This window comes from Photobacterium sp. (genome assembly GCF_057456235.1).
Genome location: NZ_JBVCPH010000013.1, coordinates 1 through 115343, shown reverse-complemented (window position 1 = coordinate 115343; position 115343 = coordinate 1). Strand labels below are relative to the sequence as shown.

The window sequence follows — 115343 nt, the reverse complement described above, 5'->3', positions numbered from 1 at the left end:
GCAGTTCATTTATTGAAGGAATTGACTTAATTTCAGCTGCAGATTTCATCGCATTTGGTTTTGTACTTCACATCTCAATTTTTAATGAATTGGAACATATGTCGGGCGACGAAACCTGGAAGTCGTTTAGCAATACAGGGTCAATTATCGCTATTGTATTATACGGAGCGTTAATGTTCGCATTGCTTATAATTGAGTCCGGGTATGACAAGATAAAACTTGGACAGCTCACTAATTCATCAATGGTTCTAGCTAGTTGTTCTTTCGTGTTTTGTTTTATCGTTTTCTTCAGGTTAACAGCAAAAGCAAAATCTGAAACTAGAATTACATCCCATGGTGGAGAATCGCCATGCTAGCAGATATCTTAATTAGCGTTATAACGTTTATAGCTGTTATTGCAACAATCATTTTTTCGGCGTGGACGTATATTGACACCAAGCGCAAATACTCGCATCAACAATTTTTGGAAGAAAGAAAAAAAGATCATAAAGAAGCGCGAGAACGTTTCAAAAAACGGACTATGTTAGGAAAGCGAAATGATTAAAAATTTCATTTATATAGATGAAGATAAATTATATTCTTTATCCTCACAACTTTTTGAGGGTGTGACTGAATATGTTCTCAATGAGCAACAACTCGATGAATCTAATGAACAACAATCTAAAGATAAACTACTTTCGAGCAAGGTAATTGCTGATGTTATTCGTGAAACAAGTAAATTTACCGAAAAAAAATTCCTACATGACCATTCGTTTAATCTGTTTGAAGAAGAGCTAAAGTCCACTGGTCGGTTACTCGATTTGAATGATGTAGAATATTCTTATTCTGACATCTGTGACTCAGGTAAGTCTTTTGTAAAAATCGAAGCAAAGGGTAATTTTCTTAACTTGAAAGAGCTGCAAGAGTTTTTCAAACACTTTAGCGATATTAGTGATGCTATCGCTACCCTGCCTTTAACTGCTGAATTACAAGAGCTTGAACGAAGAAAACATACTGACCCTAAATTACAGAGCACAAAAAAATTACAGGCAGAGATAGATAACCTGATTCGTGAGCGTAAGGCTGAGTTAGCTGGTATCCCCAAATTATCACAGAAAGGCTTCAACACCGTCTTGGAACATTTTGGAGATGATATAGTTCGCCTTAAGCAAGAATACGGTGATACCACATTTACATCATGCCTAAATAGTGATTTTTTAAGAGATTCGTTAACTGCGATATACCGAAAGTACTCAAGAAACACATCGAAAAAATTTATTGTATTAGGTGTGATCTGCCAATGTGAACCGGCTCCTAGTCCTAATCTTGACAATGTTGCTGATGATTCAAATATTTTCTCCCATTTCGAGAACATGGGAGAGCATTTATATAACTTAGAAACTACCTTTAACGGTATAAAAGGCAATGAGATCATTGTCGAGCCAATTGCTATTTATACGCAATTATAACCAAGTAAACAGATACACGTTGAACCCTAATGAGGGCGTTGAGTAGGTAGAGATAGATGCTTTGCCATATTTCATCTAATTGATGCTTTGTTAAATTAGCAAATCACTGACTCACTTTTGTCCAACAGTATGCCAGGTGCTTCCTCTGGCACGCTTATACCCCGTTCCAAGTTAACGTTAATACTCAGTGCAATTCACGATACTGAGTTTTTCACGTACATAAACTAATGGATAGACGAAAGGCCTATCAGGGCATCCTTATTTGGTTCACTAGCACTATCTATCTCGCTCTGTGAGTTTAAAAGGTGTATTCTGATTTAGTACCATGTAACCCAGAAAGCTATTGATATTATTGTAAATATAAGGTGTGACGATGAATCAATTGTTCTCTACTCTGACTACATCGACTTACGATTGGAGTATAGATTTTAAAACAAAGAAGGATTTTATAGCGGTAGCTAACGAAATAGGTTACACCTTCACCTCTTCTAAAACGACTAATGAAGTCACGGACTTTATAAAGAGAAGAATAGTATCGTTACTTACTTCAAATGAATGTCCTTACGAAGATTACATCACGGTTTTTAACCAATTTTCTTATGATTTCTATTGTAACAGTAAAAACCCTAATGAATTCAAATTTCTTGCTTACCTCAGATTCTTTTTAAATTTTCTAGATGGGTACACCATCAATGAACAAAAATGGATAGAGGCACATAAACTAATACAAAATTACATTTATATGGCTAATCATAATCATCCATATTTATCTCTAAATGAACAAAACGAAATCATATCAGAAGCAGTGAAAAGGTTCAGAAAAAAAGGAATCACGGTTGATGTAATCGAAGGTAAAATTCACTTAAGTGATGATCAATTCAAAAACATTCTGCAAAGAATCGATTTTAGAGCCAAAAAATTAGGTGACAAACTTTATCAAGATATTCTTGAAAGAATTAAATCATGCTATAGGAGAAAGCATGATAGATTTTACTTGAGGAAAGAGTTACATCCAACAAACTCTCAACCAGAGCAAAATATTCCTTTTGGTTACCTTTATAACCTGTCAATAAAGAATTTGAATACAGTAAAGAATCATCAAGCAAAAAAGCAGATATCAGAGATTATTGAGCTATCGAAAGATCTAATGACAATATTAGAGCTGCAATGGTTAAATCCATACGAAAGCATTTTTTCAGGTCAAGATATAATCCCGTATTTGCGAAAAAATTTATTGCACGATGAACTATTCACTGTCCATCAGTATAGTAATAGTAATGCCAGAAAAATAATCAACGGTATGTTCAATAAAAATCATAATGCCAAAATACCCAATGATATAGATTTAAATATTTACATTGATATTTTTGACATAGTAAACACAACACCGAGCATTAATATACAGTCCATAGAAGAAGTAGAGCTATATTCTAAATTATTAGGGAAATATACAAAAAATGCGATAAACAGCGCATTGAATGAACTATGTATAGAAGAAAATCAAGTTAATAGTGACTATCTAAATCCTTTCGATATAAACGCGATAAACTACTACGAAAAACCATTTATTAAAAAAAATGAAAAGATCCTTTATTTAAACTCATATTTTCATAACGATGGATTTGTATGGTTTTTAAGAGATAAGCTGAAAAATGATTGTGCTCAAATAGGCATAGTAGGAAAAAGATTTAACGACTTACGTGGAGATATATCAGAAGAATTTATAAAAAACCTATTGAATGCAAAAAAAATATCTCACAAAGCTGGATTAAAATACAAAGTTAAAGGAAACGTTTTTCAAGAGATTAGTTCAAGTTCAAAAGATGGTGAATGTGACTTTATCATTGAAACTAGTGACAGAATCATCTTCATTGAAGAAAAATCTAAAGAGTTGGACATTGAATCAAAAAGCGGAGATATCTTATCAGGATTGTGGGACTTAGCTTTATCACTACTAAATTCTCAAGAGCAAATTTGTAGGCATGAATACTTACTTAGAAAACAAGGAAAAATTGAATTCGAGAATGGGTTCACTCTTGAACTTAAAGACAGAAGTATTGAAAAAGTGTCTTTGACACTCTTCGATTTTTACAGTCTAGCAGATGTTAACAGCGTTAGAAGCATTCTGATATCATTCATCAATTCAACTATTAGTACTACTGATAGTGATCCGAAAGTAATCGAGAAAATTGAAAAAATAAATAAAACATTTAGAAAGCTGCAAAATATTTACAAGAGTGATATCTTTAAAAATGAGTACATCAACCCAGACAATTCTCTCAATACTCTAAACAGCCGATTCTTTAGTTCAAATCAACTAATTACAATGTTAGGTCACTGTACAGGCAACGAAGAATTTCTCAGCATAATGAATAAAACTAAAGCTGTGTGTAACAATAGCCAAGACTGGTTTTTGATCTTCAACCACTTTGCAATAGACTTATACAAGAATAAATAACAGATCTAAGCCGCTCCACAGAGCGACTATCAAAACTTGTTAGTGCTAAAGGGTTAAATGCCGTTTCATGTTAGTTAGCATTTTTATTCCAATTGTTCGGGCAGGCCTTGCCCAGCGCCAGTATTCCTTATTCCCATCATTCATTCTTAGCTGGCTAGAGTAATATACCTAACTTGTTTTGCCATAACTGAGATAATTCGGGAAGGGTTAAATTAGCAAACGCTGTAACTCAGAACTATCCAACTTCCTGCCAGCTTCACCATCTGGCACGATTTTACCCCCCTTTCTTGTTAGATTTTCTACTCATTAACATTCTGTTTATGCCGATTTGCCATACGTAAACTAATAGGGTGATAAGTGAGGATGAACTCCTAAGGGGCATAGATGCTTATGTGTGATAACTGATTAGATCTCACAATTTGGACTGAGTTACCTTCCTCAAAAGGTCTACGATTAGAAAGCTATTTAGCATTGAGTTTAGAGCGGTATGTAGGCGGTAGCTTGCATTTTAAGATACACGACCCACATGCGTATATATTTTTCAACGAATATTGGCTTCGTGTATTTTGGCTATCTGGAAGATATACGAACAGCGTGCGTTGAATAAAATGTTAGGCAAATAATGCATGACCGAGGGAAACTATAATGACGAATGACAAGTGCTCTCTATTATCCGAAAATGGAAATCCGCAACGAAGACATACTAAAAACTTCCTTCCCTATCGCTGCCAGTACCACGAAGCAATAACGACAAATTCGCATTCAATGCAAAATTTCAGATAAGGCTTTTCTCATGTTAAACGCCAAGAAATTTCTAACATGGTTATGGCCGTTATGTCTTGTGTCTAGCTTCGTCATTGGTATGGCTGGTTCGCCGGTCTATGGCGCGCCAAGTTTGCCTGAAGGCTTCGTCTTGGAGGCTTATGTAAGCGACGATGCCTTAAGCCGCCCAGTTGATCTTGAGTGGGCACCTAATGGGTGGCTGTTCGTGGGGACCAAAAAAGGGATCGTATGGATTGTGGAGAATGATGTTCTCATTGATACGCCTTTTATCAATATCGAGGCTGAGGTTAACTCATCCAGTGATCGCGGTATGCTCGGTACAGCTGTTCATCCAGACTTTCCCAACACCCCATGGGTATACCTGCTCTACACCTATGATCCTCCCGAGACGGTGGGTCAGATAGACAACTTAGGTCCGGACGGAACGGGGCAGCGCGTGGCACGGATGATTCGAGTGTCTGCCGATCCGGCAACAAACTATAAAACAGCGCTGCCGGGTAGCGAAGTGATACTGCTTGGTACAACAAGCGTGTGGGAAAACATCGGCGACCCCGCTGCAGGACAAGACGACCTGTCGACACCCTGGACCTGTGGGCCAACAGGAGCATACATTCGCGACTGCATTGCCGCCGATGGTCGAAGCCATAGCCTAGGCACGGTCACCTTTGGGGCCGATGGCATGCTTTATATCAGCAGCGGCGATGCTTCCTCCTGGAGCACAGCAGATCCACGGGCCTTGCGTTCATTGCATATCGACAGCCCAATCGGCAAGATTCTGCGGATCGACCCCATCACTGGCGGCGGTCTGCCAGACAACCCTTTCTGGGATGGAGATCCTGACAGCAATCGGTCTAAGGTGTGGCAGCTTGGCTTCAAAAACCCCTACCGGATCCAGATTAGTCCGTACACAGGCGAAGTGTATAGCGGTGACGTCGGGAGAAATGGCTGGGAAGAATTAAATTATGGTCCTCCAGGCACCGATTTCGGTTGGCCCTGCTATGAAGGGGGAAACGCGGTGCTGATAGAGCAGCCGATCTATTCTTCGCTCGCCGAATGTCAGGAGTACTACACGTCGAACAATGCCGTTGCTGCGCCGTACGCTTACCCTCACGTCAGTGGTATTGGCGGGTCGATCATTCCTGGCGGATTCTATACCCACACCAAATGGCCTGCGGAATATCACGGCAAGATGTTCTTCGCCGACTATGCCACCCAAGAAATGAGCTACGCGCAGATCGACGGCAATTCAGTGACCGTCACACCATTCGCAACTGAGCTTCTATCCGTGGATATGGCCGTTGGACCCGATGGCGATCTCTACACGGTCAACGTTCAAACCAATGTTGTTGAGCGCATCGTTTACCAAGGCGGTAGTACGGGTAATCAGAACCTGGATATTCGGGTGGCGACGGGATCGGACGACGCCGAAGAAACTGCGGATGGCACTATGAGGCTAACGAGTTCAGATCTTGAATTAGTCTTTGACGGTTCAGACCAGATAATCGGCTTACGCTTCAACAATATCGCTGTTGAGGCTGGTGCTCAGATTGAAGAAGCTTTTATTCAGTTTACCGTTGATGAAGTCAGCAGCGTTGAAACATCACTGCTGATTGAAGGCGAAGCCAACGACGATGCGTTGACCTTTGATCTGGCTGCGGGGAATATCTCCAGCCGGCCAGTAACGTTTGCGAATGTTGCGTGGGCACCGGCTGCATGGACGACCGTGGGTGCAGCGGGTAGTAATCAACGCACCCCTGATATCTCTCCGATCATCAGTGAAATTGTTAACCGCGCAGGCTGGGAAAGCGGCAATTCACTGGTCATCCTTTTTTCCGGTAGCGGCGAACGGGTGGCGGAATCCTATAACGGCAGCGCCACTGCCGCACCATTGTTGCACATTGGCGTTTCCAAAACGGGTGGCAATAGTCCACCCAGCGTTATCATTTCAGCGCCGTCCTCCGGCACGACGGTATCTGGAGGTACGCCGATCACTTTTACTGGCACGGCCAGCGATCTTGAGGATGGCGACCTGACGTCGGCACTAAGTTGGATTTCCTCTCTAGACGGACCACTACCCGACAACGAGGGCAGTGTGACGGCAGTTCTGTCGAACGGCACGCACACCATAACGGCGAGGGTCACAGACAACGACGGCGCGACAGGTTCGGCATCGATTACGGTCAACGTAACGTCAGTAGGGACCCCTCCAACGGCCACGATCTCATCACCGACCGGCTCTGAGCTATGGGTGATCAACAGTACCGTGAATATCAGCGGTACCGGTTCTGACCCCGAAGATGGTGAACTTACCGGAAGTGCACTCGTCTGGGAGGGCAAGCTCCACCACAATGAACACGTGCACTTCGATTTCTATTCGGCTACGGGCCAAACCGGCAGCTTCGTGTACTACGATCATGGCGATAACACCTACATTGAGCTTTGTCTGACGGCAACCGACAGCGACGGGCTAAGCGATAAAGACTGCGTCGACTTGCTTGCTAATTTGTTGACCTATACCTTTAGCAGCGTGCCCAGCGGTCTCAATCTCACCTATGACGGCGGGACTAGCGTCGCACCGTTCAATGTACTCGTCCCCGAAGGTGGAAGCCGCCAGATCTCGGTGCCTGATCCGCAGGGAAGCTACAGCTTCGATAGCTGGTCGATCGGCGGGCCGGCAACACAGCTGATCACCATTGGCCCCACAGATGAGACCATTACCGCTAATTTCACGGGTTCTGTAAACAGCGTACCAAGCGTGACGATTGCTATGCCGTCGGATGGATCGAGCGTAATCGCGGGCACAGAGATTCTGTTCACGGGGTCGGCCAGTGACAGCGAGGACGGGGACCTGACGAATATCTTGAGCTGGACATCCTCACTGGATGGTCCGATGGGTATCGGTGGCAGCACGACCGAGGTCTTGTCCCTTGGAGCGCATACTATTAGCGCAAGCGCCATCGACAGCGGCGGCCTGAGCGGCGCTGCATCGATCACGGTTATCGTCACACCTCCAGAGGGAGACAGCGAGATTATTGAGGTGCAGGTAACATCCAGTTCGGACGATGCCGAGGAGAGAGCGACGGGGAGTATGAAACTCTCGAGCACCGACCTTGAGCTTGTCTATGACGGCGGTGGTGATCAGGCGGTAGGCATGCGTTTCAACGGCGTGGGTATCCCTCAGGGCGCTACCATTACTAACGCATACATTCAGTTTGAAGCGGATGAGGCAAATACAGTGGGAACCACGCTGGTGCTACAAGGGGAGGTCAGTGACAATGCGGCGACATTCACTTCAACCCGAGGGAATATTTCGTCCCGGCCCCGGACGGCGGCTACAGTGACATGGTCGCCCGTATCGTGGGACGTCGCAGGAGAGAGCGGCACTGGTCAGCGAACTCCCAATATTGCCGCAGTCGTTCAGGAGATTGTGAACCAGCCGGGTTGGTCTAACGGTAACTCAATGGCGATTATTGCCACTGGTGCCGGTGAACGAGTAGCCGTAGCCTATGACGGAACGCCCGCCGGGGCACCGCTCCTTCATGTGGAATTTTCATTCACAACCATCGATGTGCCGCCCGTAGCCAAGGACGACAGTGCCAGCACGCCCGAGAACACGGCAGTGAACATTGATGTAGCGGCCAACGATTTCGACGCCAATGGCAATCTTGACCCTGCGACGGTGAATACCGCTTGTCCCACTTGCTCGGAGCCGTCGAATGGTGCGCTGTTGAACAATGGGGACGGCAGTTTCACCTATACACCGGTACTGGATTTTAATGGTGCTAACAGCTTCGTCTACCAGATCTGTGATTCTCTTGGGGCATGCGATACGGCTACCGTTAACATCGATGTGACTGCAGCAGGAGGCGTGTTAGACATCCGGATCACGGCCGGTGCCGATGATGCCGAGGAGAGAGCGACGGGGGGAATGCAACTCTCGAGCACCGACCTTGAGCTTGTCTATGACGGCGGTGGTGATCAGTTGGTTGGCCTGCGCTTCAATGCGGTAAATATTCCTCAGAATGCGGTCATCACCAGTGCTTACATTCAGTTTCAGGCTGACGAGACGAGCACAGTAGAAACGTCACTTCTGATTCATGGGGAAAATACCGATAACGCGGCAGCATTCACTTCAACCCGCGGGAACATTTCCTCCAGAGTGAAAACGGTTATGGCTGTGCCATGGTCGCCTGCACCATGGACGAATGTGGGAGAGGCCGGTCCCGACCAGATGACACCCAGCATTGCTGGTGTCATTCAGGAGGTTGTGGACAGGGGATCCTGGTCAAGCGGTAATTCCCTGGTCATCATTATCACTGGCACGGGTGAGCGAATCGCAGAAGCTTATGAAGGCAGTGCCGATGGGGCACCACTGTTACATGTGGAATACGGTTTACCTTAACCGGGATTGTTTTGTGATGTTACCGAAACGATAACATCATTCGCTCTTAAAACTCGGTCGCTTGCGGCCGAGATTTTTATAAATCCAATCATGCTATTAGATTACTGACAAAACGCACTACCACAGCATTGTCCCATTGGAAGTTAGAGATCAATCTGAAAAATTAAACCTTCTCTTAGAGAACAAAAAGGCGAACCATCCGGTTCGCCTTTTTTGTATCACTTCAGTTTCCAACTCAGTTATTGGTTTTCAACGTAGTTAGTGAAATCTTAATCTTCAATATAATTCTCGATGCCTGGGCATGAGCAAACCAGGTTACGGTCACCGAAGACATTATCAACGCGGTTGACGGTCGGCCAGTACTTTGATGCTTTCGTCTGGTTTGACGGGAAGCATGCGAGCTCACGGGTGTAGCTGTGGCTCCACTCGGCTTCCATTAGATCGACTTGGGTATGTGGCGCATTTACCAGTGGGTTGTCGTCTAGCGGCCATTCGCCAGCTTGTACGCGTGCAATTTCCTGACGGATAGCAATCATTGCGTCACAGAAGCGATCAAGCTCAGCCAAATCCTCAGATTCGGTCGGTTCGATCATCAGTGTGCCGGCAACAGGGAACGACATGGTCGGGGCGTGGAAGCCATAGTCCATCAAGCGCTTGGCAATATCTTCTTCAGAGATGCCAGAGGCTTCTTTCAGCGGGCGAATGTCGATAATACATTCGTGAGCTATACGGCCTTCGCTGCCACGGTACAGAACAGGGTAGTGTACACGCAGACGTTCCATCACGTAGTTAGCGTTCAGGATTGCCAGCTTTGTGGCTTCTGTCAGGCCCTGTTCACCCATCATCGCAATATACGCGTATGAGATAGGTAAAATAGACGCCGACCCCAGCTCTGATGCCGAAACGGCATATTGCTGTTGCTGGCTTGCTTCGGTTTCAACGTGACCAGGCAGGAACGGTGCAAGGTGAGATTTAACACCGATAGGCCCCATACCCGGACCGCCGCCACCGTGCGGAATGCAGAACGTTTTGTGCAGGTTCAGGTGCGAGACATCAGAGCCAATGAAACCTGGGCTTGTCAGGCCAACCTGTGCGTTCATGTTAGCGCCATCAAGGTAAACCTGACCGCCTGCGGCATGAACCAGTTCACACACTTCACGAACGGCTTCTTCGTATACACCGTGGGTCGACGGGTAGGTGATCATGATGCACGACAGGTTATCGCGGTGTTTTTCGATCTTCGCCTTCAAATCGTCAACGTCGATATTGCCTTTGTCATCACAGCCAACCACAACCACTTTCATCGATACCATCGCGGCTGATGCCGGATTTGTACCGTGTGCTGAGCTTGGGATCAGACAGACGTTGCGGTGACTATCGCCGTTATGCTGGTGGTAACGCTGGATTGCAATAAGACCGGCATATTCGCCCTGCGCACCCGAGTTAGGCTGTAGCGAGAATGCATCGTAGCCCGTCACCGTGCACAGCATTTCAGAGAGCTTCGCTGCCAGTTCTTGGTAGCCTTTGGTTTGCTCTGCGGGCGCGAATGGGTGCAGGGCACCAAATTCAGGCCAGGTAACAGGGATCATTTCAGCGGCTGCGTTAAGCTTCATGGTACAGCTGCCCAGCGGGATCATACCGTGAGTCAGTGAGTAATCTTTATTTTCCAGCTTCTTCATGTAACGCATCATTTGCGTTTCACTGTGGTGCGCGTTAAAGACCGGGTGAGTCAGGTATTGACTGGTACGGCGACAGCTTTCAGGAATGGCGGCAAACTCGTCAGCCGCAATATCGGCGGTGAACATTGACGCTTTTAGTTGGTTGCCGCTAAAGAGTGAAAGCAGCTCTTCAATATCTTCAACCTTGCTGGTTTCATCGATGCTGATCCCAAGCTGAGCACTTTTTCCATCGGCAGAAGGGTATTTACGCAGGTTGATCCCTGCTTCCAGTGCTTTTTTATAGAATTCGTCTGTTTTCTTGCCTGTGTTCAGGGTAATGGTGTCGAAGAAGCTTTCGTTTGCCAGTTCGATCCCTGAATGATGCAGGCCGGCAGCAAGAATGGCGGTTAGGTGGTGTACCCGGCGGCCGATTTTACGCAGACCTTCCGGACCGTGATACAGGGCATAGAATGCAGCCATATTGGCGAGAAGCGCCTGTGCGGTACAGATGTTAGATGTCGCTTTTTCGCGGCGAATGTGTTGTTCTCGAGTCTGCATTGCCATGCGAAGTGCCTGGTTGCCTTTCGAGTCTTTAGAGACGCCGATCACCCGTCCTGGCATGGTACGCTTATGCTTGTCTTTGGTTGCCATGAAGCCCGCGTGGGGACCACCGAAGCCCATTGGCACACCGAAGCGCTGTGCGCTACCGATCACCACGTCAGCGCCCATTTCACCCGGTGCTTTTAAGAGTGTTAGTGCCAGAAGATCAGAAGCCACTGCGACCAGTGTTTTCTTTGCGTGCGCTTTTTCAATGGTTTCGGTGAGATCAACAAGGTTACCGCTGGTGCCCGGGTACTGAAGTAACGCGCCGAATACATCGAGGCTGTCCAGCTCGTCGACAGAGCCGGTGATGATTTCGATGCCGATAAAGCCTGCACGGGTACGAACCACGTCGATGGTCTGCGGGTGGAGATCGTTTGATACGAAGAAGGCCTTACTCTTGCTTTTGCCTGCACGCTGACACAGCGTCATGGCTTCGGCTGCGGCGGTGGCTTCGTCAAGCAACGAGGCGTTTGCCAGTTCCATGCTGGTAAGATCCATGATCATCTGCTGGTAGTTAAGCAGAGATTCAAGGCGGCCTTGAGATATTTCTGGCTGGTAAGGAGTATACGCCGTATACCAGCCCGGATTTTCCAGCACGTTACGAAGAATGACATTTGGCGTTAGGGTGTTGTAGTAACCCTGACCGATATAGCTACGGTTGATCGTGTTTTTACCGGCAATCGCTTTTAGTGAAGCCAGCATATCGGCTTCACTCTGAGGCTGATCCAGTTTCATCGCATCAGGTAGGCGAATAGCTGCCGGAACCGTTTGTTCAATCAGCTTATCAACGCTTTCAACGGCGATGGTTTCCAGCATGATTTTTTGCTGAGCCGCATCAGGGCCATTATGGCGTCTTGCAAAATCTTGATCGTCAGTTAATGCATTTAGAAGAGTCATGTCGGTCATGGTTCTTTCCTGAACAGTTGCTATCAATTACATCAGAAAAGCTGCTTCGCTTTGATGCAATTGCGATGAGTCATCGTGAGGGCTGAAAAACGGCTTTCAAGCCGGCTGACATTTCAATCTGGTGATTAAAAGACAGAACTCAAAAGCCGAGATTGACTTAGTCTTCGATAGTTTCTAGGTATTTATCACCATCGATAAGCTTAGCTAGATCTTCAACGTCAGTGATCTTGATTTTGGCAATCCAGCCACCTTCGTACGGTTCGTCGTTAATGAGTTCTGGGCTGTCTTCCAGATCTTCATTGATTTCAACGATTTCACCGGTTACCGGAGAGTAGATATCAGAAGCCGCTTTTACCGACTCGACCAGAGAGAACGTTTCGCCCGCTTCTGTCGAATCGCCTACTTCAGGAAGATCCACGAATACAACATCGCCCAACAGACCCTGAGCATGGTCAGAAATGCCCATTGTGATAGTGCCATCGCCGTTATCACGTACCCACTCATGGCTTTCAGCGAACTTCAGTGTCTTTTCCATTTAAAACTCCTTGCGCAATTGTTCCGCATATAATGTTTGTTATACGACCTGTTGATTTGGCAGCAACAGGTCAATTGAAGTAATAGCGTGTTGTTACTGGTAAAGAGGGAAACGGCTGCACAGCTTTTGTACCTGCTGCTTGACGCGTTTTTCTACTTCACTGTTGTTTTCCGGGTTAGCAACCAGCCCGTCCAGGACATCGCCAATCCACTCACCAATTTGTTTAAATTCTTCATTACCGAAGCCACGGCTGGTACCAGCCGGTGTTCCTAGGCGGATACCAGATGTCACCATCGGTTTCTCGGTATCAAATGGAATGCCATTCTTGTTACAAGTGATACCCGCGCGCTCAAGTGCCTGTTCAGCAGAGTTACCTTTTAGGCCTTTAGGGCGCAGGTCAACCAGCATGAGGTGCGTATCTGTGCCATTTGTAACGATATCGCAGCCACGAGTCTGTAATACTTCTGCCAGAACTTTGGCGTTGCTAATCACATTTTTGATATAAAGCTTGAAATCGGGCTCTAAGGCTTCGCCCAGCGCCACCGCTTTACCGGCGATGACATGCATTAGCGGACCACCTTGAAGGCCCGGGAATACAGCAGAGTTGATCTTTTTATTGATATCGTCGTGGTTGGTCAGGATCATGCCGCCGCGTGGGCCCCGAAGGGTTTTATGGGTCGTTGTGGTAACCACGTGAGCATGAGGAATGGGGCTTGGGTGTTCGCCTGCTGCAATTAAGCCAGCAATATGAGCCATATCAACCATCAGGTATGCGCCGACTTCATCCGCAATTTCTCGGAATTTTGAAAAATCGATTTGGCGAGGAATAGCAGAGCCGCCCGCAATGATCATTTTAGGTTGATGCTCTTTAGCCAGTGTACGAACCTGATCGTAATCGATTTCCAGAGTGTCTTTGTTTACGCCATACTGAACGGCATCAAACCATTTGCCCGAAAGGGCCGGGCGCGCACCATGAGTCAGGTGACCACCGGCATCGAGTGACATGCCTAGAATTGTGTCGCCAGGCTGGAGCAGGGCCAGCATAACGGCCCCGTTAGCCTGTGCGCCAGAGTGTGGCTGAACGTTTACGTATTCACACTGGAATAATTGTTTGGCGCGAGCAATCGCAATCTTTTCGACTTCATCAACATGTTCACAGCCACCGTAGTAACGACGGCCTGCGTAACCTTCAGCGTATTTGTTTGTTAAGCAGCTCCCCTGGGCCTGCATGACTGCTTTAGAAACGATGTTTTCAGAGGCGATCAGTTCAATCTGTTGATTCTGGCGGTTCAGTTCTGCCTCTATACCTGAATTGACGGCACCGTCAATCTGCGAAAGGCTGGTGGAAAAGAACATTTCTAAATCATGATTTTGATACGAAGCTTTCATTCACGTTATCCTCGGGTCGAACTCCAAGCCGGTTTAGTGCTATATCAGAGCCGTACACGTTTTAGTTATGGATCGTTTTATAGTTATTGAGTCACAAATAATGTTTTGCCGTATTTTTTTTGCGCACTGCAACGATGCCTTGCTCCTAACAAGTACGTAACATACCTTATCTATAGATAGCCGATCAAACAAAAATTTCCAATAATGGATCATTGTCTACTTTAATGACCAAGGTTGATCGCAAACGTTTGCGTAATGTTATGTGAAATTTTATGATAAGGCGAGTTTATTGTCAGCTCTCCTTTCTAACGCAAAGTTGGAAATGTGTGTTAGCTTCAGATCAAGGCTGTGGGAATGGGATGAAGAATACATGTCAGTAGATGATACTGAATGAGCGCTGATGTGCTTTTATTCAATGCAGGGTAAATAAATACGATCTATTCCATTTTTGAAAAACTGTGGTTTCCTAAAGGAAATTTTGTTTAAGGGTATTGTGAAGGCGATGCTTTTTATTCGCTTTAGCCTTTAAGTTTCTGGTTACCTATACCAGAGTGAGCACAGCATAGTCGCCAGGGAGGGCTGCAATGAGTAATGAAAACAAGCAAGACATTTATCCGTCAATGAGTGTTGCCAAAGAGCAGGAAACGAGCAAGATCGAGCCGCTTAAGTTGGGCAAGCGATTGAAAGAAATACGCATGGCACATGGTTTGACACTGGAAGAGGCAAGTAAAAAAACCGGGCTTGCGCGATCGACATTGTCTAAGATTGAGAATGAACAGATATCGCCAACGTTTCAAGCAATGCAGAAGCTGGCCAATGGTTTAAATGTTGATATTCCTCAGCTTTTTGCGCCGCCCAAGCAAATAAAGGCGACCGGCCGACGCGATATTACTCGCGTTGGTGAAGGTAAGCCGCATCCGACTTCGACTTATGAACATGAATTGCTGGCTACCCAGCTGACCCATAAAAAAATGATGCCTTTTAAGTCTCGTGTTCGGGCGCGTTTTTTTGAAGATTATCCAGACTGGATCCGCCACGATGGCGAAGAATTCTTGCTAGTCTTATCGGGTGAAATTATGTTTTATTCTGAGTTTTATGAGCCGGTAAACCTCAAAGAAGGTGATTCAGTCTATTACGATGCCAATATGGGGCATATGCTTATTTCAATGAGTGAAGAAGATGCCCACATTCTGTGGGTTACGGCTTCATAAACATATTGAGTGTGAGCTGGATCTTCTTTTCAGTAATTAGTTTTTTAGGTGCGGCTAATTTTGAAATATCGCAGTAACTAAAACAAGCCGTTAACTGTGAAGGTTTTTTTGTTGTTTTGACAGGGGAGAGTTGCGTTGCTGATGACTGATTTTTCCGGCTTAAGTTGTAAATGTAGCCATCTTTGTGGCTTTTCGTGATTAAGCCCTGTTTGAACAAAACAAAACTTTGTTTATTATAGGAAACAGGTTAACAAAAGCATAACATTCGGCCTTGGTGGTTGTGGTATGAAAAACAGAGCCAACCTATGTTTTTGCAGACATGTAAAAAGTGAAGGAGAAAGTTCCATATGGAAGCTGTAACGAACTTTATATCTGCAATAAATAGCCTGGTGTGGGGCGCTCCCATGCTGGTAATGATCCTCGGTGTCGGAGTTTTTCTAACCGTTGGCTTAAAGCTGATGCCAATTGTGAAGCTTGGAGCGGGGTTTAGATTACTGTGGTCAGGCCGAATTCCTGAAACAGAAAAAAATGTAAAAGGCGAAATCAGTCCGTTTAATGCGTTAATGACATCCCTTTCTGCGACCATCGGTACCGGCAACATTGCGGGGGTGGCAACGGCGATCTTCTTGGGCGGGCCTGGTGCACTGTTCTGGATGTGGTGTACTGCGCTGGTGGGCATGGCAACAAAATACGCCGAGGCGGTGTGTGCGGTTCAATACCGAGAGACCGATGAAGAGGGTAACCATGTCGGCGGGCCGATGTACTACATCAAAAATGGCCTTGGCCGTAAGTGGGCATGGCTGGGAACTGCGTTTGCCATTTTCGGTGCGATAGCGGGTTTTGGTATTGGTAATACCGTGCAGGCAAACTCGGTAGCGGCTGCGGTGAGTTCCAGTTTCGGTACTCCACCTATGGTATCGGGGCTGGTGATGATGATCCTTGTTGGCCTGGTTCTGATGGGCGGAATTAGACGTATTGCTGATGTGGCCGGTAAGTTGGTTCCGTTAATGTCCGCTTTTTATATTGCTTCGGGATTGTTGGTACTGGGAATGCATTTCTCTGAAATTCCCGCGGCATTTTCCCTGATCATCAGTAGCGCCTTTACCCCAGTTGCGGCACAAGGTGGTTTCGCTGGTGCAGCGGTTTGGGCGGCGATCCGGTTCGGTGTGGCACGGGGTGTGTTTTCAAATGAAGCGGGTTTAGGCAGCGCGCCTATTGCGCATGCTGCCGCACAAACGAAGAACCCGGTCGCACAAGGTCTCGTGGCGATGCTGGGCACGTTTATCGATACGCTTGTCGTTTGTAGCATCACAGGCATTGCTATTGTCGTATCTGGTGCCTGGTCGACGGGTGAAACCGGGGCAGCATTAACCTCGCTGGCCTTCTCTTCTGTATTACCCGGCCTTGGCAACTACATAGTCGCGATTGCGCTGTCTATTTTTGCTTTTACCACCATTTTGGGCTGGAGCTTATACAGCGAAAGGTGTGTTCAGTATTTATTTGGTGTCAAGGCGGTTGTTCCTTTTAGAGTTCTTTGGATTGTTGCTGTTCCAATTGGTGCAACCAGTTCTTTAGAATTCATTTGGCTACTTGCAGATACATTAAACGCAATGATGGCAATTCCTAACCTGATTGCTCTGGTATTGCTAAGCCCTGTGGTCTTTAAACTGACAAAAGAGTATTTCTCGCGTCAGGGTGAAGATAAGGATTATGAATCATAACGTTAGTATGAATTGTATTACTGACGACTGTATGGACAATTGGCCGCAAGGTATGCGGCTTATGGAGTATTAAACGTATGTCCCAAGAACTTCTGACAACCCCTCTTCATGCACTTCATATTGAAATGGGTGCGAAAATGGTTCCATTTGCTGGCTATGATATGCCGGTTCAGTACCCGCTAGGGGTGCGTAAAGAGCATCTGCATTGCCGTAATGCCGCTGGTCTGTTTGATGTGTCGCACATGGGTCAGGTACGTCTTCATGGTGCAAATGCTGCTAAAGCAATTGAAGCACTGGTACCGGTAGATATCATCGACCTGCCTGCAGGTAAGCAACGTTATGCTTTCTTTACCAATGAAAATGGCGGTATTAACGATGATCTGATGATCACTAATTTTGGTGATCACCTGTTCGTGGTTGTTAATGCGGCATGTAAGGAGCAAGATATTGCTCACCTGAAAGCAAACCTGCCTGGCGATGTGACGCTGGAAGTGATTGAAGATCGTGCGTTGCTGGCATTGCAGGGCCCACAAGCTGCTGACGTACTTGCGCGCCTTAATCCTGCCGTGAATGACATGGTTTTCATGGATGCCACTAAGTTGAAGTTGGTAGGGGTTGAATGTTATGTCAGCCGCTCTGGTTATACCGGAGAAGATGGTTACGAGATTTCTGTACCGGCAGATAAAGCTGACGCTTTGGCTCGTGAATTACTTGCCCATACTGAAGTCGAGTGGATTGGTCTTGGTGCGCGTGATTCACTGCGTCTTGAATGCGGACTGTGCCTGTATGGCCACGATCTTGATCCGACAACAACACCGGTAGAAGCCAGCCTGCTTTGGGGGATCAGCAAGTCACGCCGCGCAGACGGTGAGCGTGCAGGCGGCTTCCCTGGTGCAGATCTTATTCTTGAACAAATTAAAACCAAAGATGTTGCTCGTAAGCGAGTTGGTCTGATTGGCCAGTCAAAAGCCCCTGTGCGTGAAGGCAGTAAGCTATTTGATGCCAATAATAAAGAGGTCGGTATTGTAACGAGCGGAACGTTTGGCCCATCGAAAGGCATGCCGGTTGCCATGGCATATGTTCAAACGGATCTGGCTCAGATAGGAACGGAGCTCTTTGCTGAAGTACGTGGTAAGAAACTAGCGATGACTGTTGAGAAAATGCCGTTTGTGCCTCAGCGTTATTTTCGTGGTTAAGATCCGCCGTAGTCAAAGCCGCTTTGAATTAGAGGTGGCCTGATTAACGCCTAAGACAGAGAAAGGAGCCTGAGGCTCCTTTTTTTACTGCGCCGATCCACAATGTCATTCTCGGAGATGAAAACACACTACTGTCTAATAATTAAATATAGAAATCTCTGCTCCATAATGGGGTCAAATTATTGAACACAACCCTCAACATTACCCACCATAGAAAACATGACAGAACAAATGAAATCAACCCACCATAAGTATGAAGACTAATTCCTAGCAAATCAGATGCTTGTGGTAAAAAGTTGGTCATAATATTAATGACAATATCACCGGGGTAAAAAAACAGCCATTGTATCCATAACCCAACATCGGTAACGGTCACAGAGCCACTGTAATTCATGTCGGCAACAAAAGACCAGTCTCTAGGAGCAACAAACCCACTCATTGTTCAGCCCCCCCATATTAAATTAGCTTCTTAGTAATATTATAGAAATAAGTCGGCGGCTCATACGTCTCATGCCTGAGATAATGCTAACGTCAGGCTTGGTGAAAAAGCCTGCACAAAGCTTGTCTCTTGATCACATCTCAGAGTTCAAGAGACTTGGCCCGCAGGTAACGGGCCAAGGATTAAAAATGGACAGCTCGACAACCCTTAAGTCTTATTTGTTTGGGGCAGTTTTACGCGCTCGAAGCCTAATTCCACCTAGAAATGAGTACGCTTGCACTTCTTCATAAGATTCTCATACCTACACCGTTGCCATAAAGGCAACAAACTTTCCCTTTTATGTTACGGTGAAAAAATATACGTTTATTAATAGATTATAAAACTCAATCTTGATAAGGAATGTTATGAATCAGCTAGGATTGCTATTGAATTGGCGAATGCACGCTCTCGTCGTGATTGCCTCAATTATTGCAGAATTTATAGGTATACAAAAATTCAACCTTGGACCGGGTGTTTTATTATTATTGCCTCTGTTCTATGTGTTTATTCTTTGTCTCTTTGTTAACCCCAATATTATTCCCAAAGCCAAATCGCTATTATCCAAAAAGCAAGCTGGCGTTGCGTCCCAGTTATTGATTATTGCCATACTTCCTTTTATTGCAAAATTTGGCACTTTAATCGGTCCGTCTCTGGGGACAATTGCTGAAGCAGGACCCGCAATGTTGGCTCAGGAACTCGGAAACCTCGGCACATTGATGATCTCTATGCCTGTTGCCGTATTAATACTTAAGATGGGACGAGAAGCCATTGGTGCAACCTATTCAATCGCGAGGGAACCCAATATTGCCCTGATCTCAGAGCGATATGGTTTAAAAGGGCCTGAAGGGGTTGGTGTCATCAGTGTTTACGTAATGGGGACAATGTTCGGCACTTTATTTTTCGCATTGATAGCAGGCTACGTGGCGTCACTGGATATCTTTGATATCCGAGCTGTCGCAATGGGTTGTGGCGTAGGCAGTGGAAGTATGACAGCGGCCTGTGCAGGTGCATTATCGGCGATCTATCCGGGTCAAGCTGACGAAATACTCGCATTTGCTGGCGCCAGTAACCTATTAACCAATGCTACTGGCTTATATGTTTCGATATTTGTCGGACTTCCATTCGCTGAGTGGTTATACAAAACATTAAGTAAATTCCGCACAACTTCCTCTTCTCAGCTTATGTCGAACAAGGATTAACTCATGCATAGCGAAAATATCGAACACCAAAATGTTGCACCTTTGAGTATTAAAGAGACATCAATCGTACTTGTCGTCTTGTCTTTGGTTTCTTTAATCAGTAACTGGGCTGGTACCGGTAACTCTGTATTATCGGCATTACCGGGAATGATGATACTGTTTGCCATTATCGTTGTGAGTTTACTACTCAAAAAAGCAATACCATTGGCTCTGCCAGCTGTCGCATGGGTATCGCTCGTGAGTGTCCTAATTACACTACCCGTTTCCCCTATAGCTGAGCCAGTATTAGAACAACTCAAGACGATAAACTTTCTGTCAATGGTAACGCCTGTTCTTGCTTACGCTGCAATTGCTATCGGTCGGAGTGAAATTGATCTATTTAAGAAATCTGGATTGAAAATCATCCTAATTTCTCTGTTAGTGTTTACTGGTACTTTCCTCGGTTCTGTTGTTGTTGCCAATGCCTTTTTATAATTGCATTTTGCAATGAAATTACTCTAAGTACTTTATTATGGTTTTTCGCCATTCATAATCGAAACGCTGATTGCGCATATTGCGCCTTCAGCGACTTTGTTCTACATCACCAATGTCGCAACGCATTAGTCATCTAATCAGGGTATCAATATGACTTACATTAAACATGACTCCCCACTCATTACTATCATGCGAGATTTTCGTCGGGATATTCATGCTCATCCAGAATTGGCTTTTAAAGAGATTAGAACCGCCGAAAAAGTGACTAGTCTGTTGCGCGAAATGCAGCTAGATAGTATTCATGAAAACCTTGCGGTAACAGGCGTTGTCGGTGTGCTAAAAGGTCAGAACCCTGATTCCCGTCATATAGGTTTACGTGCCGATATGGACGCCTTGCCCATGCATGAGCAAAACAATTGCGCGCATCGTTCGACTTATGACGGGAAAATGCACGCATGTGGACATGATGGTCATACAACGATGTTGCTCACTGCGGCTACATGGCTAAGTCAAAATAGGAATTTTGAAGGCACATTATATTTCATTTTCCAACCGGCAGAAGAAAACGAAGGCGGTGCAAAAGTAATGGTGGAAGATGAAAAGTTTTTTGATCAATTCCCCATCCAAGCAACCTATGGGATGCATAATTGGCCGGGCATTGCTGCTGGAAAATTTGCAGTGCACTCGGGTCCTGTTATGGCGGCTATGGATACATTTAATATCCACGTCAAGGGAACAGGTGGTCATGGTGGTATTCCAAATTTATCAAATGACCCTATCGCAGCATCAGCACAGCTGATCACAAGTCTGCAAACAATCATCAGTCGCAATATAAGCCCTGTTGAATCAGGCGTTGTTAGTGTGACTCAAATTACTGGAGGGGACTCGTATAATATTATCCCTAATAATGTCATTTTAAAGGGGACGGTAAGGAGTTTTTCGAAAGAAGTTCAACAACATATCATTGAACGTATGGAGCAGATATGCCAAGGTATCGGTGTAAGTTTCAATATGGATGTTCAGCTTAACTACACCAAGTGTTTTCCTGCAACTATTAACCATAAAGATAATGCGCAAAAATGTGTTACCGCAGCAGCATCAATCGTGGGTGATACCAGTGTGTACACTGACTTGCCTCCAAGTATGGGGGCTGAAGACTTCGCTTACTTTATCATCGAAAAACCAGGCGCTTATATCTGGATTGGTAATGGACATCAAAGCAATTCTTTACACAATCCAGAGTATGATTTTAATGATGAAATCATCGCATTTGGTGCGAATTATTGGATTGAATTAGCACATACGGCTTAAACGGCAGGTGATTGATAAGGTTAACAATACTCATATGCAGACAATTAATCACCGGAAAATTAAATACCTCTATGAAGCCGTCACTGCCGGCAGTATTCGTACTGCCGCAGATCGACTAAACATTGCACCCTCGGCGATTAGTCGGCAGATTTCACAATTAGAACAAGAGATTGGTCTATCTGTTATTGAGCGCGGAAGACGTGGAGTGATCAGTACAGAAGTTGGAGATGTATTACTTCGTTATTATTCGGAACTACAAGGACTAGAAGACACCTATTTAAGAGAGTTAAATCAGCTCAAGGGCCTGGCTAAAGGTCGGCTAGAGCTCGCGGTTGGTGAAGGGTTTGTACCTGAACTTATCAACAAACCTGTTGCTCTGTTTAATCGAAAACATCCCGGAATTACTCTTTCGATTACAACCAGTGGAACAAATGACGTCATCCGTAAAATAGAAATGAGCGAAGCCCATATTGGTTTAGTATATCATCCGCCAAAACAAGCAGAAATCCGAACTCATAGTGTGAATGCGCAACCTATTGAAGCTGTTGTTAATGTGAATCATCCTATCGCTAGACAACAAACAATAACTTTAGAGCAGCTGCTAACTTATCCCATAGCATTGTTAGATAGTACTTTTGGTGTACAACAAATGCTTCACCTTGCCGCTTTTCAAGCAAGGATCAGCCTTGATCCAGCATTAACCACCAACTCTTTTGCGGCGATAAAACAGTTTGCCATCGCAAACTTAGGAGTGACCGTACTCCCTGCTTTCGTTGCAGCAAAAGAAATAGATGAAGGGATATTGGTTTCTGTTCCAATTGACAATCCAATATTAAAAAGCGGCGAAACTCATGTAATCACTCGAGTTGGTCGTACGTTACCACCAAGTGCTACGACATTACTGTCAATATTACATCGATGGCTGAATAAAATGTAGCTTATTAACTTTAGAGATTCTTGTATGCCAATGCGATTGTTCGCTTAAAGAAAGAAGGCGGAGCAGCTTTCTCATCACGGTGTTCGCACCGTAAAAAATCGACGATCTGATGTTTCAGTAAGGGATCATATTTGATGACCCACCGATTGATAGTTGAGTGATCATTGAGGGATTTGTATATGAAAGCCTGCATATAGCAGGCTTTTTGAAATATATCGTTAACTAAGCGGTATCCCCGCGCTTGAAGCAGCCTTAACCTTTCTGTGAGCGGTGGCTGTAATCAACAAGACTTTGTCGATACAATTTAAGCAGATCTCCATCCTTAACTGAAATACCCACTTGCTGAGCAGGCATGATTGACCAGTCATCGATATGATATTCTCGCGTATCAAACTTTTGTATGGTGTGTCCTTCGGCAGGGCCATCAGTCACAACGCGAACCGGGCCTTTGCGTAAGGTGAATAGAGTGGGATCTATGACATAAGCGATAGCGGATGGGTCATGAACGTGACAGCCCTTCAGGCCCAATTTTTGTGAATAGTAATGAAGATAGTAGCGGCTGATATCCCATATAAACTGGCCGGCGTCACCGCTATCATCGCGTAGTCGGTCTAAATATTCCTCAGTGAAAAAGCTTTGTTCGGTAACATCCAGACCAATGATCACCACCGGCCATGAAGCACAGAAGACGATGTCAGCAGCATGGGGGTCATCATGAATATTGGCTTCGGCATAAGGGGTGACATTACCTCGATGGCCATTCATACCAAATGCGCCGCCCATAACGACCACTTCTTTCACTAAATCTACGATTTCTGGTGCAGCTTCGAGAGCAAGTGCAATATTTGTCAGCGGACCGACCGCAACCAGTGTAATTTCTCCGGGCTGTTCCTTGACGGTATCAATAATGTATTGGTAAGCCGGACGAGGGTCGGGTTTTTCTGTGATGTCAGAAGGCAGTACCAAATCGCCAAAACCACTTTCACCATGAACGACAACGGTAGGGCCAACGGGCGGACGATTGAGTGGCTTGCTTGCGCCTTTAACAATATCGGCTTGCAGATGAAATTTCTGCTTCAGGAAAAGGGCATTACGGGTTCCATTGTCTATAGTCGCATTGCCGTATACTGTGGTTATGGCCAGCATTTCAATCGAAGGATGTGCTTCGGCAAACAAAATAGCCATTGCATCATCAATACCGGGATCAGTATCTAGTATGATTTTTTTAGTCATTAGTATGTATGTTCAACAAATTTAAAACGGGAATATAGTAACTAACAGAGTTGGCAGAACTGTGATTGATGTCAAAAAAAACATAAGGTATTCGATGTAAGTGCAGCTCAGCCATTTGATTGCCAGCGGGCTTTGATCACTTGTGCGATAGTCTGCCCCCAAAATTGATAGATCCCCGGTCCGGGATGAAAGCCATCAGTTGCCATCTGCTCGGGCTTTAACCGGTGGTTAATATCGATCAGTTCACAATCATCCTGACTTATAGTCCAGTCGCTCAGACACCGATTGAAATCTCTCGCTTTTCTTCCCAGGTACCAGCGTAAAGGAGGAGGTAAGGCCGGAAAACGCTCCATCGGAGGGATTTTGGTGAGTACTATTTGTCGGCAGGAAAAGTGTTGACGAATAAATACAATCAGGGCTATTTGGTGCTTTAACCAGTCTTTAGTGGTGAACGTTTTGATAACATCGTTAACTCCTAATGAAATAACGACAACATCATATTGTTCTTTCGGCTGATGTATCAACATGTCATAGGTATCTTGTGTGGTATATCCTGATTTTGCCAGTAGTTGCCACTCGAGTTGAAATTTTCCACTTAATGCGCTGATCAGATTACCTGACAGGGCTTTTGATTGACTGCTGGCACCAACGCCTGCAGCTGCGGAGTCCCCGATTAATAACAGACGAAGTAACTGACCTTGTCCGCAACGTCCACTACGATCGCCGGTCGCTTCTTCTAATCTGGGTGTTACTTTGCGAACATAGAGTCCCTGAGCCACAACTACGGGGCCCATTAACAACAGCGTTAAGTAGTGAAGCATGTCTGTTTCCTTACTGGGTCCTTTCATGGCGCTAACATGTTTCGATGGGACCCCCCCGCCAGTTTTGGGCGGCTGGAGGGGAAGTTGTGCCACTGAGGTAATCCCACTGAAATTAACCACATTTAAATAGTGAATAACCGGACATGATCCGTTATTCAATCTGATTGATATCAGGCAGTTCAATGACGCATGATCTTGGAGTTTGTCTTTTCCGGATGTTTCTCCAGGTGGGTGTGTCTGTTGGCTGCGGTCTGAGCCAGATCATTCAGGATACGGCTTAAGTCAGAGTCATTCAGGCATTCTGTTATGGCCGAATCTTGTTTCAGTTTTTCGCCTAGCTCATAGTGGCATTCCTTCTCGGGGTAGAAGTCAATGTCAGTTTCCTTGAATTTTTTTTTGTCTACAATTTCATTGAATATTGAAGCAACGGTGTAGCAGAACACATCGTAAACTTCATTAGTGTTTCGGGTCATATTGATTTTATTACGAAAATCATGGCCGTAGGCTTTTTCCAGTTTAGAATATGAAACTTGAGATGTCATAGCTCCCCCATATTGTCTCTGTGTTGGTTCTTATTAACTATAGAACGGAGTTATATAGCGTCAATGACCTAGTTAAGATAATAACTGACGGAAAGGAGAGTTGGAGGATATGGCGCGGTTCTGAACGAAGCGAATGATTTTATTCTACACTTGTCAGTGAACTCTCTGTTTAATTGAGCGTTTGTAAACTCGATTATTTTAGTAAAAATAAGGAGTGGCGGTAATGAATAAAAATCTGATATTCATTTTACTATTAGCTGCAGTGGGATTAACGGGATGTGAGCCGAGTTCTACGGGCTTTAGTTTACCCGCAGGGAATGTGGCTAATGGGGAAAAAGTCTTTTTGACCATGCAATGTCTTGAATGCCATACAATGGAGGGATTTGAACGGCCTGAATCGGCAGCGGAGAGAGCAACGGCTTCTGTTGCGCTTGGTGGAAAGGTTAAGCGGATTAAGAATTATGCTGAACTCGTTACATCGGTAATAAACCCATCGCATCAAATTGCAGAAGGGTATGAACTTGATGTTATTCAATACGAGGGTCAATCAATAATGCCTAACTATAATGATGCATTAACAGTTACTCAATTGATTGATTTGGTTACTTTCCTAGAGTCGCATTATGAACTTGAGCCGTACGAACCAACTCTTTACAGTCCTTACCGGTAAGGTGCTCAAGCCTGCTCTGTTGAGTGATTAATTTTCGGCATACAAGAACAGAGTTAAAAGCAGCTTTTTTTGCTGGCTGCTTTTTTTTTGTTTTTTAAATCATATTTTAACGATTTTTGCCTCCCTGACTGCTAATTTCTGATAGCCTCTGGCAAGGAAGCTAGATTAAGCATCCAGAAGCAACACGTAAGATCTATCTCAAAGACAATGACGATTGGTATACTACAGACTCAACTGACCAGGTTTCTAAATCAACTATGTTAACCATATCCAACAATGTTCAGCTGGCCGATTGGGAAATCGAAATGACAGCTATTCGCGCACAAGGTGCTGGCGGGCAGAACGTCAATAAGGTATCCAGTGCTGTGCATCTCCGGTTTGATATTAATCGCTCCAGCTTACCGGTATTCTATAAAGAGCGTCTTTTAAAGTTGACTGATCACCGGCTGACCAAAGATGGCGTGATCATTATCAAAGCGCAACAATTCCGTACTCTGGAAAAAAACAGAGAAGATGCGCTGGAGCGTTTAAAAGAGTTAATCATTTCAGCCACTGTTCAGGTGAAAGCACGTCGGGCGACCCGACCGACATTAGGTTCAAAACGCCGGAGAATGGATAAAAAAACTCAGCGAGGCGGCACTAAGTCCCTGCGCGGAAAGGTGAGTTTTTAATTACAGCATTAAGGTGTTTTGCTTCAAAAAAACAAAAAGCGCTAGATAATTTAGCGCTTTTTTGGGGGAGTTCAGTTTAGCGGTGTTTTTGCATTTTAAGATAAAGGTTTTCGACCTTCACTCTTGCCCACTCTGTCTTACGTAAAAATTTGAGGCTGGATTTAATGCTGGGGTTATCGTTGAAACAACGGATATTGATGCGGGCACCAAGCTCATCCCAACCATAGTATTCGACCAGTTCGGTGAGGAGCTTTTCCAGGGTAATGCCGTGTAGTGGATTATTTTCTTGTGTCATAACTTGTGGCAGATTAATGAAACCAGCGATAAGTATATCAGCTTCACCATCGATAGTATTCCCGTCGAGGCGCATTCTGCGGCGAACTGCATTCAGTATCGGTCAAACCGTTTTCAGAGAGCAAGATAATCATCCGGCTAGTATTGTAATTTATTGATCTTGCTAACACTTCTAGTCTATTTGTCATGATAGTTTTAGCGATTCGCGTTGTTTCTCTTTACTCTCTTTATGATTTTACTGTTTGAGGCGATAGGGATGTCAGAGAAAAAAACACTTCAGTTACTACAGTTGTTCTTTCGCGAAACAGACAGGGCGAGGTTATTAGAGACTGATGCGCTACCTGATTTAGATGAAGACCTACATCAGAAAATCGATCTGTGGCTTGAAAACAAACGAAATTTCACTCTTGTTGAGATTGCTTGTCAACATTGGATTAAAACCTGCAGTGCAGGTTATATCACTGAATTAATATTGCATGCTGACGGGACATTAGATGAATATTCATTGTTCAATCGAATGAAAGCCCAAGGCCACTGGTCTTTAGTCGACGGTGTGATTGAGATTGAAATCAATAAAGGCGATAACCGATACCACTGCGCGGTTATCGCCAATAAAACCGTTAATATTCACTCTGCTATTGAGTATAAAAATGGTGATTTGCATTCATATTTGAAGCTGATCCAAACACGACCGGTTTGATAACAAGAGAAAAGCCATCTTTCACTGGCATGAATCAGCAAAATGCGTACACTGGATTTATGCATAAAAAATGAATGGCTAGTGAGATTGGTGCCTTTTAATACTCAATCGGTGAGCACTCAGCCCGTGAAAATCAGCCGGTGGAAACAACGATGAATAAAATTAACACAGTTGCCGTTGTCGGCGGCACACATGGTAATGAATTTAGTGGCATCTATTTGCTACGAAAGTGGCAAAAAAACGCGCAGCTAATTTCTCGTACCAGTTTTGCGACACAAATGGTTTTTGCCAATCCGAAAGCACATGAAGAGAACAAGCGTTATATTGATTGTGATTTGAATCGTCAGTTTTTATTGGCCGATCTCGAAGATCAGGAGCTTGCCAATTATGAGCAAAGCAGAGCAAAAGCGATAAACAATCAGCTTGGCCCCAAGGGCAATGCTAAAACCGATTTCATCATCGATCTTCATAACACCACCAGTAATATGGGACCTTCGCTTATTTTGCTGCAGTCAGATGACTTTAATCGCAAAATGGGCGCCTATGTGAAATCGTGTATGCCATCTGCAGTTGTAGTTTTCGAGGATCAGGTGCCCGTTGAAGAGCATTTCTTCCTCAGTTCAATCTCTCCCAACGGTGTGATTGTTGAAATTGGCCCGCAACCTCAATCGGTGATCCGTCAGGATGTGCTGGATTGGATGGAAGAAATGACCCGCCATATTCTGGATTACATCGAACTGCATAATACCAATGCGTTGCCGCCACTTCCTGCCAGTTATGAAGCATTCCAATATACCGAAACGCTGAAATTACCAGAAGATGAAAACGGTGAGCGTGCCGGTATGGTACATAAAAATATTCAGGATAATGATTTTAAACCACTGCATTCAGGTGACCCGATCTTTACCCTGTTTGACGGTAAAGAAGTTTGCTGGGAAGGTGATTATGAAGCCTATCCTCACTTTATTAATGAGGCCGCTTACTATGACAACAACCTGGCGATGTCGCTAGCTAAAAAACGGCTTATAGAACTTTGACCAACGGAGTTATCGTTATAGTGAGTCAAAAAATCAGCCGCCAACGATAGTGTAAAGCGACTATTATCGAATAATAGACGATTAAATAATTTGATGTACCAGTGCCACTTTGTGGAGTGGCACTCGGCTTATATACCAAGTAGCCTCAAGATGCAGGACTCGGAGTGATACCAGCCAGGTCAGTTCCTGCTATTTCGCTCACTTGTCGAGTTGTCGGATACAGCGCAAGCCATTTTAAGCGACCCCCAAGTGTGGATATGATAATGGCTAAACGATTACTTCATTCTTTGTCAAAACTATCTACCACTATTGCTCCCATAGAGGCTGGCATGGTAATGACAATCATCCGTTTTAAAGACGTTATTGGGTCGTCAAATAATGGAAGTTTGTCTAAACAGAAAAGTACTAAGCAAACGACTAACGCAGTCATTAAATAAGATATAACGATACGAAAAACGAAAGCAAATAACCGCTCATTAATATTTTTTTGAAATACACTTTGATAAGTAAAGACACCAATAAAGAGGACAGATAAAGCAAATAACGTCAGTAGATTCGGGAAAGGGAGCGTTTCACCTAAACGCCAGGCCTCTTCAGAAAAGGATATAGGCACTGCAAGCGCAAAAGCGCCAACAAACACTTGACTTGCATCTTCCATATTAAAACTGAATTTCATTAAGTTCCCTTTTCACCATGATTGCCGTTTCAGCTTTATGATATAAGCTCTTTTTTAGTGGCTGATTCAATCAGGTATTATACTATGGCTTGAATGTGAATCGGTAGGGCTTGGCCTAACCATTGTGTGCCTGTGGTGTGATCGGACAGCTCATCTCCTGTCACCGGGTGGATAAGTACTGATAGTCCTTGTCGATTCTGATCGAGCCAGTCAATAAATCCATTCTGGTCATCATTAAAGTGAACCTCAAACATCGGCTTATCATGTGGGCCAACCCTGCGGGTAACAAGAGGAAATATTTTTCTAATATCACTTCGGTTAGAGGCAATTAGCTGATGAACTTGTTTTGCTAGCGCTAGTTTCGGCAAATCAAAATAGATATGAGCATGATACATTTTGGTACTCCTTTATTTCCTTTATTATATCGAGCGTATGTATTGGTACCAGTTAGCTGGTTTGATGTAGTTGGTCAGTTATATTGAATATGAACGGATCTGTTGAATACCGGACAGCGGTGATTAATTCTCGCATGATTTTTTCGCGTTTTAACTGGTTAAAATGCTTTTATGTCATAAGCTTAGATTTGTATTTATGAAGTATAGTTTAGTTCTTCTGTTTCTCCAGCAATAGGAAATTTGTTAATGGATACGAAAGTAATTGATACTTGGCATCAGGTTGTCGAGTCAAGGGATATGTCGGCATTAAATGAGCTGCTCGCTGATGATGTCACCTTTCATTCTCCTGTGGCATATACACCTCAGAAGGGAAGGGCAATCACTTTGCAATACCTGACAGCTGCGTTTGGGGTGCTTTTCAACGAGACATTCAGGTACGAGCGTGAAATTGTGAATGATCGTGATGCGGTATTGGAATTTAGCGTTGAAATAGACGGAATTGTTGTCAATGGGGTAGATATGATCCGCTGGGATGACAGTGGTAAGATTATTGACTTCAAGGTGATGCTGCGGCCGCTTAAGGCGATTAATCTTATCCATCAATTGATGGCTGCCAGACTTTAGGCCGCAAGTGTTTCTGCTTAAATGCAATCATGTCATCAGGCGACAGAATGTCGCCTTCAAAACATGCATTTCAGGAGGTTATCTCGGTGGGTGAAGCAACAGAGGACGGGACAATCTTGAGTGACAACGTCAGGATAAAAGTTGCGACCGGTTGTGCACCGTCTTTGGTTGGGCACGTTGCCGTAACGGTGATCGGTTTGTTGATCCGCTCACCCGTCTGATTACTCATCTCCAGCATCTCTCTAATGTCTTTCCCTTGATGACAATGGAAGATGACATCATCTTCTGGTCGGCGATGAAAATCACCTTGGACGGATTTAAAGGCAAGGGACACATTAAGTCCAGAATTGCTGGCGAGTTCCATTGCCATCAGGCCAGCGGCAATATCTGCCCCTATGGCTAATGCGCCGAAGTACATGCTGCCTAAGTGATTCCGGGTCTTTTGATTCAATGGCAACTTGAGGGATAGCTGCTCGTCATCAATCGCCAAAACCTCGGGCGTACAGTAATCAATTAATTGAACCTGATGCTTTGCAAAATGTTTAAGCATGATATTTGCGTTAATGACTCTGCGATCCATTGCTTTTTCTCCTGATAGTAACTCATTAGACCAGTTAAGCTCTATACGGTGGTTCTGTCAACTTTATCGCTCGCTGAAGAGTAGGACGAGCCCACTTTCGGAGTGTGTTTTAGAGAGAGGCCAACGACAAATTGTACTTTATTCGTTAATATTCCCCCCAATGATAATAAAAGGCTAAATTAATATGAAAATTTCCGTTGATGGTGGATCTTTTAAAGTCGCGATTGAGACTGAATATGAAGGCTTGATTGCTGAAGCCACAGATATCTTTCAAACAACACTAAAACAAGCCAAATCAAATGATAAGGCTATCTTACGGTTTCTACAGATCATTATTGAGCATCGCGAGAGTGACGATGCAATTGGCTATGCTGTACTTGGCTTGCTTGGGTGGTATAACGAGGTCATTGGTCCTGTGGAAGATAACGATATCGAGCTAAACTTAACGAAGATATTGCCTCACCTGATTAATCCCGCAGGCGATCTCACTGCAACCAGCGAAAATGAAACGAATACCTTTAAACACTAGTTAGTCATGTTTTGACGTTATTCCGAGCTTAAAAAGTTGAACCTGATTATGGTGATATAGTTAGGTTCCCTTCCGGCATCACTGTCAGTCTGCACGATTATTAGCCTAAAGCCCGATAAGATGCTCGATCTGGGAAGAAGACTATTATTTTACAACAGTAATAGTATGATATTGGCATTAATACCTGTTTCAACTCGGTACGCGAATGAGCCAATCCCAACTTCTGTTAGACATTAGTACTCACGCCTTGCTACACCTGGAATTTAAAAAACTCGACAAACGCCTTACTGTAACTGAGATGAATAACCTGCTTGTTCAGTATCTCAAACCCATAGTCAAATCCAATCGATATCGGGCTGTCAAGAAGTCAACGAAAAATTGGCTGTTGCTCGGTCGGCAACCGGATAGCAATTTGGAAGCCATTTTAGTTCGTGAACAAGAGCGCCTGCTGCACACTTGTTCAACTGACCTGTATCGTTTTGTCGGACTCATCAAGGATATTGAATTTCAGCTTAGTACTAAAGTTCAATATTCGCTGGCCCACGATATCGACTTGAAGGCTCGATATGGCAAGGTGCTGGTATGTGTGGTTGATGAAGATTTAACATCGAGCTTTGATGATGACGGACTGATGATTAAATCCACCCAGATCCTTTTTATCGGCAGTTCAGACCACAAAGATTTATTTTCTTCCATTATAGAGCAAAGCGGCTATTTCCAATCGGTTGTCGCATACGAAGACGAAAGCCACCTGCGGGTCGAGTTATTTCGGCGGTAACTTACTGAGGGAGGCTTTTCGAATAGGTGACTGAATGCTCATTTTGTTGAGAGTTTGCGAGCTGTCGCCTGACAGCCCGCACGTTGGAAGTGTATCTCTAAGGCCGAAGAAACCGATGAACAGCTTGTTATCTGTAACTAACAGCATTCGTTAGGTTAAATCTTAAACTGGATGATTAGATTTTTTAATCGGCCGGATAATGCATTGAGCTGGTGACAAGCTTCTATTGTCTGACTTGAAGCATCTGACGTTTGATAACTTTGTTCGCTTATTTTCTCTATGTTCCGGCCGATATCAGAAACCACCGCATTTTGCTCTTCTGTCGCGGTTGCAACCTGGGTGTTAATATCATTGATGGTGGCGATGGTTTTTTGAATCGCAGCTAAAGAACTGCCGATATTTCCTGCCAGTTCCAGGCTTAACTTACTGCTGCTTTTCCCTTCATTCATCACATTGACGGCTTCTTTGGTGCCTTGCTGCAGTTGGGTGATCATTTCCTGTATTTCAAGCGTTGATTGGTTTGTTCTGTGTGCCAGAGAGCGGACTTCATCGGCGACCACAGCAAAGCCACGACCTTGATCGCCTGCTCGCGCAGCTTCAATCGCAGCGTTCAGTGCCAGCAGATTGATTTGCTCTGATATACCATTGATGACATCGATGATGGCACCAATTTTATCGGTTTGCTGGGCGAGGTTGGTAATGACTGAAGAGGCTGAATTCACATTACGTGATAACGCCGACATCGACTCGATGTTGCTTTGGACAATATCGATGCCGTTCGACACCTCGTTGTTGCCTTGCTGCGCTGAGTCTGCCGCAATTGAAGCGTTACGCGCCATTTCCGAGATGGTAGTACCCATTTCATTAATTGCGGTTGCGATTTGGGTTGTCTGCTCTTTTTGATCCTCTACTATATGTCCCGCACCTTCAGAAAGCTGTTTGGTGTTTTCAATCGAGGCGACTAGCTCAGCACTGACCTGTGAAACCTCTTTTATCGAGTGGTGTATTTTTTCGACAAAGCTATTGAAACCTATCGAAAGCTCAGTGATTTCATCATTGCCCTTTATTTCTAGCCTCTGGTTGAGGTCGCCTTCGCCTTCACCAATCTCACGCATTAAATGGGCGACATTGCGGATCGGAGTCACGATCTTAGCGGCTAAAAGCGCAGCAAGAAGGGTGAATAATACCGCCAGGGCGATGTTAATGAGGATGTTTTTATCAGTGACGGAGTCAAAGGCGCGGTATAACTCGTTTTCGGAAATTTCAGCAACAATATACAGATCAATTATGGGTAAATAACTTGAGGCAACAAGGTGTGTACCTTGACCGGTATTCAGTTTACCAAGGCTGAACTCTTGCTGATTCAGCAATACTGTTTTCAGAGGGGCGGGTAACTGATTTTTCATGACGCCTGTTTCAGGCTGTATTCTGATTTCGCCTTGCTGTGAGACAAGATAGACGCCACCTGTTTCGCCCAGCTTGTATTGTCGCAGCATGGCGGATAGCTGACTGAGATCAATTGCCATCCCGGAAACCGAGAGCGGTTCGCCATTTTTTGTGATCAGGTTATTGATAAACAGGCGCTCCTGTCCTTCCTGACCGGTATCAAAAGTCAGGCTGACAGCTTCACCAGTACGGAGTTGGTTATATAACCAGGAATAGGCTGGGTCATCGACTGAAACGGCCCCTCTGAGACCTTCGCCAGAGCGATAGTCATGTAAGCCTTTAATCGACACCAGGAAGGTGCCGTTCACATTTTCCGTGTTAGCCAGGGAGTCTAACTGGCTTAAGACTTCGGCTCGTCTGCTATCGGATTCACCGTTTAATATCCAGTTCTGAATAAAGACATTGTTTGCCAGTTGGCTGGCAGCTTGAACCGGCAGCTTAATATCACTTTCTATGGCTTCACGGATAACAGCAAGAGCCGTCGGCAACTGCTGCTCTTCAACTTGCTTGAGCATCAACTGTTTGACCTGATAATTATTTATCAGTGTTGTTGCTGAAAGCGAGAAGAGGAGCGCAATACAGGTCGCGAAGATGATTTTATTTTTTATTGAGATGTGATTGAGCTTATTCATTGGTTACTTCACACTGGCCGTTTTAAAGCCTGCACCTTTCCAGGCGAAGATGCCGCCAGGATAGCGGTATACATTGTTGTAGCCCAGCTTAACGGCCCATGTTGCGGCATTATGGCTGCGGCCACATTTGACGAAACCGCAATAGAACACCAGCATTTTGTCTTTGTCAGTGCCTAACATCTGGGTGAAGTCTTGCTCGCTTTGGCCATTGGTTTCAGCGTTGTTCCATTCAGGCATAGACGAGACAGGGAATAAGAACTGCTGAGCGGTAGGAATGTGTTCCTTTTTATAGCTGTCTTTAAATGGCATGGCATCAATGATCAGAACATCTTTTTTGTCATCAAGTAGCGCTTTGACTTTTTCAGTATTAATTAACTGATAACCGCCTTGCATTGTTTCGTTATGGAGGTTGATTGCGATTTGCTCGGTTTTAACCTCGTTCTCAAATTTATTTCCAAACAACCCGGCAGATGCACTCAAGGGAAAGATGAGTAGCGCAGCGCCGAGAATAAAGGTGTTAAGCCAAAAACCGCGCTGTGATGGTCGGGAAAGGTTTTTATCTACAAGCATTATTATTATCCTCAGTTAAGTAATGTAATCAGGCTGGATGTGCAGTCGTATGTATCGGGCGCCTGGCATTGAAGAGATGTAAAGCGCCAGCCATCAGGGTAATGATCAGATATATGAAGAACTGCGGTTCGATTTCACTATAGACAATTGATTCCAGAGATCCTGGCAGGTTACAACCGCAATCAATGTTGAGGCCTTGCTGGATGGCGATGCCAGAAAGTACGGTGTACAACGCAAAACAGGCAACAACAGGCACTAGACTTACTAGCTCATAAAAAGCGAGCATTGCACAAATCGAGAGCGCAAGTGGTAATGCGAAGGCTATGGGGTCAACATACATAGCGGAGAGTAAGCCGGTATCGAGCAACAGCAGCGCCGTGTTTTCGGGGGCAAAGAAGCCTTTTAGCGCAATCGCTGCTGCCGACATGAAAATAAAGCTGGTGATGAACTGATGAACGTATCCTCTTGTTTTCATAGCAATACTCTCTTTCCGTGACGTTGACGTTGATTTTAATCTGCGTCAGAGAGAAAGCCCTGCACGGGCTTTCTTCTGCAAGACGTTAATTCAATGTAGTTTGCTCCAGGTACAGCATCGCTTCGAGAACGCTGCCGCCAATGGCACGAGCTTTATCTGAAACGGTTGTATAGTCGGCCTCTATGCCGCGGGGATCAATATCGCCGATTTTAAATCCTTCAGTAACGCTTAATCCGTCGTTGAGCAGTCCGCGTACCATGCCGTTCAACGGTGCAACAATCTGGCTGTCGCCAACATGGGCGATCACATCCCCTTCTTCGACAATATCGCCGAGTTTGACATGGTTGTGCATAATTCCCTGGCAAGGGGCGCGCAGAACTCGCTGGTGGGTATAGCCGGCGATGTTGCCGGGAACCCCGGTATTTGGCTGGGTTTCCCCCTGATAGATGATCCGGCCCAAATGATGGCCGCGGTTGGTTTCAATGACCGCATCGCAATCGATGCCAGCATTAAAGCCCGGACCTAAAGCAATGGTGATCGGAGCCATATTTTGGGTTGTGCCCAGGTTGCGCTTGGCAAGAATGGCGTCGACAAGGAAGGTCGGTGCTAAGCTGGCAAGCGAGCTGCATTGTTCATCAGCAATAACCGGGATCAGACCTTGTTCAATGGCAGCAAAGGCATCTTCACTGCTATGGGCTTTTCTGGCTGTTACGCCTTCGACTTCAACGGGATCACCGTATAAACATTGGGCAAAGGCGACGGTGCAACGAATCACTGTGGGTTGGGCAATGTCGGTCATCACAACTTTAAAGCCCGCATTATGCAGGCGAATAGCCACTCCCGTCGCAATATCGCCAGCGCCACGGATCATTACCAATTTGTTGCGATTGAGGCGGGTATCATCTTTCATTAACCCGCCAGAAGACTGATGTTTCACTTTGAGGACTTCAGCCATAATGCTGATGGCAATTTCTTCCGGTGTTTCTGCGCCAATATTGAAACCAATCGGCGAGTGAATAGCCTGGATATGGGCTTCGCTGACGTTACTTTTTCGCAAGTGATTGAATAATGTCTGTACTTTGCGGCGACTGGCCATCAGGCCGATATATTGGGTATCACAACCGACGACTTTGGTAATCGCATCTTGATCCTGGTGGTTAGTTGCAATAACCACAAAACTCTCTTTGTTAATATCCAGCTGGTCGATGGCATCATCCATCGTTTTGCCTAAAATGCGTTTGGTACCGGGGGGGAAATGCTCTTCGGCCAGGCTGTCTTCGTAAGCATCAGCAACGCTGATATCGAAACCTAAAACATGAGCCGCATGGGCAACGGCACGGTTTACGTGGCCGCCACCAATTAGTAATAGAGCCGGGCGCAGGCCGTAAACATCGATTGAAACCGTCATTGCGCCACCGCAGTCCATGCCCATCGCTTCCGGGCCGGTTCGAGTCATACGGCCTTTTACTACCCGGGGTTTCCTTTCTTGCAGGGCTTCAAGTGACTGTTCAATAACGTAGCGTTCGATCATGCCACCACCGACCGTACCGGTGATGGTACCGTCTGCCTTGATAATCATCTGTCCTGAATGACGAGGTGCCGAACCTCGGGTCTCGATGATGTTAGCAAACGCAAAAGGTATGTTTTGTTGTTCTAACAGAGCTGCCTGAGCAAAAATATTCATTAAATTTGACCTCTATATCGCGTAACGAGGTCAGGAGTTTCTCCTCGTTACAATGTCTTTTATCGGCGATAGATCGTGCATCGCAGCAAGCCAGATCGCATCAAGTTGGTGGGTTTGTGCGATGATCGTTTGCGCCAGCTGAGTCAGCTTTAAGTACGACGGCGCAAGATCAACTTTATTGACTAACCAGATCTTGATGGCATGGTTTGGAGCCTGCTTAAACATTCCATGTGGGTGCTCAATCAATCGACACAATATTCGGTGACCGATAGCGTCACCTTCCGAACATTGTGTAAGTGCAGAGAACGTGTTCCATCTGTGAACTCTCTCAGGACAAGCCCGAGAATGAATAATCTCTGCCCCTGTCACGCCGATCACCATATCCGAGTTAATTGGAATGCAAGGCTCATGCCCGGAAGGAGCCTTAATTGGCAAACACTTAGCTCCATCGGCTTCAATAATAAAAACTGTGAAAGGGGAGGTGTTTTTGAGCTGCTCAACAAGGTTTGGTGTGATCCCCGACACTTTGGTCTGCGCTTTGATATCACCGGTTTTACTTTCATTATTCGGCGCTATTTCACCTTGATAGCAAAAAGTGATAGCGGGTTTCGATTCTTGGTTTTGCAGGCGTGAAAGCAAAGCCGTTTCAGGGCTTTTTTCCGGGTGATTATTTTCAGCACAGATAAAATAATCTGCTTGTTCTGGTGCTGGTAAGTACATTTTTGTGGTGGTGGTGACCAGTACACAATGACCACGTTTTTTGAATTCTTGTGCCAGCCAAAATGCCGTGGATGTTTTACCGCCTCCACCCACGAGAGAGATGATAAAAGGCGCAGAAAAAGCGGCATCTAAAATGCTAGGAGTGATAGGGAGCTGTGGGATGTGTTCGGTTCTGCCGCGCATGGTGCCTCTCTTCTTATTTTTTAGTGTGCAGTGTTGCTCTGTTAATCTGGATCACTATAGTTAGCGGTGTTATTCAACTTGATACTAAGCAAAGTAAGATCTTACGAGCTAGAATTATTAACGGAAATTCAATGAGTAACCAACAGCAAGACGTAGATTGTGTGATGCCAGCTGCCGGTCTGTCTTCCCGAATGGGGAGCTGGAAAATGATGCTACCTTACCGTCACCATACGATCCTTGACGAGAGTATCGAAAATGCACTTCGCTTTTGTTCCCGGGTGATTCTGGTGGTCGGGCATCGTGGCAATGAGCTGATTGAACGGTATGAAAACAGTGCAAAAATCAGGGTTGTTGTGAACTCTGATTACCCGCAGGGCATGTTCAGTTCCATTCAGGCTGGTGTCAGTGAAGTACGCAGTGAGCACTTCTTTGTTTGTCATGGCGACATGCCGTGTGTGTCTGCTGACATCTATCAGCAAGTCTGGTCAGAGCGTGGAGAGCACACGGTATTTCCCGGTACCAAAGAGAAGCCGGGACATCCGGTGTTGTTACCAAAATCGATCATACCGGTCATTCAACGCTCAGAAATTGATGGGAAAATGAAGCCGCTTATCATGGCTAATAAGGTCAAATTTCTTGGCTTAGAGCAGTTAGATATTTACTTAGATGTCGACACGCCGGCGGCGTATCAGGCTGTGTGCGAGAGCGCACACCATAAGTATCAAATTGATAACTGAGATATCACTTCTATCAATTTGATAGCCGTTGTATCAACGCTATGAATTACCGCCGAGTAAAAAAAGCCAGCGGGGGAGTCGCTGGCTTTTGATCGGATTATGGTGTCATCGGTTAAAGCTGATCACATTAACCATTTCCACCAGATGAAGATGGCTAAGAAACCAAACAAGTAGGTCAGCCCGGCCCAAGATAAGACTCTCAGGCTTTTACTCAACGCCAATTCTTTAGGCAGATCCGCTTTCATTACTAATCGGTAGTTCAACAAGGCAAAGATAGGCGTTGTCATGAACGCCATGATCATAGCGAAATCGAGCATTGGCATTAATGCCGAGGTAAAGAACAGCAGGATCCCCATTGCAACACTACCGACTAACAACATCCAGCCTTGGTGGTAGCGGCGCTGTTCCAGTTCTTTCTTCTGTAACAACAGTTGTGCTTCTGCCAATGCACGGGAGTAGCCATCAATAACCGTGATCGTACTGCCGAAAATACAGAAGAAAGCGATAACGGCGATAAGGTAACGAGACCATTCACCAATGGTTGATGCGTACATGCTGACGAGTTGGTGTGAAAATCCAATACCTGAGCTTTTTAATTCCGTACCGTTACCGTGAAGTACCAATGCGCCCAGAGATAAGAAAACAATAGCCAATAATGCCGTTCCGATGTAGCCAACATTAAAATCAAAAAATGCTGATTTGGCCGTCACAGGTTGTTCTTTACGCTGACTCTTAAGCCACATTGACGTTAAACAAGAGATCTCGATTGGCGCAGGCATCCAGCCCATCATTACAACAAGAAATCCGATTGAAGCAATTGACCAGGCTGAAGGCGCCTCAAAATCAGCGGGTGCAACGCTGCCTTTACCCGCAGCAACGATCACAGCACCTACAGTGGCAATCACAAGAACCGTCATGATCACTTTTGACAGGCTATCGAGCGCTTTGTAATGACCGGCAAACAAAATGGCTAAACATGCAATCAGTACCACTCCCGCTAAAGTGGTCAGCGGCAGTTCTACAGGTAGGAAGTACCCAAGTAAACTAGCACTAAATAAAAGTAACGCCGCGGTGTTGATCACGGCAGATATGGCATTAAGGCCAGTAAAAAGCCATAAATAACCACGTCCCATTTGACTATAACCTTGGATCAGGCTTTGACCTGTTCCCATGGTGTACTGCACGCCTGCTCGAAAAAATGGGTACTTGAAGAAGTTGACGAGCAAAATCAGGCCGGCAAGCTGCCAACCATAAATGGCACCGGATTTGGTTGATGCTACAAGATGAGAACCACCAACGGCGGCGGTTGCCATCATAATACCGGGGCCTAATGACCGAATCAGTTGTTTTAATCGATCTATACTGGGTTCAACTTGGACGTTTGCTGTACTTTCCATGATTACATCCTGATATTGTTATTATATTTCAGCCAGCCCCTTAATCAGTGATTGAATGAGCTGGCGGAATAAATTTATCTTTGATTTTGGTTTGATAGGATTTAACGTATTCTTTTGATTTGAGGTTGTTTTCAACACTCTCATTCCATTTTTCGCAGTTTTAGATGTGATTAGCAAACGCGCCAAAAACCAAAAAAGCATATATCACCAATATAATCGAGTAGTGCAGGGTTAAGTTCCAACGCAAGAGATTGGAACTAATCGTTTATTAGGTGGTGGCATGTTAAAAAACGATAATAAAATTATTAATAATCAGTGTGTTTTAACTCAAGGTAAACTGACCTTAATACTGACTCTACTTAAAGCTGAATCGGTAGATTCGTTCGATAAGATCAATCTGAACACGTTAGGTTTGCTTTAATCCGAAAAGAGATCCCAGATAACCGCCAGATAAGGTGTGAGAAAGTAAGTAAACCTACTTGTCTGGCGGTTTATTAGATGGCGACTGTTTGGCAGCATTCATATTCTGTGGCTTTATTGCCCCGTTCAGAGGGCATGCTGCTGCTTAGATTCGATGGGAAAGACGGAATTCTGAGCCTTGGCTGAATTTTTTGCGATAAGCCCAATTTTTAGCAACAGTCCCCGCCATATCCAAACTAATGGCTAGTTTGGCCCCGTTAATATTTCTATTCAACTGACTTTACGAATTCTTTCCATTTGATTCATAAATCAATATTTTACGTAGCAGGTTGGTTAGTTGATCTTGTTCTTTTGACGTTAATACACTCAGCATATTGTCCATGTTTTCTACATGGGCGTTTAGCGCAGTATCAACAATCTCAATGCCTTTTTTAGTCAATGTGACTTTGCAGCTTCGTCTGTCTTGTTCGCTTGAAATTCGCTCTACCAGTCCTTCTTTTACCAACTGCTCTATACGCGTACTGACCGCGCCCGAAGAGATCATCAAGGTTTTGTATAGCTCTGTCGGCGTGATACCTGATGGATCGTTACGACGCATTGTTGCTAAGATATCAAACTCGATACTGCTTAAACCATGTTCTTTGAACACCTTATCCATTTTCGTTTTCCAAGCATTACTGGTTCGGCGCAGCCGCCCAACAACACCCATTGAAGAGCAGTCTAGATCGGGTCTGACTTTTTCCCACTGAGCCAAAATGGAATCGACGCTATCCGATGGCATTTTTATCTCCCACATAAATATCTTATCAAAAAGATACTTGATCGAAAATCAAATATCTATTACTTTGTGGTAAGTATCTTTTTTGAAAGATACATTTGTTTGAGTTAATGGAGCGGTGGCATGAGTGGATTACATCAGATAAAGACAATCGTTTTGACGGCTATAGCGCCGATTGTGTGGGGAAGTACTTATATCGTTACTACAGAGTTGTTGCCACCGGAAAGTCCGTTGCTGGCATCAACCATTCGTGCTTTGCCTGCAGGCGTGTTATTGGTGCTCATTAGCAAGGCTTTTCCAAGTGGACTTTGGCTGCTACGCCTTGCGCTGCTTGGATTTCTAAATATCGGTTTGTTTTTCTACTGCCTATTTTTCGCCGCAACCTATTTGCCTGGTGGTATGGCGGCGATGGTTATGTCTATACAGCCTGTCGTCGTGATTCTACTGAGCAGGAAATGGCTCAATTCAGAGTTGACTCCGGTTCAACTTCTGGCAAGTGTGGTTGGGATCGTGGGGATAGCTTTACTGGTCATAAATGGTTCTGCGCAGCTCAACACTACTGGTCTTGTGGTTGCTTCTGTCGGCACATTGAGTATGGCTTCTGGTGTTGTATTGACGAAAAAATGGGGCAGACCTAAAGGTATTACGTTGCTGGGTTTTACGGGGTGGCAGCTGTTTTTTGGTGGAGTCATGTTACTTCCTGTCGCTTTATGGGCAGAAGGGCTACCTAGTCACTTGAGTTTGCCAAACTATATTGGATACCTGTATCTGAGCGTTATAGGTGCGATTTTAGGTTACTTCTTATGGTTTCGCGGGATAGAAAAGCTGCCGCCTATTACTGTTTCTTTTCTCGGCTTTCTCAGTAGCGTATCTGCATGCATCTTGGGTTACGTAGTGCTCGATCAAACCCTGACATGGCTTCAGCTGTTAGGCGCAGCTTTTGTCCTAATTGCTATCGTTCTGGCTATGCCAACTGTAGCTACCTCGTCAAATAAATCCAATCACTTACCTTTGTGCCACTTTTTAAAAAGGAATTAAGATGAACATTACAATTGTATCTGGCAGTCAACGCACTAACTCGCAGAGTCTAAACGTAGCTCGCTATTTGGAGTCACTTTCTTTAGAGCTGTTCGATAAGGCTAATATTTTGGACTTGCATCAGCTCAACTTACCATTTTGGAACGAAGGTGTTTGGCAACAGACCGAAGAGTGGCTGCAATGGGCGCCAATTGCCGAAATGCTTAAACAATCGGATGCTGTGGTTCTGATTACTCCTGAATGGCACGGAATGGCGACTCCAGCGCTTAAGAACTTTTTGCTGCTGACAACAGATGAAGAGCTTGCCCATAAACCAGTGCTACTGGTGAGTGTGTCCGCTAGTGTAAATGGAGTCTATCCGATTAGTGAACTGCGCATGACTGGCAACAAGAACAATCACGCGTGCTTTTTACCCGATCATCTAATCTTTCGAAATGTTGAAGAGTTGCTGACGGCCGAGCACCAGTGCACCGACCAAATAATGCATCAGCGCAATCAGTACACAATGGCATTACTTGCCAGTTACGCTCAAGCACTGGCTCCGGTATATCGCGATATGATCTCGGCAGGGAAGGCATTTCGCTACGGTATGTAAGATAAAAGATGGCACCGCACGGTGCCTAATTTTTCATTTCAGTGGCTTAGGTATTCCGGAGGGACTTGTTGCAAATAATCAGATAAAGCAGCTCTACCCAGTGATGGGCTTAATGATTACTGGTAAACAACTTCACTATTGAAGAGACGATTTATAAAAGTGGATCTCTCCCGCACAAGGGGTTTACGTTCATCATGACGAAGCCAGAGAGACATAAAATTAATATTTTAATGCACCACTTAGGATTGAATATAAATTTCATGAATAATATTTCGTCAACATCTTCATTTGTGTGATAAATGTCGCGTTTATCAAATTTTCTATATTTTCCACCTGTGATTTTATTTTCCCTTATTTTAATCTGTGTCAGTCTTATGAACTATTTATGATGGCTAAAAAACAGGGTAACAGATATTTTAATTCATCTCTCATAACGCCTGTAAATTGAATTCAGGAATGACGTTAATTGTTAGTATCCTAAATACACCTCTGCAGATTATTGATGCAGTGCTGAACCATCCAAAATCGCGATCGAAAAGAGATAATAACAGTTTTTTATACTGACAATAGGCGGTTCGTGACTAAAAAGATGTTATGGTGGCATTTTTACTCACGGGGGAATATACCAACTTTTTTGGGGAAGATTCGCAATGTAAACATATAAATCCTGTCTGGTTTAAGATGAAAACGGACGTTGTACGATCACAAAAGTTCGACGAATTATAATATGACCACTCTATCAATGATTGATATTAAAGTATCGGGAAATGGAAAGTTTCCACCCGCGAACTATGTGAATAATATTTCACTGACTATATTTGCGATATAACCGACATAATTAAAATTGATAACATAATATTTTACTGGTGATTATTAGATATATTTAAGAACTAAATCTACATTTTAGGGGTTTTTATGGAAATTGCTGAAAGTTCAAAAAAAACAATTCAATTCCCAACTGCTTTTACAATTTTATTCATAATAATGTTAGTAGCAATTGGCCTTACCTGGATTGTACCAGCAGGCTCATACTCAAAACTATCTTATAACTCAAATGAAAACACCTTACAGGTTGTCAGCCCCTTTGGGGATGTAACAACGGTAGCCGCAACTCAAGATGAACTAAAAAAGCTTGATATCAATATAAGCATAGATCAGTTCGTCAATGGCACAATTCGCAAGCCGATAGCGATACCTGAGACTTATCATCAGTTAGAACAGTCTCCAAAAGGGTTAGGCGATGTGGCTGTAAGTATGGTTGAAGGGACCATTGAAGGTGCAGATATTATTGTTTTCATCTTGATTTTGGGAGGCATGATTGGAGTCATCAATAAAACCGGAGCATTTAACGCAGGGCTGATAACGTTGTCAGAAAAAACGAAAGGACGTGAATTTTTATTCGTAGCCTTAGTCTGTATCGTTATGGCGTTAGGAGGGACAACTTGTGGCTTGGAAGAAGAAGCGGTTGCTTTTTACCCAATTCTTGTTCCGATTTTTCTGGCTCTTGGTTTCGACTCTATCGTTTGTGTTGGTGCTATATTCCTTGCCGCGTCAATAGGTACGGCATTTTCAACAATCAACCCATTCTCGGTGGTCATTGCATCTAATGCCGCTGGCATTTCCTTTACAGAAGGCTTAGGCGTCAGGACGTTTGGCTTAGTTGTTGGAACGACGACGGTTATAGGTTATTTGTACTGGTATTGTAAGAAAATAAAAGCTGACCCTTCATTTTCTTATACTTATTCAGACAGGGAGTCTTTTAAAGAGCGTTTTTTGAAAAATAACAACCTGGCAGAAAAAGTACCATTCACCTTACGTCGAAAAATAATTTTAACTTTATTTGCGATAGCGTTCCCCATGATGGTTTGGGGGGTTTCAATGGGGGGGTGGTGGTTCCCGCAAATGGCAGCATCTTTCCTAACCATTGCCATTATAATTATATTTATCTCTGGGCTTAAGGAGAAGGAAGCCGTAGAAGCCTTTACCCAAGGGGCATCTGAGTTAGTCGCGGTATCATTAATTATAGGCATGGCTCGTGGTGTAAATATCGTTCTTGAACAAGGAATGATTTCAGACACCATCTTAGCTTATGCCTCAGATTTGGTTTCAGGCATGCATGGCAGTGTATTTGCTGTTTCTCAAATGTTTGTCTTCTTCCTTCTTGGATTAGTCGTTCCATCTTCATCAGGCCTGGCAGTATTAGCGATGCCAATCATGGCTCCACTTGCCGATACTGTGAGCATACCTCGTGATATTGTTGTTTCAGCATATAACTGGGGTCAGTATGCCATGCTATTTTTAGCTCCAACAGGGCTGGTATTAGTAACTCTACAGATGCTTGATATTCCATTTAACAAGTGGGTGAAGTTCGTGCTTCCTATCGTTATTTTCTTACTTGGCTTTGGTTCCCTACTGTTGGTTGCTCAAGTGATGATGCTTTAATTACTCCTTGCCTCTTGATGTAAGAAGCAACAACACGTGTATATACATAGCCACGTTAATTAAAAAATTAACGTGGCTTTAATCATTTTTTCGGTCATAAACCGTCAGATAAGGACCTTGCAAACACAATGACGCCAAACGCCATCGTTTCATCCACACAGACTCATCGTGGCAGATCGATGAAACCTACATCAAAGTGAAGGGGAAGTGGCACTAGCTTTATCACTATCATCTTAATAATTATCAAAGTGATAAATCTTTATTGATTTGATAGGTAATTCATCCGTATTAATAATCATACTCATTTACCACTTGTTTTTGTTCTATTTAGATAAATTTCCCACCTTGAGCTGATTCACATAATGATCCTGACTTTCGACATGGGTCACGAATTTCCGTCTTCATTACAATGTTTTTAAAGTTTGGCGCAGTAGTTGCTCAATTGAATTCAAAACGAGGTAACGAGCGAATTGTTACTTTTTACATCTGAGCCCTACGCATTGCACTAAATTGATGTGCTGGTTGTGTAAAAAACAAGAAAAATACAGCATCAAGGAGATTTATCATGGGAGACATCATGCGCCCCGTTCCGTTTGGCGAGCTACTCAACCGAATTTTCAGTGAGTATAAAGAAAGCCAATCGATTTTCGGGATCCCATCGAAGCAGTTTTATCGCAAGGAAAACACCAAAGATTTAAAAGTTTGGGATGAACACTATGAAACACCGGTAGGCCCAGCCGCCGGACCTCATACGCAACTGGCACAAAATATCATCTGTTCCTGGCTGGCTGGTGGCCGTTTCATGGAGCTGAAAACAGTTCAGAAGCTGGATACGCTGGAAATTGCCAAGCCGTGTATTGATGCCGAAGATGAGTGCTTTAATACTGAATGGTCAACAGAGTTCACGCTTACCAAGGCTTATGATGAATATCTGAAAGCATGGATTGCGCTGCATTTGCTAGAGGAAGTGTTTGATCCCCGCACTGAAGGGGAAGATAAGTCTTTCATCTTTAATATGAGTGTCGGCTACGATCTGGCCGGTATTCAGACTGCTCCGATGCAGGCGTATATCGACGATATGGTTGATTCCAGCAAGCATGAAAAATTCCATGCCTATATTGCTGAACTGAAAGCTTTTATTGCCGATCCTGAATTCATTAAAACCTATGGCTTTGAGCACCGTTTAGAGCGCCTGCAACATTTGGCAGACTCTATCCCGGCTCAATTGACGCGTGGTGTGACGCTTTCCACCATGCATGGTTGCCCGCCAAATGAAATCGAAGCGATCTGTCGTTATATGATTGAAGACAAGGGTATTAATACCTTTGTTAAATTAAACCCGACGCTGTTGGGGTATGAGCGTGTGCGCGGCATTCTGGATAATGCCGGGTTTGATTACATTGCGCTTAGCGAAGAATCATTCAGCCATGATCTTCAGATTGAAGATGCCAAGGCCATGCTGCACCGTCTGGTGGATTCGGGTAAAGCCCGAGGCATTGGTTTTGGGGTGAAGCTGACCAATACCTTGGGTACGCTAAACCGTAAAGGGGTCTTACCTGACAAAGAAATGTACATGTCAGGCCGTGCTCTGTTCCCGCTATCGATCAATGTGGCGCTGGAACTGTCTCGTGAATTTAACGGCATGTTACCGATTTCTTATTCAGGTGGTGCCAGCAAATTCAACATTAAAGAGATTTTCGAAACCGGCATCCGGCCAATTACGATGGCAACCGATCTGCTTAAGCCGGGTGGTTATCTGCGTTTGGCTGATTGTGCCAAAGAGCTGGAAACAAGTAATGAATGGAACATGCAGCAAGTCGACTTAGTCAAACTTGAAGCATTAGCGGCGAAATCGCTGGTAGCAGATTACGCCCAGAAAGAATGGCGTGGTCCGGAAGAGATCAGCGTGAAGAAAGCGGTGCCACTGACTGACTGTTATATTGCCCCTTGTGTGACCGCGTGTCCGATCAGTCAGGATATTCCTGAATACATTCGCCTGATGGGCCAGCATCAGTACACAGAAGCCTTGGAAGTGATTTATTCGCGCAATGCGCTGCCAGCCATTACCGGTCATATTTGTGATCACCAGTGTCAATACAACTGTACCCGTCGTGACTACGAAGGGGCATTGAACATTCGTGAAATGAAGAAAGTGGCATTGGCAAAAGGCTGGGAAGGCTATAAAGCGAAATGGCATCAGCCGGATTTAGACCGTGAAAAGCATCCTGTTGCGGTGATCGGTGCTGGCCCTGCTGGCTTGTCTGCGGCCTACTTCATGGCGCGTGCGGGTCATCCTGTAACCGTGTTCGAGAAAGAGCAAAACGCAGGCGGGGTGGTTAAAAACATCATTCCTCAGTTCCGTATTCCGGCTGAGGTGATCCAGCACGATATTGATTTCGTTCAAGCACATGGCGTAAATATCGAATATGGCTGCAATCCGAACCTGACCGTCGATACACTAAAATCCAGCGGCTACAAGTATATCTGCCTGGGTATAGGTGCCGATAAAGGCAATCCAATCTCACTGTCTGGCGACAACACGAACGTCTTCAAATCATTGGAATTTTTGCGTAGCTTCAACGATGGCGAGAAGCTTCCTCTTGGTGAACATAAACAGGGTAAACATGTTGCCGTTGTCGGTGCCGGTAATACCGCGATGGACAGTGCGCGCGCAGCATTGAAAGTCGATGGCGTGGAAAAAGTCACCATCATATACCGCCGTACGATTGCTGAAATGCCAGCATACAAAGAAGAGTATGAAGAAGCGGTTGAAGATGGCGTGCAGTTCATGTTCCTGACCAATCCTGAGCAGTTCGATGCAGACGGTAAGCTGACAGCCCGTGTGATGGAATTAGGTGAGCCTGATGAAAAAGGACGTCGCCGTCCGGTGGCAACCGATAAGACTGTGGAATTGCAGGTCGACGCCCTAATCACAGCGGTGGGTGAGCAAAGTAACCGTGATGTGCTGACTCGCATCGGTATCCCTATGGGTGACGATGGCTGGCCTGCGGTTGATAGCGAAACGTGTGAAACCGCGGTTGAAAACGTGTTCCTGATGGGGGATGCCAATACCGGTCCGTCATCCATCGTATCGGCTATCTCTGGTGGCCGTAAAACGGCAACGACCATTCTGGCTCGCGAAGCACAGAGCGAACAAGAAAACGATGTGAAATCTCAGGTTCATGCAGATGATGTTTACGCTCGTAAAGGGGATATTCAGGTCAAACTGATTGCCGCTAGCGAACTTGAAGCTGCAGACCATGAAGCGTTCATTGAACAAGAAGCAAAACGCTGCCTGGAATGTTCATATATCTGTAGCAAGTGTGTGGATGTGTGTCCTAACCGCGCCAATATCTCATTGCCAATTCCTGGCTTTAAAGATCAGTATCAGACCTTGCATCTTGACGCTTACTGTAATGAATGTGGTAACTGTGCGCAGTTCTGCCCATGGGATAGCAAGCCTTATAAAGATAAGTTCACCCTGTTCAACCTGCGCGGTGACTTTACTAATAGCACCAACGCCGGCTTCTACATCGAAGGTTCAGAGGTGTTAGTGCGCAGTCAAGGTGAAATCTATACCTTCAGTATTAACGAAAAGAGTGAACTTGATATGCCAGAGGCGTTGGCCGATGAGGCAACTATCATCAGCTATGTGCATGCAAACCATCACTACCTTCTTGGCAAAGTGGATGTTTAGGTGAGGAGTAAGGGAATGTTATTACTTAAAAATGCAACGGCCGTGCAATTTGAACCCGCTTTCATTAAAGAAGGGGTGGATATCGCGATTAATGGCAGCACGATTATAGAAATTGGTGCCAATCTGGCGGCGAAGTACCCAGATGCCATCGCCAAGGATATGAAGGGTAAATTAGTCATGCCGGGTATTGTGTGCTCGCACAATCACTTCTATTCAGGCCTGGCTCGCGGCGTGATGGCTGATATTAAGCCAAGTCCTGACTTTATCTCCATCCTGAAGAATCTGTGGTGGCGAATGGACCGTGCCCTGGATGAGGAAGCGGTATATTACAGCGGCTTGATTTGTTCACTGGAAGCGATTAAAAACGGCTGTACATCGGTGATTGATCACCATGCGTCACCGAACTATATTGCCGGTTCATTGAACACCTTGCGTAAAGGGTTCTTAAAGGCAGGGTTGCGCGGCATGACCTGTTTTGAAACTACCGACCGCAATGGCGGTATGAAAGAGATGGCGGCCGGGGTTGAAGAGAACATTGCGTTTGCTCAGCTGATCGACAGTGCCAAGGCCCAAGGTGACGAACCTTATCTGGTTGAGTCCCACATCGGTGCTCATGCTCCGTTTACTGTGACCAATGACGGTTTGTCGATGATGGCGGAAGCTGTGCAGGCAACCGGACGCGGTATTCATGTGCATGTCGCTGAAGACAGATATGACGTTACTCATAGCCACCATCATTACAGTCAGGACATTGTTGAACGCTTGGATAGCTTCGGTCTGATCAACGAAAAAACCTTACTGGCGCATGGCTTGTTCTTATCGGATCGCGATATCGATATCCTTAACGCAAAAGATGGCTTCTTAGTCCACAATGCCCGTTCAAATATGAACAACAACGTGGGCTATAACCATAAACTGACACGCTTCAAGAACGTGGCTCTGGGTACAGACGGTATCGGTGCGGATATGTTTGAAGAGCTAAAATTTGCCTTCTTCAAGCACCGTGATGCGGGCGGTCCGTTATGGCCAGATAGCTTCTTGCGTAATCTGTGGAACGGAAATGAAATACTGGCGCGTAACTTCGGGGCGAAGTTCGGTCGCTTAGAGGCAGGCAATAAGGCCGATCTCACGATTCTGGATTACACCAGCCCAACGCCGTTTGTCGCCGATAACCTGCCGGGTCATATCGCCTTTGGTATCAATGCCGGTAACGTCAATAGCGTAATGGTTGAAGGACGCTTTGTGTTAGAAGACCGCGCCTTCCCATTCGATATTGCGCCAATCTATGCCGAAGCAAGCAAAGTCGCGCAGCGTTTATGGAAAACGATGGATCAATTAAACTAAGGTGAGATCCCGATATGGAAACGGTCAATACTAAATTCAAGTGGGCAGAAGCCACAGGAAATGCAAAGTATATTGCCGATCGCCATTTCGAGGGACTATTAGAAGGGCGGTTCTACCGCTCTTCTTGCCCTAGAGGCGTGATCAAATCCGTACATATACCGGCGTTGCCCGAAGGTTATCATCTGTTTGGAGCCAAAGATGTTCCCGGGCAAAATGTGCTGCCAATCGTCGAAATTGATTGGCCAGCCTTTGCTGAGAATGAAGTCCGTTATGTGGGTCAGGTGGTGTTTTTGCTGGTCGGTGAAAACCCCGATGTGCTTGAGCAACTGATCCAGCAGATATCCATCGAATATCAACCGCTGACACCCGCTTATACGGTTGCTCAGTCCCAGGCGATGATTGATGGTCCGATCCACTGCACAAATAATATTCTTGATACCCATGCCTTAACCAAAGGCGATATCGACGCAGGATTTGCCCAGGCAGTCACTATCATTGAAGAGACCTGCAGTACCGGTTATCAGGAGCATATTTATCTCGAAACCCAGGGAGTGGTTGGCTACCCCAAAGATGGAAAAATAGTGATCGAAGGTTCGATGCAATGCCCATGGTACGTTCACCATTGCATGGGTGTGGTGCTCGGTCACGATCATGTACGAGCGATCCAGTGTCCGACTGGTGGCGGATTCGGTGGTAAAGAAGATTATCCGGATGTGCTGGCAGGTCCGCTGGCGGTTGCGGTCGAAAAATTGCAGCGTCCGGTACGTATCGTACTTGAACGCAGTGAAGATATAGCCTTCACCTCGAAGCGTCATCCCGCCGAGTTCCGTTATCGCACCGGAATCGATAAACACGGTAAGATTGTCGCGATGGATATCCAGTTTGATGTTAATTCAGGTGCTTATCTGAGCTTGTCTGGTATCGTACTGCAGCGTTCAATCACAACCGCAACCAATGTCTATGATATTCCGAATGTTCGCGTTGAGGGCCATGCATGGGTAACGAATACTGTCCCTACCGGTGCATTCCGTGGCTTCGGCTCGCCGCAAACCTGCTTTTGTATGGAAACCCACATCAACCATGTTGCTAAGCGTCTAAAGCAAGATCCGGTTGAATTTAAGCAACGTCATCTCTTAACCACTGAATCAACCACGTTAACGGGCGCTGCGATTTTTGGCGATCTGGTGTTAGAAAAAATGTTGGAGCGGGCACTTAGCCTGTCTGATTATCGTAACAAGAACGACGAAATTGCCGCTCAGCCAGCCGATAGTATGAAGCGTAAAGGTATCGGGCTGGCAATCTTTCAGCACGGCTGTGGTTTTGCCGGTGACCTGGAAGATACGTTAGTGCGGGCGAAGGTTCGCCTGATCAAGTTAGCCAACGGCCAGCTGCAAATTCTGGCGTCGAACACCGATATTGGTCAGGGGCTCAGCCTGACATTCCGTAAAATTGTAGCCGAAACGCTTAATAAGCCGCTCGATGACATTCACCTGGCAGTGCCTGATACCGGTGTTGTCCCTGATTCTGGCCCGACCGTGGCTTCCCGATCTATTTTGATTGTGGGTTATTTGCTAGAGAAGGCGGCGCAAAAAATGCAGTCCCGATGGATTGACGGCGAGCATCAGGAAATCGAGGAAATCTACCGCAAGCCTGACTATCACGTATGGGATCAGAGTACGTATCAAGGCAATGCCTATCAGGCAACCAGTTATGGTATCAACGTGGTGGAAGTGGAAGTCGATATGGCAACCGGCGAATCGGCTATTATCGGCGCCTCGGCAGTTTATGACATTGGTAAAGCGATTGATGAGCGGGTGTTTAAAGGCCAGATTGATGGCGGATTGGTGCAAGCCCTGGGTTACGGTAGTTGCGAAAAAATGGAACTGAACGCTGATGGCGTGTTTGCTCAGAAAACCATGGCAGATTACGTGATCCCGACCGCTCTTGATGTACCGATGATCCAAAGTGAATTAGTTGATAACCCTTATCCGTACGGGCCAAATGGCGCAAAAGGAGGGGGTGAGCTGACGCATAATGGTGGAGCCGCCGCTTTCGCTGCGGCAGTTGAATCCGCCATTGGCAAGCCGCTGTCTTCAATTCCGGTGACACCTGAAAAAGTGTGCGAAGCCCTTTATGGCGATGAGCATGGAGCACAGTATGAAAATTGAGTTTGTTCTTAACGGTGAACAGGTCGCTGTCGATGTCGATCCAATGCAATCGCTGCTGGTTACGTTACGGGGTAACCTGATTAAAACGGCAACCAAAGAAGGTTGCGGTGAAGGTGAGTGCGGTGCCTGCTCCGTGCTGTTTAATGAGCGGCTGGTAAATGCCTGTATGTTTCCGATTGCTCAGGCCGAAGGCGCGAACATAATGACATTGGAAGGTCTGAAACAGACCGAGAAAGGCCAGTGTGTGATTGATGCGTTACTTGAAGCCAAGGGCGTTCAGTGCGGTTTTTGTACCCCGGGAATGGTGTTGGCGCTTTATGCTCTGCTGGAGCAAAACAGTAATCCGAACGAGAATCAGATACGTACTGCCATTTCCGGGAACCTGTGCCGTTGTACCGGTTACGGCATGATTGTCGATGCGGCCCGTATCGCGGCAACCAAAGGAGAAGGATTATGGTAGCGGTTTATCGTCCTGATACTTTAGCGCAGGCTCTTGATTGGATAGCGGTGGGGAAGCATACCTTATTTTCCGGCGGCACTGATTTGATGGTCCAGCATGCGGTACGATCAGGTCTGACACCTGTTTTTAAGCAGGATGTGGTGTTTCTTGATGCGATTGAAGAGCTGAAGCAGATCGCTCCGATCGAAAATGGGATCTCTATTGGTGCAGAGTGCAGCCTGGCGGATATCGAACAAGATCCTCTGGTACCGGATATCGTGCGTCAGGGGGTGGCGAATATTGCTGCGCCAGCATTACGAAACCGGGCAACCATGGCGGGGAATATTTGCAATGCGTCGCCCGCCGCTGACTCATTGCCGGCGCTATGCCTGTTAAATGCGACTGTGGTGTTGTCTTCACTGCGTGGTCAGCGTGAAATGGCCATTGCCGATTTCATTACCGGCCCGGGTAAAACAGTGCTACAAGATGATGAAATTTTAAGCCATATCAACGTACCGCAATCCGACTTACCGATAGTGTTCTATCACAAGGTCGGAACCCGGGCGGCGAATGCCTTAACCAAACTGTCGGTCGCCGGCCTTGCTAAAGTGGCTGACGGGCAGGTTGTTGACTGGCGTGTTGCCTTTGGCGCGGTGGGTCCTAAAGTAGTGAGAAGCCGTGAGTTAGAACAGTTGATCATTGGTCAGCCAGTTTCGATGCTTGGTGAGCCGTTGTTCGTCGGTAACATTCTGGAGCAGTACAGCAAAATCATTCGCCCGATTGATGATCAGCGTTCAACTGCTCTGTATCGTCATCGTACTTCTCTCAATCTATTAAGGCGCTGGTTAACACAAGTCAGCACCGCGTAGTCATTGCTGGGCTATTATTGTCCAATTGTATTTAGGGTATTAATTTAATTAATACCCTTTTTTGAATCTGTTATTTGTCGCGTTAAAATCAATGAGTCTTTCCGCTAGCACTATCAGTACTATCACTATCAATTTGATAGCAAAGTTATTATTTTGATAGGGAATAACAGGGTATTGATAATTAATCTTATTTACCGCCATATTCGGAAATCTGACACCGCTCTAACACTGTTTATGAAGCTTGACGCACCTCTCAAATCACGCCTGAATTCTGACCACGCTCACGAATATCATTTCTTATTTGGGGCTTTTTCAAGTTTGGCTTAATAGTTGCCTTTTTACCTTTCAAATACGATGGGTTTAAGTAAGAGATTGAAACTTTCGCCTATTTATCACTCCTTATTCCGATTGATATGAAAATTTTAACAATAATCAGAATTCAATGAAGGTAAGAAAAATGATTGAACACTACTTGAAGCCTGACACTACCGCGCAAGCAATCGAATTGATGCAGCAGCACCTTGGTGCTGCAACCTATTTTGCCGGAGGATCAAAACTAAACGCCGCGCCAACAAAAACCGAAAAGACAGTTGCCATCTCTCTTACCAATCTGGCGTTAGATAAGATTGAGCAACAGGGTGAAGCGCTTCACATCGGTGCAATGTGCCGTCTTCAGACCATGATTGATAGTGAGCTAATACCCGTTGCCTTAAAACAAGCAGCGGGCTTTATTTATTCTCGTCATGTGCGCAATCAGGCCACCATCGGTGGTGAAATTGCGGCGGTACAGGATGAAGCATTACTGCTACCCAGCTTAATCGCACTGAAAGCCAAACTCGAACTGGCTGAATCAGGTGAAATGGATATTGAAGAATATATCGCCAGCGATAAGCGCGGATTAATTACTAAAGTGATTATCCCCAACGTTAATTTAATGTGTTTGGGTTATAACATTACTCGCTCGGCCGCAGGACTTTCCATTGTAACGGCTGCTGTGTCGGTAGCGAAAAATGGAGAGAAGATTATTGCGCTGGAAGGCGTCGCTCCGACACCGGTTCGGTTACGTGATGTTGAGAGTCAGGACTTAAAAGGCGAGTTACTGGAACAAGCTGTGGCTGATGCCATCTACCCGGAAGCCGATATAAGAGGAAGTGTGGAATACAAGCGTTATATCGCGGGTGTTGTTGTCACTGATTTACTTGCTGAATGTCAGCATTTGGCAGAGGAGGCGTAATCATGACTATCACCTTTACTCTTAATAACCGCTCTCAGGAACTCAATTGCAAAGCGGGTGAAAATGTCCAGAAAGTGTTGCACGGCTTGGGGCTGCACTCAGTACGCAACAGTGATGACGGTTTTGGTTTTGCCGGCTCTGACGTTATTTTACTGAACGGAAAACTGGTCAATGCATCTTTGCTGATCGCAGCACAATTGGAAGGTGCGGAAGTGAAGACGGCTGAATCACTCAGCACGCACAATAAGTTGAGTGTCGTTCAGCAGGCGATGATCGATGTCGGTGTTGTCCAGTCGGGTTATAACGATCCGGCGGCAGCCTTGATCTTAACCGAGTTGCTTGAACGCATAGAGATGCCGAGCCGTGAGGAGATCGATGATGCGCTGTCCGGTTTATTCAGCCGCGATGCCGGTTATCAGCAGTTCTACCAGGTGGTGGAGTTGGCGGCGAAGCGTAAAAATTCGCCAGAGTATACAGAAGACGTTGCGCCAGAATTTTGCGATGAGCTGGACGTGATCGGCAAAGTGAGCCCGAAAGACGATTCAGTGAAAATGGTTCAGGCCAAGCCTTGTTATGTAGAAGATCGCATTCCGGCGGATGCCTGTGTCCTTAAGGTGCTGCGCAGTCCACATCCCCATGCATGGATCAAACGACTGGACGTGAGCAAAGCTGAGGCTCTGGAAGGGGTTGTTCACATCATCACTCATGAAAACTGTCCGGATATTCCTTACACCCCGGGCGGCCAGACAGGCCCTGAGCCGTCACCGCTTGATCGTCGTATGTTCTGTCAGAAGCTGCGTCATGTGGGTGACCGTGTCGCCGCTGTGGTTGCAGAAAGTGTTGAAATTGCAGAAGCCGCGCTGAAACTGATTGATGTTGAATACGACGTGCTGAAGCCGGTCATGAGTATCGACGAAGCACAAGCTGCCGATGCGCCGATTATTCATAATGAACCAATTGAGTATATGGCGGGCGCACCTGCCGATTTGGAAGAGCAGAACAAAAATGCCGATCCGCGTGAAGGCAAACTGATTGTCAACTTCCCGATTGGCTGTGAGCCGCGCAAGAACATTGCCGCTTCTGTTAAAGGTCAAATCGGTGATATCGACCAGGGGTTTGCCGATGCAGACGTGATCTTAGAACGTACATACGAGTCTAAGCAGGCACAGCAGGCACCGACAGAAATGCACATCTGTTATGCCTATATGGATGGTAACCGCGTTGTTATGCACGCCTCAACACAGGTACCCTTCCACGTTCGCCGCCAGGTAGCGAAGATCCTGGGGATCAAACAGAACCGTGTTCATGTAGTTAAAGAACGTGTCGGCGGCGGCTTTGGCTCCAAGCAGGACATCCTGGTTGAAGACTTAACAGCGTTTGCTACCTTCACAACCGGCCGTCCGGTTTATCTGCACTATACCCGTGAAGAAGAGTTCACCGCGTGTTCAACTCGCCACGTTGCCAAGGTGAACCTGAAAGTGGGGATGAAAAAAGACGGTACGTTGACGGCGATCGACATGGATTTCCAGGCCAATACCGGCCCTTATGGCAACCACGCCTTAACCGTACCTTCAAATGGTCCTGCGCTGTCACTGCCGCTTTACCCGATTGATAACGTGCGCTTTAAGGTCACGACATATTACTCAAATATCTGTCCGACCGGTGCCTACCAGGGCTATGGTGCACCAAAAGGCGTGTTTGCCTTAACCATGATGCTGGCAGAGCTGGCCGAAGAGCTGGATATGGATCTGCTCGATATCATCGAGAAGAACCGTGTTCACGAAGGGGATGCGCTGAAGATTAAAGGAGCCGTGGGCGAGGGTGATCTTCCTGCAGAGCCGCCTCGCGTACTCTCATGTGCGCTGGACGAAGTGTTGCGACAGGGACGTGAAGCATTCGGCTGGGATTTGCCAAAAGAAGACTTAGGTTCAGACTGGACCGTAGGTCGTGGTGTTGCCATTATCCAGCAGAAATCAGGGATCCCCGATATCGATCAGGCAAACTGTAAGGCTAAACTCGCCTCTGACGGTACCCTGATCGTCCACTCCGGCGGTGCCGATATCGGAACCGGTCTGGATCTTGTGGTCGGCAAAATTGCTGCCGAAACGCTGAAGATGCCGCTAGAAGAAATTACGGTGATCTCGGGCGATACCGACCACTGCCCGTTTGATAAGGGGGCTTATGCTTCTTCCGGTACCTGCTTCTCTGGTAATGCCGCGAAGAAAGCGGCGGAAGCAATGCGCGAGCGTATCTTGATCTGTGGTGCTGAAATGCTGGGTGAAGAGGTTGCTGATGTGAAACTGGTCTTCCCGGCAACGGTAGAAGGCAAAGACGGCAAGCAAGTTACCTTCGGTGACATTGCCCATCAGGCTGAAGGCGGTAAGGGCTGGGGCCAATTGCTGACCAGCGGTAGTTTCATTACTTCTGATTTTGCCTTCCCTTATGGCGCGAACTTCGCCGAAGTGGCGGTGAATACCCGTACCGGTGAGATCAAGCTCAACAAGTTCCATGCCCTGCTTGACTGTGGTACGCCAATCAATCCTGATTTGGCTCTGGGCCAGATTTACGGTGCTAGCATGCGTGCCATCGGCCACAGTATGTGCGAAGAGCTGATGTACGACGAAAACGGGGTGCCGCTGAACACGGATCTGAAGAGTTATGGTGCACCGATGATCGGCGATATTCCTCGTGATTTCCGGGCGGCACTGGTACCAAGTGACGATCCTGTCGGTCCGTTTGGCGCCAAATCAATCTCTGAAATAGGCGTTAACGGTGCCGCTCCGGCAATTGCCACTGCGATCCATGACGCCTGCGGGGTGTGGATCCGAGAATGGAACTTCACCCCAGAGAAGGTGCTGAAAGGTCTTAATAAGCTCTAAGTAATGTTGAAACGGTTGCTTTTCTGGGGATGGAAAAGCGACCGTTTCTTTATTTAGCGAGTGAGCTGTCATAATTTGGCTGGTAAATCGACGGATTAACGGGTGAGTTCACCTGTTGGTTGGTCATAGTGTTTAGGGGTGAAGGCACACTGGGCCGTATGGCTGAGTGAGAGGCCCTTTGGGGAAGTTCTAGCCGGGTTATCGATTCCATACTCGTCCAATCTTTTCACGGATTATGGCTTAACAGGCTACGTCCAAGGAAGTATCAGAAACGGATGGTATTGAAATGAAATTATTCTATAACGTTGAAGACAAACCGCCTGTCGGTGCATCAATTCTGTTAGCGCTCCAACATATGTTGGCCGCAATGGGGGCCATTATCGCGGTGCCATTAGTGGTCGGAAGTGCGATTGGGTTGCCGACGGAGCAAATGGTGATTTTAGTTAATGCAGCCTTAATGGTATCTGGTGTTGTTACCATTATTCAGTGTAAGGGGGTTGGTCCGGTAGGTATTCGTCTGCCAGTGGTCATGGGCACCAGTTTTACTTTTGTTGCGATTTCTATCTCCATCGGGCTGGATGCCGGGGTCTCCGGGATCTTCGGGGCATCACTGGTCGGCTCGCTGGTCATGATCATCGGCAGCCGGTTTATGCCGCAAATCCGTAAATTGTTCCCTCCTGTTGTCTCCGGCACAGTAGTGGTCCTGATTGGTCTGACAATCCTGCCAGTCTCTGTTGATTGGTTTGCAGGCGGTTTTGTCGGACAGGAAGGGTACGGACAGGTCAGTAACCTGATGTTAGGTTTGCTGGTACTGGTGGTGGTCATTGTGCTGTCTCAGGTTGGCAAGGGGATTATCTCAGCCGCGGCGATCGTTATCGGTATGGCGGTAGGGTATGTGGTTGCTATCTTCATGGGTATTGTCGATTTTTCGCCAGTGCGTAATGCACAGTTTTTTGCCCTGCCCGAATTATTGCCCTTTGGTGTGAGCTTTACCATCAGTGGCATTATCGGTATGTCGATTGCCTATCTGGTCACCATTATGGAATCAACCGGGGATTTTCTTGCCTTGAGTGACGCGACCCATACTAAGCTGACCGGGAAAAAATTATCGAAAGGCATCTTGTGTGATGGTCTGGGGAGTGCACTGGCATCGCTATTTGGTGCAACGCCATTTTCATCATTCAGCCAGAACGTTGGCATTGTGTCGATTACTGGTGTGGCAAGTCGTCATGTGGTGGCTGTTACCGGTGGCATTATGTTACTTGCTGGTTTGTTCCCTAAACTCGGTGGCGTTGTTGTCACTATTCCGTCTCCGGTTCTTGGTGGAGCAGGTTTGGTGATGTTCGCCATGATCATCTCTGCCGGTATTGGGATCCTTTCTCGTATCAATTTCACCAAGCGTAACATGCTGATCATCGCCGTCGGTGTCGCATCCGGTATGGCCGTGACCGTGCGTCCTGAAATTCTGACTAATTTACCTGATTCCATGCGTGTTATTTTAGGCTCAGGGATCACAACCGGTTCGCTGGTGGCATTGGGTATGAACTTCTTTATTGGTATTAATCGTGAGGATGAAGCGGAAAGTGCCGAAGAGAAGCGTGAAGCGTTAGTCGAGCAGATCAAGGAATGCGAAGCCTGCAACCGGGCGCTTGAAGAGCAGCTAGCACTGGAGCAACAGACTGAGTTGGGGAAAAGTTGAATACTGAATAGTCGTCATTACTGATTTCAGGCAATAGATGCCGTCGCTTAAGGGATTAGTATTTAACTATTCAGACAGTACCAAGTTTTGGAAACTACGCGTCAGGGTAACGAAGTCACGCAGCCCTACAACAAAGTGACTACCTGTAAGACGTTAGGGAATCATAATTAGAGGTCTATATGGAACACTCTCAATCAGTTAAAGCAATTCGTGCGTCAATTTTAGATATTGCGAGAGTCGTCGATAATCCGGAAGATATTGAAAAAAACGTCCGGTATATCGAAGACGGATTAATGCTGATAGCCAATGGCCGTATCGAGTGGGTCGGCAACTGGCAAGATGGCAAAGATATGGTGCCGGATTCGGTTCGTATCCGCAGTTACCCCGGCAAGATCCTGATGCCTGGCTTTATCGATACGCATATTCATTACCCGCAAGCCGAAATGGTGGGTGCTTACGGCGAGCAACTACTGGAGTGGCTCAATAATTACACCTTCCCGACAGAGGCTCGCTACAAGGATAAAGATTACTCGCGCGAAATGTCTGCGTTCTTTTTGAAGCAGCTGCTGCGTAACGGCACAACAACGGCCTTAGTCTTCGGAACGGTACACCCGGAATCTGTCGATGCGTTATTTGAAGCCGCAGAAAACATTAACATGCGTATTATTGCCGGTAAGGTGATGATGGACCGCAATGCGCCTGATTACCTGCTTGATACTCCAGAAACCAGTTATAACCAGACCAAAGAGCTGATTGAAAAATGGCATAAACGTGGGCGTTTGTTGTATGCGATAACACCGCGATTCGCGCCGACGTCTTCGCCTGAGCAGTTAGCTATGGCCGGTAAATTGAAGCAAGAATATCCGGATACCTATCTGCATACCCATTTATGTGAAAACAAAAATGAAATCGAATGGGTCAAAGAGCTCTTCCCTGAGCAGGATGGTTATTTAGACGTCTATCACCATCACGGGTTAACGGGCTCTAAGAGTGTCTTTGCCCACAGTATTCACCTCGAAGATAAAGAGTGGGATTGTCTGCATGATACTGATTCAGCGGTTGCATTCTGCCCGACCTCTAACCTGTATCTCGGCAGCGGTTTATTCAAATTGCAAGAAGCCTGGCAACGTAAGGTAAAAGTGGGAATGGGAACCGATATTGGTGCCGGTACCACGTTCAATATGCTGCAAACCCTCAACGAAGCTTACAAAGTGATGCAGTTGCAACAGCACCGTTTGTCAGCCTTCGAAGCTTTTTATTTAGCAACGCTCGGCGGGGCTAAATCTTTATCGCTTGATCACCTGATTGGTAACTTTGATATCGGCAAAGAGGCGGATTTTGTGGTTATTGATCCTTGTTCCACACCGCTTCAGCAGCTTCGTTTCGACAGCTGCAAAGGTCTGGCCGAAGAATTATTTGTATTAATGACACTGGGCGATGATCGAAGCATCTACCGTACCTATGTTGATGGACGCTTGGTCTATGAGCGCGGTTAAACATTCATTACGTTAAAAATAAGCATTGTTGAGAGGAAGCTCAACAGAATATTTGTGATTAAACAGTGATGAGTAAGTAAGCCGCAGTGGGCGAAGATTGCGCCGTACACGGCTTCTTGCTCCAAATGACAAAGGAACTATCATCATGTCTGATAACAGCACGTTACAACCCGCACAACCCAGTGAAGGGACAGCGGGTACGGTAAGTGGAAGTAAATTAGATTCATACTTTTATATCACAGAGCGAGGAAGCTCTGTTCGTCAGGAAATGGTCGCAGGCTTGACCACATTTCTTGCAATGGTCTACTCGGTGATTGTTGTGCCGAGCATGTTAGGTGCCGCCGGGTTTAATCAGGGGGCGGTATTCATCGCAACCTGTTTAATTGCGGCATTTGGCTCGTTGTTAATGGGGCTGTGGGCTAAATTACCAATGGCGATCGGCTGTGCAATTTCATTGACTGCGTTTACGGCATTTAGTTTAGTGCTCGGGCAGGGGATAAGCATTCCTGTCGCCTTGGGTGCCGTATTCCTGATGGGGGTGGTCTTTACAGCTATCACGGTAACCGGTGTTCGCCAGTGGATTTTGACCAACCTGCCATTTGGTATTGCTCACGGTACCGGGATTGGTATCGGATTGTTTTTGTTATTGATTGCAGCAAACAGTGTTGGACTGGTCATTAAGAACCCGTTTGACGGCTTACCGGTGGCACTGGGTGAATTTACGTCGTTACCTGTTTTGATGTCACTGTTTGGTCTGGCGGCTATTTTTGGTTTAGAGCGTCGTCGGGTACCTGGCGGTATCTTGCTGGTGATTGTTGCGATTTCTGTTTTTGGTTTGATCTTTGATCCGAATGTCACGTACCAGGGATTATTCGCCATGCCATCATTTGGTGCAGAAGGTGAGTCGTTACTTGGCACCATGGATATTATGGGGGCGTTAAACCCGATTATTATTCCGAGTGTGCTGGCACTGGTGATGACCGCAATATTTGATGCCACAGGCACCATTCGTGCTGTTGCCGGACAGGCAAACCTGCTTGATAAAGACGGACAAATTATTAACGGTGGCAAGGCCCTGACAGCCGACTCCGTCAGTAGTATCTTTGCCGGCTTTGTTGGTGGTGCACCCGCCGCCGTTTATATTGAGTCAGCGGCAGGTACCGCAGCTGGTGGTAAGACTGGTCTGACTGCCACCGTCGTCGGTGGTTTATTCTTAGTGATGATTTTCTTGTCACCAGTCAGTTATCTGGTCCCGGCTTACGCGACAGCTCCTGCATTGATGTATGTTGGTTTATTGATGCTCAGTAATGTCACTAAACTGGATATGAATGATTCTGTCGATGCGATGTCTGGTATGGTGTGTGCGGTATTTATTGTACTGACTTGTAATATTGTAACGGGGATTATGCTTGGCTTTAGTTGTCTGGTTATCGGTCGTGTTATTTCGGGTGAATGGAAGCGTCTTAATATCGGTACGGTACTCATTGCAGCGGTTCTCGTCGTATTTTACGCCGGAGGATGGGCAATTTAATCCATAACGGATGAAGGCTTGAGAAAAAGGGCACACTTTTTACTATAAACGTAAAATCTGTGCTCTTTTTTGTGGCAAAGATAAATGGATGACTGATCTTGGATGATATCGTTAGAAATACAAACGAATGACTGATTCAGCGACACAGCCAGGACGACGGCAGCCTTCGATCTCCACTGAAATTTCCTGAACAATTTCCAACCCACGTTTAATCGGTGTCACAGACTGGATCTTGGTACGTGCTCGCACCCGGTTGCCTTCTTTTACAGGATACGGAAAGCGGACTTGGTTCAGACCGTAGTTCACCGTCATTTTAGCGGTCGGGAACTTGTTGTTGTCCGGATCAACACTGTCAGTAAGCACAGATAACAGAGACAGTGTTAAGAAGCCGTGTGCAATCGTGGTTTTAAACGGAGACTCGGTTGCAGAACGTTCAGGATCAGTGTGGATCCACTGATGGTCTTCCGTAACATCGGCAAAGCGGTTTATACGAGACTGATCAACCGTTAACCAGTTGCCGACATGGATTTCCTCACCCAGAGTCGCGGTCAATAGATCGACAATTTTGGCTGCTTCAGGGTGAAGTTGGATCGGTGCAGGCTCTGGAATGACTTCATCATTAGACGCTATTTTGTGTTCTTTTACCCAAGTGGCTAATTGACTGTTGTTAGCCATGCTTAGGAACTCAATCCAGTAATCGCGAATAGAAGGAGATAGCCAGTCTTTAAATTCAAATGGATGCTGCGCCAGCGTTTCACGCTTTTGCTTAAGGAAATCGACTACTTTCATTGAACATGACCTTATTAAAATGCTGTCTCAAGTTCTTTTGAGGTGTCATATTGTAACGATTATCAAGGCTAATAAAAATTAAAATGTGTGCCATGTCGCATTTTTTATCTCATCGGATGAGTTAAATTTCATTTAAATCAGAGAGATAAAAAATTCAAAAATTAGTGCAAATTCTCTATTTTCACGGCTGAAATTACGGTTATGAGATTTACTAGCATTTAGGGGGCGAATATTTCACCTCTACTCTATATGACTTCTATAAGCCACTGCTGTGCCAGTATGACTAAACGTGTGTATTTCATTAAAGCACACACAAAAAAATATCAGCGAAGTATAGCTTACGTAGTCAATTTTAGGATAGGAATGATATTTGTCGAGAAGGAATACCTTTTAGCGGTATTTGGAGATGAATTTTCACAGTGATATCACATAATATCTGCCTAAATTACCACCAACTTAGTGTTGGAATTTCAAACTATCCTTCACAGGTAGTGATTATACCAGGGTGTCGTTGCAGACAAATTCAACGGTAAAAATACAGGGAGTTCAGAGGGAGATTCCTGGCGGCTGGTCCATTCTGTTTTTTATGCGATCATCCGTTGATTTTACAAAAATAATCTGTATAAGGTATTATCTGTTGCGTTCATCAGATGATGAATGTTTAACCATAAATGATGAGGAGTAACCATGGCTAAGAAATGCAAGCAAAGCCGTGTTGTGCAAGCTATAGAGCTTGATGTCACCGCTCAAACCACCGAGTTTGGACGTGGCACGGTTCGAGACAACGCGTTAAAAGCTGTTGTGACCAGTAAGTTATTTACGGTCCGTGTTGTTAAAGCTAAGAAAGGCAAGGGTAGTTTCCAGCGCAAGGATAAATATTCAGGACGAGAGTCCTATTCAATAGCGGCTTAATCAAGTTGGCATTGACTAGGGTTTTCATCTTAAAGAAATAGTTTCAATCGATTGCTGAGATGGTGTTTTTTTGAGCCTGTTTTCAATAGGCTCCGGCTTGCCAATACTATATCCCTGCGCAAAATCTATCCAATTGTTTTCATTCCCATAAGGTGGCCGATTTCGTTAATCGACTTAACCATTGCACCGTCAAATTTGTTATTCAAAATTTCTTTGACAAACAAGCCGTCTATTTTAAAGTATTGGCTGATAAGCCACTGTCACAATAATTTAAAACCAACTGGCAGACAAACTCGTACAATATTTTGATAAACAAGATCATATCGCGCAGGTTGCTAACTGCTCTACCTTAAGTATTTTCCCGTGGTTTTATTATCATGAAAAGCAACGGAAAAGTGCGGTTCAGTAAGGCAAGTTAAGTTAACCTTACACGCAATTACCAGCGCGTTACGTTACGTTACGTTATGTTACATTCAGTGTGATGACCTCCTCGTAAATATCAAAATTGATATCGTATGATACTCCCCGTTGAAACAAAAAGTTTATAACGAAATTAATAAACGCTTTTAAATGAAGCCCTGAAACTACTAGGGCTTAAAAATTTATGTTCATAATGAATGGGGGTTCAAATGAACTTTTTTAGCACGATGCAAAAAATGGGGCGTAGCCTCATGCTTCCTGTAGCATGTATGCCAGCGGCTGGTATTCTCCTCGGGATTGGTGGTAATTCAGAAGTTGCAAAATTCTTGCCTGATATTGTAGCGCAAGTCATGACCGAGGCCGGTCTGGGTGTGTTTGCCAACATGGCACTGCTATTTGCTATCGGTGTTGCACTAGGCTTTACCAAAAATGACGGTGTTGCTGCACTGGCTGCTTGTCTTGGTTATCTAACCATGACTCGCGTACTAGGTGTTGTTGCTGAGGGTACTGATACTGGTGTATTCGGCGGTGTCATTATGGGCTTGGTAGCTGCACAACTGTTTAATAAATATCACTCTATTCAGTTACCTACTTACTTAGGCTTCTTCGGTGGTAAACGCTTCGTTCCTATCGTAACCTCATTAGCGGCGTGTATTGTTGCGGCTATACTGGCTGTCGTATGGCAACCAATCGGTGCCGGTATTGCGACATTCTCTGAGTGGGCTGCTTACCAGTCTCCAGAAGTGGCATTCGGTATCTACGGTGTTGTTGAGCGTTCGCTAATTCCATTCGGTCTGCACCACATCTGGAATGCACCTTTCTTCTACGAAGTTGGTGAGTTCACAACGGCTGCTGGTGAAGTTGTTCGCGGTGAGATCCCTCGCTACCTAGCAGGTGATGGAACAGCTGGTAACCTGGCTGGTGGTTACATGTTTAAGATGTTCGGCCTGCCTGCAGCATGTCTTGCAATGTACGTAACAGCTAAACCTGAGAATAAACTGAAAGTTGCTTCAATCCTGGGTTCTGCAGCACTGACTTCGTTCCTAACAGGTATTACTGAACCAATCGAGTTTGCATTCCTGTTCGTTGCTCCTGTACTTTACGTTGCTCACGCATTACTTGCAGGTTCTGCATTCGTAGTGATGATTTTGCTGGGTATTAAGCACGGTACTACTTTCAGCCACGGTCTGTTTGATTTCACTTTACTATTCGGTCAATCAACAAACGGTTGGTTACTACCAGTCATCGGTGTTATCTACGCAGTTATCTACTTCTTAGTATTTGTTACGCTAATCAAGGCTCTTAACCTTAAGACTCTTGGCCGTGAAGACGAAGAAAAAGCAAAAGCTGCAGTAAGCACGTCATCTGACGGTCTGGCTAAAGACATTACTGATGCATTCGGTGGTAAAGCGAACATTAAAGATTTAGAAGCTTGTATCACACGTCTACGTGTTACTGTTCACAACAGCGCTAAGGTTGATACTGACCGTCTGAAAGCACTAGGTGCTGCTGGTGTGTTCGTTAAAGGCGATAACTTCCAGGCTGTATTCGGTACTCACTCCGAGATCATTAAAGGTCAAATGGAAGTACTAGCATAATAAAAGTCTGATTAAGACAACGCTAAGCCCGAACTTTGGTTCGGGCTTTTTTTATTGCATCATATAAAGTTCTCGATATGATTTTTGTTCAAGCTGGTTGTCTGTTAACCCTAAGTTCTGTGCAAGAGCGAGTAACTGCTGCTTATATTCTTCTAACATAGATGCATCATCAGTCATGATTGCAAGTTCGGCGAAGTCACCAATATTTTCAAGATGATCGACCGTTACATGATAGTTGCCGAGAAAATAGATGCTGCGCTTCTTTCTCATCTCTAAAACTGGCTCGAATCCCATCGTCCTCAGCATACTTTTAGCTTTAACAGCGTCAGTTATGTTGACCGCCTCACAGCGAGCTTTCTCAGGCCCTTTCACTATCCAGAGCATAATTCCAGACGGTTGCATTTCTCTAATGCAAATACTCTTACTCTCGTTGGATAAAAGATGCTTAGGTGAATCAAAATAGCAATCGTGCTCTATATTATTTTCCAGCATGACTTCTGGACTCATCTGATGAAGCTTAAATAAGAAACGTTCCCTGGAATTCAAGCGATACTTAAGTTCCACTTCAAATTTACCCTCGAAATGCTGACTCATGGCCTTACCTTTTAAAAACGTTAATATAACCCGCAATGATACTTCGGATTGGTAACCATGTATTTCGTATTGATAAAAAACATCAAAAGATGGCAATGATATTGAGCTAACTTGGGTTACAGTCTAACTGAGTGAAGGTTGAGCGGCTTGTAAGCAGTAGAGAGCGAGAGATCGCTATTGCTTCGTTAATTCAGTATTTCTATGCCAATGGCGATTGTTGCAACGAGACCAAGAAACCAAGCACACATTGTTAACTCCTCGTAAGCCAGTTCAAGGTATTTTGACTTCTCTTTGACTACTTCTGATATTTTTTCTGTAGTATCAAGGTAAGCATTAATAATATGTTGATCTCGACTTATTATATCGGTCATGTCGAGGTATTTTGCAGCATCTCCATTTTTTTGCAGTACGGGGTAATCCGCCATTTTTAGAGCCAGCAAAGAATGGCCCCAGGCACACACTGCAGCAAAGAGGGCAATCAAAAAAGCAACCAACTTTATCCATTCAACAGGTATTGATGGTTCAAAGATACTTTCATTTTTTATGACCGCAACAGTTCCAAGAGCGGCGATGACTATAGTTAAAAAACTTAGTAACTTAGAACATTTATTTTCTAACTGATCAAATCGCGCTTGTTCTGCACCGTATCTATCTTTTAGGTAATCGATTGTTTCTATGAGCTTTCTCCTTTTCCAGAATTTGTCGCATTGCGTCCAGCATGATGTTCTTACTCTATATTCCTATCACCCAAACACAGTATTAATGATAGAAGAATGCTTATCTTAATAAGTATTATCCAAAATATAATTTATGCCTGATAAGTAAGACTATTTTCCAATCGACGTGCTTTTTTTGTGCGGTTGATCGTTTTGGGCCGGCGGTCGATACATCGGTTTCAATCAGCGAGATCACGAACAGCGGCTGCATAAGCAGCCTCTATATTTTGGGAAGTCTGAAAGTCGTACAGGACAGTACTCTCGCTAATGTACCTCTTCAGCTTGAGCTTGTTTTTTAACAAACTCGCTTCGATTTTCAGTTGATTGACCATCCAGCCAATACTTATTGGGCGATAAGATATTATTCGGATCCATAGTCTGTTTCAGCTTCTTCAATAGTGCAAGGTGAGGCGCTTTAAGGTGTGGCTGAATAGAATCAAACATACCGGGTCCGCTGCGGTACGGGCAGAAGCCTGCTGTGATCAGTTCATGATCTAGCTCCTGGTAAAAGGCTGCGGCTTTCTTAAGTTGATCGCCAGTATTGTCATAACGAATGTTGGCAATTAATACCACCGCACGTTCACTGACATTGGTCATAGTATAGCGTTCTTCATAGCCGTATTTTTTAAAAACATGCCGGCAGATATCCAGCATCTGCTTGATATCTTGTGGTAAAAAGCTGCTTACTGCACATATCCAACGAAAACAGGCCGGGAACTCAGACGTTTTCATGCAGGATCTTGCTTCACGGGTATCGAGTAAGGTTTTCATTGCTTCATCTGACGGAACACCTTTTTTCAAATCAATGACTAACTTCAAGCTTGCAATCATCGGTGACTTTAAATACCGATTGAGTTTGCTCAGCAGATCCCAGCGAAAATCGTCAAACATCAAAACCTTAGAATTAGGTACATTGGCAAGAATAGTACGTTTGAAGTGTTTAAAGCGGGCCTTAACAATTGATTTAGGACCCGCGAGGGAAGTGGTTAACACCCAGGCTCCTGCCGTTTTAGCGGCTTGTTCACCGATTGCACGAGTCATACTGGCCGTGTGTACGCCACTGGTTACAACACCATCCAGTTTGAGCTTTGCAATTGTTGCAACCATATCTGGTGCGGCATGATCATCTTTGCACATGACCAAAACCGTCGCCTGATATTCAGGTTTGGGCTGCAGGGCAATGGTCATTTCCAGTACAATACCAAGGTTTGATTGAGTGAATAAACCACTTAATATCGGACCAATGCCATAAGGGTAGAGGTGTTCCGCTTTGCTGGTCAAATACATTCCCATGCCGGTATTGATGACCTCACCTGTCGGCAGTAACACTCGCATTGCCAGTACATTGCCAAAGCGGTTGGTGTAATCAGTGTGGCCAAATCCGCGTTCAAGAATATTTCCGACCACACTGGTATGTAATCCCGCAGCGGTAATATCTAACTGCAGTAACGAAGACTGAGCTTGTAATGCCCGGTAGAGCTGAGACTGTGAGATGCCAGGTTGAACACGAACGTAAGCTTGCTGATCATTGATTTCCAGTACGCTGTTCATGCGGCTTAAATTCGCAATCACCTGACCGGATTTTGAACCCTGCGCCGTTCCGTAGCCCCAATTCTTCCCCTGTGCGACAGGATGAATTTCAAAGTGAAACCGATTGGCTGCGCGTATCAACTGGATGAGTTGCTCTTCATTTTCTGGCCAGACAATCGCGCCTGGGAGTGATTTGCTGCCATTCAGGGCGAGGCTGTATTCCTCAAGAGTTTCGGTATCAATGCCGAGTTGATGATCGAAGAATATTTCAGAAAGTATATCGGAAAGAGAACGTTGCATGGTCAACCATCCTTATCGTTGGGCTGTTCGCGTGATTAGGCTGAAATTCGATTTGTTATTTAATAAACAAAGAATTAACTCACTTTGTTTTGCCTGAAAACGAGCAATAATGCGAAAGTCACCGGCGGGTTTGCGAGCCAGGCTGCATAAATCGTTTGTAAGTGGCAGAGCAGACTGAACTGGCTTAATAAAGACAAGAAAAAAAGATAAGCTGCGAGAGTGTTCAATTGGTTTCAAAGCTCTGTGTTTTATTGTTAATCAGCTAAGAAGCCGTCTAACTCAAGGATGGAATAATTCGTGAATAATGAAACACCACTGCAATATCAGCGCTTGTCGAATCACATTTGCCTGACGGAAGAAGATAAACTAATTGCTTATAATATTCGTTATCAGGCTTACACCTCCGTGGGTTATATCGAGCAGAATGACCAGGAGTTGTTCAGTGATTTTTTTGATGGAAAACCCAATAACATAACCTTTTTACTGAAAGAGAATGACGAGCCAGTGGCAACGATACGCGCGAGTATTTTACATCGCCAACATTGCTGGGTAGATATTCCTTGTAAGGCGGGTTTTGAGCCTGAGTTTGCCGAACTTGAAAAACAATATGACACCATTATTGAAATGGGCCGATTAGCGGTGATACCTGAAAAACGCGGGGTAGAAGCACTTGCTCCCTTAGCATTGTTTTCCTGTGCATACTTTGCCTTGGAAAAGTTAGGTAAAACAGCCCTAGTGTGCGCTGCGGGTAAAAAACACAAACGATTTTATGAACGTTTAGGGATGACGAGTCAGTGTGGTTTTGCACCCCGGCCAAATGCTGCTATCGATCTGACGTTGATGGCAAAAACCTGTTGCCTCGATACTTTTATTGAAAAAAATCATCTTGATGAGGCCACCGTCAGAAGGCTGATCCCAACCCTTGATGAAGAGCTGCTAAATCAATTATTGCCAATGTCACAGCAACAGATAGCGTAATGTTACTAAAACGAAGTTAGGTCTCGGATACAAAAAAGGCACTAATTAGCGCCTTTTTGTTATTGTCGAGATATAAAAAGCGATTACATCTTTTTACAGTAAGCAGCAATAATGACCATATTGGTGCCCGCAGCCTTACCTGTAATGTGTAGTGGGTTATTGGTTAGTCTGATACCACGAACCGCAGTACCTTGCTTAACCACCAGGCTAGAACCTTTTACGGGAAGATCTTTGATAATAGTAACGTTGTCACCAGCTTGCAATGCAACACCGTTTACATCCAGTGTTTGTACAGAATCGAGTTCTTCCGCTGCAATGCCTTTTTCAGCCCACTCAATCACATCTTCTTCCAAGTACAGCATATCAAATAGATCTTGTGCCCACGCTTCAGCAGAAAGGCGCTTTAGCATACGGTAAGCCATAACTTGAACCGCAGGAACTTGGCTCCACATGCTATCGTTCAGGCAGCGCCAGTGATTCTGATCCATAGTATCAGCATCTTCAATTTGACTACGGCAAGTGCCACAAACCATGACACAGCTGCCAGCAGTTGTGTCAGGTGAAGCAGGTACTTCATAGACGCTCAGGTTGTCTTCAGATGAACAAAGTTCACATTTAGCGTCAGCGCGCTGTTTAACGATATTCTCGATAGTCATAAGGGTGTTTCCGTAGAATTGATGTGGGGATATTATGCCAGCATTTCTTCATAAATAAAGAAAGCAGGCCTTAGGTCACGGTTATTTAGAGTATTCTAAACCGTAAAATTAAGGGCATTTAGTATCTAGCTTCTGTTTGATAACAAATTATCACTTCGCGGCTTGATGTGAGAGTTTAATTAAAGCGTTGATATTAAAGGGTATTGTTTCTTTTCGTGTTTGATGTTTTTCACTGAAATATCAGCATTGATTGAATTTTAAGCATAAAAATCCCAATAGGATATTTTAGCTGTTGCTGTGCTGATTTTTTGTCAAATTATCGTTAGTATTATTGATAAAATTAATAAATTATAAGAAGGGATTTATGAAAAAAGCAGTTGCTTTGTTTGTGTTGCTGGCTTTGGTTGGCTGTGATGAAGACGATGTGAAAGATATTCTTCAAGGCAAGACGAACGTGTTTGCGGTGTCAGACGTGACAGTGGATGGGTCTGGTACCGTGCCTGCTGGAAATTATAAAGTTAGTGATTTATCACCGGCATTGCAGGCTCTAATCCCTGAAGGTTTTCCTGATGGAACTGAAGCGGATCTTGATAATGTCGGGGTTGATATAGCTGGAACTTCTTGTGGCGAAATCGTTATAACCGATGGGCTCTGTTTTGAAAAAGATAACCCAAATAGCTGTGTACCAAGTGAGGTTAAAGAGTTAGGGCTGGCAGTATATAAAATTGACCTTGGTGACATAAAAACTGCGGCTGATTTAGATTTCTATCCAACACTTGCAGCAGAGTTGGGTGGATTATTTGTGCAAATAGATTATAAAGATGTCAATTGCTCAGCATTAAACTAATTTTGCAATAATTACGTTTTGGATAAAAAGCCATATCTTAAGTGTGTGGTTTTTTATCAATACAGATCGTTCTTATTGTCGATACCTAAATTACCTGGAATATGCAAAAGGTCAGGAATCGATAAATGTGAGTGATTTAACTGTATTATTTGTATTGATTAAGACCAAAATGTATTTTAATGAGCTCAATCGCATTTTAGTGTATCTACCTCCTTTCTATAATTTGTTCTGTGCTTATATTCCTTTGGGTGTATTGCGAGCTTAAACAAGTGATAGGAATAGTACACAATGGATTGGAAAAATGCTGTACATATAAGCCAGAGTATAAGCAAAGCGGTATTGAGTGTTTATTGTTTAGCTGGGGCAGTTAATAGTAATGCAAATGATGTGACGCCATATGTGGTTGGCGGTAGTGAAGTGGCATCCGGCGAACAAAGTTGGATGGTGACGCTACGGGCTAATCAAGTTAATGAAGTACCATTTTGTGGTGGTACCGTTATCGATAATCATTGGGTATTAACGGCTGCGCATTGCGTAGTCATTGGTGGCAAAGACGCTACCGATGGAAGTAGTTATTATGTACTACAGCCTAATCGCATAACGATTGTTTCCGGTGTGACAGATTTAACACAAACCGAGATAGAGCATTATTATTCGGTATCACATGTTATTGTTCACCCTGATTACACGCCGTTCCCCAGACAGATTACTTATGAAGAAGCCGACGGAACTACAGTGTCTGAACTGGTTCATACAGCGCTTAATAATGATCTGGCCCTGCTAAGAGTTAGTCGTGTTTTTGATGATACGATTACACCCATCGTACTGGCTAATAGGGCAGGAGCTGATCAAATAGACGCGACATTAAAACCTCAATGGCGTGCAGAGTTACGGCCAAAGAATGTGATAGTCTCGGGATGGGGAGCGACGGATCCCGCCGGTACTTCCCAATCAACAATTTTAAAACAAGCTGAATTATCATTTGTACCGATTGATGAATGTTATAAGCGGTTAGAAACCGGCAATGATGCCCCATTAATTATCGATAGCCCTGCCAATATAACCAAAGTTTGTACGTTACCACCTGAGGTGTTAATCCCCGGAGGTTCTGTTGGTGCTGATTCTTGTAAAGGGGACAGTGGTGGCCCGCTGAGAGCACAGAATAATAATGGTGAATGGGTTCAGCATGGTATTGTAAGCGGCGGACCCGGTGGCTCCCCTGTTTGTGGGTCTCTAAATCGCCCGAGCTTTTATACCCGTGTTGGCACTTATTACAACTGGATCCAGTCGTACATGGGGACGGTGCCAGCAAACACGGTTGAGGGGCCAGATATTATTAAGAAAAATTGTTATTCAGGATCTGGCGGGGTTACAGCCGCGAACTGCGATCTTATTGAGGGCAGCGGTGGAGCCATATCGTGGTATTGGTTGTTGATGTTACTGTTTCCAACCGTATCGCGATGCAGAAGCCGAGATAGAACCACGATTGACCCAAATGGCAACCTTAACTAAAAGTTAAAGAATTCTCGCGGAGCTCTGTGCTTGGCTATAGCGGGAATTGAAAAAGGAGGTGGTTTGAGCGCCTCCTTTTTATTGTTGGCTTTTTGCTAAGAATCCCTTTATTCCCCTACCGTATTAATCACCAATAACTAATTCAAATACTGAAAGCATTCTTTGGGATCGACGTTGGCAGGGTTTGACACCAATGAGTTATGCCCCGGTATTCCATAATCATCAATGTGCCCCAGCTCTTATGCATCATGACTATGTTACGTTTATCCCCGTGATCATTAAAGATGCTTGATTTTCCAGTGGATCAGGATCATGCAATGGACCATGAAAATTTCTCTAGCCGATAGCCAAAAACAAGAACTCGAAATCCAGCATGATAAAACTCGTAATGGCCGAGTACGTGACCGCATAAAAGCGGTACTTCTTGCATTCGAAGGTTGGAGTTCCGCAATGATTTCACAAGCTTTGCGTATCCATGAAACGACAGTGCTTCGTCATCTTAAAGACTACGAGTTATCGGCAAACTAACCCCTGAAAACGGGGGGGCGTCAGGCTATTTAACAGTCATTCAAACCATGGCTTTATTAGAACACAAACTTCACATCATCTTAGGTGGTGCAGGATATCATCGAAGTGACTTGGTCAGAGATGCTGCATTTGTCTTGAATATTGAGCTTCATTATCTTCCACCTTACAGCCCCAATCTTAATCCAATAGAACGGCTTTGGAAGGTGATGAACGAAAGATCGAGGAATAATGTTTACTTCAAAAATAAACGGGAATTCAGAGATGCAATCGAGACATTTTTCACTGTGACTCTTATTGAGATCGCAGACGTCATTGACGTCTCGAATTAATGATAATTTCCAGACTCTCAAACCTGCATCTTCAAGTTAATTGGGTATAGGTAGATAAAGGTATGAAAGAACTGATACTCGCAGCTTTGTCGCATCACCACGACAGCTAACCTTGACAAGGTTAATGCTCACTTTGCTTTATGTGATTATGAAAGATATTCAGAAATAAGATCAGTATTTCATGATGCTATGTGTATTATCACTTAAGAGGTGAAGTCCTGAGGTGATAAGCCGTTTATTCGGGCAGGTTTGATTTCAGAACCCTAAAAACGTTTCCACCCAACACTTTACTGACGTCCTCCCGTGATAGCCCTTGCGCAAGTAGTGCCTCGGTAAGCAAGGGGACACCGGTTGTATCAAATGGCGTTATGACATAACCATCAAAATCAGAACCAAGCCCCACGTGATCAATTCCTGCTACCTTGATGGTATAGAGGATTGCCTTAACAATCCCTTTTACGCTGGGATCACAAACCGCGCTTTTCCAGTAACCTATACCAATAACGCCAGCGTTCTTGGCAACGGCACCAATTTGTTCATCGGTGAGATTACGATTCCCCGGGCAGGTACCCTGCACACCCCCGTGGGATACAACAACCGGCTTTGTTGCAAGTTCGAGTGTTTCTCTGAATGCGGCGGGAGATGCATGAGCCAGATCAATGGTAATACCAAGAGACTCCATCTGTGGTATCAGAGCACGACCTAATTCTGTCAGGCCTCCTTTTCTCACACCATGGGCTGAGCCGGCAATTTGATTATCGAAAAAGTGAGTTAACCCCATCATCCTGTATCCTGCTAGATAAAACTCTTTCAGGGCATCGCTGCCGCCCTGCAGTGCGTGCATTCCTTCCAGTGAAAGCAGACCTTTTACACCATCCGTATTCAGATCTTGTTGCTTCAGCACCAGCGTCAGTTCCGATTGTTTTGCCAGCGCTTGAAGTTCCTCTGCCTGAGCTAAAGCACGCTGCTTCGGGCTAAACCAGGTAACCGGAGAGCGCCATGAGCTGATAAACAGAAGTGGCAATATATCAGACTCATTGCTAGTAGAGTTGTAATTGCGAACCTTGGGAACCTGAGTAACAACCCCAAACACTTGAAGATCTAGACCGCCCTCAATCAAGCGGGGTATATCAATATGCCCAAATCTGTTTCTTATCCTAAGGTCTCTTCCCCAAAGAAGCGGGTCCGCATGCAAGTCGGCAACGAAAACTTGTTGATGGAAGTCCCAGGTTTCAGCAGACACAGAATAGTGACTGACATCTAGCACCACGTTGTTTTTGCTGTCTACATCCTTTAAAACAATAAAGCGAAGTATAAAGAGTGCAATCACAACAAGTGTTATCAGGCTGATGAAGCCAATGCTCAATAGAAGGCGGTTCATATGTATGTACTCTTGCTATTCATTCGCAGAGTGGAAGCTTGCGTAGGTTATGCGCCATAATGAGGTGCCAATGGTGCCCTGACTATACGCTATCGACTGTTTCAAAATATTTAGTTGAATAGATTGTCTGAGATTCCAAATTCGTTGAGTCTGAAAGACTGAACTGTCGGCTCCCGTATGAGTTAGTACATAACTGTATGGATTTTCATAACCTGAAAGTTATCACCAGCGTCTTTTTATTTTAAGAGATCTCCGAAGCTGTGGCCAGTATTGTACTCGGGCCATGCTAACTCGCTTCCGTCACATCTTGAAATAGATCCCTATACTTGTTTCTTCCTGAGAGATCTAAGAGCGTTGTACTAAAAGATCGACCCTGACGACTTCTTGTAACTTACGGTGGGGGAGGTGGTTGTTAACAAATTACGCCATCGGTTAGCATGGATCTGATGATGACACCATTTTTACCCCCGCCAGCAAGCCTTGTCTTGACCAGAAGATCAATCACATAGCTAAATAGGGAGAGCGAAATTAATTCCCGGGGGCAGAAAAGGAACAACAGCCGGAGATTTTTAAAACTGAAAGGTCAGGCTTGAACTACGGATTAACAGCATTTCTGAAATTGCTGATGACAATGTACGCCATGGCTGATTTGATGAAAATCGAATCCAATAAAAAAGCCAGTAACACGTGGTTACTGGCTTCTTGTTCGTTGGATGTAGAGCGTAAATCTATGACGCCAATCGCTTAAAGCAATTCGTCGTTAAACAGAATTACGGATTAGCGGCATGGCATGCGTTGTGATTACATCGTCACTTTTTTCGCTTCTGCGACCCAAGAATCAAACAGGCCTTGGTTGGCTTTAATCCAGCCATTTACATGCGATTCAATGTCCGCCGTGCTGTTCTTGCCGTTACTCATCATCATATTTTGCGCACTGACATCATTGATGTTCAGTTTCATAATTTCGAACAATTTCGCTGCAGCAGGGTTTTGCTCGGTAAATTCTTTATTGGCGATAATATTCATCGCGTTCATTTCAAAGCCATAGTTTTTACCGTTAGACAGCGTTGTATCTACACCCTTTCGCTCGCCAGGTAAAGCAGAGAAAGGAACTTCAAGCCACACAACATCTTCATTTGGCACCAGTACGCCACTTACCCAATACGGTGTCCAGGTAAAATAAAGAATCGATTCGCCGTTCTTATAACGTGAAATCGTATCGGCGATAATAGCAGCGTAGTTACCCTGATTATGGCTTACCGTATCACGCAGTTTATAAGCAGACAGTTGCTCTTCAACCACCAACTCACAACCCCATCCGGGATTACAGCCAGTTAAATCCGCTTTTCCATCGCCATCGGCATCAAACAACCTCGCTATCTTCGGATCGTTTAGTTGGCCAATATTGGTAATGCCGTATTGGTCCGCCGTTTTTTTATCAATAAGGTAACCTTGTGCTGCGCCACTAACATACTGACCTTTGCGATAAAATTTATCATCGCCGCCTGCTTGGTTATATTTGTCCGCGTGAAGCGGAAACCAGCCTACCGCCAGAAAAGTAGCGTCGCCTTTCGCAATCGACGTATAGCCAACGTTGTAATCGACTTCTTTGGTTTCCTTAACCTCATAGCCTAGCGCTTCAAGCGCACGGTTTACAATTAGTGTTTGAAATGTCTCTTCAGCAACGGTTGATTGAATAGGCTGCACGGTCACACCATCACCAGGAAGTTTTTCAGCCCAAACATTGGTTGATATAGCCAAAGCTGAAAGCATGCTTGCAGTTAGCGTTTTCTTCCATGAATTATTCATTTCCACTTCTCCTCAAATTTAATTTTTCTTTACTTTTCTGAGTAAACACTTGTAGCAAAATAGCAACAGGGCCCGAGTGATACCAACGCAGCTTAGTATTACCGGCATTCACTCCTAAAACTTGGGTTATCCGGTCGAGTAAGATGGCCAGAGTCACGATTCCTAGTCCACCGACTGCAGCGAGTCCCATATCCAAACGACCAATACCGCGCAGTACCATCTGACCTAGACCGCCAACCGCAATCATGGAGGCAATCACCACCATAGAAAGTGATAGCATCAGAGTTTGATTGACACCCGCCATGATGGTAGGCAGTGCCAATGGAAGCTGAATTCGATAAAGCATCTGTTTCTTACTCGCACCAAACGAATGTCCCGCTTCTATCAACTCTTCCGGTACTTGTTGAATACCAAGAATCGTTAGGCGAACCACTGGCGGCAGGGCAAAAATAATCGTCACCACCACACCTGGTACATTACCGATACCGAATAGCATTACGATAGGCACTAAGTACACAAATGCCGGGGTGGTTTGCATAGCATCAAGAATGGGACGCACAAACTTGGCGGCGGTATTACTACGAGCGAGCCAAATACCTAAAGGCAGACCAATCAGAAGGCAAAAGAACACTGATGTCATTACCAGCGAGAGCGTCACCATGGCCTGAGACCAAGCGCCGATTAAACCGATAAAGGTAAAGGATACTGCCGTCGCAACCCCAAGCTTTAGATTGGAAAATTGCCATGCTAATAAAAATAATAAAATAAGCATGAATGGCGCAGGCGTTGAAACTAAGGCGGTTTCAAAGGAGCTAAGAATAAAATCGATGGGAACACGAATGGCTTGAAATACTGGGCGTCCATGTTCGACTAACCAATTCAATCCTGATTCAATCCAGTTATCGACAGGAAGAACGGCCTCTTCGAATGGGTTTAATATATCAAACGAGGTCGCTTCCACGGTTTCGCTGTTTAGCCAGTCATTGGCATGTGATGTATTATCGCTCGTGTTACTCCAAGGATCATCCGCGGGTTCACTCGCAGGCTGTGACCACGGATCGTTATTCGTTTCTGATGACATCATTTATCCCTTGTCTAACGTCTGAAGAAGTCGTGATTTCGTCACAACGCCAAAGTAGTGACCGTTATCGTCTACTACAGGCACCGAATAAGGCATGCTCGCCACCACACCCAAGATATCGTTAATAGGCTGGTCGGGTTTGAGGGTTAGTCCTTTCTCGATCTGAGCACTCACTAACGTGCGGTTCTCTTTGTGCGCTTGACGCAAAGAATCAACAGAGACGATGCCAGAATAATGACTCGTCTTATCTACGACGATGCCATAATCTCTATCATTATCGATTAAGGTTTTTAGGGCAGAGGCGGGGCCATCATGCTCGGATTTTTTAAACACCGCGGCCGGTTTTTTACGTGCAATGTCTTTCGCCGTCAGGACACTGGCAACATTCACACCGCGGAAGAAGGCTTCCACATAATCATTGGCCGGATTATTGAGAATGTCATCTGGTGTGCCAACTTGAACCACCTCGCCGTTTTGCATAATAGCAATGCGGTCACCAATTCGCATCGCTTCATCCAGATCGTGAGAAATAAACACAATCGTACGCTTGTCGTCATTTTGCAGACGGATCAGCTCATCTTGCATTTCAGTTCGAATCAACGGGTCTAAAGCAGAAAAAGCTTCATCCATGAGCAAGATGTCAGGGTCACAAGCCAAGGCTCTGGCTAGGCCAACACGCTGCTTCATACCACCGGATAATTCATCTGGATAAGATTCCGGGTAAGCGCCTAAACCTACACGCTCTAATGCACTTAATGCGCATTCACGGCGCTTATCCAGTTCAATTCCCGCGAGCTCTAAGCCAAAGGCAGCGTTTTCAATCACCGTCATGTGTGGCATGAGGGCGAAGTTCTGAAACACCATAGAAATGTTGTTGCGGCGTACCTGACGAAGTTCGTCTTCTGAAATGTGGGCAATGTCTTTGCCTTTAAGCAATACGTTACCACGAGTTGGTTCAATGAGTCGGTTGAGTAGACGAACCAAGGTAGACTTACCAGAGCCAGAAAGCCCCATAATGACAAAGATTTCGCCCTCATTGATACTTAGAGAAACGTCATTAACCCCAATGGTTAAGCCGGTTTTTTCGAAAACTTCATCTTTGTCGGCACCTTCATTGATCATTGAAAATGCGCGGTCAGTGTCATTCCCAAACACTTTGTACATGCCCTTAACTTCAAGTATGGGATCCATGTTGTCAGTCCTTTTAAGGTGTCGAAATACAAACAAACAGTTAGTACTCTAAGTAATTTTGGCTTTGTAATCAAGGTTAATCATGTATTTTTACTGGGGAGAATATTTGATGGGAAAATAGAATGTTGAATTATAACTCTGTTAAGGCTTTGATTTAAATGGCTTTGTGTTGGGTGTTGATATCCGAAAACGCTTTTTATTTTTGATAAATAGCGCGTGTAATAGAGAGGTGTGACAGATGTGTCATAACATCATCCTAACATTGAAAATATAAATATAGTTCGAGTACAAAGTAATTTGAGAGGGTTAATAAGACCATCTGATCTGCACCATAAATATTGGCCGCTGACAGCCGACCACGCGGTGATATCGACCTGACTAAATAGCACTTAGGCCGCGAGCTGAACTATCAGGCACAGCCGATGTCGTTCGCGTTCGGCACCCCGTTAGAATATGGCGCAATCCATCATTACGGCGGCAAAGCCGATATGTCGCCACAAAACACCGTCGTTCCCACAAGGCCGTGGTTGGGTGTTCAGATGCAGATACCGAGGCAATTTATCAGATCATGGCTGATTTTCTGACCGCAGACTAAAGCCCCTGTATCTCAAGCTAAGCGATTGAATCAGTTTCTGGTGCAACCGTGTGGGTGAAAAAGTGTTAAACGTTTTTGGAAGGGTTTAAACGGGGTCTGAATTGCCTGTGAGCCGAGATTGTAGTGGATATTACGGTATAGTTGTCTTATCAATAGATGAAAATGATAGCGGGGCTTCGGCTCTGCTTACCGCCTCAAATATGACTAAACCACAAAGGCAAACCCTAACTCCAAGAGTACGCGATTGCATGTATTCGCATGAACCACAAACCGGACAGATTAGAGTCTTTTCCATTATGGATTCTCTTAAGAATGAACACTAATTTGACTATATAAAGTAGGGAGATCACCGCCAGAAATGAATCAAAACTTTGGGCGATGGTTCCTATGATTAGTTCTGACTCATACTCACCCTGACAATTCAATATTAAATCTACTTATGATGAATTGAAAACATGACATTGGAAGTCCCAACGGGCATCATAAAACCATAATTAGTGTTTTCAATTAACAAATAATAAGTCCCCTTAGGTAAATTAATCCAGTCTGTTTCGTATCTTTCTCGAAGAGGAAGAAAAGAGTAGGTGTGTTCAATAATCACATCTGAAAATTGATTAAGCTGAGTTTGATCAACCCAACTTAAATAATTAGACTTATCAATAATAAACGCTTCTGAAACAATATCGTCAATAGGACCAGCAGAACCATTAGCAACAGGAGAGGCAGGAGCCACTTTTACATTCGTCTGCTGATTAGCGGCAACCGTAAACTCATAAGTGTAATACGCATTTTTTTCAATCAAAACTGAATCTTTTTCACTTGAACTATCGCCATCATCATCACCACTGCAACCTATAGCTAGCACAGATAGCATACCTACAATCATTATGCGGGTAATATTAAACCTATTCAAAAAACACACAACTTCAACCCATATAAAATAAATAATATCAAGAGGTTGCATTTGAACACATTTACCAGGTATGAGCAAGGTTGCACCTTTGGAGAGCCGTACCGCGCTGTAGGGTATGACGCACTCAAAAAACCTTTCACCCCGTATTACTAGACGGGGTTACTAAGTCAAATTAGAACGTTAAATTATGCTTCCTTTAAACACACCAATGGCACAGAGAATTTTTGACTTTTATCTGCAATATCTGAAGGTGAGATCTTATTGTCAGCAGTCTTCTTATCGGTCATATGATAAGAAACGTTTTGTTCATTCAAAAAGATACTTAGTATGGATGATTTCATTGAATTTTTCTTATCACTTGTAACGATACCAATCACATCACCATTTTCTGACATAACTGGAGCACCAATATCTCCTCTGCTTATTTCATTAGTGATTGTCATAATTCGAATATCGTTATAGCTGCCTGATGCTCTACTAACTATCCCGTCGGTAATTTTACCTTGATAAGATGGTATCTTAGAATTTCCCATATCGGAAAATTCAAACCCATATGTATAAGTGCGTTCGCCTTGGGACGTTCTCTTCTTAGAACTTATAATTGCATAGGTATCATTAGGAATCGCTGATTTCAGAATCGATATATTATTAATTTTATCTGTTCTAATTACTGTTGCTTCAATCAACCGACCATTTCTTTTATAATTAACCTTTGAGCAACTTTCAACAGCATTACTAGTTGTTAGTAAATAATTCTTATTTATAAAGAAGCCTGTGGAGCTAATACTCAAATCAGGTTTGTAATTAACACCATTTGAAACAATATTATAGTTATTTACAGTCCTAAAATTTTTCACCTGAGAATCATTATTGGAAAGTGGCCGACCATTGACTTCGGTTACATTACAATTTAACCCACCAGAACTTTTACAAGTATCTTGAGCTAGATTCATAGCTTCTTCTTTTGTAGATGCTCCCCATGCAGTTCCAGCAACTCCATTGATACCAATAGAGAAAGCTTTATTATCGGATTTATTTTTATACTGATTGTATAGTTTCTCAGCTGTTATATTAGCTGCTTGACTGCTCGCTGAAAAAACAATAACGGCTAACAAACTCACATTGAATAATTTGACTTTCACTTCCAAATCCATCCTCTCAGGCAAACATCAAAAAAATTAGAGATAATTTTAGTTCGCAAAATACCAATTACGTTAATTTGCTGAATTAGCATAGGAAAACGCACATTCAGCCTTATATCGTACATTCAACGCACTTATGCCTATCTTATCATGCATCAATGTAATGAAAGTTTACTTTACTTCTGCACACCAAAGCTGCATGAATCTAACGAAATGAGATCTGAACCTGAAATCTAGGCAAATGGACAAAAAGGAGACTTTCATTGAGGTTATACCCGATTTTTTAGGAAACACTTCCACCACGCCCCCTAACTAAATAGCGCCATCATGGCGCTATGAAAACATCAAACGCACTCAAATCGCTCAGGCAGTCTTATCTGCCAACCTTACCGGTAACCTTGCCGTATTGGCCGCTGAGTTAAATCAGTCAGATAACGGCCTGGTTCAGCAGATAGTGGAACTAAAAGCAGGCTCTGATAGAGGCTGCATTGAAAGCACCATCAGTAAGGCGAGGACAAAGGCAAAATTTTTGAAGCGGATGTGAGCGATACATTAACGGAAAATTTAAAAGTGAAATGTAATTGTGCATAACTATTGTCGATGCCGGGGAGAGTGCTTTTTTGCAGCTTTGGTTTAAAAGTGATGTTTTCTTTTGCAGAAATAGCAAGGAAATCAGAAGTTGCATGTAATAAATGGGATCTTGTAATGGCCTGTGGGTAACTGTGAAAATTATCGTTATCCACAGAAGCTGTGCATAACTCTGTGGGAAATGCTTCAAGGCTAGAAATCATGCTGACTCCGGTAAAGTCAATAGATTATAGCTGAAATCTGTATGTAACAATCGCGATTTTGATTTACTTCAACTATTGAAAAAAGCTTTAGCATCAAAGATGTAAAAGGGAGTTACGTAAACTCATTTTCCAGCCAACGGGCGAATTGAAACAACTCATGCTGGCTTTCCCCGAAGTCGACCATCATGGTGCTAATTACGGGCATGACCGATTTAGCCTGGTAGGGGTAACCCATCATTCTTTCAGAAAAGGTATTGAACAGAATGCGGAGTGGGTTAGTACAATCGCAGTGAATATAGGCAATTGTGCCTTTAATTATAGTGAGTTCCAATTGGATTGTTCCCCACCTAAAACGACCATTCAGCTGGCGATGAAATGGAGGAGACTGACCATAATTCCAATCCCAGCTTGAAATAAGGTGAAGTTTTGTTCCCAACCCCGGTAAATCAGGTAAAGGATTGATATTAAGTCTTCTTTCTTGTGGCATGACGGTAAAGTGCTCACTGCAAGCGCTGGCCAAGGCTCTCTCGATGGTCTCATGTTGAATACGAGGATTTGATTCGCAGAGGTTGCCATATTTAGTGGTAATTGAAGAGGTTTGATTGTCATTTTCCTCATGCTGCAGCATAAACTCTTCTACCGCTGATAAGTCAGTTTGTACTCTGATAGTGCAATGCTGCATGAAGTTACCATTAACAATGCTCGTCGCAGTATTAGATATTTTTTTCTTTCCTATCATAATTTCGTTGTTGTCATTGCATTCGGCCTTGATCTTAAGCTTGCCTATTAAGGTCGTGAGAATCCCTTTTACCACAGCGGTATTGATGTCGTTCGCATTTCCCATGAGTGAAAAATTGGTATGGCCGGGATCTTGATAAATAGCCCCTCCATAAGTATGGCGACGAACGATGCTCAGGCTCTTCCGGTGAACATTTCGGGTATTGCATACTAACCAGGGATTTTGATCTTTGCCGATGTTCACTGATGAGCGGTTACGCCAGACAAACAAAACGCATTGACCAGGCGATAGGGAATTAAACAGCACGTCTTCAACCGCCTGGTTAAACCACGGATTGGTTGATTGTGAGAGGTATCGATGTAACTCCATCGGACATGCCTATAAAACCTTATGAGATTGACGATTATAACGATGAATGCAATTTAATGCATATTTGTTTTTTATACGTAAACGGGGGATTTATTGTTTGCTGTGCGGTGTACCGATTAATTCAGGTTAAGAGTCAATCAAATAGGAACAAGATTTATTCTTATCCTTGAACTTTACAGTACTCTTAAATTAGAATGAGAATTGTTTTTATTAAGGTGTGAAAATTGTGTCCCACATTCTTGTCGTTGACGATGATATCCAGCTTTGCGAACTATTACATGAGGTCTTAAGTGAAGAGGGCTACGATGTCCACTGTGTGTACTGTGGCGAGAGTGCATTGACCTACATGCAAGATCATGCCGTTGATCTGGTTTTGCTTGATGTCATGCTACCGAATCTTAATGGCATTCAAGTCGCTCGTCGTATTTGTCAGCGCTTTGCCACGCCTATTCTGATGTTAACAGCATTGGGGGATGAAACATCTTTGCTCGATGGTCTCGAAGCGGGTGCTGATCAATATGTCGCAAAACCCTTTCGGGTACCTGAATTATTAGGGCGTATTAGGGCTATATGGCGAAGAGTCGGGTTAGAACGACAACGGCAAAGTCTTAATTGTTACCAGACCGAACTGTCACAGCAAATTTCACGCTTGCCTTTGACTGGGACAGAGGCTGAACTCCTGGACTTTTTGATTAAACATCACGGTATAGTGGTTGCAAAAGCGGAATTGCAAAAGGAAGTTCTGAAAAAAGACCTTAACCCGTTTGACCGAAATCTGGATATGCATATCAGTAATATCCGCCGAAAAATGGTGCAGTCTGGTTTATCAAAGCAGCATATAAAGACCATTCGGGGAAAAGGATACAGTTTTAGCGAGACTGCCGGGGTAGGCTAGGCTGGATACCCCAATGCCTCTAAGACGCAGCGTTCAGTGAGTACCTCAAGGTGATTTGGGTATATTCGACATTATTGATTTTGGTCGCTATAAATTAATCGGTTTCTAATAACGGCCAGCTCTTTAGTCTGAAAGTTAATAGCCTTTAAGTCTGGCTTTAGTTGATAAAATAACGCTGAGTCACGCTTGGCATCATACCCGTGTTTGAAGTAGCCACGACCACTTGGGTACTCTAAGTTCCATAACTGGCTTTTTACGACCCGACTGATGGCAATAAACTCACCAATATAATTGGCTGTGTCTTCTGTAATCCTAAATTTGAGGGCGAGATTACCTGTACTGCTGGTATAGAAGGTTTGGTTCCCGTTAGAGCCTTCAATGACGATGCGATAGAGCTCATATTCGCCGGCAGGAAGCGGCAGAATGAAAAGTTGCCCTAAAAGTGACGGTGTTTTGAAGTCGGAGTGAGAATTATCGTTAGTTAACGAGATGGTTTCGTTATCACCAATCTGTCGGATCATGAGTGTAGTGGTTAACGCTTCACCTGAAGCGGGCAAGGCTCTTGTGGCACCAATCATACCGACTAAATAGCCTTTTGGCTGATCATTATCTTCGGTGTATTTATCTGGCAATGTAATGTCAAGACCCGAGGAGCAGCCTAAAAGGACAAAACTGAAAAAGCAAATGAAGATATATTTCACCGGTAAACATTCCTTGTCATGCCTGAGCCCTTATCTCCCTGGTGAAAAAGGCTAACGGCTTAATCTATTTCACAAAAGGATGGACAGTATATTCTACAAAGCGCATTTAAACACGTTACTTATCTGGATGTTAATCATTTGAATGCCAAGATATGAACGATACCACGAAATGAGGTTTTTTTTGATATGGAAAATCACGTTGTTACCCGTTTTCTAGGCTTGTATTGGCGGTGTTGATCGAAGGGTTGGCTAAATAAAAAAATGAAATCGATTAGTTATAATTATTTTGCATCAGTTTTTTTCCTTGGTGATCGAGGCGGTCTAGCTTTTCGCCTTTTTTCGTATTTTGCGGTGAGCTTATTGTTGATCCTTGGCGTACAGAATGCTGCTGAAGTCGCCTTGATTAAATCGATGCTGCATGTACCTGAGAAAGTGCAGGAACAGATGTTAGATCTGGCTTATCAGGCCGACGTATTGATCGCCGAAGGGGATCTGGATGAATTGGCGGATTGGGAGAGAGGTCAGCATTACTACCTGTTTGTGTTAGATGGGAAAAACAAGCCTGTCAGCGGTCGCGAAATGCACCCGCACTTTGAATTTAAGCTGAATTATATTCGTAAGATCGATACGGTATTGGAAAATAGGGTCAATCAGCCTGTTATTGCCTTGCCATTGAATGGTGGTAATCAGCTGGTGATCCAGTTTCCCCATCAATTACATCCGGCACGAAACTTTCCATATTACTTTGGTATTATTCAGGTGATCATTGCCGCCTTGATCCTAAGTGTATTTTCGCTGCTTCTGGCCCGTTATTTACAGCGCCCGTTGCATCAGCTTCAGAAGGCCAGTCGCCGTCTTGCTGACGGGGATTTCAATGTCAGGGTTGCCGACGAGGTGGGTGACAGTGTCACTGAATTTAATGCGCTTGCCTGTGATTTCGACCATATGACTGACCGTATTCAGGTGTTGGCTGAAAAGCAAAATAGGTTGATCCGTGATGTGTCCCATGAGTTGAGAACGCCACTGGCACGCCATAGTCTTGCGCTGCACTTGCTACGAAAACGTATTCCTGCAGAAACCCAGCCGCTGCTGGACAAATTAGAGCGTGAATCTGATGAAATGAATGATCTCGTTACGGAAATTCTGGAACTCAGCCGGTTGGAAAACACCTGCTATTCAGCAAGTTTAGTGCCGGTGCAGCTGGAAACTTTATGCCAGATCCAGGTTGAGGAAAGTCTGCAGTCATTAAAACCGGAACAATCTATTGCTTGCGAGTTGGAGAATGCAACTGCAATGGTACTCGCTGACAGCCGCCTGGTGCTGCGGGTGGTAAAGAATCTGCTGGGCAATGCAATTAAATATGCCGGAGAAACGGCAGAAATCACATTATCGGTTAAACCGTCTATTAAAGAGGACGGTCAGTTTGTAACGGTGACTGTTGAGGATAATGGCCAAGGGATTGCGAAGCAGCACATCAAGCGGATATTTGATCCCTTTACCCGGCTCGAAGCTGCACGAGATAAACAGTCTGGTGGTTATGGGCTGGGTTTAGCGATTGTAAAAGAGTCGATGACGGTTATGAAAGGTAAAGTGAAGGCTGAAAACCGAGAGCAGGGCGGGTTACGGATTACGTTATCGTTTCCTGTTGCCGGGTAGTTCACTAAAAGGCACGCGCAAGCCCTGAAATCTTTGCGTGCCTTTTGTATCACCCGGTAATATCAATGCTTACTTGATCGGTAGCAGCATACAAACTTACTTAACAGTATTAATGATATTTTTGAAATGCTTTGCTTTAGTGAAAAGATAGTCGACATCTGGCGGGAAGTCTTTGTTCGACTTGGCATGTTTCATCATGTCGAACACTTTAAATTCCGTTAACACAGCATACTGGTACGGTTTGAAATCGCTATTGGCTTGCATCGTCGGGTCGAAATACTGATCCCCTTTCTTGATAATGGCTTGGTCAACCAAAGGATCTTCACAACGATAACCCAGCACGTATCTTTCACCTTTGCCATAAATGACATTCATATAGCTATTGTAAAAGCTCTCGTCTTCTTTCGTTGTACAAGTTTCTAATATGTCTTCATCCATTGCATTGACAGTGACAATTCGGATGTTATCCGGGTTAAATCTTAATGCTGTCAGTTGCTGGTGAATTGCTTCTAAGGTCAGTTGCGTCACTTTAAATACCGCATAATCAATAAAATCGTCGGCATTATACTGTTATCTTCGAAAATCACCAAAAAGCCTCAAAATGACAAATATTGCTCATCAGCCCGGTGCGCGACGCGGATCTGGGCACTCGACCTTTAAGAAGGCGAATCTTTGACTATGTGGGGCTCAATGGCGAAGTGAGTTGATCTCAGGTTCAGCCGACTAAGGCTTTCTAAATGGTTTGCAACTGCCGAGCAATAAGAAATCCTCGGCAGCTTGTTTTCAGTCTGAAATGCTTATGCGGCATCTAACGCTTTTTGTTGATGCGAAAGGTACTCGTCATAAGTGCCTTGGAAGTTAACGAGCTTCTTGTCTTTCACATCAATAATAGAAGTTGCAAGAGACGATACAAACTCGCGGTCATGGCTCACAAAAATAAGCGTACCTTGATAACTTTTGAGTGCGTTATTAAGCGCTTCAATCGCTTCCATATCCATGTGGTTCGTTGGTTCATCCATAACGAGAACATTGATGTCTTGCATCATTAACTTACCAAACAATAAGCGGTTTTTTTCGCCACCAGAACAGTTCTTTGCTTGTTTATTTGCATCATCGGCAGTAAACAGCAAGCGACCTAAAATACCACGAACCATCAAGTCATCATGCTTCGTTGTGCGCCACTGTGAGATCCAATCGAAGATGCTTAAGTCGTTGTCGAAGTCAGCCGTACTATCTTGTGGACAGTAACCAATAGAAGCATTCTCAGACCATTTTACAATGCCTTTATTTTGCTCTAATTCCTTTACCAGGCAGCGTAGCAGTGTGGTTTTACCTACACCATTTTCGCCAATTACCGCTAAGCGAGTACCAGCTTCGAGAAGTAAGTTACCTTTTTCGAACAGGAGTTCATCTTCAAATGCATGACCTAAATCCTGCAGTTCAAGTGCTTGGCGGTGCAGCTTCTTGCCTTCACCAAAATTAATCGACGGGCTAATACGGCTAGTCGATTTAACTTCGTCTAGCTTAATTTTATCCATCTTCTTAGCACGAGAACTTGCTTGCTTAGCTTTAGAGGCGTTTGCCCCAAATCGATTGACGAAATCTTGCAACTCGCTAATCTCAGCTGATTTTTTAGCATTGCTTGCCAGTAACTGTTCGCGGATCAGGCCTGACGCTTCAAGGAAGTATTCGTAGTTACCCGGGTAAATACGAAGCTCACCGTAATCGATATCCGCCATGTGGGTACATACCGAGTTCAAGAAGTGACGGTCATGCGAGATGATGATCATCGTACACTTACGTTGATTAAGTTCTTCAGCAAGCCAGTTAATCGTATGAATATCCAAGTTGTTGGTTGGTTCATCTAACAACAAGATATCAGGGTTGGCGAAAAGTGCTTGCGCCAGTAGCACTCGCAGTTTCCAGCCTGGCGCAACGTGTTGCATCGAGCCGAAATGGAATTCTTCTTCGATACCAGCTTGAAGCAAAATGTCGCCAGCACGGCTTTCTGCGGTATAGCCGTTCATTTCTGCGAATTCACTCTCAAGTTCTGCGACTTTCATGCCGTCTTCTTCGCTCATTTCTGGCAATGAATAAATACGGTCACGTTCTTGTTTGATTTCCCAAAGTTTACGGTCACCCATTATTACAACGTCGATAACATTGTATTGCTCAAAGGCAAATTGGTCCTGGCTTAGTACGCCAAGTTTTAATCCAGGAGAGATCGAGACATTGCCAGAGCTTGGAGCCAGTGCGCCACTAAGAATCTTCATGAACGTTGATTTACCACATCCATTGGCTCCGATTAAGCCGTAACGGTTACCGTTACCAAACTTAGCAGAAATGTTTTCAAATAAAGGCTCGGCGCCGAATTGCATGGTGATGTTAGCGGTTGAGATCAAAGAAGTATTCCTAGGTATTAAGGTGGGCTAATTGCTTAGTCAGATATGCCAAATCAACAGAAATGAAAGCACGAATTAATAGCCGGCGAATTATACAGACTTATTGAACAAATAACAGATGTGAGATGTAAGTCACAGAAGGTGATTGACGTGGAGGGGGAGTTACCTTAACCAATTGCAAAGAATGTAAATTAAATGCAAATGACAATAGTTATCATTTATATTAAGATCCGAGTTTGCAGTGGTAGCCGGCAACGGCACCAATGGGGTATTCACTTTCTCTTTGATAAAGACACAAGAGATATGTGACGCATTAAATTTTTGGAGATAACGGAATATGTTTCATAAAAGTCAGCTGACTTTATTGATTGCTGCGATTTTAGCGGTACCAGTAGTTCAGGCTCAGACAACAGAGGTTGATGAGCATATGGTCGTAACAGGCCGCGACTATGGCTATAAGGTTGATACCAATACCAGCGCTATGCGTATCGAAGCAACCCAGCTTGAAACCCCGGGACAAGTTACGGTTATTGACGAGCAGATCATTGATGAACAGCGGGCAAGTACGCTAGGTGAAGTGCTTAAGAATGATGCCAGTATTTCTGCTGGTGGCGTCAGCCGTAACCGTGAGTCGTTTTCTCTCCGTGGATTTTCATTAGACAGCGGTAGCAGTTTTTTACGTGACGGTAAGCAGCATTGGTCTCATTACCGTCAGCCGATAGAGTTGCTTGAGCGCGTCGAAGTACTGAAAGGTCCTGCTGGTTTGCTTTACGGAAAGTCGGCGCCTGGCGGTCTGGTTAATATGGTATCAAAGAAACCGACTTACGATACTCAGGTGAATGTGAGCCAGGATATTGGCTCTAATAACGAATCACGTACGGTTGCCGATATCAGTGGTTCTCTGAACGATGAGCAGACCCTGCGTGCACGTGCGATTGTCGCCAAGCAAAGCTACGACTCATGGCGAACCTATACCGATGGCAGCACGCCGTCGACCGAGCGCTTTATTGGGGGCCTGTTCGTCGATTATGATATCAACGACACAGTGACCGTTTCATTTCACTATGACAAAACGAATGACAACGGTAATGTTGATTCAGGTGCTTACATCGTCGACGGCAAACCGGTATTAGGTCGTGATCATATCTGGGATGCACAATGGTCAACGATTGAGAACGATGTTGAAAACATCGGCTTTGATGTGGCGGCAAACTTATCCGATGTATGGCGCCTGAAAGGGGGCTATAACCATCAGGACTTTGAGCGCCGAGATACCGAGAGTTTTTCAAAACCGGATACCTATAATCCAACCACGGGGACATTCGAGTATCGGGGTTACGACCGTTGGGATAACTGGCAGTTTGATACTGCATACGTTGATCTTGTCGGTGACTTTGACGGGTTAGGTGTCAGCCACCAATTGCTTGTCGGTGCGAACTGGTTAGGTTACTACTATAAGTCCCAAAGTCAGAGCATTAAAGGCCTGGAGGCCGAAGTCGGCAAGCCTCTGGAGAAGCCTGGCGATCTGCATTATTCGAATGGTAAGGTTAAAGACCCAACGAAGCGTGATTCTTACGGTATCTATGTTCAAGATATGATCACGGTCAATGACCAGTGGCAATTCCTGGCAGGCTTGCGCTTTGACCGCGAAGAAAATGATATTGATACTTACGATAATATTCTGCCAAAAGCGGGTGTGATTTATCACCCGGCAGAAAATGGTTCGATTTACCTGACGTATTCAGAAAGCTTCGAGCCAAAAGATCCTATCGATAATGACAATGACATCAATAACGGGAAGGCACTTGATCCTGTCAAGGGCACGCTTTATGAGCTAGGGTCGAAATGGGAATTACTCGATAACCAGCTGTTTGTCTCTGGCGCCATATTTGAAATCACCCAAGAAAACAAAGTGATTTCTCAGGATCTGGAGGGTCAGTCTGATTTTGAAACCGAGACCACCCAGGCCGGAAAGCAGATCCACCGCGGTGCTGAATTCAATGCGACCGGTTACGTATCAGAAGCGCTTTCGTTAAGCGGTTCGATGACTTACCTCAATGCTGAAATCAAAGATGAGTTCGATGCATCCATTAATGGTAACCGTCCGGCTGATGTCCCTGAGTTATCTGCGAGTGTCTGGACGCGGTACTCGTTTGCGAATAATACCGATTTGAACCTTGGTGCTATCTACGTGGGCGATCGTTTTGGTGATGAGAAAAACACGTATAAGAAAGACGCTTATACCCGCATCGATACGGGTGTGGCTCATACTATCAAATATGATCAGAATCTGGATATGATTGTGCGTTTCAATATAGAAAACCTGTTTGATGAAGACTATCTTGCAGGTGGCAGCCAGACTAAAACGGTGATAGGCGAAGGCCGTAACTACATGGCAACACTGCAGTTACGCTACTAACGCCATAGATAAAGGGGAAGCACTTTCCCCTTTTACTTTGTTTCTTACGTTACTGTAACCAGATAGTTGTACAATCTGATCATTGTTCAGAACGGTGTCATTTATGTGGCACTCGTTTTCAATTAGAATCAAGGCAGTATCGCCCCGATTTAATCGGGATTTTTTATTTTTAATACTGACCTAACTTATCGGGTGAATTTTTATTTTAACTTTTTCAAAAGTATTGATTACAAATATGAATTTAATAAAACCTAGTTTGGCTATCTTGATGCTCAGCGTTACTGCCGGAGCATATGCTAATGATCTTGACGCCGCTCGGGCGATTGAAACTAAGACCAATGCCGCATCAATGCTGAGTCAGAACAAGATCGATAAGAGTGCTGATGTCGCTTTGTCGATGAAAGCGGATATCGAACAGCTTCAGGAGGAAGTGAAAAATCTAACGGTTTACCGTGATCATTTGTCGCGCCTGGTTGTGAACCAAAACGAAGAAGCGACAAGTATCGACAGTCAGATCCTGGATATTAAAGAAACACGTCAGGGCGTGGTTCCCCTGATGTACAAAATGATTGGTGGATTAAAGCACATTATTGCGGACGGCAAGCCGATTAAGCGTGAACAGCGTTTGGCGCGAGTGACCAAGCTGGACGTTATGATGGCACAAGCTGATATCAGCGATGCCGAAAAGTATCGTCGTATTCTTGAAGCCTACCAGATTGAAATGGATTACGGCACGAAGCTGGGCGTCTATCAAGGGACAGTCGCACTCGATACTAACGAATCCATTGAAGCTGATTTGCTTTATTTAGGTCGTATCTCCTTCGTTGCCCGTAGCTTAGACGGTACACGCTACTGGGCATGGAACGATAACGAGAATGGCTGGCAGGTTGTAGACAGCGGTGAAAGTTCAAACATAGATAAAGCATATGCGATTGCAGAAAAACAGGCAGCACCAAGCTTAATCACGCTACCGGTTTCGGTGCGGACCGTGCCTGATAAACAGAGTGCGAAACACCCCGCAGCTCAACAAGCTGCATCTCAACAAACCATAGCCGCATCGACTAACGTGGAGACCAACTAGTATGAAGTTCAAAACGTTAGTAACAGCGCTTTGCCTGTTTAGCTTGCCGCTTTCAGTTTTTGCTGAGGTTGACTCTACACAAGCCTTGGTGGCAAAAACACAGCAGGCGCAGAAGGCGCAGCGTGCACATAACGTACAACGTGAAGCCGGATTTAGCCAAACTGAGCAGGGAATTCGTGCCCAACGTGACGCACTGCTTGCTCAGCGTGATCAACTTCAACGTGAAACCGAGCTGCTGAGCAAGACCTTCAGCGAAAACGAAAACCGGCTTTCCATACTGGAAGAACAGCTGCGCCTGGAAACCGGAAGTCTGGGGGAACTGTTTGGTGTTGTTCGCCAGTCTGCAAAAGAGCTGAACGGGGAAATGGATGCTTCGGTAACAGGCGTCGACCGGGTGAAATATGGGCCGGTTGTAAACCAGATTGTTGATGCCAGGGTATTGCCTTCGATGTCTCAGTTAACGGGTTTATGGCAGGGTATGGTTGAGCAAATTTATGCCAGTGCAGAACTTGCCCCCGTTTCGGTGCCATATATCAATGGCGAAGGGTATACATCCGACGTTGAAGCCTATCGCCTCGGCAGTTTCGCCTTGGTTGGCGAACAGGGATATGTTAAATGGAATAGCGCTCGTCATGTTGCCAAGCCTTATCTAAAGCAACCTGAAAATGGGCCGGTTTCTGCTGATTTGGCTCGTATGAGTCAAGCCGGCCTGATGCCTCTGGTTGTCGACCCTTCCCGCGGTATGATGCTGGAGCAGTTAGCCAATACCCCATCGCTCAGTGAGCGGCTGGAACACGGTGGCGTGGTGGGTAAGATCATCTTAGGCTTATTGGCGATTGGCGCCGTTATTACGTTGTTCCGTGGTGCCAAGCTGTTTATTGCCCGCCAGCAGATTAACGCGCAATTAAAGCAACCACAGCAGCCGGGCAATAACCCGTTAGGCCGCGTTATTGCGGTGTATGACAAAGAACAAAACCGTAGCGTTGAAGCATTAGAATTACGTTTGCTTGAGGCCATTGTTGATGAACAGCAAAGCCTTGAGCAGGGCTTATCGATGCTGAAATTGCTTGCGGCACTGGCTCCGATGTTAGGCCTTCTGGGCACGGTGACGGGGATGATCGAGACCTTTCAGGTGATCACCCAGTTTGGCAATGGCGATCCTAAGGTGATGGCGGGCGGTATTTCAATGGCGCTGATCACGACGGTACTCGGCCTTATTGCGGCAATGCCACTGCTGCTGGCACATAATATTTTGAGCACTCAAGCCGATACCATCCGAAATATTCTGGAGAAACAAGGGATCAGCCTTGTTGCCGAGCAAGCTGAAAAAGTAGGAAAAACAGCATAATGGAAATCAGTCTTTTACAAGCCTGGTGGTTCTCATTAGCGCAATTCATGAACCAGGGCGGCCAGATATTGTGGTGGTTGGCTGCCGTGGTCATGCTTTGTTGGTTGCTGGTCGTTGAGCGGGTCATCTACCTGTTCTTCCTCTATCCGAAGCAGAGAAGCGTCTGGCTCGCGAAATGGCATAACCGTGATGATCAAACATCATGGTATGCCCATGCAATGCGCGATGGCTGGCTAAGTGAAGCCCGCATCGCATTACATCAAAACGTAAACCTAATCAAAGTGCTGGTGGCCATTTGTCCAATGCTTGGCCTGCTTGGTACAGTCACCGGCATGATTTCAGTATTTGATGTGATGGCCACGCAGGGCAGCAGCCAGCCTCGTTTAATGGCCTCTGGCATTTCGCTGGCGACTCTGCCGACAATGGCCGGAATGGTAGCAGCACTTGCCGGGATGTTTGTTCACGCTCGCCTTTCTAAAGCTTGCCTAATGCGTGAACTGAAATTAGAAAAATTATTAAGGAGCCAATGATGAGACTCAGCCGTCCGTCTTCTGCTCGTGAAGAAGCACAAATCGATATGACATCGATGCTCGATATCGTCTTCATCATGTTGATATTCTTTATTGTTACAAGCTCGTTTGTTCGTGAGTCGGGGGTCGAGGTCAATCGGCCGCAGGCCAGCAATGTTGTGAGTCAGAAAGAGGCGGGGATCTTTATTGCCATCACATCAGCCAACGATATCTATATTGATAAACGAGTGGTGGATGCCGAGCGGGTACAAGCGGTACTTGAGCACCTGTTGCTGGAACAGCCGGAAGCATCGTTAGTGATCCAGGCTGACGAACATGCTTATAATGGCACTGTGGTGAAAGTGATGGATGCTGCAAAAGGTGCCGGTGTACAACACATCGCCCTGGCGGCGGAGAAGCGTTAATGTTTTCTGTCGCTTTTCGGCTTTTTGTCGCACTGCCGGTATCGACCGCTGTGGTATTGGGGTTGTTCACATTCATGGCGTGGATGGTTGACAACGGCCAGCAACGTGCGCCTGAACAATCTCAAATCCTGGCGTTTGATATGGTGATGGTTGAGCAAGAGCGCGATGCTCAGCGGCGCCAGCGCGCTTTACCGGAAAAGCCGGATACACCAGAACCTCCACCGGAAGCGCTGCCAACCAGCTCGCAGTCTGTGACGGCAACTCCCGCGCCGGCCATGCCGAATCTTGCTTTGGACACGACCATTTCTGGTTTGGCGATTAATGTGCCTCAATTCTCTGATTTTGGTGCCAATCAGCAAGCAATGCCGTTATATCGGATTGAACCGCGTTATCCCGCGCGTGCGATTAAGAAAGGTGCCGAAGGTTTTGTGGTGTTGTCTTTCACTATCGATCCCCAGGGGCGCCCAACCGATATTAATGTTCTTGATGCAAAACCGCGGCGGCTATTTGAAAAAGAAGCCATTCGGGCGCTACGCAAATGGAAGTATCAGGCAAAAGTTGTCGATAGAAAAGCGATTGCGCAAGTGGGCCAAACAGTCCGTCTGGAATTTAAGTTAAACAAATGATGAAGATGAAGAAAGTCGTTATTGCACTTGCCTTGATGCTGTGCGGGCCTGTGAGCACATATGCTGAAGAACTTTCTCAGTTTACTGCCGGAAAAGTGCAGCGTGCGTATAATTTGCAACAAGATGAAAAGTTGAATGACGCCATTGCGTTGCTTGCTGATTTAGATCCTTCTCGTGCTTATGACAAAGCGTTTGTAAAGCGTATGATCGGCATCTTCTATTGGCAGAAGGGCAATACCGATAAAGCCATTGATAATCTGTCTTATGCCGTTAAAAGTGGTTTACTGAATGACGAGCAGGCATGGGTGACACAACGTATGCTAGCCGACATTCTATTATCGAATGAGCAGTTTAATGCCGCCTTACCGCATTACTACGCGCTATCAAAGCAGATCCCGGAGACTCAGAAAGCCGATGAATTATGGCTGCGCATCGCGCAGAGCCATTATCAGCTAGAAGAGTGGCAACAGGTTTTGTCGGCGTTAATCCGCTATGAATCTTATCAAAAGAAAGATGAGATTCAGCCACTGACGATCCGGTTGGGGGCGCAACTTCAGCTGAAACAGTGGAAAGCATCCATTTCAACTCTGAACCGTCTTATCGTGTTAGAGCCGAATAAAACGACCTGGTGGCAGCAACTGGCGGGCATTCAATTACGTAACGGGCGATCTTCCGATGCGTTAGAGACTCTGGCCCTGGCGAGGCGACAGGGGGTCATATTAAGTCAGCAAGATCTGAAAACCCTTGCTCAGCTCTATGCACAAGCCGGTATTCCCGAGCGTGCAGCAATCTTGTTTGATGAGTTAGAGGGTATCCAGAACAATGCCGGTTTACTGTCTGAACAGGCAAGATATTGGCAGATGGCAAAAGAGTGGGATAAGGCCATCTCTGTCTGGACCTTAGCGGCAAAATTAGACAATAAACACCGCTGGCCGCTGGCCCAATTACTGCTTCAGGAAGGTCATTACCATCAAGCACTTGCCGAGCTGGATAAGGTAAACCGTACAGATAAGAAAGCAGAGGTAGAGCTTGCTAAAGTGCGGGTCTATTACAAGCTGGACGATTTTGAAAAAGCGATTATCCACGCCAAGCTTGCGAATAATATTACCCCCTCTGCTGCGTCAAAAAGCTGGATCAAATACTTGGATCAGGTTCGCCATATGCAGTAATGACCCAATGAATACTGCGTTACTCCGCTTCAAAATGACAAAGAGCGATGGACTAAACAGTTCATCGCTCTTTTTGTCAGTAAGGATTTATACTCAAGCTACCTCAAGATGAATAGTTCAGCGAGAATTCATTGCCTTTTAGCTTTCCAGCATTGCCCGATGAATTCGGCGATAGGTTATGCTTGCCGAAGCAATGTTGTAACCAATCCACAGCCAATTTAGCATCATCAGCAGGCCGATGCTTGCTGTGACAGGCGGATAGCAGAGTGAGATAGCAATACTCGCCATGCTCAGCAGGTAAAGCCGGAACTGTATCTTACTTTGTTGTCTGCTGATCAGGCTGTAGTGGTCTGGTAATAGCATCATCGCGTTAGGCTTGCTCATGGCAATAGGCTGAAGATGCAAGCTGATCAGAAATGGTACGATCTTCAGCAGCATCCCCTGGATCACACCAAGTACAAAGCCCATACCGATGAGAAGGGCAATGAAAACTTCAACGCTTCCCTGTAGCTGAATGGGTATTAATGGCAAGGCAATCATCAACAAAGAACCACAGATCAGGCTCGAATAAGCCCACTGCCAATAACTAACAACAACGTCAGGAAGCTTGCGTTTTCGATTACGAAGCCGGTTTAAGCCCGTTACGGCATACATGATGCCAACTGCTGCGATCAGTGCGCTACTGAAGTTGAGGCTAAACTGAAACACGATCGCCAAGGCGATGGAAATAAGGCCAATAACAAGCATTAAAGGCAGAGTAATACGGCAATACCGAGGAAATTCAGGCGTTACATGAAACATTGGAATGACCTGAAAGCTCACGGCCATGATCAGCAATAATACCCAACCAAATATACCTGTACTCGCATGAAAATGGGTGAGGTTCTTGCCTGTGATTGGCTGATAGCCCCAAAGATACCCAGCTAGCAGCAGCAATCCCGCAAGCAAGACGAAGGCAAGTGCCAGAGCTGCCAGCAGAATAGGAACTCGGGTCTGCTGACCTGCAGCTTGACGGATCAATACGCTCAGCAACGAAATAATGAAGTAACCCAGGCTGAGTGTTAATAATAGGAAACTGGCACCAAAGGTGGGCCAGCCAAAAAATCCCGCACTCAGTGCCAGGGTGCCTAGCACAAGACCTGTTTGCATGAGAACTAAAGGCACCGGGGGAATTTTTATGGGAGCGCCACATAAAACCGGCATGATTTGAAATAGCGATCCGATCATAATCATTGCCATCATTCCAATAGCGACAAGATGCGTTATCGCTAAAGAGGCTGGCAACCAGCGGCCCAGCCAGATATGCTCGCCTTGCCAAATCAGCAAGCCTGAGGCAATAACGGCAAATAGGGGGGCTGTCAGGTAAAAACGGATCGGCACGTCCAGCCGTGGGATGGCATCGAAGTTAAGTCCGGTCAGTCGCATCTCTATGTCTCATTAAGCTGTTAAGGGCTAGCTTGTCACCTTTGTGCCAAATCCAGATATGGTGCTTTCCTTCACCCTCTTCGGTATGGCGGTAATCAAACTGCTGCTGTTCAAGGATAGAAAACAGGGGAACGGGTTCGCGCCTGTGCTTGACGTGCAGCAGCTGACCCTGATCCAGGTTTGTGAGGATCTGACAGATCTCCTGCATCGGTTTAGGTGGTTCAAGTTCACTGACATCCAGAGTGATTACAGCGGTCATAAAGTCTGCAGTCTACATTATTATTTTGTGATAACGGGTTTGACTTTCATCTGAGCAACGAGCTCTTCACCGTTTGTAAGATGCGCATCAGACATCGGATAGAGCATTTGTTCTTCTTTCATATTGTGCTGTTGGATAAGTAGCATAGTACTTTCAACAATACCCATTGCACGATCAGTGGCATTCTCACTAATGGCTTGCTGCATTTGACTGAAAAGGGCTCTAACCATGGTATGTTCCTGGCGCATGACCATAGTTGGCCCGGAGGTCATGCCCGTTTTAGCTTCAAATTCGGGAAATAGGATCTCTTCTTCCAGATCAAAATGATGCAAGGTTTCAGCTTCGAATTGATTCCATTTGTTGCTAAATTCAGCCCAATTTCCTTGAGATAAAGGCCCTTCAGCCTCAACTAACAGGTGATCACAACTTCTGTGATGTTCAGTCATAAAATTTTTGATGGTAGCCATATGCACCTCGCGCGTTAATGATCAAATATTATTAAGGGTGGTCATTTCTTACTATAACGAATCCTAGCGCACTAAAGGTGCATGTTAAATGTCTCTTTAGTGGTAATACATATAAGCTTGATCAATATCAGCATTGACTTAGATAATTGTGTACCAGAGGAAAGTGTCAGCCAGAAGAATTGATACCCATAATATTATTGTGGTAAATGTAATGGGTGATATCGACATCGTGATACCAAATTGACCAGCGGCCTGGTTCAGCACAGCCCGCTGCTTAATTTGGTATTGTTGGAGATAGGCACATGGAAAAACTTGAAAAGGCTAAGGCATTATTTACACAGCCGTTAACCTTGGAGGAGTTGCGCAAGCTTGATCAACTTGAACGTCAAGCAACAGGAAAAGAAAGGATGTATATCGGAGCATTGTGGGATGCGGCTTATGCCGCGGTTGATCCCATCGTCTTGCATCAGGCTCGTGTAGAGGGCTTGTTGTAATTTAGCGGTTTCTAGAATACGGCAGGGAGAGCGGTACTACGTCTCCCTGCTTCTTGCTTCTGCCTCTTGTACAGATTTTTCTCCTACAGAAGATAATAAGAAAAGTAACGTATAGTTATTCACTATGCCACTACATTAGCTTTCTATAGCCACGTGGGGTGACGTTAAATTTCTGCTTAAAACATTTGGAAAAGTAATTGCTATCTGAAAAGCCACATTGCTCTGCAACTTGCTGAACAGAGCATTCGCTGTTTTCCATCAGCAACGTTGTAGCGTAATTAAGTTGAATGCCTTTTAGATACTGATTAGGTGACGTATTCAAAAACTGACGAAATATGCGTTCCATCTGACGCTGGCTGACAAATGCAGCTTTCGCAATGGCTTCGTTGCTGATATCTACAGAGGCAAAGTTCTTTTCAATAAAGGCTAAAGCGCGGCTCACTGCGAGTGTGGGCTGGGGAAGCTCTTGAGTCTGCACTTGATACATGCGAGAAAGCGTGATCACCAACTGTTGCAGCAAACTGGTTAACATCACCTCAAATCCCGGCAATGCCGATTCATACTCTCGTTTAATGCTATTAAACAGGATTTCAATGACCGGCAGTTGCTGTTTGTCCAGAGTCAGTTTCGCTTTGTATTCTGTGGTTTGCCTGGCGATGGGCTCTACCTTAAATAAGGCTTGATACCCCGGTAACTGGCGCAGCGAGGGCAATTCGAAAAAAGGCGTATCGGCATCAAACATTAAGTTGATGACTTCCAGTTTATTAACATCTTGAAAGCCATGCTCAATATCACCGTTAATCACAAACACATCGCCTTTGCTCAGCGGGTATACGCGTGAGGAGACGGTGTGATTTCCACTTCCGCTGACTACCAAAAACAACTCCGAAAAGTCATGACGATGGGCGGTAAAATCACAGTCATGATGCCCGTCGACATAAGCAAAATTAAGTTGTTGGTGCTTCTGGTGTGCCTTTAGCTGATAAGTGATGCTCATGTCGCGATTTTCCTTTTTACTGTCGGCATTTTGGTAGAATTACGCACCTCGCAAGCTTACTATTTACGCAGCGTTTAATGAACACAATTTTGCCTTTGTCGTTGATAGACATATACATTAGCGAGCAAAGGATCTGCGTTAAACAATATTCAATCCGTAAAGTTACCCAGGAACAAAGGGTGATGAGGGAGTCGCTGTCTATGAATAAAGAACAAATCAGCCAAGCACAAAAGAATCTTATTCCTGTAAGCCGTCAAGCTGCGGCAGAAGGCATTGTATTGCTAAAGCATGAAGATTCAGTTCTTCCGCTTAAACCGAGCGAAACCGTTTCGTTGTTTGGCCGTTGCCAGATTGACACCTACCGTAGTGGTACGGGCTCTGGTGGAGCGGTTAATGTGCCTTACGCGGTTTGTGCTGTCGAGGGACTTCGCGCGAACAAGGCGGTTAAATTGAACCAGACGTTAGTGGCGCTCTACGAACATTGGATTGCCGATCATCCGTTCGATGATGGCGGCGGCGGTTGGGCGGCGGAGCCATGGTTCCAACAAGAAATGCCGCTGACAAACGATGTTGTGAAGTGTGCAGCATCAACGTCTGATAAAGCGGTGATCTTTATCGGGCGTACCGCAGGTGAAGATCAAGACAATGCCGATGCCGTGGGCAGTTATCGATTAACCGAGCTTGAAGAAGATATGATCAAGAAGGTTAACCGTTACTTTGATCAAGTTATTGTGGTGCTGAACGTCACAAATATCATGGATATGGCGTGGGTGAACACCATCGACGGGCATGAGTCGATTAAAGCCGTGCTTTATAGTTGGGCGGCGGGTATGGAAGGGGGGCATGCACTGGCCGATATTCTCTCTGGTGATCTTTCTCCAAGTGGCCGCCTGACGGATTCAGTCGCGTATCGGTTGGCAGACTACCCATCTTCCGCGAACTTTGGCCGTACGGATTACAACTTATATGCCGAAGATATTTATGTCGGTTATCGATACTTTGAGACGTTCAATCCTAGTGCCGTTCAGTACGAATTTGGTGCCGGGCTATCCTACACGACGTTCAGTCGCGGGTTGGTCGGGTATTTTATTGAAAAGGAAGGTACTGAGCGTGTACTGCACTTTGATATTAACGTGCAAAATATTGGTGAGAGTTATAGCAGCAAAGAAGTGGTGCAATTATATGTTGAAGCGCCGCAAGGACTTCTTGGTAAACCTTCACGTGTGCTCGTTGGCTTTACAAAAACAGGTACGATAAAGCCGGGTGCCAGTGAAGTGGTTCGAGTTTCTGTGCCTTTAACCACCCTGGCTTCTTATGATGATAGCGGTATCACTGGGCATCGTAGTTGTTATGTGTTGGAAGCAGGGTGTTACCAGTTCCACTTGGGGGGGAGCGTGCGCTGTGCCACGCTTGTTGATGCTAAGCTTGAGTTGGATCAGCTTCTTGTCATTGAAGAGCTTAGTGAGGCACTCGCGCCAGTTAAGCCGTTTGATCGTCTTAAGCCATTTACGCGCAACAAAGATGGCTTATACGGTGAAAGTTACGAACCTGTACCATTGCGAACAGTTTCTCTTGCTGAGCGCATTCAGGCCAACATGCCTCAATCGCTCGAAGTTACTGGTGACCAAGGCATTAAGCTTACGGATGTAAAACAAGGCAAAGCGACGTTGGAAGATTTTGTCGCGCAAATGACTCCAGAGCATCTCGCAACGATTGTGCGAGGGGAAGGTATGTGCAGCCCGAAAGTTACGCCGGGAACAGCGGCGGCCTTTGGTGGCGTCTCTGACAGCTTGTTCCAACTCGGCATTCCGGTAGCGGCTGCTGCTGATGGCCCTTCCGGGATTCGGATGGACAGCGGGCATCAAGCGACACAGGTGCCTATTGGGACTTTGCTCGGTTGTACCTGGAATCAGCCTCTTAATGAGCAATTGTTCTATCTGGTTGGCCAAGAGCTGATAGCCAATCAAATTGATACCTTGTTAGGGCCTGGGATTAATATTCATCGTCATCCGTTGAATGGTCGAAATTTTGAGTATGTCTCTGAAGATCCTTTGATGACGGGCATCATGGCAGCGGCGCAAACCCGTGGCCTGAAAAAGGCAGGGGTGTCCGGCACCATTAAGCACTTTGTTGCGAATGATCAGGAAACTGCACGTGTCGATGTCGACAGTGTGATCTCTGAACGTGCGCTGCGAGAGATCCACGCTAAGCCGTTTGAAATTGCGGTGAAAGAGGGGGGCGCTTCTACCATCATGACGTCGTATAATCCGATCAATGGTCACTGGGCGGCATCAAACTACGATCTCAATACTACGCTGTTGCGCGAAGAGTGGGGTTATACCGGCATTGTAATGACCGACTGGTGGGCCAAAATGAATGACCCGATCAGGGCAGGTAAAGAAGCGAAGACGTTTACGTCATTTATGGTTCGCGCTCAAAACGATCTCTATATGGTTGTCGGAAATGATGAGGCGAAAGGCAACGTAATGGGAGACGACACATTAGAAGCGCTGAAAAATGGCACGCTAACCCTGGGTGAGTTACAACGTTCAGCGATGAACATTTGTCGCTTCATTCTTGAGGCACCAGTGATGAATCGTCCGCTTAAGGCGTATGAGCCGATCAAGACGTTTCCTGCAGAGCAAGTTGCACCAGAGATGATGGTTCAACCGATTGAAACCCCTATTGAGCTTAATACGAAAATGAACACTTCGGTTGCCATTGGTGTTGCGGAAACGGGTATTTATCAGTGCCGCGGTGCCATGAAATACGAGCGTGACTCTCTTGCGCAATCTTCTTGCAGCCTGAGTCTGAACGATGTGTTTAGTATGTCGCTGCCTATCAATGGCACAGATGGTAAGCTTGTGATGGTTGAAGGTTTACAAGTGAAGTTGGACAAAGGGTATTACAAATTGGATATTGACTTTGTAAAACCTGGGCTTGAGCTTGTGAACATTATCTTCACGCGTGCGTAATGCCGTATTGGTAACGATAATGGAATGACTTGGTTGTTTAGATGATTGAATTTTCATCTGAAACGAAGAACTGAGTTATTCTATTTTCCTACGATAAAGAGCAGTACGCCGATGGGTAACAGCGAGCGAGTCGGTAATAGAAACTGCTGAGTACCCTGCTGGCCAGGGCACGGTAAAACTCGCCATGCATAATCTGATCTGTCATGGCTTCTACGATTTCAGTTAAGAAACGCAGGCGATTCTCAATAGCGCCACTGTATTCATTGGTACGGTTGCTGGCTTAAGAGTTAATGAACGGGTTCACCAGATAGCCATTCTCAGCATGCAGTTCGATTCGATCAAAATATAGCACCATTATAAATTATTATTATCATTTTCATAAATAATGATAATTTTAAGAAATCAACCCGAAGCCATATACTCACCCCATCAAAACGAACAATGAATCAATTATCTGAATCTGGAGCAAATTATGAAAATGAATCATGTCGGAATTATGGTCGGTGACATGGATAAAGCTGTTGAGTTTTATACCAATGCTCTTGGCCTTAAAGTCGTAATGGGCAATACCAAAGTTGAAGAAGAGCGCGAAACAGCAATCGGTAGAATGTGTATTGCCGTTTTTGGCGAAGGTTTTAAAGGCTTTAATATTGCACACCTGGTCACTACTGATGGTATTGGTGTTGAGCTATTTGAAATGAAAGATCGCCAAGAGCGTCACGAAGTTGATTTCTCTCGAATCGGTATTTTCCACTTCTGCCTTCAAACGGATGACTTCCATGGTGTTATTGAACGCACTGAAAAATTTGGCGGTAAAGTACGCATGGATATTATGCGTTACCACCCAGAAGATGATAACAAACAAGCTAAAATGGTGTACTTGGAAGACCCATTCGGCAATCTATTTGAGCTTTACTCGCATACGTATGAAGAGACCTATGCGTCTGAGTATGAGTAATTAATAACACAAAGAACAATGATGAGGGCTGGCCATAAGTGCCAGCTCTTTGGTTAGTGCAAATCTCTCTTAATTGAGCGATTGATCTAAATTCACTATTTTCCTTCTAAGCTAGCTTCTTATCCCTACCTTATAAACTTAGGCTGGTGGTTACTCAAACTGGCCTCTGCTTCCCACTTAATAACCCAAAAATTCTGCCTTTATGCCTTCCTAGCCAAACATTGGCCCACACTCGCCGCATCTTAACGTAAACAATGTAAATTAAATGCCAATGATAACCATTATCAATTACATTGGTGGCATTCAGAAGAACACATTCAATTCGGGCTGTTATCCTCATGGCTTCTAAGCACAAGGCACTGGTAAACAATAAGACGTTGTTGAAAAGCAAGGCTGTTCAGATTTGGGCTCGCCGCCTGCATATCTATATTTCAATGGCATTGCTGCTTGTTGTGCTGTTTTTTGCGATTACCGGGGTCACGTTAAATCGCCCGGCTTTGTTCGTAAAAAGCCAGCCTGATATTTCACAATTAACCTTGTCATTACCGGTTGAACTGCTGAGTTCAGACGGTGGTAAATATGTACCGAATGAAAGCGCCCTGGTTAAACACTTGACGCAATACGCGCGGTTATCAGGCCAGCCATCGGCATTGCAGGTATTCACGGAAGTTGAAGACGGTGAATTACTCGAAGGTGAGATCACGATGGACTACAAAGGCCCGGGCTATAACGTTGCAGTGTTTATTGATATGACAAGTGCAGTAGCGGTCATCGAGAAAACACATTATGGCGCAGTGGCAGTACTGAATGATTTACATAAAGGGCGAAATAGCGGTGAGGTATGGAAATGGTTTATCGATATTACGGCCTTACTGATGGTGTTTTTTGTTCTGACCGGAGTGTGCCTGTTAGTGCCAAAGAAAAAGACATTTAACACCTCGCTTAAGTGGACGGTATTTGGCTCTCTTACCACGTTATTAATCTTCTTTGTTGCTGTTCCTTAAAAAGTATACGGCGCATTTGTTCCCAAAGGATTTTCCATGACATTTATCACCCATAGCCTTTTGGTTGCCGCATTGGCTTTGCCTCTTTTTGCTCAGGCTACCGCAATTCCTGAAAGCGCACATATAGAGGTGGAATTTGAGTTGCCAAAAATTGAAACCACCATGTATGCCCGTCCTTATGTTGCGGTCTGGGTTGAAAATGGCAACCGGAAATCGGTACGCACCCTTGAGTTGTGGGTCGGCAAAGATGAGTGGCTTAAAGATTTACGTAGCTGGTGGCGAAAAGTCGGCCGGTATGACCGTGAGTTGGTTGACGCCGTGACGTCAGCAACACGGCCTGCGGGTGAGTATCGTTTTGTCTGGGACGGATTAGACGACAACGGTAACCGGGTAGAGCAGGGAGACTATACCTTCTACGCTGAAGTGGTCCGTGAGCATGGTGGCCGAAATTACTTACGGCAAAAAATGCACCTAAGTGATACCGCATTTACGCATAAGGTTGCGCCGACAGAAGAAACTGGCGTTATCACGATTAGCTACAAAATCAAATAGGAAATCGAGTAATTACAATGACTAAAAAAAGTAAAGTGAAAGCACTGACCATGGCTTGTACAGTAGTTGCGGGTCTGGCAGTAACGGCTACGGCAAATGCACATCCACGCTGGGTACTTCCTTCCCACTTCACGGTATCGAAAGAAGGCGGCGATTGGTTAACTTTTGACGTGACGGCGTCACACGGTACATTTGTGTTTGATAAACCTGCAGGCAGTGAATCAGCAGTGGTTGTGATGCCCGACGGTCGCAAAGAACGGCCAAATTTTGTGATCCGCGGTAAGCGTCGCTCTATCTTCGATTTCTACTTTGAAGAAGAGGGTACGCACAAAGTCGAAATCAACAATGTACCGAGTTATTACACGCAATATAAGGCTGGCCGACGTGACACTGTTAAGTGGATGAAAGCCAGCAAGGCCGAGCGTGAAGTACTACTTCCTGAAAAGTCTCGTGATGTTGTAACTCAGCTCGGTTTCACCCGTGCAGAAAGCTACGTCACTGTGGGGAAGCCAACCGGAAAAGCCATGGAAATTGAGGGTAAATATCTCGAGCTGCTGCCGGTTACGCATCCATCCGATATTGTCGAAGGCGATGAAGTCAGCTTTCAATTTTACTATAACGGTCAACCTCAGCAGGGTGTGACTGCCGAGATCACTCGAGAGGGTACGCTTTACCGCAATCACCAGCAGCAGATTGATGTCGTGAGTGACGAGAATGGCGTGGTGACCTTTACACCTGATACGGCAGGTCGCTGGCTGATGAAAGCGAACTATAAAGGCGAGTTACCCAACAACCCATTGGCAGATATTGCAAGCGTCAATGTTCATTTTACTTTTGAAGCGTTACTTCAGTAACAACGGCTAGCTAACCTTGCTAACGACTGAACTAGCCTGTTTCAGCAGGCTATAAATCTAATTCTTATTAAGCTGTTGAGGTTTTCATGAAAAAGAGCACCAGCCTTGCTTTATTGTCTCTTACTGCACTTTTTTCTGGCACTGCAAGTGCGCATTTCCCCTTGATGAGCTGCTGGTTCGACGCCGATAAAGTGATTTGCGAAGCTGGCTACAGTGACGGGAGTGCAGCGGTAGATTATGACATTAACATGTATGACTACGATGATAATCTGATTGCCAAAGAGACTACCGATAAGCGTTCAATTGGCGAATTTACCAAACCGGAGGCTGATTTTTATTTAGTGTTTGATGCTGGCCATGAAAGTCCGGTTGAAGTCGATGTGGTTGAGATTTCAGAAAAATGAACAGCCAAACAGTTCATACCGATGATGGTGGCCGAGAAGGGAAATGGGTAGCACTTTCTATTTGTCTCATTCTGGTTATAGCCGCGATTTTACTGCCGTATCATCAGCAAATAGCCAAACAGCAATCGCTGAGTACGCATCAGGTTTTTATCAAAGACTTGGCTGCTGATGAGTTAGCAATGATTGCCGAACTTCGACTGGCCCATGAAGAAATCCGTAATTTACGCCAGGACAGTATCGAATTAGCTGGCACTGAGCGTTGGGCTGATATTGCTGAGCTCGAAGCGCTTTGGTTAGCTCCTTTTATTCAGGATAAAAGCTGGGAACGAAAAGGTAAGCATCTCTGGTCAAAGATAGCGCCAGCGATTTATCAGGGAGTACCTCAGTTAGAGAACGGTTCGGCCTCTGTTGTATTGAATTCGATGCAACAGGATCCTGAGATCTGGTTATTCCTGGATAAGAAGCTCCAGCCTGCCATTTCGGGTGACATCGTAACTGAAAAGGTTCCATTCCAACCACGGGTATTAATAGAGGCAGGTTGGAAGCAAGTTGTGTTTGCTGATAGCGAAGTGTTTTAGCAAAACAACCCTTTGTATTAATGATTCAGATTTTCAACACATGGTATTCATCATGAAATTACTATTAGAACAGTTTTTATTAAGCGTAACGTTATTTAAAAAACAGCTTATGATTAAAGCCCTGATCAAAACGGCATCGGTCGTTGTCTTTATGCTTGCTGCCGTACAGGTACAGGCTAAAGAGAAATTAACGATTGGTATTACCCTGCAGCCTTATTACAGCTATGTAAAAGCGGTTGTCGGTGACAAGGCTGAGGTGTTGCCGTTAGTGGACGAAGGCTTTAATTCCCATAACTACTTACCTCAGCCTAATGATCTGCGTCGACTGGGAAAAATGGACATTATTGTCATTAATGGCATTGGTCATGACGATTTTGCGCTGAAGGTCATCAAAGCCGCGAACCGCGCCGATCTTATCGTGATAGAAGCCAATAAAGATGTGCCGCTGTTGCCGGCAATGGGGCAATCAGTTGGTGATGGCGCGGTTAACCCTCATACCTTTGTCGGGTTGTCGACCACCATTCAGAAGGTGTACACCATAGCCAGTGAACTGGCCAAAATTGACCCCAAGAATGCGCGGGAATACCGTAAAAATGCCCGTGCCTATGCGACCAAGTTTCGCAAAATGAAGCGCGAAGCCATGCTGACCTTAGGTGACTTGAATACTGCAGGTATGACCGTTGCAACTACCCACAATGCATACGGTTATATTTTGCAAGAATTCGGAGTGGATGTTGCCGCAGTCATCGAACCCGCTCATGGTGTTGAACCGAGTGCCAGCCAGTTGCAGGGCACGATTGAGAAGATCAGAAATGCCGGTATTGACGTGCTTTTTTATGAGCTAAACATGCCGAATCGTTATGTTGAAACCATAGAACAAGCGACGGGTATACGGTTATACCGGTTCTCGCATATGACCCATGGATCGTATGCAGTGGACAAGGTTGAGACAGAGATGAAAGAAAATTTGGCGACTCTGGTTGCAGCCATGAAATTTGCGGCAATGAAGGGAGGACGTTGATTGTGGGCCCTGGTATTCGTTTACAAAATGTCGGCCTGAAATATGGCGATAACGTTATTCTGCAAGCTATTAATCATGAACTCTCCGCGGGCAAGTGTCATGTTGTGATGGGGCCAAACGGAGGCGGAAAAACGTCGCTACTACGTTCAATTCTGGGTTTGACGCCATTCTCTGGTGGTATTGAAATCCAATGGCCTGACGCGAAAGGAACAATTGGTTATGTGCCGCAAAAAGCGACTTTTGAATCCAGCCTGCCGTTTACTGTGATGGATTTTATTTTACTTAACCAGAGCCGTCATCCGTTGTTCTGGCGTAAACGAAAAAGAGAACGCGATCATGCCTTAAGTCAACTAGACCGGATTGGCATGGCTAACCGTGCCGACCGCCGAATGGGTCAATTATCTGGTGGTGAACAACAGCGAGTGTTGTTTGCGCAGGCGTTGCTTGATTCCCCGGACTTTCTGGTTCTGGACGAGCCCACGACGGGGATGGACGAACAAGGTGTTCGGTATATTGAATCGTTAATCCATGAACTGGTTCAGGAAAAAAGAACAATATTGGCGGTTCACCACGATGTGACGGCCGTTCGCCGTTTACAGGCAGAAGTACATGTTGTTAACCGTCATTTGATTGATAGTGGCGCGGTGTCTGAGGTGCTTGCTCCTGAAAAAATTGAGCGCCTGTTTAACCACTATAGTGCTGCGTCTGTTTCAGTAAATAAAACGATGAAGAAGGTCGCGTAATGGATTTAATTCGTTTTTGGGCGCAAGCGGGCGTTGATGCGGGTTGGTTGAGTGAAAGTTTTTCATATTCCTTCATGGTAAATGCTGTCGTGGCGGCATTGATACTGGGCCCGTTACTGGGCGGATTGGGGACGTTGGTTATCGCTAAGCGACTGGCATTTTTTTCAGAAGCGGTAGGGCACGCAGCATTAACCGGTATCGCGCTGGGTGTTTTGCTGGGTGAGCCGCCCGATAACCCGATCATCGGCTTATTCAGTTTTTGTATGATCTTTGCCTTACTTCTGCACTTTGTCCGAAATCGCACAAGCGTTCCTTACGACACGCTGGTTGGCGTATTTTTAGCGCTAGCATTGGCAGTGGGCGCGGCGCTATTAATGTACGTGGCACGTAAGATAAATATCCACATGCTGGAAAATGTGTTGTTCGGCTCGATCTTGACGATAACCGATTACGACTTGCTGATACTGGCTGTCAGCTGTGCATTGATTGTCCTTGTTTTAGTGCCTACGTTTAACCGTATTTTACTGACGTGTATCAGTCCTGATATTGCCCGTGTGCGCGGCTATGCGACCAATTTTTACGACTACCTGTTTGTGATGATGATTACGCTGGTCACCATTGCGTCAGTGAAAATTGTTGGTGCAGTGCTAGTGGGAGCGTTATTGCTGATCCCGGGGGCGACTGCTCGTTTGTTAACGAAAAACATGGGCAGTTTTGTCATTATGTCGGCATTTCTTGCCACGATCAGTTGCCTGATCGGCACCATCTTACCGATGGAAATGAAGCTGCCCGTGCCATCAGGCGCCGCAATCATCATTGTTTCAGCTTGCTTCTTCCTGACAGCAACGTGTTACCGCATAATCCGAAAAGGATAACGACGTGTTTAATACCATGATTAAAGTTCGACTTTTAAATACCGCTTTTGCAATAGCCACCATGAGTTGTTCTATGACTTCTTCGGCAGCAAAGGCAGAAGATATTCTAACTGCTACGCCTGTGACTTATATGTTAGCCACAGAGCTAACCAAAGGGACTGAAATTACCACTCAATATTTGCCGCCGAAACGTTTTGGCGTGTCGCGATTACCCAATTGGTTTAGCACCAAAGGGGCAGAGCTGACGGCACAAGCGGCTAAAGATGCGACAGTGGCCATTACTTTAGCTGCAGTGTGGCCACAGGACCCGCTGTTCACTCATGCCAGACAGGGCAATGTTCGTATTATCGAAATTGATGCATCCCAGGCAATTTCGCCACGTGCTCAAGGCGTTGCTGCTTTACGCCTTGAAGATGGTTCGACCTCGCTTTATGCATGGCTAAACCCGACGAACCTGACTCGAATGATTGCAATTGTGAGTCGAGACTTGCAACAAGTTTGGCCTGAACAGGCTAAAACAATTGAGCAGAATCAACAGCAACTGATGCTTGCTGTCCGTCAGTTAATCAATCAGCAACAGAAAGTGTTAATTGACGCCGAGATAGATTCGGTTGTACTGCTCTCTGAAGAGCTGGAAGATTTCGCATCAGGTAATCAATTGTTTGTTGTCGAGCGGTTTACCCATCCAGAGCTTGAATGGACGGCAGAAGACAAGCAGGCTTTATCTGAATTGCTCCATGGCGATGACTCGCTGTGGTTGCTGACCTCGAAAAAAATGAGTGCGCAGCTGAAATTAATAGTACCTGATCCAAGGCGCGTTCTAGTCGTTGACAGTGTTGATCGGTGGGGGCGAGAAGGGATCAATAAAGATAAACCGCTTAACCGCTGGCTTCTCAAATTGTAATGCCGAATGACTGTCAACAGTACCTGACTGTTGGCGGAAGGGCTTGCTTCACATGAATAGCTCAACAAAGCAGGCTAAATATGTTTTAATGTCGACCTTACAAAGGGACAGCGTTATTCAGAGCGATAACAGCTCAATTTGATTAATAAATGCTATACCTTGAATACTCTTTAGGAAAAGAAATGGCAAACGGCAAGAAATTTGATTACCGCGTAGTAGAAAAAAGAACTGGCTGGGCGGCGGAAATTATTCGACAAGTGTCAGCAAGACGAACCACTATCTCTAAGCGCCAAGCGGACTTTGCTACCGAAGCAGAAGCAACTGAATGGGCAGAGAAGGCGTTGGCTGAATTTGTACAAAGCCAAGTAGAGCGCAATAAGCGTAAGTCGCTTCAGCGCAAAGCAGTAGATGAAGTTGTTGATTCAGAAGAATTAACATCGATCTAAATCAACTATTTGTTGTTATTGCTGAAAACCTTAGGCTGGATAAGCCTAAGGTTTTTTTGTATGTGCCTTAGCTATTAGGAAAAACTGGAGGCCATATACTTAAGTCGTGTGGTGCAAATATCAGTTTATGCATGGTTCGTTTATCTGACATCTCCCCTTGTAGTCAGCGATCCCATCCAGAATCAACTGTTGCCATAAAAATCCATCCATCTATTCAAGTGCGTGAATCAGCTTTCGTGGTAGAAGTCTGTTTTTACAAGATTTTTGCTATGACTCACAAATTAATTTCCCTATAATTCAGTGCAATGGAGTTGATGCTATGATGCATCGCGTTTAGTTGCGCTGCTGGGATTTAGCTATCTTTGGCGGTAGCGTGTCAATTACTATTATTTGTCTAATGGACTGATTACTCCACTATGATGCAATCCGGCAACATGGGTATAGATTTGAGTAGTTTTGATATCCGCATGCCCGAGCAATTCCTGAATATTTCTCAGGTCGGTTCCGTTTTCTAACAGCCTGGTAGCAAAAGAATGCCGGAATGTGTGGCAGCCGGCCTGCTTAACCACTTCGGCTTTAAATATTGCTTTCTTAACGTATGATTGTAGCGTCCGATCTGTAATATGGTGGCGCATTTTTCGGGAAGATCGCGGATCAATGCTGAGCTCTCTGGCCGGGAAAAGGTATTGCCAGCCGATTTGTTTCGCCTTGCCCGCGTATTTTCGGCTTAGAGCATATGGAAGATATACTTCACCAAACCCGTTGCGGAGATCTTGATTATGCAGACTTCGAACATGGTTCATCTGTTCATGAAGTCCATCGTGTAGTGTTTTAGGAAGTAATGTCTGTCGGTCTTTATTTCCTTTACCATTTCTAACGGTTAATGAACTCGTCTTCAAATCAATATCCTGAATGCGAAGTCGTAACGATTCATTGATTCTCAGACCGCTTCCGTACATTAGTTGCGCTGCAAGCTGATAGGGTAACGGTATATGTGCAATAACAGCTTTAGCTTCTTGATGGCTAAAGACTACTGGTAATTTGGTCTTCTTTGTTGCTCGTTTAAAGCTAAGCTGTTCGGTATTTTGATGCAGAAACTCTCGGCATAGAAAAACAAGTGCATTGAGCGCTGTCTTTTGTGTATTTGGCGAGACATTCATTTCAACAGCCAGGTGATCAAGGTATCGATGAATGTGCTCAGCATTAATCTCATTGCGCGCAGTATAACCTTGGTAATAGATAAAGCGTTTTACCCAGTGTATGTATGTTTTTTCTGTTGTATAGGCAAGCCCTCTAGAACGGATGAAAGCCCGAAACTGATGAAGAAAATTATTTGAATTGATGTTTATCGGTGGTGGCACATCCATTTTATAAACCTGTTAATCTATACAGTGTTTAGTGAGGATAGTGAACAGGAGGTGTGGTTACAATTTTGATTTACTTTTGTTTCGTATATTTCTGCATAGTTCAAAGATTGTTGGAAATGTCATATGAATCAATTTCATAGGAAGTGATGAGTTTGAACGGATATATGATCTTAGATCGCATATTTTCTTTATTATATTGTTAATAACGTTAGTTATGCCATTGGTTTTTATTGTGTAATGGCAGAATTGAGCGTAATGAGATAAACGAGCAGAATATACGATCTTGGTTCGTTGAATAAAATGTTATGTGCAAAATGGAGGTTTCACATGATTAGGAAAGCAAGGCTAAGTGATTGCCTTGATTTAGCAGCTTTGTCACTACAGGTTTGGCTGCACACATATGCAACCCACGGGCTGCGTGCAAAGATTTCGCATTATGCTCTGTCGACGTTTACAGAGCATCACTTCCAGCAACTTTTAAACAACCCTGCATGGCAAATATGGGTTTACATACGAGAAGATCATCTTGTTGGCTTTATCGCTGTTGATTTGGACTCAAACTTTAATAATGAAAATCATGGATATGAAGTCACAAAATTATATGTGTCTGAGCATTTTCAGGGACAGGGTGTTGGTAGAAAATTGCTTGATGAAATTAAAGTTCAATATGGTGCTTCATTTTGGTTATCTACTTGGGTAAACAATCACAAAGCTATCGATTTTTATCGAAACTTAGGCTTTAAACTTGTTGGTGAATTAAATTTTGACCTTGAGGGTGAGTTACATGAAAATCATGTGCTCTCATACACAAGCACATAACAAAGCAATCAAGGTGACCCGTTACACTCGGCATTTTTGGTTTGGAGTTCAGTGTGCTTGGCTGGTTCAGAGTTGGCACACCTTATTGCGGGCGTTAAATGTGGGCGCGTAGTATTTTGTCGGTTCCGTGAGCCGCAATTTTGACATTGTTGGTTGTGGATATTTTCTCGCAAATTGCGGTGATGCTTTCGCGCATGAAAATAAACTTCAGTGTCGTATACCAGAAGTTCAGTGATCTTTCGGCTTTTTGGTTTACCGCAATCACCGCCATTAAGTCAGCAAATTGGTCTCAACGGCTTGCCGCAATCGAAATTTTCACGGTGGAGAATTTAATCCGTATAAATTGCGGCATTGAAGTTCGGCAAAGGATAGTTTTGCGAACCGGTGCCTTTGGCTTCGGTGCATGTCGCTGAAATTTGGTCTAAGTTATTGAGTTGGCAGCGTGTTGTGAAGCCCACACTTAACAATGCCATCAAGGTGATGCCTTACACTCGGCATTTTTGGTTTGGAGTTCGTGC

Annotated in this window: 100 protein-coding genes and 4 pseudogenes (1 of these 104 running past the window's edge); 64 read left to right on the top strand and 40 right to left on the bottom strand. The window is 45.0% G+C overall.

The window, feature by feature from the left end; genetic code table 11:
- The 4 genes from AC2204_RS14945 to AC2204_RS14930 form a co-directional block, all read left to right on the top strand.
- Positions 1-356, top strand: partial view of a hypothetical protein gene (locus AC2204_RS14945; protein ID WP_318926474.1) — the 3' portion only. Its footprint begins 88 nt before the window's first position; only the last 356 of its 444 coding nucleotides appear in the window; its start codon lies beyond the left edge, outside the window; its stop codon occupies positions 354-356.
- Between the two features lie 180 nt (positions 357-536).
- Positions 537-1448 carry a DUF6414 family protein gene (locus AC2204_RS14940; RefSeq protein ID WP_318926473.1) on the top strand — a complete coding sequence of 304 codons (912 nt, stop codon included), beginning with the start codon at positions 537-539 and terminating at the stop codon, positions 1446-1448.
- A gap of 373 nt (positions 1449-1821) precedes the next feature.
- The gene (locus AC2204_RS14935; RefSeq protein WP_318926472.1) at positions 1822-3906 is read left to right on the top strand and encodes a hypothetical protein; all 2085 of its coding nucleotides are present in this window, start codon (positions 1822-1824) and stop codon (positions 3904-3906) included.
- 793 nt (positions 3907-4699) lie between these two features.
- Positions 4700-9091, top strand: a complete 4392-nt coding sequence (locus AC2204_RS14930) for a PQQ-dependent sugar dehydrogenase (RefSeq protein WP_318926471.1) — start codon at positions 4700-4702, stop codon at positions 9089-9091.
- Positions 9092-9360: 269 nt separating this feature from the next.
- On the opposite strand, the gene gcvP is transcribed toward AC2204_RS14930, so the two are convergent.
- The 3 genes from gcvP to AC2204_RS14915 all read right to left on the bottom strand — a co-directional run bounded on the left by gcvP (position 9361) and on the right by AC2204_RS14915 (position 14182).
- Positions 9361-12249, bottom strand: a complete 2889-nt coding sequence (gene gcvP / locus AC2204_RS14925; protein WP_413466711.1) for an aminomethyl-transferring glycine dehydrogenase — start codon at positions 12247-12249, stop codon at positions 9361-9363.
- Positions 12250-12415: 166 nt separating this feature from the next.
- On the bottom strand, positions 12416-12793 hold the full coding sequence (gene gcvH / locus AC2204_RS14920; RefSeq protein ID WP_318926469.1) for a glycine cleavage system protein GcvH: 378 nt from the start codon (positions 12791-12793) through the stop codon (positions 12416-12418).
- A gap of 93 nt (positions 12794-12886) precedes the next feature.
- Positions 12887-14182, bottom strand: a complete 1296-nt coding sequence (locus tag AC2204_RS14915; protein WP_318926468.1) for a serine hydroxymethyltransferase — start codon at positions 14180-14182, stop codon at positions 12887-12889.
- A 584-nt stretch (positions 14183-14766) separates the two neighbouring features.
- Between AC2204_RS14915 and AC2204_RS14910 the strand changes: the two genes are divergently transcribed.
- The 7 genes from AC2204_RS14910 (at position 14767) to AC2204_RS14880 (ending at position 22709) form a co-directional block, all read left to right on the top strand.
- Positions 14767-15393, top strand: coding sequence for a helix-turn-helix domain-containing protein (locus AC2204_RS14910; protein ID WP_318926467.1), 627 nt, complete (start codon positions 14767-14769; stop codon positions 15391-15393).
- A gap of 347 nt (positions 15394-15740) precedes the next feature.
- The gene (locus AC2204_RS14905; RefSeq protein ID WP_318926466.1) at positions 15741-17114 is read left to right on the top strand and encodes an alanine/glycine:cation symporter family protein; all 1374 of its coding nucleotides are present in this window, start codon (positions 15741-15743) and stop codon (positions 17112-17114) included.
- Positions 17115-17191: 77 nt separating this feature from the next.
- Positions 17192-18310 (top strand): glycine cleavage system aminomethyltransferase GcvT, encoded by a 1119-nt coding sequence (gcvT, locus tag AC2204_RS14900; RefSeq protein ID WP_318926465.1) that lies wholly within the window; start codon positions 17192-17194, stop codon positions 18308-18310.
- Positions 18311-19153: 843 nt separating this feature from the next.
- Positions 19154-19987, top strand: a complete 834-nt coding sequence (locus AC2204_RS14895) for a DUF3100 domain-containing protein (RefSeq protein ID WP_318926464.1) — start codon at positions 19154-19156, stop codon at positions 19985-19987.
- A 3-nt stretch (positions 19988-19990) separates the two neighbouring features.
- Complete coding sequence (locus tag AC2204_RS14890; protein ID WP_318926463.1) at positions 19991-20461, top strand: hypothetical protein; 471 nt, start codon at positions 19991-19993, stop codon at positions 20459-20461.
- Positions 20462-20611: 150 nt separating this feature from the next.
- The gene (locus AC2204_RS14885; RefSeq protein ID WP_318926462.1) at positions 20612-21772 is read left to right on the top strand and encodes a M20 aminoacylase family protein; all 1161 of its coding nucleotides are present in this window, start codon (positions 20612-20614) and stop codon (positions 21770-21772) included.
- Between the two features lie 34 nt (positions 21773-21806).
- Complete coding sequence (locus AC2204_RS14880; RefSeq protein WP_318926461.1) at positions 21807-22709, top strand: LysR family transcriptional regulator; 903 nt, start codon at positions 21807-21809, stop codon at positions 22707-22709.
- 252 nt (positions 22710-22961) lie between these two features.
- On the opposite strand, the gene AC2204_RS14875 is transcribed toward AC2204_RS14880, so the two are convergent.
- The 3 genes from AC2204_RS14875 to AC2204_RS14865 form a co-directional block, all read right to left on the bottom strand.
- Positions 22962-23942, bottom strand: coding sequence for a nucleoside hydrolase (locus tag AC2204_RS14875; RefSeq protein ID WP_318926460.1), 981 nt, complete (start codon positions 23940-23942; stop codon positions 22962-22964).
- Positions 23943-24049: 107 nt separating this feature from the next.
- Positions 24050-24763, bottom strand: coding sequence for an SGNH/GDSL hydrolase family protein (locus AC2204_RS14870; RefSeq protein ID WP_318926459.1), 714 nt, complete (start codon positions 24761-24763; stop codon positions 24050-24052).
- 179 nt (positions 24764-24942) lie between these two features.
- On the bottom strand, positions 24943-25305 hold the full coding sequence (locus AC2204_RS14865) for a hypothetical protein (protein ID WP_318926458.1): 363 nt from the start codon (positions 25303-25305) through the stop codon (positions 24943-24945).
- Between the two features lie 223 nt (positions 25306-25528).
- On the opposite strand from AC2204_RS14865, the gene AC2204_RS14860 reads away from it, so the two are divergent.
- Positions 25529-25975 (top strand): c-type cytochrome, encoded by a 447-nt coding sequence (locus AC2204_RS14860; RefSeq protein WP_318926457.1) that lies wholly within the window; start codon positions 25529-25531, stop codon positions 25973-25975.
- A gap of 257 nt (positions 25976-26232) precedes the next feature.
- Positions 26233-26646, top strand: coding sequence for an alternative ribosome rescue aminoacyl-tRNA hydrolase ArfB (gene arfB / locus AC2204_RS14855; protein WP_318926456.1), 414 nt, complete (start codon positions 26233-26235; stop codon positions 26644-26646).
- A 76-nt stretch (positions 26647-26722) separates the two neighbouring features.
- Here the strand turns inward: arfB and AC2204_RS14850 are convergent, their stop codons facing one another.
- Entirely contained in the window at positions 26723-26941 is a 219-nt protein-coding gene (locus AC2204_RS14850; RefSeq protein WP_318926517.1) for a VF530 family protein, read from the bottom strand.
- A 255-nt stretch (positions 26942-27196) separates the two neighbouring features.
- Here AC2204_RS14850 and AC2204_RS14845 point away from each other — a divergent pair, with 255 nt between their 5' ends.
- Positions 27197-27640, top strand: coding sequence for a hypothetical protein (locus tag AC2204_RS14845; RefSeq protein WP_318926455.1), 444 nt, complete (start codon positions 27197-27199; stop codon positions 27638-27640).
- A 152-nt stretch (positions 27641-27792) separates the two neighbouring features.
- Entirely contained in the window at positions 27793-28677 is an 885-nt protein-coding gene (locus AC2204_RS14840) for an aspartoacylase (RefSeq protein WP_318926454.1), read from the top strand.
- Between the two features lie 280 nt (positions 28678-28957).
- Here the strand turns inward: AC2204_RS14840 and AC2204_RS14835 are convergent, their stop codons facing one another.
- Together AC2204_RS14835 and AC2204_RS14830 are read right to left on the bottom strand one after the other, a co-directional pair.
- On the bottom strand, positions 28958-29353 hold the full coding sequence (locus AC2204_RS14835) for a DUF2391 family protein (RefSeq protein ID WP_318926453.1): 396 nt from the start codon (positions 29351-29353) through the stop codon (positions 28958-28960).
- Between the two features lie 77 nt (positions 29354-29430).
- Positions 29431-29748: a DOPA 4,5-dioxygenase family protein gene (locus tag AC2204_RS14830; protein WP_318926452.1), complete on the bottom strand. Its 318-nt coding sequence runs from the start codon at positions 29746-29748 to the stop codon at positions 29431-29433.
- A gap of 246 nt (positions 29749-29994) precedes the next feature.
- Here AC2204_RS14830 and AC2204_RS14825 point away from each other — a divergent pair, with 246 nt between their 5' ends.
- On the top strand, positions 29995-30372 hold the full coding sequence (locus AC2204_RS14825) for a nuclear transport factor 2 family protein (RefSeq protein ID WP_318926451.1): 378 nt from the start codon (positions 29995-29997) through the stop codon (positions 30370-30372).
- Positions 30373-30442: 70 nt separating this feature from the next.
- Here AC2204_RS14825 and AC2204_RS14820 read toward each other — a convergent pair whose 3' ends face one another.
- Positions 30443-30952: a DUF4442 domain-containing protein gene (locus tag AC2204_RS14820; protein ID WP_318926450.1), complete on the bottom strand. Its 510-nt coding sequence runs from the start codon at positions 30950-30952 to the stop codon at positions 30443-30445.
- Positions 30953-31136: 184 nt separating this feature from the next.
- Here AC2204_RS14820 and AC2204_RS14815 point away from each other — a divergent pair, with 184 nt between their 5' ends.
- Both AC2204_RS14815 and AC2204_RS14810 read left to right on the top strand, forming a co-directional pair.
- Positions 31137-31481 carry a hypothetical protein gene (locus AC2204_RS14815; RefSeq protein WP_318926449.1) on the top strand — a complete coding sequence of 115 codons (345 nt, stop codon included), beginning with the start codon at positions 31137-31139 and terminating at the stop codon, positions 31479-31481.
- 205 nt (positions 31482-31686) lie between these two features.
- Positions 31687-32259, top strand: a complete 573-nt coding sequence (locus AC2204_RS14810) for a DUF2913 family protein (protein ID WP_318926448.1) — start codon at positions 31687-31689, stop codon at positions 32257-32259.
- A 155-nt stretch (positions 32260-32414) separates the two neighbouring features.
- On the opposite strand, the gene AC2204_RS14805 is transcribed toward AC2204_RS14810, so the two are convergent.
- The 5 genes from AC2204_RS14805 to yqeC form a co-directional block, all read right to left on the bottom strand.
- Positions 32415-34337 carry a methyl-accepting chemotaxis protein gene (locus AC2204_RS14805; protein WP_318926447.1) on the bottom strand — a complete coding sequence of 641 codons (1923 nt, stop codon included), beginning with the start codon at positions 34335-34337 and terminating at the stop codon, positions 32415-32417.
- Between the two features lie 3 nt (positions 34338-34340).
- Positions 34341-34907: a rhodanese-like domain-containing protein gene (locus AC2204_RS14800; protein ID WP_318926446.1), complete on the bottom strand. Its 567-nt coding sequence runs from the start codon at positions 34905-34907 to the stop codon at positions 34341-34343.
- A gap of 28 nt (positions 34908-34935) precedes the next feature.
- Positions 34936-35382 carry a MauE/DoxX family redox-associated membrane protein gene (locus tag AC2204_RS14795; RefSeq protein WP_318926445.1) on the bottom strand — a complete coding sequence of 149 codons (447 nt, stop codon included), beginning with the start codon at positions 35380-35382 and terminating at the stop codon, positions 34936-34938.
- Between the two features lie 85 nt (positions 35383-35467).
- The gene (yqeB, locus tag AC2204_RS14790; protein ID WP_318926444.1) at positions 35468-37066 is read right to left on the bottom strand and encodes a selenium-dependent molybdenum cofactor biosynthesis protein YqeB; all 1599 of its coding nucleotides are present in this window, start codon (positions 37064-37066) and stop codon (positions 35468-35470) included.
- Positions 37067-37096: 30 nt separating this feature from the next.
- On the bottom strand, positions 37097-37969 hold the full coding sequence (gene yqeC, locus AC2204_RS14785; RefSeq protein ID WP_318926443.1) for a selenium cofactor biosynthesis protein YqeC: 873 nt from the start codon (positions 37967-37969) through the stop codon (positions 37097-37099).
- A gap of 131 nt (positions 37970-38100) precedes the next feature.
- On the opposite strand from yqeC, the gene mocA reads away from it, so the two are divergent.
- Positions 38101-38706: a molybdenum cofactor cytidylyltransferase gene (gene mocA / locus AC2204_RS14780; RefSeq protein WP_318926442.1), complete on the top strand. Its 606-nt coding sequence runs from the start codon at positions 38101-38103 to the stop codon at positions 38704-38706.
- A gap of 122 nt (positions 38707-38828) precedes the next feature.
- Here the strand turns inward: mocA and AC2204_RS14775 are convergent, their stop codons facing one another.
- Both AC2204_RS14775 and AC2204_RS14770 read right to left on the bottom strand, forming a co-directional pair.
- On the bottom strand, positions 38829-40103 hold the full coding sequence (locus AC2204_RS14775) for an NRAMP family divalent metal transporter (protein WP_318926441.1): 1275 nt from the start codon (positions 40101-40103) through the stop codon (positions 38829-38831).
- Positions 40104-40803: 700 nt separating this feature from the next.
- Positions 40804-41304, bottom strand: coding sequence for a MarR family winged helix-turn-helix transcriptional regulator (locus tag AC2204_RS14770; protein WP_318926440.1), 501 nt, complete (start codon positions 41302-41304; stop codon positions 40804-40806).
- 120 nt (positions 41305-41424) lie between these two features.
- Between AC2204_RS14770 and AC2204_RS14765 the strand changes: the two genes are divergently transcribed.
- Entirely contained in the window at positions 41425-42339 is a 915-nt protein-coding gene (locus tag AC2204_RS14765) for an EamA family transporter (protein WP_318926439.1), read from the top strand.
- Between the two features lies 1 nt (position 42340).
- A complete protein-coding gene (locus AC2204_RS14760) occupies positions 42341-42934 on the top strand; it encodes an NADPH-dependent FMN reductase (protein ID WP_318926438.1) in 594 nt (197 codons plus the stop codon).
- A 116-nt stretch (positions 42935-43050) separates the two neighbouring features.
- Here the strand turns inward: AC2204_RS14760 and AC2204_RS14755 are convergent.
- Positions 43051-43140 (bottom strand): annotated as a pseudogene (locus AC2204_RS14755) (IS6 family transposase); the annotation flags it as partial.
- Positions 43141-43849: 709 nt separating this feature from the next.
- On the opposite strand from AC2204_RS14755, the gene AC2204_RS14750 reads away from it, so the two are divergent.
- From AC2204_RS14750 to AC2204_RS14695, 12 genes and pseudogenes are all read left to right on the top strand, one after another.
- Positions 43850-45376, top strand: a complete 1527-nt coding sequence (locus tag AC2204_RS14750) for a YfcC family protein (protein WP_318926437.1) — start codon at positions 43850-43852, stop codon at positions 45374-45376.
- A 139-nt stretch (positions 45377-45515) separates the two neighbouring features.
- Positions 45516-45590 (top strand): annotated as a pseudogene (locus tag AC2204_RS14745) (IS6 family transposase); the annotation flags it as partial.
- 351 nt (positions 45591-45941) lie between these two features.
- Entirely contained in the window at positions 45942-49073 is a 3132-nt protein-coding gene (gene ygfK, locus AC2204_RS14740; protein WP_318926436.1) for a putative selenate reductase subunit YgfK, read from the top strand.
- 15 nt (positions 49074-49088) lie between these two features.
- A complete protein-coding gene (gene ssnA / locus AC2204_RS14735; protein WP_318926435.1) occupies positions 49089-50417 on the top strand; it encodes a putative aminohydrolase SsnA in 1329 nt (442 codons plus the stop codon).
- Positions 50418-50431: 14 nt separating this feature from the next.
- Positions 50432-52585, top strand: a complete 2154-nt coding sequence (locus AC2204_RS14730) for a xanthine dehydrogenase family protein molybdopterin-binding subunit (protein ID WP_318926434.1) — start codon at positions 50432-50434, stop codon at positions 52583-52585.
- The gene (locus tag AC2204_RS14725; protein WP_318926433.1) at positions 52575-53045 is read left to right on the top strand and encodes a (2Fe-2S)-binding protein; all 471 of its coding nucleotides are present in this window, start codon (positions 52575-52577) and stop codon (positions 53043-53045) included. The genes AC2204_RS14730 and AC2204_RS14725 overlap by 11 nt, the downstream gene beginning before the upstream one ends.
- A complete protein-coding gene (locus tag AC2204_RS14720; protein ID WP_318926432.1) occupies positions 53039-53893 on the top strand; it encodes an FAD binding domain-containing protein in 855 nt (284 codons plus the stop codon). Before AC2204_RS14725 ends, AC2204_RS14720 begins: the two co-directional genes overlap by 7 nt.
- 457 nt (positions 53894-54350) lie before the next feature.
- Entirely contained in the window at positions 54351-55127 is a 777-nt protein-coding gene (ygfM, locus tag AC2204_RS14715; protein ID WP_318926431.1) for a molybdopterin-dependent oxidoreductase FAD-binding subunit, read from the top strand.
- 2 nt (positions 55128-55129) lie between these two features.
- The gene (locus tag AC2204_RS14710; RefSeq protein ID WP_318926430.1) at positions 55130-58006 is read left to right on the top strand and encodes a molybdopterin-dependent oxidoreductase Mo/Fe-S-binding subunit; all 2877 of its coding nucleotides are present in this window, start codon (positions 55130-55132) and stop codon (positions 58004-58006) included.
- 286 nt (positions 58007-58292) lie between these two features.
- Positions 58293-59705, top strand: coding sequence for a nucleobase:cation symporter-2 family protein (locus AC2204_RS14705; RefSeq protein WP_318926429.1), 1413 nt, complete (start codon positions 58293-58295; stop codon positions 59703-59705).
- Positions 59706-59884: 179 nt separating this feature from the next.
- Entirely contained in the window at positions 59885-61201 is a 1317-nt protein-coding gene (guaD, locus tag AC2204_RS14700; RefSeq protein WP_318926428.1) for a guanine deaminase, read from the top strand.
- A gap of 145 nt (positions 61202-61346) precedes the next feature.
- The gene (locus AC2204_RS14695) at positions 61347-62732 is read left to right on the top strand and encodes an NCS2 family permease (RefSeq protein WP_318926427.1); all 1386 of its coding nucleotides are present in this window, start codon (positions 61347-61349) and stop codon (positions 62730-62732) included.
- 111 nt (positions 62733-62843) lie between these two features.
- On the opposite strand, the gene AC2204_RS14690 is transcribed toward AC2204_RS14695, so the two are convergent.
- On the bottom strand, positions 62844-63521 hold the full coding sequence (locus AC2204_RS14690; protein ID WP_318926426.1) for a MaoC family dehydratase: 678 nt from the start codon (positions 63519-63521) through the stop codon (positions 62844-62846).
- Positions 63522-64208: 687 nt separating this feature from the next.
- Between AC2204_RS14690 and AC2204_RS14685 the strand changes: the two genes are divergently transcribed.
- Both AC2204_RS14685 and ptsG read left to right on the top strand, forming a co-directional pair.
- Positions 64209-64433, top strand: coding sequence for an alternative ribosome-rescue factor A (locus tag AC2204_RS14685; protein WP_318926425.1), 225 nt, complete (start codon positions 64209-64211; stop codon positions 64431-64433).
- Positions 64434-65062: 629 nt separating this feature from the next.
- A complete protein-coding gene (ptsG, locus tag AC2204_RS14680; RefSeq protein WP_318926424.1) occupies positions 65063-66451 on the top strand; it encodes a PTS glucose transporter subunit IIBC in 1389 nt (462 codons plus the stop codon).
- 51 nt (positions 66452-66502) lie between these two features.
- Here the strand turns inward: ptsG and cyaB are convergent, their stop codons facing one another.
- The 3 genes from cyaB to AC2204_RS14665 all read right to left on the bottom strand — a co-directional run bounded on the left by cyaB (position 66503) and on the right by AC2204_RS14665 (position 69591).
- Positions 66503-67045 (bottom strand): class IV adenylate cyclase, encoded by a 543-nt coding sequence (gene cyaB, locus AC2204_RS14675; RefSeq protein ID WP_318926423.1) that lies wholly within the window; start codon positions 67043-67045, stop codon positions 66503-66505.
- 185 nt (positions 67046-67230) lie between these two features.
- On the bottom strand, positions 67231-67539 hold the full coding sequence (locus AC2204_RS14670; protein WP_318926422.1) for a hypothetical protein: 309 nt from the start codon (positions 67537-67539) through the stop codon (positions 67231-67233).
- 486 nt (positions 67540-68025) lie between these two features.
- Positions 68026-69591: an FAD-binding oxidoreductase gene (locus AC2204_RS14665; RefSeq protein ID WP_318926421.1), complete on the bottom strand. Its 1566-nt coding sequence runs from the start codon at positions 69589-69591 to the stop codon at positions 68026-68028.
- A gap of 297 nt (positions 69592-69888) precedes the next feature.
- Here AC2204_RS14665 and AC2204_RS14660 point away from each other — a divergent pair, with 297 nt between their 5' ends.
- A complete protein-coding gene (locus tag AC2204_RS14660; protein ID WP_318926420.1) occupies positions 69889-70569 on the top strand; it encodes an N-acyl amino acid synthase FeeM domain-containing protein in 681 nt (226 codons plus the stop codon).
- An 83-nt stretch (positions 70570-70652) separates the two neighbouring features.
- Here AC2204_RS14660 and AC2204_RS14655 read toward each other — a convergent pair whose 3' ends face one another.
- Positions 70653-71225 (bottom strand): PhnA domain-containing protein, encoded by a 573-nt coding sequence (locus AC2204_RS14655; protein WP_318926419.1) that lies wholly within the window; start codon positions 71223-71225, stop codon positions 70653-70655.
- 364 nt (positions 71226-71589) lie between these two features.
- On the opposite strand from AC2204_RS14655, the gene AC2204_RS14650 reads away from it, so the two are divergent.
- The 3 genes and pseudogenes from AC2204_RS14650 (at position 71590) to AC2204_RS14640 (ending at position 74481) form a co-directional block, all read left to right on the top strand.
- On the top strand, positions 71590-72072 hold the full coding sequence (locus tag AC2204_RS14650; protein ID WP_318926418.1) for a hypothetical protein: 483 nt from the start codon (positions 71590-71592) through the stop codon (positions 72070-72072).
- Between the two features lie 288 nt (positions 72073-72360).
- Positions 72361-73584, top strand: a complete 1224-nt coding sequence (locus AC2204_RS14645; RefSeq protein ID WP_318926417.1) for a S1 family peptidase — start codon at positions 72361-72363, stop codon at positions 73582-73584.
- Between the two features lie 324 nt (positions 73585-73908).
- Positions 73909-74481 (top strand): annotated as a pseudogene (locus tag AC2204_RS14640) (transposase).
- Between the two features lie 195 nt (positions 74482-74676).
- On the opposite strand, the gene AC2204_RS14635 reads toward AC2204_RS14640, so the two are convergent.
- The gene (locus AC2204_RS14635; RefSeq protein ID WP_318926416.1) at positions 74677-75822 is read right to left on the bottom strand and encodes a dipeptidase; all 1146 of its coding nucleotides are present in this window, start codon (positions 75820-75822) and stop codon (positions 74677-74679) included.
- Positions 75823-76411: 589 nt separating this feature from the next.
- Between AC2204_RS14635 and AC2204_RS14630 the strand changes: the two genes are divergently transcribed.
- Positions 76412-76570, top strand: coding sequence for a hypothetical protein (locus AC2204_RS14630; RefSeq protein ID WP_318926415.1), 159 nt, complete (start codon positions 76412-76414; stop codon positions 76568-76570).
- 53 nt (positions 76571-76623) lie between these two features.
- Here AC2204_RS14630 and proX read toward each other — a convergent pair whose 3' ends face one another.
- Genes proX through proV form a run of 3 tightly spaced genes read right to left on the bottom strand, consistent with a single transcriptional unit; the run spans position 76624 to position 79903 of the window.
- The gene (gene proX / locus AC2204_RS14625) at positions 76624-77631 is read right to left on the bottom strand and encodes a glycine betaine/L-proline ABC transporter substrate-binding protein ProX (RefSeq protein ID WP_318926414.1); all 1008 of its coding nucleotides are present in this window, start codon (positions 77629-77631) and stop codon (positions 76624-76626) included.
- Positions 77624-78715, bottom strand: a complete 1092-nt coding sequence (gene proW / locus AC2204_RS14620; protein WP_318926413.1) for a glycine betaine/L-proline ABC transporter permease ProW — start codon at positions 78713-78715, stop codon at positions 77624-77626. The genes proX and proW overlap by 8 nt, the downstream gene beginning before the upstream one ends.
- Positions 78716-79903, bottom strand: coding sequence for a glycine betaine/L-proline ABC transporter ATP-binding protein ProV (gene proV, locus AC2204_RS14615; RefSeq protein WP_318926412.1), 1188 nt, complete (start codon positions 79901-79903; stop codon positions 78716-78718).
- A 422-nt stretch (positions 79904-80325) separates the two neighbouring features.
- On the opposite strand from proV, the gene AC2204_RS14610 reads away from it, so the two are divergent.
- Positions 80326-80487, top strand: a complete 162-nt coding sequence (locus AC2204_RS14610) for a phage virion morphogenesis family protein (protein ID WP_413466708.1) — start codon at positions 80326-80328, stop codon at positions 80485-80487.
- Positions 80488-80931: 444 nt separating this feature from the next.
- Here the strand turns inward: AC2204_RS14610 and AC2204_RS14605 are convergent, their stop codons facing one another.
- From AC2204_RS14605 to AC2204_RS14590, 4 genes are all read right to left on the bottom strand, one after another.
- Entirely contained in the window at positions 80932-81462 is a 531-nt protein-coding gene (locus AC2204_RS14605) for a hypothetical protein (RefSeq protein WP_318926411.1), read from the bottom strand.
- 134 nt (positions 81463-81596) lie between these two features.
- Positions 81597-82553, bottom strand: coding sequence for a trypsin-like peptidase domain-containing protein (locus AC2204_RS14600; protein WP_318926410.1), 957 nt, complete (start codon positions 82551-82553; stop codon positions 81597-81599).
- Positions 82554-83053: 500 nt separating this feature from the next.
- Positions 83054-83344 (bottom strand): hypothetical protein, encoded by a 291-nt coding sequence (locus AC2204_RS14595; RefSeq protein ID WP_318926409.1) that lies wholly within the window; start codon positions 83342-83344, stop codon positions 83054-83056.
- Between the two features lie 112 nt (positions 83345-83456).
- The gene (locus tag AC2204_RS14590; RefSeq protein WP_318926408.1) at positions 83457-84452 is read right to left on the bottom strand and encodes a lipoyl protein ligase domain-containing protein; all 996 of its coding nucleotides are present in this window, start codon (positions 84450-84452) and stop codon (positions 83457-83459) included.
- A gap of 226 nt (positions 84453-84678) precedes the next feature.
- Between AC2204_RS14590 and AC2204_RS14585 the strand changes: the two genes are divergently transcribed.
- On the top strand, positions 84679-85347 hold the full coding sequence (locus AC2204_RS14585; RefSeq protein ID WP_318926407.1) for a response regulator transcription factor: 669 nt from the start codon (positions 84679-84681) through the stop codon (positions 85345-85347).
- Between the two features lie 71 nt (positions 85348-85418).
- Here AC2204_RS14585 and AC2204_RS14580 read toward each other — a convergent pair whose 3' ends face one another.
- Positions 85419-86048, bottom strand: a complete 630-nt coding sequence (locus AC2204_RS14580; RefSeq protein WP_318926406.1) for a hypothetical protein — start codon at positions 86046-86048, stop codon at positions 85419-85421.
- Positions 86049-86309: 261 nt separating this feature from the next.
- Between AC2204_RS14580 and AC2204_RS14575 the strand changes: the two genes are divergently transcribed.
- A complete protein-coding gene (locus AC2204_RS14575) occupies positions 86310-87704 on the top strand; it encodes an ATP-binding protein (RefSeq protein WP_318926405.1) in 1395 nt (464 codons plus the stop codon).
- Between the two features lie 96 nt (positions 87705-87800).
- Here the strand turns inward: AC2204_RS14575 and AC2204_RS14570 are convergent, their stop codons facing one another.
- Positions 87801-88232, bottom strand: a complete 432-nt coding sequence (locus AC2204_RS14570) for a hypothetical protein (RefSeq protein WP_318926404.1) — start codon at positions 88230-88232, stop codon at positions 87801-87803.
- A gap of 269 nt (positions 88233-88501) precedes the next feature.
- The gene (locus tag AC2204_RS14565; RefSeq protein ID WP_318926403.1) at positions 88502-90106 is read right to left on the bottom strand and encodes an ABC-F family ATPase; all 1605 of its coding nucleotides are present in this window, start codon (positions 90104-90106) and stop codon (positions 88502-88504) included.
- A gap of 337 nt (positions 90107-90443) precedes the next feature.
- Between AC2204_RS14565 and AC2204_RS14560 the strand changes: the two genes are divergently transcribed.
- The 7 genes from AC2204_RS14560 to AC2204_RS14530 all read left to right on the top strand — a co-directional run bounded on the left by AC2204_RS14560 (position 90444) and on the right by AC2204_RS14530 (position 97683).
- A complete protein-coding gene (locus AC2204_RS14560; RefSeq protein WP_318926402.1) occupies positions 90444-92525 on the top strand; it encodes a TonB-dependent siderophore receptor in 2082 nt (693 codons plus the stop codon).
- Positions 92526-92760: 235 nt separating this feature from the next.
- On the top strand, positions 92761-93606 hold the full coding sequence (locus AC2204_RS14555) for a DUF3450 domain-containing protein (protein ID WP_318926401.1): 846 nt from the start codon (positions 92761-92763) through the stop codon (positions 93604-93606).
- A gap of 1 nt (position 93607) precedes the next feature.
- Complete coding sequence (locus AC2204_RS14550; protein WP_318926400.1) at positions 93608-94954, top strand: MotA/TolQ/ExbB proton channel family protein; 1347 nt, start codon at positions 93608-93610, stop codon at positions 94952-94954.
- The gene (locus AC2204_RS14545; protein WP_318926399.1) at positions 94954-95484 is read left to right on the top strand and encodes a MotA/TolQ/ExbB proton channel family protein; all 531 of its coding nucleotides are present in this window, start codon (positions 94954-94956) and stop codon (positions 95482-95484) included. Before AC2204_RS14550 ends, AC2204_RS14545 begins: the two co-directional genes overlap by 1 nt.
- Positions 95484-95888, top strand: a complete 405-nt coding sequence (locus AC2204_RS14540) for an ExbD/TolR family protein (RefSeq protein WP_318926516.1) — start codon at positions 95484-95486, stop codon at positions 95886-95888. The genes AC2204_RS14545 and AC2204_RS14540 overlap by 1 nt, the downstream gene beginning before the upstream one ends.
- Positions 95888-96514, top strand: coding sequence for an energy transducer TonB (locus AC2204_RS14535; protein WP_318926398.1), 627 nt, complete (start codon positions 95888-95890; stop codon positions 96512-96514). Before AC2204_RS14540 ends, AC2204_RS14535 begins: the two co-directional genes overlap by 1 nt.
- Positions 96511-97683, top strand: coding sequence for a tetratricopeptide repeat protein (locus AC2204_RS14530; RefSeq protein ID WP_318926397.1), 1173 nt, complete (start codon positions 96511-96513; stop codon positions 97681-97683). The genes AC2204_RS14535 and AC2204_RS14530 overlap by 4 nt, the downstream gene beginning before the upstream one ends.
- Positions 97684-97821: 138 nt before the next feature.
- On the opposite strand, the gene AC2204_RS14525 is transcribed toward AC2204_RS14530, so the two are convergent.
- The 3 genes from AC2204_RS14525 to AC2204_RS14515 are packed head-to-tail and all read right to left on the bottom strand — an operon-like array spanning position 97822 to position 99834.
- Positions 97822-99108, bottom strand: a complete 1287-nt coding sequence (locus AC2204_RS14525; RefSeq protein ID WP_318926396.1) for a hypothetical protein — start codon at positions 99106-99108, stop codon at positions 97822-97824.
- On the bottom strand, positions 99089-99367 hold the full coding sequence (locus AC2204_RS14520; protein WP_318926395.1) for a DUF2249 domain-containing protein: 279 nt from the start codon (positions 99365-99367) through the stop codon (positions 99089-99091). Before AC2204_RS14520 ends, AC2204_RS14525 begins: the two co-directional genes overlap by 20 nt.
- Positions 99368-99387: 20 nt before the next feature.
- Positions 99388-99834, bottom strand: coding sequence for a hemerythrin domain-containing protein (locus tag AC2204_RS14515; RefSeq protein ID WP_318926394.1), 447 nt, complete (start codon positions 99832-99834; stop codon positions 99388-99390).
- 302 nt (positions 99835-100136) lie between these two features.
- On the opposite strand from AC2204_RS14515, the gene AC2204_RS14510 reads away from it, so the two are divergent.
- Entirely contained in the window at positions 100137-100328 is a 192-nt protein-coding gene (locus AC2204_RS14510) for a hypothetical protein (RefSeq protein WP_318926393.1), read from the top strand.
- 130 nt (positions 100329-100458) lie between these two features.
- Here the strand turns inward: AC2204_RS14510 and AC2204_RS14505 are convergent, their stop codons facing one another.
- Complete coding sequence (locus AC2204_RS14505; protein ID WP_318926392.1) at positions 100459-101325, bottom strand: helix-turn-helix domain-containing protein; 867 nt, start codon at positions 101323-101325, stop codon at positions 100459-100461.
- Between the two features lie 200 nt (positions 101326-101525).
- Between AC2204_RS14505 and AC2204_RS14500 the strand changes: the two genes are divergently transcribed.
- A complete protein-coding gene (locus tag AC2204_RS14500; protein ID WP_318926391.1) occupies positions 101526-104300 on the top strand; it encodes a glycoside hydrolase family 3 protein in 2775 nt (924 codons plus the stop codon).
- 190 nt (positions 104301-104490) lie between these two features.
- Here AC2204_RS14500 and AC2204_RS14495 read toward each other — a convergent pair.
- Positions 104491-104643 (bottom strand): annotated as a pseudogene (locus AC2204_RS14495) (oxidoreductase); the annotation flags it as partial.
- Positions 104644-104772: 129 nt separating this feature from the next.
- Here AC2204_RS14495 and AC2204_RS14490 point away from each other — a divergent pair.
- The 11 genes from AC2204_RS14490 (at position 104773) to AC2204_RS14440 (ending at position 112639) form a co-directional block, all read left to right on the top strand.
- On the top strand, positions 104773-105258 hold the full coding sequence (locus AC2204_RS14490) for a VOC family protein (protein ID WP_318926390.1): 486 nt from the start codon (positions 104773-104775) through the stop codon (positions 105256-105258).
- A gap of 338 nt (positions 105259-105596) precedes the next feature.
- A complete protein-coding gene (locus AC2204_RS14485; RefSeq protein ID WP_318926389.1) occupies positions 105597-106262 on the top strand; it encodes a PepSY-associated TM helix domain-containing protein in 666 nt (221 codons plus the stop codon).
- A 36-nt stretch (positions 106263-106298) separates the two neighbouring features.
- The gene (locus tag AC2204_RS14480) at positions 106299-106814 is read left to right on the top strand and encodes a DUF2271 domain-containing protein (RefSeq protein WP_318926388.1); all 516 of its coding nucleotides are present in this window, start codon (positions 106299-106301) and stop codon (positions 106812-106814) included.
- A gap of 17 nt (positions 106815-106831) precedes the next feature.
- Positions 106832-107668: a DUF4198 domain-containing protein gene (locus AC2204_RS14475; RefSeq protein WP_318926387.1), complete on the top strand. Its 837-nt coding sequence runs from the start codon at positions 106832-106834 to the stop codon at positions 107666-107668.
- A gap of 86 nt (positions 107669-107754) precedes the next feature.
- A complete protein-coding gene (locus AC2204_RS14470) occupies positions 107755-108072 on the top strand; it encodes a hypothetical protein (protein ID WP_318926386.1) in 318 nt (105 codons plus the stop codon).
- Positions 108069-108650 (top strand): DUF6162 family protein, encoded by a 582-nt coding sequence (locus AC2204_RS14465; RefSeq protein ID WP_318926385.1) that lies wholly within the window; start codon positions 108069-108071, stop codon positions 108648-108650. The genes AC2204_RS14470 and AC2204_RS14465 overlap by 4 nt, the downstream gene beginning before the upstream one ends.
- 151 nt (positions 108651-108801) lie before the next feature.
- A complete protein-coding gene (locus AC2204_RS14460) occupies positions 108802-109671 on the top strand; it encodes a metal ABC transporter solute-binding protein, Zn/Mn family (RefSeq protein WP_318926515.1) in 870 nt (289 codons plus the stop codon).
- On the top strand, positions 109671-110414 hold the full coding sequence (locus AC2204_RS14455) for a metal ABC transporter ATP-binding protein (protein ID WP_318926514.1): 744 nt from the start codon (positions 109671-109673) through the stop codon (positions 110412-110414). The genes AC2204_RS14460 and AC2204_RS14455 overlap by 1 nt, the downstream gene beginning before the upstream one ends.
- On the top strand, positions 110414-111289 hold the full coding sequence (locus AC2204_RS14450) for a metal ABC transporter permease (RefSeq protein ID WP_318926384.1): 876 nt from the start codon (positions 110414-110416) through the stop codon (positions 111287-111289). The genes AC2204_RS14455 and AC2204_RS14450 overlap by 1 nt, the downstream gene beginning before the upstream one ends.
- A gap of 16 nt (positions 111290-111305) precedes the next feature.
- Complete coding sequence (locus AC2204_RS14445) at positions 111306-112193, top strand: metal ABC transporter substrate-binding protein (RefSeq protein ID WP_413466710.1); 888 nt, start codon at positions 111306-111308, stop codon at positions 112191-112193.
- A 182-nt stretch (positions 112194-112375) separates the two neighbouring features.
- Entirely contained in the window at positions 112376-112639 is a 264-nt protein-coding gene (locus tag AC2204_RS14440; protein WP_318926383.1) for a DUF3622 domain-containing protein, read from the top strand.
- A 386-nt stretch (positions 112640-113025) separates the two neighbouring features.
- On the opposite strand, the gene AC2204_RS14435 is transcribed toward AC2204_RS14440, so the two are convergent.
- Complete coding sequence (locus AC2204_RS14435; protein WP_318926382.1) at positions 113026-114006, bottom strand: integron integrase; 981 nt, start codon at positions 114004-114006, stop codon at positions 113026-113028.
- A gap of 327 nt (positions 114007-114333) precedes the next feature.
- On the opposite strand from AC2204_RS14435, the gene AC2204_RS14430 reads away from it, so the two are divergent.
- Positions 114334-114825, top strand: a complete 492-nt coding sequence (locus tag AC2204_RS14430; RefSeq protein WP_318926381.1) for a GNAT family N-acetyltransferase — start codon at positions 114334-114336, stop codon at positions 114823-114825.
- The last annotated feature ends 518 nt before the right edge of the window (positions 114826-115343 follow it).

Excerpts from the sequence above, each read along its gene's own strand:
- AC2204_RS14940 (WP_318926473.1), top strand. The coding sequence starts at position 537 with ATGATTAAAAATTTCATTTATATAGATGAAGATAAATTATATTCTTTA.
- AC2204_RS14935 (WP_318926472.1), top strand. The coding sequence starts at position 1,822 with ATGAATCAATTGTTCTCTACTCTGACTACATCGACTTACGATTGGAGT.
- AC2204_RS14930 (WP_318926471.1), top strand. The coding sequence starts at position 4,700 with ATGTTAAACGCCAAGAAATTTCTAACATGGTTATGGCCGTTATGTCTT.
- gcvP (WP_413466711.1), bottom strand. The coding sequence starts at position 12,249 with ATGACTCTTCTAAATGCATTAACTGACGATCAAGATTTTGCAAGACGC.
- gcvH (WP_318926469.1), bottom strand. The coding sequence starts at position 12,793 with ATGGAAAAGACACTGAAGTTCGCTGAAAGCCATGAGTGGGTACGTGAT.
- AC2204_RS14915 (WP_318926468.1), bottom strand. The coding sequence starts at position 14,182 with ATGAAAGCTTCGTATCAAAATCATGATTTAGAAATGTTCTTTTCCACC.
- AC2204_RS14910 (WP_318926467.1), top strand. The coding sequence starts at position 14,767 with ATGAGTAATGAAAACAAGCAAGACATTTATCCGTCAATGAGTGTTGCC.
- AC2204_RS14905 (WP_318926466.1), top strand. The coding sequence starts at position 15,741 with ATGGAAGCTGTAACGAACTTTATATCTGCAATAAATAGCCTGGTGTGG.
- gcvT (WP_318926465.1), top strand. The coding sequence starts at position 17,192 with ATGTCCCAAGAACTTCTGACAACCCCTCTTCATGCACTTCATATTGAA.
- AC2204_RS14895 (WP_318926464.1), top strand. The coding sequence starts at position 19,154 with ATGAATCAGCTAGGATTGCTATTGAATTGGCGAATGCACGCTCTCGTC.
- AC2204_RS14890 (WP_318926463.1), top strand. The coding sequence starts at position 19,991 with ATGCATAGCGAAAATATCGAACACCAAAATGTTGCACCTTTGAGTATT.
- AC2204_RS14885 (WP_318926462.1), top strand. The coding sequence starts at position 20,612 with ATGACTTACATTAAACATGACTCCCCACTCATTACTATCATGCGAGAT.
- AC2204_RS14880 (WP_318926461.1), top strand. The coding sequence starts at position 21,807 with ATGCAGACAATTAATCACCGGAAAATTAAATACCTCTATGAAGCCGTC.
- AC2204_RS14875 (WP_318926460.1), bottom strand. The coding sequence starts at position 23,942 with ATGACTAAAAAAATCATACTAGATACTGATCCCGGTATTGATGATGCA.
- AC2204_RS14870 (WP_318926459.1), bottom strand. The coding sequence starts at position 24,763 with ATGCTTCACTACTTAACGCTGTTGTTAATGGGCCCCGTAGTTGTGGCT.
- AC2204_RS14865 (WP_318926458.1), bottom strand. The coding sequence starts at position 25,305 with ATGACATCTCAAGTTTCATATTCTAAACTGGAAAAAGCCTACGGCCAT.
- AC2204_RS14860 (WP_318926457.1), top strand. The coding sequence starts at position 25,529 with ATGAATAAAAATCTGATATTCATTTTACTATTAGCTGCAGTGGGATTA.
- arfB (WP_318926456.1), top strand. The coding sequence starts at position 26,233 with ATGTTAACCATATCCAACAATGTTCAGCTGGCCGATTGGGAAATCGAA.
- AC2204_RS14850 (WP_318926517.1), bottom strand. The coding sequence starts at position 26,941 with ATGACACAAGAAAATAATCCACTACACGGCATTACCCTGGAAAAGCTC.
- AC2204_RS14845 (WP_318926455.1), top strand. The coding sequence starts at position 27,197 with ATGTCAGAGAAAAAAACACTTCAGTTACTACAGTTGTTCTTTCGCGAA.
- AC2204_RS14840 (WP_318926454.1), top strand. The coding sequence starts at position 27,793 with ATGAATAAAATTAACACAGTTGCCGTTGTCGGCGGCACACATGGTAAT.
- AC2204_RS14835 (WP_318926453.1), bottom strand. The coding sequence starts at position 29,353 with ATGAAATTCAGTTTTAATATGGAAGATGCAAGTCAAGTGTTTGTTGGC.
- AC2204_RS14830 (WP_318926452.1), bottom strand. The coding sequence starts at position 29,748 with ATGTATCATGCTCATATCTATTTTGATTTGCCGAAACTAGCGCTAGCA.
- AC2204_RS14825 (WP_318926451.1), top strand. The coding sequence starts at position 29,995 with ATGGATACGAAAGTAATTGATACTTGGCATCAGGTTGTCGAGTCAAGG.
- AC2204_RS14820 (WP_318926450.1), bottom strand. The coding sequence starts at position 30,952 with ATGGATCGCAGAGTCATTAACGCAAATATCATGCTTAAACATTTTGCA.
- AC2204_RS14815 (WP_318926449.1), top strand. The coding sequence starts at position 31,137 with ATGAAAATTTCCGTTGATGGTGGATCTTTTAAAGTCGCGATTGAGACT.
- AC2204_RS14810 (WP_318926448.1), top strand. The coding sequence starts at position 31,687 with ATGAGCCAATCCCAACTTCTGTTAGACATTAGTACTCACGCCTTGCTA.
- AC2204_RS14805 (WP_318926447.1), bottom strand. The coding sequence starts at position 34,337 with ATGAATAAGCTCAATCACATCTCAATAAAAAATAAAATCATCTTCGCG.
- AC2204_RS14800 (WP_318926446.1), bottom strand. The coding sequence starts at position 34,907 with ATGCTTGTAGATAAAAACCTTTCCCGACCATCACAGCGCGGTTTTTGG.
- AC2204_RS14795 (WP_318926445.1), bottom strand. The coding sequence starts at position 35,382 with ATGAAAACAAGAGGATACGTTCATCAGTTCATCACCAGCTTTATTTTC.
- yqeB (WP_318926444.1), bottom strand. The coding sequence starts at position 37,066 with ATGAATATTTTTGCTCAGGCAGCTCTGTTAGAACAACAAAACATACCT.
- yqeC (WP_318926443.1), bottom strand. The coding sequence starts at position 37,969 with ATGCGCGGCAGAACCGAACACATCCCACAGCTCCCTATCACTCCTAGC.
- mocA (WP_318926442.1), top strand. The coding sequence starts at position 38,101 with ATGAGTAACCAACAGCAAGACGTAGATTGTGTGATGCCAGCTGCCGGT.
- AC2204_RS14775 (WP_318926441.1), bottom strand. The coding sequence starts at position 40,103 with ATGGAAAGTACAGCAAACGTCCAAGTTGAACCCAGTATAGATCGATTA.
- AC2204_RS14770 (WP_318926440.1), bottom strand. The coding sequence starts at position 41,304 with ATGCCATCGGATAGCGTCGATTCCATTTTGGCTCAGTGGGAAAAAGTC.
- AC2204_RS14765 (WP_318926439.1), top strand. The coding sequence starts at position 41,425 with ATGAGTGGATTACATCAGATAAAGACAATCGTTTTGACGGCTATAGCG.
- AC2204_RS14760 (WP_318926438.1), top strand. The coding sequence starts at position 42,341 with ATGAACATTACAATTGTATCTGGCAGTCAACGCACTAACTCGCAGAGT.
- AC2204_RS14750 (WP_318926437.1), top strand. The coding sequence starts at position 43,850 with ATGGAAATTGCTGAAAGTTCAAAAAAAACAATTCAATTCCCAACTGCT.
- ygfK (WP_318926436.1), top strand. The coding sequence starts at position 45,942 with ATGGGAGACATCATGCGCCCCGTTCCGTTTGGCGAGCTACTCAACCGA.
- ssnA (WP_318926435.1), top strand. The coding sequence starts at position 49,089 with ATGTTATTACTTAAAAATGCAACGGCCGTGCAATTTGAACCCGCTTTC.
- AC2204_RS14730 (WP_318926434.1), top strand. The coding sequence starts at position 50,432 with ATGGAAACGGTCAATACTAAATTCAAGTGGGCAGAAGCCACAGGAAAT.
- AC2204_RS14725 (WP_318926433.1), top strand. The coding sequence starts at position 52,575 with ATGAAAATTGAGTTTGTTCTTAACGGTGAACAGGTCGCTGTCGATGTC.
- AC2204_RS14720 (WP_318926432.1), top strand. The coding sequence starts at position 53,039 with ATGGTAGCGGTTTATCGTCCTGATACTTTAGCGCAGGCTCTTGATTGG.
- ygfM (WP_318926431.1), top strand. The coding sequence starts at position 54,351 with ATGATTGAACACTACTTGAAGCCTGACACTACCGCGCAAGCAATCGAA.
- AC2204_RS14710 (WP_318926430.1), top strand. The coding sequence starts at position 55,130 with ATGACTATCACCTTTACTCTTAATAACCGCTCTCAGGAACTCAATTGC.
- AC2204_RS14705 (WP_318926429.1), top strand. The coding sequence starts at position 58,293 with ATGAAATTATTCTATAACGTTGAAGACAAACCGCCTGTCGGTGCATCA.
- guaD (WP_318926428.1), top strand. The coding sequence starts at position 59,885 with ATGGAACACTCTCAATCAGTTAAAGCAATTCGTGCGTCAATTTTAGAT.
- AC2204_RS14695 (WP_318926427.1), top strand. The coding sequence starts at position 61,347 with ATGTCTGATAACAGCACGTTACAACCCGCACAACCCAGTGAAGGGACA.
- AC2204_RS14690 (WP_318926426.1), bottom strand. The coding sequence starts at position 63,521 with ATGAAAGTAGTCGATTTCCTTAAGCAAAAGCGTGAAACGCTGGCGCAG.
- AC2204_RS14685 (WP_318926425.1), top strand. The coding sequence starts at position 64,209 with ATGGCTAAGAAATGCAAGCAAAGCCGTGTTGTGCAAGCTATAGAGCTT.
- ptsG (WP_318926424.1), top strand. The coding sequence starts at position 65,063 with ATGAACTTTTTTAGCACGATGCAAAAAATGGGGCGTAGCCTCATGCTT.
- cyaB (WP_318926423.1), bottom strand. The coding sequence starts at position 67,045 with ATGAGTCAGCATTTCGAGGGTAAATTTGAAGTGGAACTTAAGTATCGC.
- AC2204_RS14665 (WP_318926421.1), bottom strand. The coding sequence starts at position 69,591 with ATGCAACGTTCTCTTTCCGATATACTTTCTGAAATATTCTTCGATCAT.
- AC2204_RS14655 (WP_318926419.1), bottom strand. The coding sequence starts at position 71,225 with ATGACTATCGAGAATATCGTTAAACAGCGCGCTGACGCTAAATGTGAA.
- AC2204_RS14650 (WP_318926418.1), top strand. The coding sequence starts at position 71,590 with ATGAAAAAAGCAGTTGCTTTGTTTGTGTTGCTGGCTTTGGTTGGCTGT.
- AC2204_RS14645 (WP_318926417.1), top strand. The coding sequence starts at position 72,361 with ATGGATTGGAAAAATGCTGTACATATAAGCCAGAGTATAAGCAAAGCG.
- AC2204_RS14635 (WP_318926416.1), bottom strand. The coding sequence starts at position 75,822 with ATGAACCGCCTTCTATTGAGCATTGGCTTCATCAGCCTGATAACACTT.
- proX (WP_318926414.1), bottom strand. The coding sequence starts at position 77,631 with ATGAATAATTCATGGAAGAAAACGCTAACTGCAAGCATGCTTTCAGCT.
- proW (WP_318926413.1), bottom strand. The coding sequence starts at position 78,715 with ATGATGTCATCAGAAACGAATAACGATCCGTGGTCACAGCCTGCGAGT.
- proV (WP_318926412.1), bottom strand. The coding sequence starts at position 79,903 with ATGGATCCCATACTTGAAGTTAAGGGCATGTACAAAGTGTTTGGGAAT.
- AC2204_RS14610 (WP_413466708.1), top strand. The coding sequence starts at position 80,326 with ATGTCGTTCGCGTTCGGCACCCCGTTAGAATATGGCGCAATCCATCAT.
- AC2204_RS14605 (WP_318926411.1), bottom strand. The coding sequence starts at position 81,462 with ATGCAACCTCTTGATATTATTTATTTTATATGGGTTGAAGTTGTGTGT.
- AC2204_RS14595 (WP_318926409.1), bottom strand. The coding sequence starts at position 83,344 with ATGATTTCTAGCCTTGAAGCATTTCCCACAGAGTTATGCACAGCTTCT.
- AC2204_RS14590 (WP_318926408.1), bottom strand. The coding sequence starts at position 84,452 with ATGGAGTTACATCGATACCTCTCACAATCAACCAATCCGTGGTTTAAC.
- AC2204_RS14575 (WP_318926405.1), top strand. The coding sequence starts at position 86,310 with ATGAAATCGATTAGTTATAATTATTTTGCATCAGTTTTTTTCCTTGGT.
- AC2204_RS14560 (WP_318926402.1), top strand. The coding sequence starts at position 90,444 with ATGTTTCATAAAAGTCAGCTGACTTTATTGATTGCTGCGATTTTAGCG.
- AC2204_RS14555 (WP_318926401.1), top strand. The coding sequence starts at position 92,761 with ATGAATTTAATAAAACCTAGTTTGGCTATCTTGATGCTCAGCGTTACT.
- AC2204_RS14550 (WP_318926400.1), top strand. The coding sequence starts at position 93,608 with ATGAAGTTCAAAACGTTAGTAACAGCGCTTTGCCTGTTTAGCTTGCCG.
- AC2204_RS14545 (WP_318926399.1), top strand. The coding sequence starts at position 94,954 with ATGGAAATCAGTCTTTTACAAGCCTGGTGGTTCTCATTAGCGCAATTC.
- AC2204_RS14540 (WP_318926516.1), top strand. The coding sequence starts at position 95,484 with ATGAGACTCAGCCGTCCGTCTTCTGCTCGTGAAGAAGCACAAATCGAT.
- AC2204_RS14535 (WP_318926398.1), top strand. The coding sequence starts at position 95,888 with ATGTTTTCTGTCGCTTTTCGGCTTTTTGTCGCACTGCCGGTATCGACC.
- AC2204_RS14530 (WP_318926397.1), top strand. The coding sequence starts at position 96,511 with ATGATGAAGATGAAGAAAGTCGTTATTGCACTTGCCTTGATGCTGTGC.
- AC2204_RS14525 (WP_318926396.1), bottom strand. The coding sequence starts at position 99,108 with ATGCGACTGACCGGACTTAACTTCGATGCCATCCCACGGCTGGACGTG.
- AC2204_RS14520 (WP_318926395.1), bottom strand. The coding sequence starts at position 99,367 with ATGACCGCTGTAATCACTCTGGATGTCAGTGAACTTGAACCACCTAAA.
- AC2204_RS14515 (WP_318926394.1), bottom strand. The coding sequence starts at position 99,834 with ATGGCTACCATCAAAAATTTTATGACTGAACATCACAGAAGTTGTGAT.
- AC2204_RS14510 (WP_318926393.1), top strand. The coding sequence starts at position 100,137 with ATGGAAAAACTTGAAAAGGCTAAGGCATTATTTACACAGCCGTTAACC.
- AC2204_RS14505 (WP_318926392.1), bottom strand. The coding sequence starts at position 101,325 with ATGAGCATCACTTATCAGCTAAAGGCACACCAGAAGCACCAACAACTT.
- AC2204_RS14500 (WP_318926391.1), top strand. The coding sequence starts at position 101,526 with ATGAATAAAGAACAAATCAGCCAAGCACAAAAGAATCTTATTCCTGTA.
- AC2204_RS14490 (WP_318926390.1), top strand. The coding sequence starts at position 104,773 with ATGAAAATGAATCATGTCGGAATTATGGTCGGTGACATGGATAAAGCT.
- AC2204_RS14485 (WP_318926389.1), top strand. The coding sequence starts at position 105,597 with ATGGCTTCTAAGCACAAGGCACTGGTAAACAATAAGACGTTGTTGAAA.
- AC2204_RS14480 (WP_318926388.1), top strand. The coding sequence starts at position 106,299 with ATGACATTTATCACCCATAGCCTTTTGGTTGCCGCATTGGCTTTGCCT.
- AC2204_RS14475 (WP_318926387.1), top strand. The coding sequence starts at position 106,832 with ATGACTAAAAAAAGTAAAGTGAAAGCACTGACCATGGCTTGTACAGTA.
- AC2204_RS14470 (WP_318926386.1), top strand. The coding sequence starts at position 107,755 with ATGAAAAAGAGCACCAGCCTTGCTTTATTGTCTCTTACTGCACTTTTT.
- AC2204_RS14465 (WP_318926385.1), top strand. The coding sequence starts at position 108,069 with ATGAACAGCCAAACAGTTCATACCGATGATGGTGGCCGAGAAGGGAAA.
- AC2204_RS14460 (WP_318926515.1), top strand. The coding sequence starts at position 108,802 with ATGCTTGCTGCCGTACAGGTACAGGCTAAAGAGAAATTAACGATTGGT.
- AC2204_RS14450 (WP_318926384.1), top strand. The coding sequence starts at position 110,414 with ATGGATTTAATTCGTTTTTGGGCGCAAGCGGGCGTTGATGCGGGTTGG.
- AC2204_RS14445 (WP_413466710.1), top strand. The coding sequence starts at position 111,306 with ATGATTAAAGTTCGACTTTTAAATACCGCTTTTGCAATAGCCACCATG.
- AC2204_RS14440 (WP_318926383.1), top strand. The coding sequence starts at position 112,376 with ATGGCAAACGGCAAGAAATTTGATTACCGCGTAGTAGAAAAAAGAACT.
- AC2204_RS14435 (WP_318926382.1), bottom strand. The coding sequence starts at position 114,006 with ATGGATGTGCCACCACCGATAAACATCAATTCAAATAATTTTCTTCAT.
- AC2204_RS14430 (WP_318926381.1), top strand. The coding sequence starts at position 114,334 with ATGATTAGGAAAGCAAGGCTAAGTGATTGCCTTGATTTAGCAGCTTTG.